116 protein-coding genes, 1 tRNA gene and 1 CRISPR repeat array (2 of these 118 only partly in view) are annotated in these 112,938 nt (G+C 58.1%); of the genes, 39 read left to right on the top strand and 78 right to left on the bottom strand.

Annotation, left to right across the window (positions count from 1 at the left end):
• Window positions 1-33: the final stretch of a hypothetical protein gene (locus I6L47_RS07115; protein WP_139740176.1), read on the top strand. 231 nt of this gene lie to the left of the window's left edge; 33 of the gene's 264 nt are visible here — the last part of the coding sequence; its start codon lies off the left edge, out of view; the stop codon is at window positions 31-33.
• Between the two features lie 123 nt (window positions 34-156).
• The gene (gene radC, locus I6L47_RS07120) at window positions 157-660 is read left to right on the top strand and encodes a DNA repair protein RadC (RefSeq protein ID WP_216948980.1); all 504 of its coding nucleotides are present in this window, start codon (window positions 157-159) and stop codon (window positions 658-660) included.
• 40 nt (window positions 661-700) lie between these two features.
• Window positions 701-4,809: direct repeats of the CRISPR family, unit length 28 nt; unit sequence TTTCTAAGCAGCCTGTGCGGCTGCGAGG.
• A gap of 128 nt (window positions 4,810-4,937) precedes the next feature.
• Here radC and cas6f read toward each other — a convergent pair.
• From cas6f to I6L47_RS07160, 8 genes are all read right to left on the bottom strand, one after another.
• Window positions 4,938-5,489, bottom strand: a complete 552-nt coding sequence (gene cas6f, locus I6L47_RS07125; protein WP_139740174.1) for a type I-F CRISPR-associated endoribonuclease Cas6/Csy4 — start codon at window positions 5,487-5,489, stop codon at window positions 4,938-4,940.
• A 9-nt stretch (window positions 5,490-5,498) separates the two neighbouring features.
• A complete protein-coding gene (gene csy3 / locus I6L47_RS07130) occupies window positions 5,499-6,530 on the bottom strand; it encodes a type I-F CRISPR-associated protein Csy3 (protein ID WP_201912995.1) in 1,032 nt (343 codons plus the stop codon).
• 14 nt (window positions 6,531-6,544) lie between these two features.
• Window positions 6,545-7,519, bottom strand: a complete 975-nt coding sequence (csy2, locus tag I6L47_RS07135) for a type I-F CRISPR-associated protein Csy2 (RefSeq protein ID WP_236289470.1) — start codon at window positions 7,517-7,519, stop codon at window positions 6,545-6,547.
• A complete protein-coding gene (csy1, locus tag I6L47_RS07140; RefSeq protein WP_216948982.1) occupies window positions 7,516-8,709 on the bottom strand; it encodes a type I-F CRISPR-associated protein Csy1 in 1,194 nt (397 codons plus the stop codon). The genes csy2 and csy1 overlap by 4 nt, the downstream gene beginning before the upstream one ends.
• A complete protein-coding gene (gene cas3f, locus I6L47_RS07145; protein WP_216948983.1) occupies window positions 8,702-12,013 on the bottom strand; it encodes a type I-F CRISPR-associated helicase Cas3f in 3,312 nt (1,103 codons plus the stop codon). The genes csy1 and cas3f overlap by 8 nt, the downstream gene beginning before the upstream one ends.
• Window positions 12,010-12,987 (bottom strand): type I-F CRISPR-associated endonuclease Cas1f, encoded by a 978-nt coding sequence (cas1f, locus tag I6L47_RS07150; protein ID WP_216948984.1) that lies wholly within the window; start codon window positions 12,985-12,987, stop codon window positions 12,010-12,012. Before cas1f ends, cas3f begins: the two co-directional genes overlap by 4 nt.
• Window positions 12,988-13,031: 44 nt before the next feature.
• Window positions 13,032-13,892, bottom strand: a complete 861-nt coding sequence (locus I6L47_RS07155) for a YafY family protein (protein ID WP_254204835.1) — start codon at window positions 13,890-13,892, stop codon at window positions 13,032-13,034.
• 226 nt (window positions 13,893-14,118) lie between these two features.
• Complete coding sequence (locus tag I6L47_RS07160) at window positions 14,119-14,310, bottom strand: DUF3283 family protein (protein ID WP_216948986.1); 192 nt, start codon at window positions 14,308-14,310, stop codon at window positions 14,119-14,121.
• A gap of 115 nt (window positions 14,311-14,425) precedes the next feature.
• Here I6L47_RS07160 and umuD point away from each other — a divergent pair, with 115 nt between their 5' ends.
• Complete coding sequence (gene umuD, locus I6L47_RS07165) at window positions 14,426-14,869, top strand: translesion error-prone DNA polymerase V autoproteolytic subunit (RefSeq protein WP_216948987.1); 444 nt, start codon at window positions 14,426-14,428, stop codon at window positions 14,867-14,869.
• Window positions 14,850-16,109, top strand: a complete 1,260-nt coding sequence (gene umuC / locus I6L47_RS07170) for a translesion error-prone DNA polymerase V subunit UmuC (protein WP_216948988.1) — start codon at window positions 14,850-14,852, stop codon at window positions 16,107-16,109. Before umuD ends, umuC begins: the two co-directional genes overlap by 20 nt.
• A 111-nt stretch (window positions 16,110-16,220) precedes the next feature.
• Here umuC and I6L47_RS07175 read toward each other — a convergent pair.
• Both I6L47_RS07175 and I6L47_RS07180 read right to left on the bottom strand, forming a co-directional pair.
• Window positions 16,221-16,296: transfer RNA gene (locus I6L47_RS07175), tRNA-Thr, on the bottom strand.
• Window positions 16,297-16,385: 89 nt separating this feature from the next.
• Window positions 16,386-17,126 carry a phosphatase gene (locus tag I6L47_RS07180; RefSeq protein ID WP_201998000.1) on the bottom strand — a complete coding sequence of 247 codons (741 nt, stop codon included), beginning with the start codon at window positions 17,124-17,126 and terminating at the stop codon, window positions 16,386-16,388.
• A 469-nt stretch (window positions 17,127-17,595) separates the two neighbouring features.
• On the opposite strand from I6L47_RS07180, the gene I6L47_RS07185 reads away from it, so the two are divergent.
• The 5 genes from I6L47_RS07185 to ruvC all read left to right on the top strand — a co-directional run bounded on the left by I6L47_RS07185 (window position 17,596) and on the right by ruvC (window position 25,569).
• Complete coding sequence (locus I6L47_RS07185; RefSeq protein WP_005334507.1) at window positions 17,596-18,249, top strand: TetR/AcrR family transcriptional regulator; 654 nt, start codon at window positions 17,596-17,598, stop codon at window positions 18,247-18,249.
• Between the two features lie 48 nt (window positions 18,250-18,297).
• The gene (locus tag I6L47_RS07190; RefSeq protein WP_005353557.1) at window positions 18,298-20,637 is read left to right on the top strand and encodes an acyl-CoA dehydrogenase; all 2,340 of its coding nucleotides are present in this window, start codon (window positions 18,298-18,300) and stop codon (window positions 20,635-20,637) included.
• A gap of 167 nt (window positions 20,638-20,804) precedes the next feature.
• The gene (locus tag I6L47_RS07195) at window positions 20,805-23,867 is read left to right on the top strand and encodes an efflux RND transporter permease subunit (RefSeq protein ID WP_216948989.1); all 3,063 of its coding nucleotides are present in this window, start codon (window positions 20,805-20,807) and stop codon (window positions 23,865-23,867) included.
• A gap of 15 nt (window positions 23,868-23,882) precedes the next feature.
• Window positions 23,883-24,932 (top strand): efflux RND transporter periplasmic adaptor subunit, encoded by a 1,050-nt coding sequence (locus tag I6L47_RS07200; protein ID WP_216948990.1) that lies wholly within the window; start codon window positions 23,883-23,885, stop codon window positions 24,930-24,932.
• A 115-nt stretch (window positions 24,933-25,047) separates the two neighbouring features.
• Window positions 25,048-25,569 (top strand): crossover junction endodeoxyribonuclease RuvC, encoded by a 522-nt coding sequence (gene ruvC, locus I6L47_RS07205; RefSeq protein ID WP_005334512.1) that lies wholly within the window; start codon window positions 25,048-25,050, stop codon window positions 25,567-25,569.
• Between the two features lie 148 nt (window positions 25,570-25,717).
• Here the strand turns inward: ruvC and ascL are convergent, their stop codons facing one another.
• The 28 genes from ascL to aopN form a co-directional block, all read right to left on the bottom strand.
• Window positions 25,718-26,383: a SctL family type III secretion system stator protein AscL gene (gene ascL / locus I6L47_RS07210; RefSeq protein ID WP_201907364.1), complete on the bottom strand. Its 666-nt coding sequence runs from the start codon at window positions 26,381-26,383 to the stop codon at window positions 25,718-25,720.
• Window positions 26,362-26,988 carry a SctK family type III secretion system sorting platform protein gene (locus I6L47_RS07215; protein ID WP_216948991.1) on the bottom strand — a complete coding sequence of 209 codons (627 nt, stop codon included), beginning with the start codon at window positions 26,986-26,988 and terminating at the stop codon, window positions 26,362-26,364. Before I6L47_RS07215 ends, ascL begins: the two co-directional genes overlap by 22 nt.
• Window positions 26,985-27,725, bottom strand: coding sequence for a SctJ family type III secretion inner membrane ring lipoprotein AscJ (gene ascJ / locus I6L47_RS07220; RefSeq protein ID WP_179831119.1), 741 nt, complete (start codon window positions 27,723-27,725; stop codon window positions 26,985-26,987). The genes I6L47_RS07215 and ascJ overlap by 4 nt, the downstream gene beginning before the upstream one ends.
• A gap of 6 nt (window positions 27,726-27,731) precedes the next feature.
• Entirely contained in the window at window positions 27,732-28,070 is a 339-nt protein-coding gene (ascI, locus tag I6L47_RS07225; protein ID WP_005320806.1) for a SctI family type III secretion system inner rod subunit AscI, read from the bottom strand.
• Window positions 28,070-28,624, bottom strand: coding sequence for a YopR family T3SS polymerization control protein (locus tag I6L47_RS07230; protein WP_216948992.1), 555 nt, complete (start codon window positions 28,622-28,624; stop codon window positions 28,070-28,072). The genes ascI and I6L47_RS07230 overlap by 1 nt, the downstream gene beginning before the upstream one ends.
• A complete protein-coding gene (locus I6L47_RS07235) occupies window positions 28,621-28,974 on the bottom strand; it encodes a YscG family type III secretion system chaperone (protein WP_216948993.1) in 354 nt (117 codons plus the stop codon). The genes I6L47_RS07230 and I6L47_RS07235 overlap by 4 nt, the downstream gene beginning before the upstream one ends.
• Complete coding sequence (sctF, locus tag I6L47_RS07240; RefSeq protein ID WP_216948994.1) at window positions 28,974-29,234, bottom strand: type III secretion system needle filament subunit SctF; 261 nt, start codon at window positions 29,232-29,234, stop codon at window positions 28,974-28,976. The genes I6L47_RS07235 and sctF overlap by 1 nt, the downstream gene beginning before the upstream one ends.
• The gene (locus I6L47_RS07245; RefSeq protein WP_216948995.1) at window positions 29,227-29,439 is read right to left on the bottom strand and encodes an EscE/YscE/SsaE family type III secretion system needle protein co-chaperone; all 213 of its coding nucleotides are present in this window, start codon (window positions 29,437-29,439) and stop codon (window positions 29,227-29,229) included. The genes sctF and I6L47_RS07245 overlap by 8 nt, the downstream gene beginning before the upstream one ends.
• On the bottom strand, window positions 29,402-30,706 hold the full coding sequence (ascD, locus tag I6L47_RS07250; protein ID WP_216948996.1) for a SctD family type III secretion system inner membrane ring subunit AscD: 1,305 nt from the start codon (window positions 30,704-30,706) through the stop codon (window positions 29,402-29,404). Before ascD ends, I6L47_RS07245 begins: the two co-directional genes overlap by 38 nt.
• Window positions 30,703-32,556 (bottom strand): SctC family type III secretion system outer membrane ring subunit AscC, encoded by a 1,854-nt coding sequence (gene ascC / locus I6L47_RS07255; RefSeq protein ID WP_216948997.1) that lies wholly within the window; start codon window positions 32,554-32,556, stop codon window positions 30,703-30,705. Before ascC ends, ascD begins: the two co-directional genes overlap by 4 nt.
• Window positions 32,529-32,954: a YscB family type III secretion system chaperone AscB gene (gene ascB, locus I6L47_RS07260; RefSeq protein ID WP_017411838.1), complete on the bottom strand. Its 426-nt coding sequence runs from the start codon at window positions 32,952-32,954 to the stop codon at window positions 32,529-32,531. The genes ascC and ascB overlap by 28 nt, the downstream gene beginning before the upstream one ends.
• A 15-nt stretch (window positions 32,955-32,969) precedes the next feature.
• The gene (gene exsD / locus I6L47_RS07265; RefSeq protein WP_005334544.1) at window positions 32,970-33,785 is read right to left on the bottom strand and encodes a type III secretion system negative regulator ExsD; all 816 of its coding nucleotides are present in this window, start codon (window positions 33,783-33,785) and stop codon (window positions 32,970-32,972) included.
• A gap of 119 nt (window positions 33,786-33,904) precedes the next feature.
• Entirely contained in the window at window positions 33,905-34,720 is an 816-nt protein-coding gene (locus tag I6L47_RS07270; RefSeq protein ID WP_019446814.1) for an AraC family transcriptional regulator, read from the bottom strand.
• A 344-nt stretch (window positions 34,721-35,064) separates the two neighbouring features.
• On the bottom strand, window positions 35,065-35,466 hold the full coding sequence (locus tag I6L47_RS07275; protein ID WP_069528265.1) for a YscW family type III secretion system pilotin: 402 nt from the start codon (window positions 35,464-35,466) through the stop codon (window positions 35,065-35,067).
• On the bottom strand, window positions 35,463-35,696 hold the full coding sequence (locus I6L47_RS07280; RefSeq protein ID WP_139477296.1) for a T3SS regulon translocated regulator ExsE family protein: 234 nt from the start codon (window positions 35,694-35,696) through the stop codon (window positions 35,463-35,465). The genes I6L47_RS07275 and I6L47_RS07280 overlap by 4 nt, the downstream gene beginning before the upstream one ends.
• Before the next feature lie 2 nt (window positions 35,697-35,698).
• Window positions 35,699-36,142 carry a type III secretion system chaperone gene (locus tag I6L47_RS07285; protein WP_216948998.1) on the bottom strand — a complete coding sequence of 148 codons (444 nt, stop codon included), beginning with the start codon at window positions 36,140-36,142 and terminating at the stop codon, window positions 35,699-35,701.
• 136 nt (window positions 36,143-36,278) lie between these two features.
• Window positions 36,279-37,175 carry a type III secretion system translocon subunit AopD gene (gene aopD / locus I6L47_RS07290; protein WP_216948999.1) on the bottom strand — a complete coding sequence of 299 codons (897 nt, stop codon included), beginning with the start codon at window positions 37,173-37,175 and terminating at the stop codon, window positions 36,279-36,281.
• A 12-nt stretch (window positions 37,176-37,187) separates the two neighbouring features.
• Entirely contained in the window at window positions 37,188-38,360 is a 1,173-nt protein-coding gene (gene aopB / locus I6L47_RS07295; RefSeq protein ID WP_216949000.1) for a type III secretion system translocon subunit AopB, read from the bottom strand.
• Window positions 38,341-38,844: a SycD/LcrH family type III secretion system chaperone AcrH gene (acrH, locus tag I6L47_RS07300; protein WP_017411833.1), complete on the bottom strand. Its 504-nt coding sequence runs from the start codon at window positions 38,842-38,844 to the stop codon at window positions 38,341-38,343. The genes aopB and acrH overlap by 20 nt, the downstream gene beginning before the upstream one ends.
• A 9-nt stretch (window positions 38,845-38,853) precedes the next feature.
• Window positions 38,854-39,939 carry a virulence-associated V antigen gene (locus tag I6L47_RS07305; protein WP_216949001.1) on the bottom strand — a complete coding sequence of 362 codons (1,086 nt, stop codon included), beginning with the start codon at window positions 39,937-39,939 and terminating at the stop codon, window positions 38,854-38,856.
• 9 nt (window positions 39,940-39,948) lie between these two features.
• Complete coding sequence (gene acrG, locus I6L47_RS07310) at window positions 39,949-40,233, bottom strand: LcrG family type III secretion system chaperone AcrG (protein ID WP_005334559.1); 285 nt, start codon at window positions 40,231-40,233, stop codon at window positions 39,949-39,951.
• Between the two features lie 39 nt (window positions 40,234-40,272).
• Window positions 40,273-40,728, bottom strand: a complete 456-nt coding sequence (locus I6L47_RS07315; protein ID WP_216949002.1) for an LcrR family type III secretion system chaperone — start codon at window positions 40,726-40,728, stop codon at window positions 40,273-40,275.
• Window positions 40,725-42,890 carry a SctV family type III secretion system export apparatus subunit AscV gene (ascV, locus tag I6L47_RS07320; protein WP_302056622.1) on the bottom strand — a complete coding sequence of 722 codons (2,166 nt, stop codon included), beginning with the start codon at window positions 42,888-42,890 and terminating at the stop codon, window positions 40,725-40,727. Before ascV ends, I6L47_RS07315 begins: the two co-directional genes overlap by 4 nt.
• Window positions 42,823-43,173, bottom strand: coding sequence for a type III secretion system chaperone AscY (ascY, locus tag I6L47_RS07325; RefSeq protein ID WP_152564614.1), 351 nt, complete (start codon window positions 43,171-43,173; stop codon window positions 42,823-42,825). The genes ascV and ascY overlap by 68 nt, the downstream gene beginning before the upstream one ends.
• A complete protein-coding gene (gene ascX, locus I6L47_RS07330; protein WP_040065257.1) occupies window positions 43,170-43,535 on the bottom strand; it encodes a type III secretion system protein AscX in 366 nt (121 codons plus the stop codon). Before ascX ends, ascY begins: the two co-directional genes overlap by 4 nt.
• The gene (gene acr2 / locus I6L47_RS07335) at window positions 43,532-43,903 is read right to left on the bottom strand and encodes a SycN family type III secretion system chaperone Acr2 (RefSeq protein ID WP_216949004.1); all 372 of its coding nucleotides are present in this window, start codon (window positions 43,901-43,903) and stop codon (window positions 43,532-43,534) included. Before acr2 ends, ascX begins: the two co-directional genes overlap by 4 nt.
• A complete protein-coding gene (gene acr1, locus I6L47_RS07340) occupies window positions 43,900-44,181 on the bottom strand; it encodes a type III secretion system gatekeeper subunit Acr1 (RefSeq protein ID WP_005334576.1) in 282 nt (93 codons plus the stop codon). Before acr1 ends, acr2 begins: the two co-directional genes overlap by 4 nt.
• Window positions 44,162-45,040 carry a SctW family type III secretion system gatekeeper subunit AopN gene (gene aopN, locus I6L47_RS07345; RefSeq protein WP_042054058.1) on the bottom strand — a complete coding sequence of 293 codons (879 nt, stop codon included), beginning with the start codon at window positions 45,038-45,040 and terminating at the stop codon, window positions 44,162-44,164. The genes acr1 and aopN overlap by 20 nt, the downstream gene beginning before the upstream one ends.
• Window positions 45,041-45,230: 190 nt before the next feature.
• Here aopN and ascN point away from each other — a divergent pair, with 190 nt between their 5' ends.
• The 10 genes from ascN (at window position 45,231) to I6L47_RS07395 (ending at window position 53,762) form a co-directional block, all read left to right on the top strand.
• Window positions 45,231-46,553: a SctN family type III secretion system ATPase AscN gene (gene ascN, locus I6L47_RS07350; RefSeq protein WP_005320755.1), complete on the top strand. Its 1,323-nt coding sequence runs from the start codon at window positions 45,231-45,233 to the stop codon at window positions 46,551-46,553.
• A complete protein-coding gene (ascO, locus tag I6L47_RS07355; RefSeq protein WP_216949005.1) occupies window positions 46,550-47,011 on the top strand; it encodes a type III secretion system central stalk protein AscO in 462 nt (153 codons plus the stop codon). Before ascN ends, ascO begins: the two co-directional genes overlap by 4 nt.
• A 405-nt stretch (window positions 47,012-47,416) precedes the next feature.
• Window positions 47,417-48,571, top strand: coding sequence for a type III secretion system needle length determinant (locus I6L47_RS07360; RefSeq protein WP_254204859.1), 1,155 nt, complete (start codon window positions 47,417-47,419; stop codon window positions 48,569-48,571).
• The gene (gene ascQ, locus I6L47_RS07365) at window positions 48,568-49,494 is read left to right on the top strand and encodes a SctQ family type III secretion system cytoplasmic ring protein AscQ (RefSeq protein WP_216949006.1); all 927 of its coding nucleotides are present in this window, start codon (window positions 48,568-48,570) and stop codon (window positions 49,492-49,494) included. Before I6L47_RS07360 ends, ascQ begins: the two co-directional genes overlap by 4 nt.
• Complete coding sequence (gene ascR, locus I6L47_RS07370) at window positions 49,491-50,144, top strand: SctR family type III secretion system export apparatus subunit AscR (RefSeq protein ID WP_005320745.1); 654 nt, start codon at window positions 49,491-49,493, stop codon at window positions 50,142-50,144. The genes ascQ and ascR overlap by 4 nt, the downstream gene beginning before the upstream one ends.
• 1 nt (window position 50,145) lies before the next feature.
• Entirely contained in the window at window positions 50,146-50,412 is a 267-nt protein-coding gene (gene ascS / locus I6L47_RS07375) for a SctS family type III secretion system export apparatus subunit AscS (protein ID WP_005334586.1), read from the top strand.
• Complete coding sequence (ascT, locus tag I6L47_RS07380) at window positions 50,409-51,197, top strand: SctT family type III secretion system export apparatus subunit AscT (RefSeq protein WP_216949007.1); 789 nt, start codon at window positions 50,409-50,411, stop codon at window positions 51,195-51,197. Before ascS ends, ascT begins: the two co-directional genes overlap by 4 nt.
• Window positions 51,194-52,252, top strand: coding sequence for a SctU family type III secretion system export apparatus subunit AscU (gene ascU, locus I6L47_RS07385; protein WP_216949008.1), 1,059 nt, complete (start codon window positions 51,194-51,196; stop codon window positions 52,250-52,252). Before ascT ends, ascU begins: the two co-directional genes overlap by 4 nt.
• Before the next feature lie 137 nt (window positions 52,253-52,389).
• Window positions 52,390-53,340: a hypothetical protein gene (locus I6L47_RS07390; protein ID WP_216949009.1), complete on the top strand. Its 951-nt coding sequence runs from the start codon at window positions 52,390-52,392 to the stop codon at window positions 53,338-53,340.
• Window positions 53,340-53,762, top strand: coding sequence for a hypothetical protein (locus tag I6L47_RS07395; protein ID WP_181497150.1), 423 nt, complete (start codon window positions 53,340-53,342; stop codon window positions 53,760-53,762). Before I6L47_RS07390 ends, I6L47_RS07395 begins: the two co-directional genes overlap by 1 nt.
• A 92-nt stretch (window positions 53,763-53,854) precedes the next feature.
• Here I6L47_RS07395 and I6L47_RS07400 read toward each other — a convergent pair whose 3' ends face one another.
• On the bottom strand, window positions 53,855-55,045 hold the full coding sequence (locus tag I6L47_RS07400) for a MalY/PatB family protein (protein WP_216949010.1): 1,191 nt from the start codon (window positions 55,043-55,045) through the stop codon (window positions 53,855-53,857).
• Between the two features lie 88 nt (window positions 55,046-55,133).
• Window positions 55,134-56,705, bottom strand: a complete 1,572-nt coding sequence (malX, locus tag I6L47_RS07405; RefSeq protein WP_139430288.1) for a maltose/glucose-specific PTS transporter subunit IIBC — start codon at window positions 56,703-56,705, stop codon at window positions 55,134-55,136.
• A gap of 291 nt (window positions 56,706-56,996) precedes the next feature.
• Here malX and I6L47_RS07410 point away from each other — a divergent pair, with 291 nt between their 5' ends.
• On the top strand, window positions 56,997-58,034 hold the full coding sequence (locus I6L47_RS07410; protein WP_064340956.1) for a Mal regulon transcriptional regulator MalI: 1,038 nt from the start codon (window positions 56,997-56,999) through the stop codon (window positions 58,032-58,034).
• 59 nt (window positions 58,035-58,093) lie between these two features.
• Here the strand turns inward: I6L47_RS07410 and I6L47_RS07415 are convergent, their stop codons facing one another.
• Window positions 58,094-59,338, bottom strand: coding sequence for an NADH:flavin oxidoreductase/NADH oxidase family protein (locus tag I6L47_RS07415; RefSeq protein ID WP_069528230.1), 1,245 nt, complete (start codon window positions 59,336-59,338; stop codon window positions 58,094-58,096).
• Between the two features lie 210 nt (window positions 59,339-59,548).
• Here I6L47_RS07415 and I6L47_RS07420 point away from each other — a divergent pair, with 210 nt between their 5' ends.
• The 6 genes from I6L47_RS07420 (at window position 59,549) to I6L47_RS07445 (ending at window position 63,111) form a co-directional block, all read left to right on the top strand.
• The gene (locus I6L47_RS07420) at window positions 59,549-60,013 is read left to right on the top strand and encodes a MerR family transcriptional regulator (RefSeq protein ID WP_216949011.1); all 465 of its coding nucleotides are present in this window, start codon (window positions 59,549-59,551) and stop codon (window positions 60,011-60,013) included.
• Window positions 60,014-60,108: 95 nt separating this feature from the next.
• The gene (locus tag I6L47_RS07425) at window positions 60,109-60,372 is read left to right on the top strand and encodes a hypothetical protein (protein ID WP_064340953.1); all 264 of its coding nucleotides are present in this window, start codon (window positions 60,109-60,111) and stop codon (window positions 60,370-60,372) included.
• A 319-nt stretch (window positions 60,373-60,691) separates the two neighbouring features.
• Complete coding sequence (locus I6L47_RS07430) at window positions 60,692-61,408, top strand: sugar isomerase domain-containing protein (RefSeq protein WP_042082440.1); 717 nt, start codon at window positions 60,692-60,694, stop codon at window positions 61,406-61,408.
• Between the two features lie 119 nt (window positions 61,409-61,527).
• The gene (locus I6L47_RS07435) at window positions 61,528-62,160 is read left to right on the top strand and encodes a hypothetical protein (protein WP_216949012.1); all 633 of its coding nucleotides are present in this window, start codon (window positions 61,528-61,530) and stop codon (window positions 62,158-62,160) included.
• Window positions 62,161-62,317: 157 nt separating this feature from the next.
• The gene (locus tag I6L47_RS07440) at window positions 62,318-62,833 is read left to right on the top strand and encodes an ATPase AAA (RefSeq protein WP_042082443.1); all 516 of its coding nucleotides are present in this window, start codon (window positions 62,318-62,320) and stop codon (window positions 62,831-62,833) included.
• An 11-nt stretch (window positions 62,834-62,844) separates the two neighbouring features.
• Window positions 62,845-63,111 carry a hypothetical protein gene (locus I6L47_RS07445; RefSeq protein ID WP_216949013.1) on the top strand — a complete coding sequence of 89 codons (267 nt, stop codon included), beginning with the start codon at window positions 62,845-62,847 and terminating at the stop codon, window positions 63,109-63,111.
• Between the two features lie 40 nt (window positions 63,112-63,151).
• Here the strand turns inward: I6L47_RS07445 and I6L47_RS07450 are convergent, their stop codons facing one another.
• The 5 genes from I6L47_RS07450 to I6L47_RS07470 are packed head-to-tail and all read right to left on the bottom strand — an operon-like array spanning window position 63,152 to window position 66,006.
• Window positions 63,152-63,643 carry a Dps family protein gene (locus I6L47_RS07450; RefSeq protein WP_216949014.1) on the bottom strand — a complete coding sequence of 164 codons (492 nt, stop codon included), beginning with the start codon at window positions 63,641-63,643 and terminating at the stop codon, window positions 63,152-63,154.
• Between the two features lie 4 nt (window positions 63,644-63,647).
• Window positions 63,648-64,085 (bottom strand): PaaI family thioesterase, encoded by a 438-nt coding sequence (locus I6L47_RS07455; RefSeq protein ID WP_254204836.1) that lies wholly within the window; start codon window positions 64,083-64,085, stop codon window positions 63,648-63,650.
• Window positions 64,086-64,134: 49 nt separating this feature from the next.
• Entirely contained in the window at window positions 64,135-64,476 is a 342-nt protein-coding gene (locus tag I6L47_RS07460) for a carboxymuconolactone decarboxylase family protein (protein WP_005353600.1), read from the bottom strand.
• 4 nt (window positions 64,477-64,480) lie between these two features.
• The gene (locus I6L47_RS07465; protein WP_216949015.1) at window positions 64,481-65,467 is read right to left on the bottom strand and encodes an SLAC1 anion channel family protein; all 987 of its coding nucleotides are present in this window, start codon (window positions 65,465-65,467) and stop codon (window positions 64,481-64,483) included.
• A gap of 35 nt (window positions 65,468-65,502) precedes the next feature.
• Complete coding sequence (locus I6L47_RS07470) at window positions 65,503-66,006, bottom strand: NifB/NifX family molybdenum-iron cluster-binding protein (protein ID WP_216949016.1); 504 nt, start codon at window positions 66,004-66,006, stop codon at window positions 65,503-65,505.
• Between the two features lie 758 nt (window positions 66,007-66,764).
• Here I6L47_RS07470 and I6L47_RS07475 point away from each other — a divergent pair.
• From I6L47_RS07475 to I6L47_RS07525, 11 genes are all read left to right on the top strand, one after another.
• Window positions 66,765-68,672, top strand: coding sequence for a fructose-specific PTS transporter subunit EIIC (locus tag I6L47_RS07475; RefSeq protein ID WP_216949017.1), 1,908 nt, complete (start codon window positions 66,765-66,767; stop codon window positions 68,670-68,672).
• Between the two features lie 566 nt (window positions 68,673-69,238).
• Entirely contained in the window at window positions 69,239-70,645 is a 1,407-nt protein-coding gene (uhpT, locus tag I6L47_RS07480) for a hexose-6-phosphate:phosphate antiporter (protein WP_005334609.1), read from the top strand.
• 219 nt (window positions 70,646-70,864) lie between these two features.
• Entirely contained in the window at window positions 70,865-71,170 is a 306-nt protein-coding gene (locus tag I6L47_RS07485) for a PTS fructose transporter subunit IIB (protein ID WP_005334611.1), read from the top strand.
• On the top strand, window positions 71,170-71,937 hold the full coding sequence (locus I6L47_RS07490; RefSeq protein ID WP_216949018.1) for a PTS sugar transporter subunit IIA: 768 nt from the start codon (window positions 71,170-71,172) through the stop codon (window positions 71,935-71,937). The genes I6L47_RS07485 and I6L47_RS07490 overlap by 1 nt, the downstream gene beginning before the upstream one ends.
• A gap of 104 nt (window positions 71,938-72,041) precedes the next feature.
• On the top strand, window positions 72,042-72,965 hold the full coding sequence (gene rluE / locus I6L47_RS07495) for a 23S rRNA pseudouridine(2457) synthase RluE (protein WP_216949019.1): 924 nt from the start codon (window positions 72,042-72,044) through the stop codon (window positions 72,963-72,965).
• Window positions 72,965-73,456: an NUDIX hydrolase gene (locus I6L47_RS07500; protein ID WP_198304013.1), complete on the top strand. Its 492-nt coding sequence runs from the start codon at window positions 72,965-72,967 to the stop codon at window positions 73,454-73,456. The genes rluE and I6L47_RS07500 overlap by 1 nt, the downstream gene beginning before the upstream one ends.
• A 157-nt stretch (window positions 73,457-73,613) precedes the next feature.
• Window positions 73,614-74,720, top strand: coding sequence for a tRNA 2-thiouridine(34) synthase MnmA (gene mnmA, locus I6L47_RS07505; protein ID WP_127006697.1), 1,107 nt, complete (start codon window positions 73,614-73,616; stop codon window positions 74,718-74,720).
• 23 nt (window positions 74,721-74,743) lie between these two features.
• Window positions 74,744-75,358 carry a high frequency lysogenization protein HflD gene (gene hflD / locus I6L47_RS07510; protein WP_005334622.1) on the top strand — a complete coding sequence of 205 codons (615 nt, stop codon included), beginning with the start codon at window positions 74,744-74,746 and terminating at the stop codon, window positions 75,356-75,358.
• A gap of 129 nt (window positions 75,359-75,487) precedes the next feature.
• The gene (gene purB, locus I6L47_RS07515) at window positions 75,488-76,858 is read left to right on the top strand and encodes an adenylosuccinate lyase (protein ID WP_005334624.1); all 1,371 of its coding nucleotides are present in this window, start codon (window positions 75,488-75,490) and stop codon (window positions 76,856-76,858) included.
• A 139-nt stretch (window positions 76,859-76,997) separates the two neighbouring features.
• The gene (locus tag I6L47_RS07520; protein WP_005353621.1) at window positions 76,998-78,128 is read left to right on the top strand and encodes a cupin domain-containing protein; all 1,131 of its coding nucleotides are present in this window, start codon (window positions 76,998-77,000) and stop codon (window positions 78,126-78,128) included.
• 183 nt (window positions 78,129-78,311) lie between these two features.
• On the top strand, window positions 78,312-78,725 hold the full coding sequence (locus tag I6L47_RS07525) for a hypothetical protein (protein WP_216949020.1): 414 nt from the start codon (window positions 78,312-78,314) through the stop codon (window positions 78,723-78,725).
• 96 nt (window positions 78,726-78,821) lie between these two features.
• Here the strand turns inward: I6L47_RS07525 and I6L47_RS07530 are convergent, their stop codons facing one another.
• From I6L47_RS07530 to I6L47_RS07575, 10 genes are all read right to left on the bottom strand, one after another.
• Window positions 78,822-79,361, bottom strand: coding sequence for a GNAT family N-acetyltransferase (locus I6L47_RS07530; protein WP_139477241.1), 540 nt, complete (start codon window positions 79,359-79,361; stop codon window positions 78,822-78,824).
• Between the two features lie 6 nt (window positions 79,362-79,367).
• Window positions 79,368-81,008 carry a GNAT family N-acetyltransferase gene (locus tag I6L47_RS07535; RefSeq protein ID WP_216949021.1) on the bottom strand — a complete coding sequence of 547 codons (1,641 nt, stop codon included), beginning with the start codon at window positions 81,006-81,008 and terminating at the stop codon, window positions 79,368-79,370.
• Complete coding sequence (locus I6L47_RS07540) at window positions 81,008-81,622, bottom strand: glutathione S-transferase family protein (protein ID WP_216949022.1); 615 nt, start codon at window positions 81,620-81,622, stop codon at window positions 81,008-81,010. Before I6L47_RS07540 ends, I6L47_RS07535 begins: the two co-directional genes overlap by 1 nt.
• 36 nt (window positions 81,623-81,658) lie before the next feature.
• Complete coding sequence (gene pdxH / locus I6L47_RS07545; RefSeq protein WP_216949023.1) at window positions 81,659-82,297, bottom strand: pyridoxamine 5'-phosphate oxidase; 639 nt, start codon at window positions 82,295-82,297, stop codon at window positions 81,659-81,661.
• A gap of 137 nt (window positions 82,298-82,434) precedes the next feature.
• Window positions 82,435-83,654, bottom strand: a protein-coding gene (locus I6L47_RS07550; protein ID WP_216947557.1) for an IS3 family transposase whose coding sequence is annotated in 2 segments (ribosomal slippage) — window positions 82,435-83,306 and window positions 83,306-83,654 — 1,221 coding nt in all. Because the reading frame shifts where the segments join, the coding sequence is not laid out codon by codon here.
• Between the two features lie 144 nt (window positions 83,655-83,798).
• A complete protein-coding gene (locus I6L47_RS07555) occupies window positions 83,799-85,988 on the bottom strand; it encodes a reprolysin-like metallopeptidase (protein ID WP_216949024.1) in 2,190 nt (729 codons plus the stop codon).
• A 305-nt stretch (window positions 85,989-86,293) separates the two neighbouring features.
• Window positions 86,294-86,632: a hypothetical protein gene (locus tag I6L47_RS07560; protein WP_108539451.1), complete on the bottom strand. Its 339-nt coding sequence runs from the start codon at window positions 86,630-86,632 to the stop codon at window positions 86,294-86,296.
• Entirely contained in the window at window positions 86,611-88,575 is a 1,965-nt protein-coding gene (locus tag I6L47_RS07565; RefSeq protein ID WP_216949025.1) for a reprolysin-like metallopeptidase, read from the bottom strand. Before I6L47_RS07565 ends, I6L47_RS07560 begins: the two co-directional genes overlap by 22 nt.
• Before the next feature lie 253 nt (window positions 88,576-88,828).
• Window positions 88,829-89,158 carry a hypothetical protein gene (locus I6L47_RS07570; protein WP_201957874.1) on the bottom strand — a complete coding sequence of 110 codons (330 nt, stop codon included), beginning with the start codon at window positions 89,156-89,158 and terminating at the stop codon, window positions 88,829-88,831.
• A complete protein-coding gene (locus tag I6L47_RS07575; RefSeq protein WP_216949026.1) occupies window positions 89,155-91,173 on the bottom strand; it encodes a reprolysin-like metallopeptidase in 2,019 nt (672 codons plus the stop codon). Before I6L47_RS07575 ends, I6L47_RS07570 begins: the two co-directional genes overlap by 4 nt.
• Before the next feature lie 215 nt (window positions 91,174-91,388).
• On the opposite strand from I6L47_RS07575, the gene I6L47_RS07580 reads away from it, so the two are divergent.
• Entirely contained in the window at window positions 91,389-92,600 is a 1,212-nt protein-coding gene (locus I6L47_RS07580; RefSeq protein WP_069529060.1) for an RsmB/NOP family class I SAM-dependent RNA methyltransferase, read from the top strand.
• An 81-nt stretch (window positions 92,601-92,681) separates the two neighbouring features.
• Here I6L47_RS07580 and I6L47_RS07585 read toward each other — a convergent pair whose 3' ends face one another.
• The 6 genes from I6L47_RS07585 to I6L47_RS07610 form a co-directional block, all read right to left on the bottom strand.
• The gene (locus I6L47_RS07585) at window positions 92,682-93,065 is read right to left on the bottom strand and encodes a RidA family protein (RefSeq protein WP_216949027.1); all 384 of its coding nucleotides are present in this window, start codon (window positions 93,063-93,065) and stop codon (window positions 92,682-92,684) included.
• Between the two features lie 69 nt (window positions 93,066-93,134).
• On the bottom strand, window positions 93,135-95,429 hold the full coding sequence (gene pflB / locus I6L47_RS07590) for a formate C-acetyltransferase (RefSeq protein ID WP_216949028.1): 2,295 nt from the start codon (window positions 95,427-95,429) through the stop codon (window positions 93,135-93,137).
• Window positions 95,430-95,473: 44 nt separating this feature from the next.
• The gene (tdcD, locus tag I6L47_RS07595; RefSeq protein ID WP_280639445.1) at window positions 95,474-96,832 is read right to left on the bottom strand and encodes a propionate kinase; all 1,359 of its coding nucleotides are present in this window, start codon (window positions 96,830-96,832) and stop codon (window positions 95,474-95,476) included.
• A 51-nt stretch (window positions 96,833-96,883) separates the two neighbouring features.
• The gene (gene tdcC / locus I6L47_RS07600; RefSeq protein WP_216949029.1) at window positions 96,884-98,215 is read right to left on the bottom strand and encodes a threonine/serine transporter TdcC; all 1,332 of its coding nucleotides are present in this window, start codon (window positions 98,213-98,215) and stop codon (window positions 96,884-96,886) included.
• Between the two features lie 11 nt (window positions 98,216-98,226).
• Window positions 98,227-99,231, bottom strand: coding sequence for a bifunctional threonine ammonia-lyase/L-serine ammonia-lyase TdcB (gene tdcB, locus I6L47_RS07605; RefSeq protein WP_043820948.1), 1,005 nt, complete (start codon window positions 99,229-99,231; stop codon window positions 98,227-98,229).
• A gap of 359 nt (window positions 99,232-99,590) precedes the next feature.
• Window positions 99,591-99,935: a Grx4 family monothiol glutaredoxin gene (locus tag I6L47_RS07610; RefSeq protein ID WP_005353650.1), complete on the bottom strand. Its 345-nt coding sequence runs from the start codon at window positions 99,933-99,935 to the stop codon at window positions 99,591-99,593.
• A gap of 288 nt (window positions 99,936-100,223) precedes the next feature.
• On the opposite strand from I6L47_RS07610, the gene sodB reads away from it, so the two are divergent.
• Window positions 100,224-100,808: a superoxide dismutase [Fe] gene (sodB, locus tag I6L47_RS07615; protein WP_019444736.1), complete on the top strand. Its 585-nt coding sequence runs from the start codon at window positions 100,224-100,226 to the stop codon at window positions 100,806-100,808.
• Window positions 100,809-100,920: 112 nt separating this feature from the next.
• On the opposite strand, the gene I6L47_RS07620 is transcribed toward sodB, so the two are convergent.
• The 16 genes from I6L47_RS07620 to I6L47_RS07695 form a co-directional block, all read right to left on the bottom strand.
• Window positions 100,921-101,733, bottom strand: coding sequence for a VacJ family lipoprotein (locus I6L47_RS07620; RefSeq protein WP_216949030.1), 813 nt, complete (start codon window positions 101,731-101,733; stop codon window positions 100,921-100,923).
• A gap of 85 nt (window positions 101,734-101,818) precedes the next feature.
• The gene (gene ccmI, locus I6L47_RS07625; RefSeq protein WP_150996472.1) at window positions 101,819-103,087 is read right to left on the bottom strand and encodes a c-type cytochrome biogenesis protein CcmI; all 1,269 of its coding nucleotides are present in this window, start codon (window positions 103,085-103,087) and stop codon (window positions 101,819-101,821) included.
• On the bottom strand, window positions 103,084-103,563 hold the full coding sequence (locus I6L47_RS07630; RefSeq protein WP_017788562.1) for a cytochrome c-type biogenesis protein: 480 nt from the start codon (window positions 103,561-103,563) through the stop codon (window positions 103,084-103,086). Before I6L47_RS07630 ends, ccmI begins: the two co-directional genes overlap by 4 nt.
• Before the next feature lie 11 nt (window positions 103,564-103,574).
• A complete protein-coding gene (locus I6L47_RS07635; RefSeq protein ID WP_216949031.1) occupies window positions 103,575-104,105 on the bottom strand; it encodes a DsbE family thiol:disulfide interchange protein in 531 nt (176 codons plus the stop codon).
• A complete protein-coding gene (locus I6L47_RS07640; protein WP_139708777.1) occupies window positions 104,102-106,057 on the bottom strand; it encodes a heme lyase CcmF/NrfE family subunit in 1,956 nt (651 codons plus the stop codon). Before I6L47_RS07640 ends, I6L47_RS07635 begins: the two co-directional genes overlap by 4 nt.
• 82 nt (window positions 106,058-106,139) lie before the next feature.
• Window positions 106,140-106,631: a cytochrome c maturation protein CcmE gene (ccmE, locus tag I6L47_RS07645; RefSeq protein WP_005334685.1), complete on the bottom strand. Its 492-nt coding sequence runs from the start codon at window positions 106,629-106,631 to the stop codon at window positions 106,140-106,142.
• Complete coding sequence (gene ccmD, locus I6L47_RS07650; protein ID WP_019444732.1) at window positions 106,628-106,834, bottom strand: heme exporter protein CcmD; 207 nt, start codon at window positions 106,832-106,834, stop codon at window positions 106,628-106,630. Before ccmD ends, ccmE begins: the two co-directional genes overlap by 4 nt.
• Window positions 106,835-106,836: 2 nt before the next feature.
• A complete protein-coding gene (locus tag I6L47_RS07655) occupies window positions 106,837-107,577 on the bottom strand; it encodes a heme ABC transporter permease (RefSeq protein ID WP_005334687.1) in 741 nt (246 codons plus the stop codon).
• 170 nt (window positions 107,578-107,747) lie between these two features.
• Window positions 107,748-108,416 carry a heme exporter protein CcmB gene (gene ccmB / locus I6L47_RS07660; RefSeq protein WP_216949032.1) on the bottom strand — a complete coding sequence of 223 codons (669 nt, stop codon included), beginning with the start codon at window positions 108,414-108,416 and terminating at the stop codon, window positions 107,748-107,750.
• Between the two features lie 4 nt (window positions 108,417-108,420).
• On the bottom strand, window positions 108,421-109,065 hold the full coding sequence (ccmA, locus tag I6L47_RS07665; RefSeq protein WP_005353659.1) for a cytochrome c biogenesis heme-transporting ATPase CcmA: 645 nt from the start codon (window positions 109,063-109,065) through the stop codon (window positions 108,421-108,423).
• Between the two features lie 198 nt (window positions 109,066-109,263).
• Window positions 109,264-109,641 carry a DUF2802 domain-containing protein gene (locus I6L47_RS07670; protein ID WP_005334692.1) on the bottom strand — a complete coding sequence of 126 codons (378 nt, stop codon included), beginning with the start codon at window positions 109,639-109,641 and terminating at the stop codon, window positions 109,264-109,266.
• Window positions 109,642-109,669: 28 nt separating this feature from the next.
• Window positions 109,670-110,158 (bottom strand): chemotaxis protein CheW, encoded by a 489-nt coding sequence (locus tag I6L47_RS07675; protein WP_005298836.1) that lies wholly within the window; start codon window positions 110,156-110,158, stop codon window positions 109,670-109,672.
• A 69-nt stretch (window positions 110,159-110,227) separates the two neighbouring features.
• On the bottom strand, window positions 110,228-111,100 hold the full coding sequence (locus tag I6L47_RS07680; protein ID WP_201949988.1) for a chemotaxis protein CheW: 873 nt from the start codon (window positions 111,098-111,100) through the stop codon (window positions 110,228-110,230).
• A complete protein-coding gene (locus I6L47_RS07685) occupies window positions 111,097-111,891 on the bottom strand; it encodes a ParA family protein (RefSeq protein WP_005334696.1) in 795 nt (264 codons plus the stop codon). Before I6L47_RS07685 ends, I6L47_RS07680 begins: the two co-directional genes overlap by 4 nt.
• Window positions 111,892-111,895: 4 nt before the next feature.
• Window positions 111,896-112,816 (bottom strand): flagellar motor protein MotB, encoded by a 921-nt coding sequence (locus tag I6L47_RS07690; RefSeq protein WP_103251226.1) that lies wholly within the window; start codon window positions 112,814-112,816, stop codon window positions 111,896-111,898.
• A 2-nt stretch (window positions 112,817-112,818) separates the two neighbouring features.
• Window positions 112,819-112,938: the 3' portion of a flagellar motor protein gene (locus tag I6L47_RS07695; protein ID WP_019444726.1), read on the bottom strand. It continues 618 nt past the right edge of the window; the window shows 120 of its 738 coding nt (coding positions 619-738); its start codon lies beyond the right edge, outside the window — the gene reads right to left on this strand; it ends in the stop codon at window positions 112,819-112,821.

Consider the following 112,938-nt stretch of genomic DNA (forward strand, 5'->3'; position numbering starts at 1 on the left):
GAACTACCAGTGCACCTGACCAAACTACTCTAGCGCCGCTGATCACCTATTACCACATGCCTCTAACTAACTACGCCCAGAACACCACCAACTAAGCCAGCGTGTTCCCCTTCACTAAATACCTCTCCAACCCTGCCGCGCCAACGCGGTGAGGCGATGGCGTATGGAGCACAATCATGTTGGGAGATCCCCGGCACATACCTCGTCACTGAGCTGATTAACGAAGAGGACCTGTTGACTATCGCCAACCAGATTGCCCGTCAGAAACTGGCCAAGGGCGTCGCGATTACAGACAAACACTTGGCTCAGCAGGCACTACAAACCCTGTTGCAGAGCAGAGAGCATGAAGTATTTGCCATGCTGTTCTTGGACAACCAGCATCGGATCCTGGCATATGAGGAGCTATTTCGCGGCACGCTCAGCAGTGCCTCCGTCTACCCACGGGAAGTTGTTAAACGTGCGTTGGCGCTCAATGCTGCAGCTCTGATGCTGGTGCATAACCACCCGTCAGGTCACCCTGAACCCAGCCGAGCAGACATAGAAATAACCCAGCGACTGCAGAGTGCTTTGTCTCTGGTTGATATCCGAACCCTAGATCATTTGGTGGTTGCTAGTAATGGCGTTGTATCACTCAAACAACGAGGCTACATGAACTCTTGAAACAGAATTGGTTATTGATAGCGGCCGAGGCCACGGCCAAGTTTCGGACGGCCTGTGTGGCTGTGAAGGCAGCAGGGTTACACCAACTGCACTACCACCTTTTCTTAGCAGCCTGTGCGGCTGCGAAGTCACCGGCAAGCCGCCCCAGCGGCCCCCTGCCTTTCTAAGCAGCCTGTGCGGCTGCGAGACCAGCTGGCCGCGACCCGCCCGACCTTCGGCGTTTCTAAGCAGCCTGTCCGGCTGCGAAGTGCTGGCCCGGGGGAACGGTCGAGCAACTGCATTTCTTAGCAGCCTGTGCGGCTGCGAGGTAATGGCCTTATTTCACTTGCTCAATCTCAATTTTCTAAGCAGCCTGTGCGGCTTCGAGGACAAGCACAGGGACACAAAACACACACATAGTTGCTAAGCAGCCTGTCCGGCTGCGAAGTGCGAATAACCGAACCAGTGACCGGACATCTTTTTCTTAGCAGCCTGTCCGGCTGCGAAGGGCAACGTCTGGTTGTTGAACCGGCGTTGAATCTTTCTAAGCAGCCTGTGCGGCTGCGAGGTAGCACTGGATAGCGAGGGTCTTTCAGCTCCCTTTCTAAGCAGCCTGTGCGGCTGCGAGGCTCGCCATGCAGCACCGCAACCCGGCGATAGTTTTCTAAGCAGCCTGTGCGGCTGCGAGGGTGTGATGGTGCTGATACCAACCGGAACGCCATTTCTAAGCAGCCTGTGCGGCTGCGAGGGAGCTGCCAATCCCTGAGCTGACCCGCCATCATTTCTAAGCAGCCTGTGCGGCTGCGAGGGAGCGCCTGCGCCGTCTCGATATGCTCTCGATTTTCTAAGCAGCCTGTGCGGCTGCGAGGGTCTTTTGCTGGCGCACCCACCTTGGCGATGCTTTCTAAGCAGCCTGTGCGGCTGCGAGGTGCAGCTCGACCTTTTCAGAGCCAGCATTGCTTTTCTAAGCAGCCTGTGCGGCTGCGAGGCGAGTATTTCGTGCCGCGCTCCGAACTGCTGTTTTCTAAGCAGCCTGTGCGGCTGCGAGGCCTTACTGGTTAGACCAGCACATTTTATCCGGTTTCTAAGCAGCCTGTGCGGCTGCGAGGGACGTGGTGCACCATACGCATCGGCAGGATCTTTTCTAAGCAGCCTGTGCGGCTGCGAGGGAATACCTGACTGATACCGGTTATTACCTGGTTTTCTAAGCAGCCTGTGCGGCTGCGAGGTGGCGCAGCGCAGCAGAAGAGAATGGCATGACTTTCTAAGCAGCCTGTGCGGCTGCGAGGGATCGCCAGCCCATTCAAATCATCGGCACCATTTTCTAAGCAGCCTGTGCGGCTGCGAGGGTCAACGGTCATTTGCTCGATGCATGGATCGATTTCTAAGCAGCCTGTGCGGCTGCGAGGGACTCCCCCGAGATTGCCGCCATTCGTTCGGCTTTCTAAGCAGCCTGTGCGGCTGCGAGGAATAACTGGCCGCGAACTCCCAGCTCGGGCTCTTTCTAAGCAGCCTGTGCGGCTGCGAGGATTGATGCCCTGTTCGGCCAAGGATCGCTGATTTTCTAAGCAGCCTGTGCGGCTGCGAGGGAAGAGGAAGTGGATATCAGCGATGCCGCGCTTTTCTAAGCAGCCTGTGCGGCTGCGAGGCTGATCCTATCCAAGCGCGGTGAGTCACGCTCTTTCTAAGCAGCCTGTGCGGCTGCGAGGCACTGGCTGTCAATGTCTGGCCGGAATCCTGTTTTCTAAGCAGCCTGTGCGGCTGCGAGGACCTGAGCCAGTGCATTTTGAAGGGGTTCAGATTTCTAAGCAGCCTGTGCGGCTGCGAGGTTAGATAAGATATAACACTTTTGCGATGGCTATTTCTAAGCAGCCTGTGCGGCTGCGAGGTTTGTGCCACGTTCCCGGGCCGCTATGGGATTTTTCTAAGCAGCCTGTGCGGCTGCGAGGATTGCCCGCGTTGCTTTCTGAGTAATCCGTCCTTTCTAAGCAGCCTGTGCGGCTGCGAGGGGAACGTGCGAGCCGCACGGCAGCTGGACAGATTTCTAAGCAGCCTGTGCGGCTGCGAGGAGGATGGGCAGGAAGGGCAGCCCAAGGGCGTTTTTCTAAGCAGCCTGTGCGGCTGCGAGGACCGAGTTTGCCTTGCCAGCGCGGGTAGTCTTTTTCTAAGCAGCCTGTGCGGCTGCGAGGCTGAAATATACCGCGCCAGCCCGCTGCCACCTTTTCTAAGCAGCCTGTGCGGCTGCGAGGCGGCGCCAGTGCGTAGACAGGTGCCGATTACCTTTCTAAGCAGCCTGTGCGGCTGCGAGGGTGGAAGGATTTGATCCCCCCTACCCCCTCAGTTTCTAAGCGGCCTGTGCGGCTGCGAGGATTACTGGTGTGCGGTGTGGGCGGCCTTTCATTTTCTAAGCAGCCTGTGCGGCTGCGAGGAGGACGGCCACCCGCTGCACTTCAATGTGTCTTTTCTAAGCAGCCTGTGCGGCTGCGAGGGACACGTCCAAACCGCAGTTCTTTTTGCAATATTTCTAAGCAGCCTGTGCGGCTGCGAGGATGGTCATGTTGAGGTCCTGATTAAGCCCGGTTTTCTAAGCAGCCTGTGCGGCTGCGAGGAACTTGCTGAGTACGGACGGCGACACCCAGCATTTCTAAGCAGCCTGTGCGGCTGCGAGGGAGCGTGAGCTTGAACAGAGCGGTGCCAAGGTTTTCTAAGCAGCCTGTGCGGCTGCGAGGCTCGCTCTTGGTCAGGTGTGGGCTTAGCCACATTTCTAAGCAGCCTGTGCGGCTGCGAGGATCTCGATTGCCGCCAGCCCTTGCGCCGTCTGTTTCTAAGCAGCCTGTGCGGCTGCGAGGGGGGGCGGCATGGAAAACCTCTTTGCCCTTCTTTTCTAAGCAGCCTGTGCGGCTGCGAGGTTGACCACTTTCCCAGCAATGGTGACGGTAACTTTCTAAGCAGCCTGTGCGGCTGCGAGGAAACTGCGTTTCGGGTGCGGCCAACGAACCTTTTTCTAAGCAGCCTGTGCGGCTGCGAGGGCTTGGAGACCCTTATTTTAAGGATGGCCAGTTTTCTAAGCAGCCTGTGCGGCTGCGAGGGTATGGGCTCTATCCGGGTAGGCGATCACGAATTTCTAAGCAGCCTGTGCGGCTGCGAGGGTAAGCGGCGGCCAGGTCGGGCAGCTCCAGCGTTTCTAAGCAGCCTGTGCGGCTGCGAGGATCAGCGCCCACTATTCCGGATCCCGTGTCCTTTTCTAAGCAGCCTGTGCGGCTGCGAGGCTTCCACTCCATCGCCCCCAGGACGGCCAGCATTTCTAAGCAGCCTGTGCGGCTGCGAGGATCGTCGGCCAGCGGCTCTGGGTGTTCGTCCTTTTCTAAGCAGCCTGTGCGGCTGCGAGGTCGATCTCCTGGTTGGCTGCCTTCAGGCTTGCTTTCTAAGCAGCCTGTGCGGCTGCGAGGGATCTTTTCAGATAGAGCTAGAACCGCCTGGCTTTCTAAGCAGCCTGTGCGGCTGCGAGGGTGCTGGTGCGCTTCTGTCGCATATGCCCGAGTTTCTAAGCAGCCTGTGCGGCTGCGAGGCGTGAGGATCACTGTTGTGGCGATGGTTATCATTTCTAAGCAGCCTGTGCGGCTGCGAGGCACCGCCGACGGCAGATCACGCAGCGCGGCGCTTTCTAAGCAGCCTGTGCGGCTGCGAGGCTGACCGAAGAGGCGATGGGCGATTGGGTGGATTTCTAAGCAGCCTGTGCGGCTGCGAGGGCGCAGGGATTGCACTGGCGTTACTCCTTACTTTTCTAAGCAGCCTGTGCGGCTGCGAGGTCTTGTTCCCTCGACCGCCGGGCGGGTTCGTTTTTCTAAGCAGCCTGTGCGGCTGCGAGGCGGAGGGCCTCATACTCTTCGTATTCCATGTATTTCTAAGCAGCCTGTGCGGCTGCGAGGGGTTGCTACTCGCGCTCATGACATTGCTTTGCTTTCTAAGCAGCCTGTGCGGCTGCGAGGTCGGCCCCCGTCTTGCTGTTGAAGTTGAGCATTTTCTAAGCAGCCTGTGCGGCTGCGAGGGACTAGGTGACTATGAAAGAAGAAACCCTGCACTTTCTAAGCAGCCTGTGCGGCTGCGAGGTCCCCGAACCACTCGAAGTGGAGGCGGTCTTTTTTCTAAGCAGCCTGTGCGGCTGCGAGGTGTTGCACGTTAGTGCTATCTGATTGATTGTTAAAGAACTCGGTTAGCTTTATACACAAAACCCTATTCGAGCAAGGGCGTAGAACACACCTGGAATCAATGTGTTAGCTACACCCTTGAAAATAGGGTCAGAACCAGGGAATGGTAACCGTGGCACTTAATCCATATGCGTTAAATTCACCAACCACCGGCATATCGAGCAAGGGACCGTGCTCGATATAGAGCCGCATCCTGCTACCAGTAGAAAGACTGTGCATCTCGGCATAAGGAAGTGTCATTACTTTCTGCTGAGTATCAGGGATGCGTATCAGCGCCTCCTCTTCGGTCAACCAACCCTTTGCCACAGAACGACGGCGCTTGTTACGAGCACTCTTGGCATTGACCCTTCTTACAACCCTAAAACAGGCTCCCTCCGGCACCGTGGCAAGCTCTCCGATATGGATGTAATCACGCATCCCTTGCAACCAGTTCACCTCAGTGAGGTTAAGCAAGTCGGCCAAGGAGCCGTGCAAGCGCAGACAGTCTCCTAGCGTGCGTTTATAGCCGGGGAAGCTGACCCCTACCCTACCCTGAGTCAGGGAGGGGAGCACCCGATGCAGTTTGGCATAGAGGGCATTAAGCAACTCCACCTGGCCAAATTCAGGGTCGGGCAGGACACGAATATCAAGGTAGTGATCCATAGGAGCTCCTTAGTCTGCCTCGCCGAAGACGCCGCCGCGTACCAAGGTCGCTATCACATAGTGCTGTTGTTCCACTGATGGAACATTGTCTTTCAGCATCCAGCCATCGAGCTGGTTATAAAAGTCGAGCTTCTCCTTGGGTTGGCGATAGGCTGTGCCACGGCTGGTAACCGAACCATACGGCTCAACTGCGATCGGTCCAAGTTCCTCTGAACCTGGGTACCAGGTATCGATGGTGCGTAGGGCGTTGCCAATTTTCTGGGAGTGCATCGCGGCAATGCCATCCACCTGGTAGAGGTACTTACTCTTTTTCCCCTCTTTGCCACCACTCTGGTCGAGCACCAATTCTTGAGAAGGGAACACTTCCTGACCGGCCCCGAGACGAACAAATGCCTCGACACTTAACAGCGCGAAGTCGTTGCCAAGCAGCCCTTGTCGGATTACTTCAGCCAGTTCAGCCAGCGCACCTTCTGGTTTGGTAAAGGTACGCAAGTTGAAGTTCAGGGCATCAAAGACCCAGCTCTGCTTAGCCGAGCCTTGCTCAAGCTGGCTGATGCGCACCTCCACGGCTTCAGCCCCAACCCGGTTGCGCCACAGGAAGCGGCCATTAGCCAAGTTCTCGGCATAACGGGCCGCCAGCTCATGGAACTGGTGTTCACGTACATAGCCATCGATCTTCTCTACCAGTACCGACTGATAAGCCTGATCGTTGCAGGCAGAAGGCTGGGCCAGGTTACCCAACACGCGCAGGGTAAAACTAACCCGCAGGGTATCGGCATCGAAGGGCAGCGTCGCCACATCGACCCGCTGCAGATTGGGTTTCTGGATCTCGTTATCGAGCTTGGCCGAGTCTTCGGCAGTCGCTTTCTTCAAGCGATTGGAGATGGTGCCACGCACGGCTTTTTCTTGCAGTGATACCGGAAGCCAGGCAGTCGGGTTATCCCGCTCTTGCCAATTACCGGCGAAAAGTCGGGCATCGGAGTTAGCGAGCTTGCGCTCGAAGGCCAGAACAGAGGCGGTTTTGATTGTTGCTTTTGCCATGATGAAGTTCCTTATCAGAAGAGGTCATTTGCCATAAACGATTCTGCGTCGTTCTCGTCCCACTCCGACTCCGGGGCTTGATAACGATTCTCACAGAGGTAATAGGGGTCCTGATGGCGATAGCGCCATAACAGGGTATCGAGACCTTGGATGCGATGTGGGCTGACCCACTGACCCAAGGTGTAGATGGACTCCACAAACCGAAAAGGGGTCTCCTTATCGCGGCTGCTGGGAACAGAACCCGGTTCATGGAGGGAGGAGATGCCTTGGTAACCCACGACCAGTGGTACCAGATAACCGGAAGCCGGTTTGGCCAGTTGTTGCCAGCTCACCACACCGGCTTCATCATGCTGCGCCTGGTGGCGCAGGGTGACAAAATCGAGCAGGCTGTCGAGCAACTCCCCGCCAGTCTCGGTGCTGGACCGCTGTTGATGGTGAAGGGTTAACAGGTCATGACGGCAGACCAGGGCAAAGCCCGGTAGCAAACCCATACACAAGCGGCGTAGCTCGCGCTCCTCATAACGCTCGCGCCACTGCACCAGCTCAAGGCTAGTGATAATTCCCCCGGCCAAGCGCAGGGTCGGCACAGTGCGTTCAAACCAAGTTTGAAGCTCTCGGACTCGTTGATCCAGCGCTCCCGTTTTAGGTAGCTGGTCGGCGTCAAAATCACACTCAATCAACAGGCTGATGTCGAGGTGCACACGCCCCTCTTCATTAAAGGGAGCCGTCTTCCCCTCTTTGGTCAAAGGGTTGCGCGTCAGAGCAAAGACCTGCTCACGGCGGTTGCCAAGCGGCTGACTCTGTAACCCGGTGTGATGAGCGATGACTGCGCAGCCCCCCAGTGTCAGTCCGAAGGCTTGTTCAAGGCGGCGTGACAAAGCGTGAGTGAAGCCCAGAAAATGACTGATGGCCGGAAAGCCATAGGTCAGCCCGCTGATAGCATTGGCATTTTCCACCTTGAGGTGGCGAAGTAGCAGGGTCGATTTCATGCCCATTCCTCCAGATCCTGTTGCAACATACGCAGTTGACGCGCCAGCTGACGACGCCAGACATGCAGCTCAGCATCTCCGAGATGAGACAGCCGCTTTTGCAGCCGCCGATTGAGTCGGCGACCAAACTCCAGAGCTATCTGATTGGCCTCGTTATCGGAGAGTGTCTGGTCGTCGATGGGATCGAGCCAGCGGCAAAACGCCTCGCTCATCGGCTCAGTCATCACCCTGCTCCAGCCCGCAGGCAAGGTACGCAGCTCGGCGCCGTAGTGGAGTAGCGCCCCTATCAAGTCATGCACCAGCCCAGCTCGGCGTTGTTTGATGGCGGCGTTGTTATCAACCAGCGCCACCGATTTGAGAAAACGGCTCAGCTCGCCGAGAGTGGCCGCAACCCGATACTCGTAGCGTATCCAGAAATGCTCTTGGCTCTCGGGCGCCGTAAGCCGGTCTTGCCACGCAGGTGGTTGGGAACTCAATAGATAGACGCGGCCATAGCGTTTACTGTTCAGCAGAGAGACATTTTGGGGTTTGGTGCCGCCAAAGTGCTGCTCCGCCAGATGGGGAAAGTCCACGATGGTCAGTTCGGAAAACTCGTTTTTACGGCGAGCCTCGCGCGCCGCCTTCGCCTCATCCCCGAAGCGAGACTGATCGATGCGTTGATACAAGGCATGACACAGCGAGCTGGCAAAAAGGGGGCTCAGCAGGTGGTATCCCCCATCCACGGGAAAATAGGTCTGCTTAGCCAGGGTGTGAGTGGTCACAGCACCACCTGCCAAGGCCTGAGAGAGGCCATCGCACCATGATTCCAGCTGTGCCTTATTGTTGCTGAAGGTTGCAAGTGCAGAGGCATCGCCATCCTGCATCAGATCCACCAGCCGTTTGCCGTCCGCTTCGAGCAGCAACAGATTGGCCACATCGAGGGCTGCCGCGTTGCCGATCACATCGATAACCGGCGCAGTCAGACTGGCAGTCGAGAGATACTCTTCCCCCGTCATCCCTTCGACTCTAGCCCCAATCCCCCGCGCATCCCCATGGGTAAACTTGGGGGCATGGGTAACCAATGTTATCTGCTTGGCCCGCTTGGCGGCATCGTCGAGCCAGTCCGCTTTGCTGGGCCACTTGTCCGGCTTGGCCTCCTGCCTTGCCGAGATATAGTCATCGATGGCTGATGACATACTTGTTTCACTCATAACGTCCCTCTTTACTTATCTTTAATTCCCGATAAACCCCGAATTGCGGGTCATATCGCCAAGGTCTGGCACTCTGCTCGTTGAGTGGCAGCCGGATCTCGGTAAAGGTGCGTGATAGCCTGGCGGCATCCCACTCCATCTCCTCCCCTAAGGCGGCCAGCAGAGGCTCTGGCTCGTTATCCAACCAGGGGGCGACCCGTTCGGCGGGCGTAAAGGTCTGGCGCTCGAAACAGCTAGCCTCCACCAGCTCAGGCTCACCACGCTCTTCGAGCCGGTGAAAGCGCAGGGGCTCATCCTCATCGGCCTGATAGAGTACAAAGCTCTCGTCGGGGCGCGACGCCCGAAAGCGAGTTTGCCGTTGCATCTCACCAGCCCAGTCCAGTGGATGTTGATGTTGCCACCAAGAGACTGCGGAGGGAGGCTGATGTCCCTTAGCAAACAAGGAGGTGGCAAGATGTGCGTGTTCCAGTTCCACCAGATTTGAGTAGGGCCCTCGACCTGGACTCGGCGGCATCTGGATCGCGGGTGCAGCCCCTATCACCTTGTACTGCTCTTCTCGCAAACTCTGCGCCATATCGTGATTAGCGAGCTGAAACTCCGTCGACTCAAACCCCGGCTGACAATAGGCCGGAGTCCTCCCACGCAACGCCTTGACATTGCGATTGAGGATCAAAAGGTTTGGAGCAGCTGGCCCCCGCTTGCGGTGACGCTGAATGCGACCGGCCAACTGGATAAGAGATCGCATCGAACTCGGCTCGGCAATGGCCCAGTCATAGTCGTGATCACGCCCCACTTCGGCGACCGGCGAGGCAAAAACGACAAACAGATGGTGCTTCTCGGGCTGCGCCAGCGCCTGCGAGACCTCAGGCCGTTGCCAAAATGCATCGCTGTCATAGCGGGTTAGCAGGGCATCGAGACGCTTCTCCATCTCGGAGCGCACCAACAGCGGGTGGTGACTGTGGTAGATGCAAAAGTGGATGTGGGTGTCGGGCGGCGGGGCCTGGCTTAGTACCTGCCGGGCGATAGCGACCAGCGGATCGATATTAGCCATACGTACCAGGCCAACCGAACAACACTTGCCTGAGACGTGGCGCTCATGATGCTCACTGTGTAGCTGGAGCATACCCTCACGAACTGCGCTCGCCATGGCTTGCACCACCTCATCGCTACTTTTTCCACTTGCACTCACAGACCATATTGCTCCCCGGCGCAGGGCGGATTGCTCGGCCAGCTTGGTCAGTCGAGCGGCCACAAACTCTTGGTGATTAACCTTGAAAGCACTCTGTTCAGCCAGATCCTGCTGGGCGACCCCGAATTCATCGAACCAGGCACAGCAGATAGGGGGCATAGGCCCTGGCTGGCCACAGGCTTTGTGGTAATGGGCTCTCCCCGCCTGATAGGCAGCAAATAAGGCATTCAACAAGGCGGGCTGCAAGGTAGCCGATGAGAGCAGCACCCGACTACCCAGCATCCCCGCCCAATTGACCAGACGACAGAGGGCAGGCAGATCGGACAGCCCGAAGTCATCAGGTTCATCAAGTACCAGATCCGAGGTGAGCAGACGCAGCATGGGGGCAATCTGCTTGCCGCCACGAGTTCCTTCGGTCGCCGGGATCAGGTGATCGATGGTGCTCACCAGTACAGGAGCGCTGACCAATTGATGCAAGGCAGGAGATTGTTTGAGCCAGCGACGTAGTGGGCCGTCATCGAGAGCTCCGTCGTAACGCACATGCATATTGGTATCAAGCAGAGACTCTGCCGATTCGGAGCCACTCTTAGGCTCGGAAAGTGCCTTTCGGGTTCGAAGCTCATGGAGCTGCTGCACTGCCGCAGAACCTATCAGCACGGCCAGATCATCAGAATCGAGCGACAATCGAGCTCTCAAGGCATCGCCGGTTTGCAACGTCAGGGTGCGAAGGCCCAATGCGACGCTAAAGCGGCAACCTAGCTTTTCATCGGCAAGCCCGTACATGATGCGGGCATTGGCAAAGGTTTTTCCGCAGCCGGTTGAAGCCATATTGACCCCAAAGAACCCCTGTTGCCGGGAGCGGTGAACCAACATTCTGGCCAAATCAAATGCCTTGTCCTGCCAGCGAAATGCACTCTGTTGGCTGCGCTGTTTAAAGCCTTTGTGACGAGTGATTGCGGGTAGATAAGGCCGCAGTTTCGGCAGACTCTTGGCGAGCAGATATGCGTTATGGCCCACGCCGATATTGTGCTCATCAAGCGACTGCTTGAGCCTGCCCGTGACGCGATCGGTATTGGCATAGGCCCGATAATCCCTGTCTTGCCACTTCTCGGTTACATCACCTGAGGAGTAGGCATGGTCTGCCAACATCAGGCACAGACGAGCCAAATGAGCAGTGAAACGATCGGATAGCCAATCCCGCTCTTGCCAGAGTGAATGACACTGTAGCGCTCGCTGCGCCAGACTGTTGGCTTTGCTGCACCAAGTTTGACTGGCAAGAGGAGTACCATGAGGGAAGACCCAAACACGTTGCCATGCATCCTTATCCCATTCTGGATCGCGGCATTGGGGGGAGTTCCAGCTGGCATCAAAGCGCCCTGAATCTACCGTTAACCGTTCCAGAGGAGGCGCGCCGACGGCTTGCTCATGTTTGGCGTCAAACTGCGGCAAACGATGGTGCGAGACGATAAGCCAGCCGATGATGCGAGCGATCGGCGGCAAGGCTTCGAACGGGTTTACTCTGGTTGGATGTGCCTTGCTTTCGGTCAGCTTACCAAGACCTGCCAATGCCTGCTTTTCATCATTTGTGTTCAAGTTAGAGAGCGCGGTTAGCCACTGCAGGTCGCCCCGACTATCGACGAAAGCTTCAAAGATGCGCAGCGAGACCCACTCATGGCGCAGTGGCTCGCTCAGCTCACGGCGCTTGCCCGTGAGCTTGTCCTGAAAGAGCCGGTTGGCTTTGCCCAGATCGTGAAAAAGGCCAGCGATCGCCGCCAATAACGCCATGGCTTCACCAGAGTGCCAGAGATTCTCATCCTGGCTGCGCAGGATATTGCGCCCGGTACTGTTGGTCGGTACTGAACCCTGCTCATTGAAGCGGTGGACATTGCCAACGATCCAGCAAAGCTCCGGCCCCGCGCTTTTGAGCCAGTGGCAGGATACGGCGGTGTTACGACGGGCAGTTTTACGTAGCAGTTTGCGTAAAGTGTCGAGGCCATTTTGGGTGATCGTCGTCGCCCAGGTTCTCTCACCTTTACGTTCGGCAAACTGATCCAGAATGCGCCTTGTTTCATCCAAGGCTCGTTTACTGCACTGGGAGACCAACAGCACGTTCATCGCCCCACCTCACTCAGGTCGGCGGCTACCGACTGCAAAGTCTCAATCATCAGATCCAATGCACCGTGCTGATTAAAGCGGCCGATGATCCGCTGGCGAAATTCTTGCTCTTCTTCCCCGGCCATGGCAGCGATAAAAGCCTGGGGCAAGATGAGCGCATCCTTGATCAGATCAGCCACATCAAACACCAACCCACCGCGACGGGTTTTACCATGAAGTACAGAGAGACCATGGGGCAGGCCGATAACCCAACAAGCGGTTGCGGCAAGGCCATAGGCGAGATAGTTACCGTGATCGAGAAAACGGTTGGCCATGTCGATGCCACTGCCATGCTTGGCACGGGTAAACTCGCCATAACACACAGCATTGCCCGCCAACTTGTAGAGCATCTTGGTCAAGCTGGCCTCTTGAGCCAGCACATCGGTAGTACTCTGACAGTGAGCAAGCTGGGCCTCGAAACGTAGCAAGGCACTGTCGAGAGCAGCCTCATCGAGCACGAATGCCCGCTCACGTTTCATGGCCGCCCCCAGCCATACATTGCGAATCTGGGCGATACGCACTTTTTGAAAGGCGATGGCCACTTTTAGCCTTGCATCATCACAAAACCAGAAGCTAACCCACTGCTGCAGATATTCGGTTGGCCTGTACTCGCTCTGGGAGGTGAGCCAACTCACGCTCACCTCAACTTCATTGGCAGCAAAAAGAGGTGTGCCACCACCGCCACAAAAACCAACCAAGACGCCCGCCTTCGCCAGTTCCCGCATGGCAGCCTGAGTAATAGATGTGCCTGTTCCCAGCAGGATGCAGGTAGTATTGGCAATCGGAATATTCCAATAGAGTGACTCTTTTCCTTCATCGGTCACATACTCAACACGACCACCATTGACCAAGACCCGGCAATACTCCAGGTAGTAAAGGTTGGCCCGTTTGGAATGCAAAATGGTCTTCAGATCAGATGGGTGTAGCTCTGCCATATCCGAAAGCTTCCTCTTGATAAGCTCTGGCTATTCTTAATCGCTCACTGGCTCACCGGCTGAGCCAGTGGTGCCACTGGCTCATGTTTTTTTAATCCGGCCTCCATGGCCGCTATCACACTCTGACGCAGTTCAAGTGGTGCAAGCACCTCAACCTCGCCACTAAAGCGCATCAGGTCGCGTACCAGTTCGCGTTGATCGGCATAGGGGAAAGTGAGACGAATATGGCCGCTTGGCTCTATGGTCTGGAGCTGCTCCCAGTGCCACTGCACATCTCTGACCCAAGGGGTAGCTGATGGGTCAAAGCGCAGCTCGGCCTGCTGCAAATCAGCCCCGGCGAAGATGCCATAGCCATTTGCAAAGAGTGCATCCAGCTCTGGTGTCCCACATTCACAGGCGGCTTCATCCAGCGCTTTGGGTTCGACAATTCGACTCAAGGCAAAGAGGCGCAAGGCCTCTCGTCCATGACACCAGGCAAGCAGATACCAGTTGTCCCGATACCAGCAGAGACGCTGTGGCGATACTTGACGCTCTTCGGACTGATGTTGTGTGGGATGATAGAGAAAGTGGAGTTGACGCCTGGAAAACAGCGCTTGTACCAGAGGTAGGAATAGCTCTGGGGGCACGTATTGGCGCCCGATGCTTTCCACACGCAGGCGGTCAGCTTCATTCTGCCACTGGGGACCCAGCAAATCTCCGATACGTGCCTGCAACTGAGCCACCCCCTGCTGCTGCAGACCCGGTTGCACATCTTGCAGCAGGCGATTGGCCATCAAGAGCGCAAAGGCTTCCGATTCGGTAAGCCAGACGCCTGGCAAGGTAAATCGACCATCATCGGTATCGTAGCGATAACCACGAGCGGTCGGATCCCAGATTATTGGCGCCTGATAACGGTCTCGCAGCAATTCCAGCAGCCGTTTGAAAGTGCTGGCTGAGCACTCAAGTCGTTCGAGTATGACGGAGCGTGGAACAGGGTAACGGAAGTCCAATAGTAACTGGTGTAAGGCAAGGGCTCGGTTAAGTTGTTCCATTCTTCTGTTAAGTTATTGGTTAATAACGACTAGACTACCACTTAAGGAATGGAAAAACCCTATCGAGTCTCACATATACGCGACCTTTAAAGACCGAGCGTTATCTTAGTTTCCTGTATTTCGCTACTTGTTCGAGGAAGTAGCTGCTCAGTTCACCTTGATGTTGGTTCGCTTCGCTTTCTGCGCTGGCCAAGTGACCGTTGCGCTCCTTCCATACCGCATATGCGGCGGCCTTCTCGACCTCGACCCGTTCTTGCTGCTCTTTCGGTAGGGCACACAGATTGTGACTCATACTGACCTCTTTGTTATTTGTTGGCGCCATGGTACGCCATCACTGGCATGCGGGACTTGCGCTGGTTCAAAGGTGGTGCGCTATAATAGCTGTATATAAATACAGGCATTTTACCATGAAGCTGTTAACCCCAGACCCATCACCCGCCGAGGTGACCATCCCGCTGTTCTTGCACCGCGCCTCTTGCGGCTTTCCCAGCCCAGCCAGCGACTATCTGGAAGGGAAGTTGGACCTCAACACCCACTGCGTGGCGCACCCTGCAGCAACCTTCTATCTGCGTGCCGAGGGGGAGAGCATGACCGGGGTCGGCATCTTTCCCGGTGACTTGCTGGTGGTCGATAAGAGCCTCACCCCGCGCCATGGTGATGTGGTGATTGCACTACTCGATGGCGGCTTCACGGTAAAGACCTTGCAGCTCAAGCCGAGGTTGCGGCTGTTGCCAGCCAATCCGGCGTTCGTGCCTATCGACCCTTGTATGAGCCTCTCCCTGGAGTTGTTCGGAGTGGTCACCCATGTGATTGGCAATCTGAGGCAGCGTGATGGCTATAGCGCTCGTTGATGTAAACAACTTCTACGCCAGCTGTGAGCGGCTGTTTCGCCCTGAGCTGCGTGGCCGCCCGATCGTGGTGCTCTCCAACAACGATGGATGCGTGGTGTCGCGCAGCCCCGAGGCCAAGGCGATGGGTATCAAGATGGCCGGGCCCTACTTCAAGATCCGCGAGCAGTTCGAGGCGCATGGCGGTGTGGCGTTCAGCTCCAACTACGCACTCTATGGAGATATGTCTGGCAGGGTGATGAGCACGTTGGAGACCATGGCCCCTGAGCTTGAGGTCTACTCCATCGATGAAGCATTCCTGTCACTGTCGGAGTCGTTTGCCGGGGACCTGACAGCCTATGGACAACAGATCCGGCAGCGAGTGTGGCAGTGGACCGGCCTCACGGTAGGGGTCGGGATTGGCCCCACCAAGACCCTCGCCAAGCTGGCCAACTATGCAGCCAAGAAGTGGCCTGCCACGGGCGGCGTCGTGGACTTGCGTGACGAGCTGCGCCGTGCCCGGCTGATGGCTATCACCCCGGTGGACGAGGTGTGGGGCATAGGACGGCGCTTGGGAGCCAAGTTGGTGGCACAAGGCATCAACACCGTGGCTGACCTGGTGGCTAGCGACGCCAAAGGGTTACGCGCCCAATACGGCGTGGTGGTCGAGCGGATCGTACAGGAACTGCGTGGCCTGCCTTGCGCAGAGCTGACCGTTGAACCGGCGGCGAAGCTGCAGATCCTCTCGAGCCGTTCCTTTGGTGAGCGCGTGACTGACTGTGGGGAAATGGCCCAAGCGTTGTCAGGCTTTATGGCTCGCGCAGCCGAGAAGTTGCGGGCCGAGGGGATGTGTTGCCAGCGGGTGCACCTGTTCGTGCGGACCAGCCCCTTTGACGAACGTGCGCCTTACTACAGTGAGCAGGCTGGCGTTCGGCTGGTCTGCCCTAGCGATGATACCCGGTTGCTGCTGCAGCAAGTGAACGTGCTGCTACCGCAGATTTGGCGCGACGGTTACCGTTATCAGAAGGGGGGCGTCATGCTGAGTGAGTTCACCCCCAAGGGGCAACAACAGGCAGATCTCTTTGCCCCGTCCTTCGCTCAATCAGATGCGCTGATGGCAGTGATGGACCAGATCAAAGCCAAGGGATTGGGGCGCGTAGGCTTTGCCAGCCAAGGCACGGGGTCGCCTGAGTGGATGATGCGACAAGAGCACCTGAGCCCCTGCTACACCACCCGCTGGGAGGACCTGCCGGTGGCCAGGTAAGTGGATACAGTAATATGCCTACCGTTTGCTAGATGTGGTACCCCACGTGGTACCCCAAGCCAAAAAGCACAAATGGCTAGCTTCACCGAGAAGCTAACCATTTGTTTTATATGGTGCCGATAAGGGGAATCGAACTCCTGACCTTCGCATTACGAATGCGCTGCTCTACCAACTGAGCTATACCGGCTTGTTACTCTCCACATTCATAAAAAATGATCGGCAAGTCAATTGAGCCAGCTCGATTTTATGAGTTGGCTCATGGTGTTAGAGCACGATTTATAGATCGACAAACTCGGGGATATGGGCCCGGCCGCGGCTTTCGAGGAAATCGAGCAGAGCACGGGGGGAGCGCACCAGGATCCGCTCTTGCGGGAAGCCCGCTTCGGTCACCAGACGGTGGCAGTGGTCAAAATCGCCAAGAGTAAATGCCACGTGGGAATCGGAGCCGAAGGTGAGATAGGCCCCCAGATCTCGCGCAGCTTCGACTATGGCACGGCAGTTGCCTTCGCTCCCCGGGCGGGAATGAATGAAGGAGGAGTTGTTGACCTCCAGCGCCACCCGATAGTCGGCCGCCGCCTTGACCACCGCCTGAATGTCGATGGGAAATGCGGGGTTGCCCGGGTGGCTGATCATGTCGACCCGACCACTCTTGATGGCGTTGATCATCGCCTGGGTGTGGGTTGCCTGATCGCAGGGAGGGAATACCTGCTCATGAAAACCCGCCATGATCATGTCGAGGCGCGACTCATAGCGCTCGGGAAAATCGATCTCCCCCTCCAGGTTTTTGATGTTTGCCTCGATACCCCGCAGGATCCCTACCCCATCCACCACTCTTGGCAATATCGGCAAGTTGGCAAAGTGCCAGACATGAGGGGCATCGGCCATCTCGGGCCCGTGATCCGTGGTAGCGAACAGCTTGATCCCCTTGGCCCTGGCTATCGGCAGATAGTCGTGGATGGTGCTGTAGGCATGGGTGCTGGCAATGGTGTGAGTGTGGGTATCGACCGGGTACTTCATCTTCTCTCCCCTCATATTTTGAAAGGGCAGCATAGCAAAGAGCGGTAGCTTGGGCCACGCCAGTGCTTGCCACACTTTGTCACAAAATACCGCGAAGCTGACATAGTCTGAGGGGCTCTGGCTGGCATACTGCCCCCGTCGATACATGCCTGAACTCGCATCGACAGTTTGCCGTCAGGATGACGCGAACTCACTTTCCCCACCGTCGCGCCCTGCGGCGGTTTTTTTTGCCTGCAAACCGCAAACCGGTAACAAACGCGCAAAAAAAAGGCCCAACTAGCATGGAGCAGGTTGGGCGAGACTTAATGTTTAATTGCAGTGGCATAGATATAGAGTCCTGCTTTTTGACTAAGTTCCGCCCACTTTGCTTTTTTCAGCGAAAAACATTCCGCTAACACTCATTCACATTCTCTTGACACTTCACGTTATGAAACGTACTTTTTAAACATTCGTTTAAGTGAGGTGTCCAGTGAGTAAAATCGATACCAAAAACCGTATTCTCGACGCCGCTGAAGTGCTGTTTGCCGAGCGGGGATTCGCCGATACCTCTTTGCGTCTGATCACCAGCGAGGCCGACGTTAATCTGGCGTCGGTGAACTATCACTTCGGCTCCAAGAAGGAGCTGATCCAGGCGGTGCTCGACCGCTATCTGAGCCTGTTTATGCCCGATCTTGATGCTCGCCTGCGGGTACTGATGGAGCAGGAGCAGCTGACCCTGCTGCAACTGTTTGAAAGTTTTGTCGAGCCACTGATGAAACTCTCGGCGGTGCGAGCCAACGGCCCGGCCATCTTTATGCAGCTGCTGGGGCGCGGCTATATCGACAGCCAGGGCCACCTGCGCCGCTTTATCACCGCCCACTATGGCCCCATTTTGCAGCGGATCACCCAGGCCATCTCCAAGGCCAATCCGGCCCTGTCGCCCGCGGATCTCTTCTGGCGCCTGCACTTCACCCTGGGCACCGTCGTATTCACCATGGCCTCCGCCGATGCCCTGCGCGACATCGCCCTGGCCGACTTTGGCCAGCAGCTCGATGTGGAAGGGCTGGTGCGCAACGTTATTCCTTATCTGGCGTCCGGAGTCGGGGCGCCCGTGGAGTCGACCAGGCTCTCCCTGGCCGTGTAACAACCAACAATAAATCAACGGAAACAGTGAAATAGAAGGAACTTCGGTATGATCACATTGCTTGTCCTGCTGGTGCTGGCGATAGCCGTTGTGCTCGGCGTACCCTCCATCCGTAAAAAGGTGGTAACCCGTCCGGTGTTCGGCATCTTCAAAAAGATACTGCCGCCATTGTCAGCTACCGAGCGGGAGGCCATGGAAGCCGGCTCCGTCTGGTGGGATGGCGAGTTGTTTCGCGGCAACCCCGACTGGAAAAAACTGCACGGCTACGGCAAGGCCGAGCTGACCGCAGAGGAGCAGGCCTTTATCGACAATCAGGTCGAAACCCTGCTCGCCATGGTTGATGACTTCAAGATCGTCAACGAAACCAAAGACCTGCCGGAGCCGGTGTGGGACTATCTGAAGAAGGAAGGCTTCTTCTCCCTGATCATCCCGAAATCCTATGGCGGCCGCGAGTTCTCGGCGATTGCCAACTCCACCATCGTCACCCGCATTGCCACCAAGAGTCTGAGCGTGGCGGTCACCGTCATGGTGCCGAACTCTCTCGGCCCTGGTGAGCTGCTGATGCACTACGGCACCCAGGCCCAGAAAGATTTCTGGCTGCCGGGGCTGGCCAATGGCAAAGAGGTGCCCTGCTTCGCCCTGACCGGGCCGGAGGCGGGCTCCGATGCGGGCGCCATTCCTGACAAGGGGATCGTCTGCAAAGGGATGCACAAGGGTGAAGAGGTGCTGGGTATTCGCCTCAACTGGAACAAGCGCTACATCACCCTGGCGCCGCGCGCCACCGTGCTGGGACTGGCGTTCAAACTCTATGACCCGGAAAAACTGCTGGGTGACAAGGAAGAGCTCGGCATCACCTGCGCCCTCATCCCCACCAGCCACCCGGGCGTGCGTGTCGGCGATCGCCACTACCCCATGGGTCTGGCGTTCCTGAACGGCCCGACCTTCGGCAAGGATGTGTTCATCCCGCTCGACTGGATCATCGGCGGCCCGGATTACGCTGGCCGCGGCTGGCGCATGCTGGTGGAGTGCCTCTCCGCCGGTCGCGGCATCTCGCTGCCTGCCCTGGGCACCGCTTGCGGTCATATGGCGAGCCGTACCGTGGGCGCCTACTCCTATGTACGCAAGCAGTTCGGCATGTCCATCGGCAAGTTTGAAGGGGTGCAAGAGGCGCTGGCTCGCATCGGCGGCCTCACCTATCAGCTGGAAGGGGCCCGTCGTATGACCGCAGGTTCCCTGGACTTGGGTCAGGCACCGGCCATCGTCACCGCGATTTCCAAGTACCACATGACCGAAATGGCGCGTCAGATCATGGATGACTCCATGGACATCCACGCCGGTCGCGCCATCCAGCTGGGCCCGAAAAACTACACCGGCTACGCCTACATGGGTATTCCGGTCGCCATCACGGTGGAAGGGGCCAACATCCTGACCCGCAACCTGATGATCTTCGGGCAAGGGGCTACCCGCTGCCACCCGTACGTCTTTGCCGAGCTGGAAGCGGCAGCCGATACCGACGTGGAACGCGGCCTCGAGAAGTTTGACGCCCTGCTGATGAAGCACATCGCCTTCGGCGCCGGCAACTTCTTCGGTTCCCTGTTCCAGGGGCTGACTCTGGGTCAGTTCAACAGTGCCCCAGTGGCCGGTGAAACCGCTCGCTACTACAAGCAGCTGTCACGCATGAGTAAAGGGCTGGCGCTGTGCGCCGACGTCTCCATGCTGATGCTGGGTGGCGATCTCAAGCGCAAGGAGATGATCTCCGCCCGTCTGGGTGACGTACTGAGCCACCTCTATCTGGCCTCCGCTACCCTCAAGCATTACGAGGATCAGGGCCGCATGGTCTCCGATCTGCCGTTCGTGCAGTACGCGGTGGAGCGCAACCTCTACCTGATTGGCAAGGCGTTCGAGGGCTTCTTCCAGAACTTCCCGAACAAGGTGGTGGGTGCCGTACTCAAGCGCGTGGTGTTCCCGTTCGGCGTCGGTTACAAGATGCCGGCCGACGATCGCTGCCACGCCATCTGTCTGGCCATGATGAAGCCGGGCGAGTTCCGCGACCGTCTGACCGCCCTCTGCTATGTAGGCAAGGACGAGGCGGATCCGGTCGGCCTGATGGAGCGCGCCTTCCAGGCCATGGTCGCCGTGCAGCCCTACGAGAAGAAGCTGGTGCAGGCCCAGAAAGAGGGCAAACTGCCCCGCAAACTGGCGCTGCCGGAGCTGGTTGCCGCCGCACTGGCCGGTTCCATCCTGAGCAAGGACGAAGCGGACAAACTGCTGGCCGCCGATGCCCTGCGCTACGAAGCGATTCAGGTAGACAACTTCGCCCCGGGCGAGCTGGAAGGCTTCTCCCAGCAAGCAAACAAGCAGCCCAACAAGGTCGAGCACGCCGCCTGATCCCCTGGCAAACCTGTACCAAACCGGCCCTCGTGGCCGGTTTTTTTGTTTGTTAACCATGCATTTACAATCTGGGCGAATTCCAGTTAAATGCTTGAGTCCCTGTTGCAGGGACTTTGGAAGCAAGGCCAGCGGAATGGCCGATAACAACAACTCAGGAAGAGTGAATGAACCTCGCCAAAACGGCGATCGAACGCCCCATCTGGGTGGCGGTCTCGATCGTGCTGATTTTCCTGCTGGGCCTGCTCAGCATCCGGGGACTGCCGATCCAGCTGTTCCCCGACATCGACCGTCCACACCTCAACATTTCGGTGAGCTGGCGTTCAGCCTCGCCCCAAGAGATGGAGTCGGAGATCACCGACCCCATCGAGCAGGAGATGCAGGGGGTTCAGGGGCTCAAGAGCCTTGTCAGCAACAGCTATCCCGGCTTTACCGAAATCGACATGGAGTTTGCCCTCGGCACCGACATGCAACGGGCCCAGCTCGATGTGATTTCGCGGCTGAACCGGGTCTCGGGATTGCCGGACAAGATTGGCGGCCCCTACGTCAACAACTACAGCAGCAACGACACCCTCACCTTCTTCTTCATCCAGCAGCTGCCCGGCGCCAAGGGGGTGATCGATGATCATCAGGCGTTGATCGAGGCGCGGGTCAAACCCGAGCTGGAGCGCATTGAAGGGGTCTCGACAGTCGCAGTCGAGGGGATCAACGAGCGCCAGATCCAGATCCGCTTCGACCCCTATCGCGCCGCCGAGCTGGGAGTGGAGATCCCGGTGCTGGCCAGCCGCGCCACCACCGGCTGGGACGTGTCGGCCGGTACCCTCGACATCGGTCGCTGGGAGTACAAGCTGCGCTTCGCCGGTCGTTACGACGTCGAGACGCTGGGGAACAAGGTGGTGGACTGGCGCAATGGCCTGCCAATCTATCTGCGGGATGTGGCGGAGGTAAGGGTGGCCAGGGAAGAGAACCCGGTGCTGCGGATCCAGAACGGCAATACCGCCATCGCCGCCCAGATCTTCAAGGAGAGCGGTGCCAATGCCCTGGCCTCCCTTGAGGCGATCAAGGCCCGGGTGAACGAGCTCAACCGCGAGGTGCTGGAGCCGGTCGGGCTGCACATGGAGCAGTCATTCGATGCCTCCCTCTACATCAATCGCGCCGTCAGCATGGTCACTGCCAACCTGGGGCTCGGGGTGCTGCTCTCTTGTGCCATCCTCTGGCTCTTCCTGCGCCAGCTCAAGGCGACCCTGATGATTGCCCTCGCCATCCCCATCAGCATCATGCTCACCTTCTGCTTGCTCAAAGTGATGGATCGCACCCTCAACATCATCTCGCTGGCGGGCATCGCCTTTGCCGTCGGCATGGTGCTCGACGCCGCCATCGTGGTGCTGGAGAGCATCTACCGGCGCCACGAGCGGGGGGATTTGAGCAAGGCGGAGGCGGCGCTCGAAGGAACCCGTCAGGTGTGGACGGCGCTGGTCGCCTCCACCCTCACCACGGTCGCCATCTTCCTGCCGGTGCTGCTGCTCAACGATGTGGAGGGTCAGCTGTTTGCCGATCTGGCGCTCACCATCGCCTGCGCCGTAACGGTCTCCATGCTGGTCGCCGTCATCGTGCTGCCCGCTGTGGCGGCGCGCTGGATGGGGCGTGAAACGCTGACCGATCCCTATGAGTCGCTGTGGCAGCGCACTACCCGTCACGTGATCCGCTGGACCTCGACCTCACGCCAGCGCTGGGCGGTCATTACCCTGATGATGAGTCTGCCAGCACTGGCCACCTGGGCGCTGCTGCCCAAGATGGACTATCTGCCGGACGTGAAACGGGATGCGGTGGATGTCTGGATGAACTTCACCCCAGGGGTCAACCTCAAGGCCCAGCGCGAAGAGGTGATCGATACCCTGATCGCCCGCCTCGCCCCCTACATGAAGGGGGAGAAAGAGCCTGCCCTCAAGAACTACTACATCTTGCGCTACCCGGGGGGCGCCCAGATTGGCGTGCGCCCCAAAGACGAAAACCGCATCAAGGAGCTGGAGAGCCTGTTGATGAAGCAGCTGCTGGTGGGTATTCCCGACACCCGGGTGTTCGGCGGTCAGGGGTCGCTGTTTGGCGGCTTTGACAGCGAGAACGGCGTCTCCCTGCTGCTGCAGGGAGGCAACCTGCCCGAGCTCTATCAGGCGGCCCGAGCCAGCATGGGGATCCTCAGCAAGGACCTGCCGGGAGCACAGATCCGGCCCGAGCCGAGTCTCGACTTCACCGCCCCCGAGCTCAAACTGGTGCCGCAAGATCGGCGCCTCGCCGAAGTGGGTTGGGATCGCACGCCCCTGCCCACCATCATCCAGACCTTTGGCGACGGCTTGCGGGTTGGCGAGTATTTTGACGGCGAAGATCGGCTCGACATCATGCTGATGGGGCAGAGCTCCGCCAATCCGGACGAACTGAAGGCTGTGCCGCTGGCCACCCCTTCCGGACGCATCGTTCCCCTTGGCGAGCTGCTCCGGGTAGAGCACGACATGGGCCCGGCCAGTATCTTCCGGGCCGATGGGCGGCGCAGCATCAGCCTGCAGATAGCGCCCCCGGCAGGCATGACCATGGAGCAGGTGATCGACACCCTGAAAAACCGCAGTTTTGCCGCCATCCGCCCCCTGCTGCCCGCTGGTGGCGAGCTGCGCATTGCCGGCAATGCCGACAGCCTGCAACAGGCGCTCGACAATCTGGGGACCATCTTCCTGTTTGCCGTGGTGATCCTGCTGGTGCTGCTGTGGGGAGTGTTTGCCTCCATCAAGGATGCCCTGCTGGTGTTGCTCACCCTGCCCCTAGCCTCGGTTGGCGGCGTGCTGGCGCTGCAACTGAGCGGGCTGCTGGTGCCGCTGCCGATGGATCTGCTCACCATCATCGGCTTTGTCATCCTGCTGGGACTGGTGGTCAACAACGCCATCCTGCTGGTGCATCAGACCCGCACCGCCGAGCGGGACGGCATGAGCCGCCAGCTGGCGGTGGCCGATGCCCTGCAAAGCCGGATGCGTCCCATCGCCATGACCAGTCTCACCAGCATCTTCGGCATGCTGCCGCTGATGCTGAGCCCAAGCGAGGGGAGCGAAATTTACCGCGGGCTCGCCACCGTCATTGTCGGCGGCATGAGCTGCAGCACCCTGTTCACCCTGATCCTGTTGCCTGCCTTCCTGCGTCTCGGGGAGCAGGTGGCGATCCCACACCCCCTGCGCCAGCGGGCCTGAGCAAGGAGCTCATCGATGACACATATGATTACCCGAATGTTGGCTGGCGCTGTGCTGATTGCAGGCAGCGCGCTACCGGTATTGGCCGATCAGGGCAAGATGGTGACCCTGGCGGATGTGACCCAAGGGGATGCGGCCGCCAATATCTGGGTCAGCGGCACGGTGGCGAGCCGTCAGCAGGCGGCGCTCAGTGCCGAAGTGAGCGGCCGGGTGGAATGGATCGCCGAATTTGGCAGCCGGGTCAAAAAAGGGGACGATCTGCTGCGCCTCGACAGTGCGGCGCTGCGCCTCTCGCTGGAGCAAGCTCGCGCCGAGCAGGCGAAATGGCAGAGCAACCTGCGCTTCGCTCGCGCCGAATCCCAGCGGATCACCCGGCTACACCAGCAAAAGAGCGCCTCCCAAAGCCAGTACGACAAGGCCAGTTATGATGTGGAGCAGGCCGCGCTGGCCGAGCGGCTGGCCGCCATACAGGTGAACCAGATTGAAGAACAGCTGCGCCGCAGCCACATCTATGCCCCGTTCGACGGGGTGGTGAACAACCACTTCATCCAGCCCGGCGAGCATGTGGACGCGGGCGAGCAGGCGCTGGAGCTGGTCAACCCGGATCAGCCGGATATTCGCCTGCAAGCCCCCATTCTCTGGGCCCAGCAGCTTGCGCCGCAAACCCGGCTGCGGGTGGAGGGGGAGCAGCTGAGTGGTCACGGCGTCTATTACCAGCGAGCCGCCAGCGCCGATCCAAAGTCGCGCCTCATCGAGCTGCGCCTCAAACCGGAAGCGGGCACCTTTATCATCGGCTCGCCGGTACGGGTTGCCCTGCCACTGGGGGAGCAACAGAGCATGCTGCTACCCCGTGACGCTCTGGTGCTCGGCACCGATGGCAGCGTGGTCTATCAGGTGGCGCGAAGCGGCAAGTCGCTCAAGGTTAATCGGGTGCCGGTCACCGTGCTGTTTGGCGACAGCCAACAGGTGGCGGTGAGCGGCGCCCTCAAGCAGGGGGACCGGGTGGTGGTGCGTGGCGCGGGCAGCCTGCAGGATGGCGACACCATAGCGCTGTTCAAGGGCTAACCACGCCCGACGCAGGCTGGCCAATCTTTGCCCGCTTGACCCGGGACATACAGCCAAACGGGCCACAGTTTGCTATCTTGGCGGCCATCACTCGCGTTTAGAGCAATCAACACCCATGAGCATTATTTTGGGCATCGATCCGGGTTCGCGGATCACCGGATACGGGGTTATCCGGGTCGTGGGCGGCAAGGCCGAATACTTGGGCTCTGGCTGCATCCGCACCGATTGCGGCGAACTGCCGGAGCGCCTCAAGCAGGTCTATGACGGGGTATGCGAGATCATCACCCAGTTCAAACCCACCGAGTTTGCCATCGAGCGGGTCTTTATGGCCCGCAACGCCGACTCGGCCCTGAAACTGGGGCAGGCCCGGGGCAGCGCCATCGTCGCCGCGGTCAACGCCTATCTGCCGGTGAGCGAATACTCCGCCACCCAGATCAAGCAGGCGGTAGTCGGCACTGGCGGTGCCGCCAAGGAGCAGGTGCAGCATATGGTGACCCATCTGCTGAAACTCTCCGCCACCCCGCAGGCGGACGCAGCAGATGCCCTTGGCGTGGCGCTCTGCCACCTGCACACCCGCCAGAGCCTGATCAAGATGGCCGGCCGCGCCAGCAGTTCGGTACGTGGCCGCTATCGCTGAGCCCTTATGTCGTCCACGACTCATCTCGGTATCGCTAAATAAAAAACCGCCCCGGATCTCCGGGGCGGTTTTGTTTTACGCAGGTAACAACCGGCGGGACTTGTCAGATGAATGTTCTCTCACGTAGCCGGCCATATATTTAGCCGCCTTATTCAACCGCGGCATTCGCCCCGGCGAGTCGGGCCTGCTGTTCACCACGCTTTTCCAGCGCCGAGCTCATGGCGAAGGAGAGCGCCTCCAGCTGGCCATCGAGGCTGGCGTCGATGATCCCCACCTCGGTCTCGAGAATGCAGCCCCCCTGATCGAGGCGTGCATCGGCGGAGATCTCGAGATAGCCAATTTCGGGGAAATCCTTGTGCACCCGGGCGATCTGGTCACGCACCGCCGGCACCTGCTCGGGATGAACCCGTATCGTCACCTGCTTCTGGTTACTCACCAGCGAGAGAGCCTCTCGTACCACCTTGAGGGTGAGCGCCACCTGATCGTAATCGTGCAGGATCTTGCGCACCGCCTGCAGCACCACCTCGCTCATCTGCTGCTCCACAGTGCGATAGTACCCCTGGCACTGCAACTGGGTCTGGTGGATCAGCACCGCCTGTTCGCGCCGGGCTTCGTCAATCCCGGCTTGCCAGCCAAGGCTCTTCTGCTCTTCATAGACGGCGCGGGCCTCGGCCACAATATCGGCCGCCTGGGCCCGGGCGGCCTCTACCAGCTCCTGTGCACTCAGGTAGGAGAGGTAATCCTGGCTACGCAAAATACGCTGGCTTGGCGCCAGTTGCAGATGGTTACTCTTTATTTCAACAAATGGCAGCATTGGGGGGTTACCTGTTTGGCAATCTTGAGACAAAGCGCCCGGGCCAGTGGCAGCTGGTCAGCCGCCAAAGGCCATGATGGCCCGGGTGGCGCTGGGGGAAGTCGCAGGGTGAGACGGCGAGCCCAGTCGGGGTAGCCTTCCCCGGCCGCCGCCAGCCAGAACTGCAAGCCCGCCTCTTCCAGCTCCCCCTCATCGAGCTGAGCGGGCAGAGGCTGCTGCCAGCCAGCGGGCCAGGGTCCAATCAACAAGTCGAGCTGGGAGAGTACGGCTCTGTGCCCCTCGTCCCCCAGCAAGGCGATGATCTGGCGCAGCGTTGGTGCCAGCAAGCAGTGGCGGATCGCCTCTCCGTGCAGCACGGCCCCCAAACGGCGCAACAACAGCACCAACTCACTTTGGGGAAAGAGCGCCAATCCCCCCAGTGGCGCGGGCATCTCGTAGCCAATCCCCAGCGCCAGCGCCTCGAGCAGAGCGCCGTTACTGGCTGGCAGCGTTCGCCACTCGGGCAGGAGTTTGGGCACCCGCGCCCAGGATGAGGGCAGGTGCGCCTCATGGAGGTAGCTGGCCGGGCAAAAGCGCAGCTGATAGGGGGTCAAACCGACCGTCATCCGCGACTCCGGCTCCGGTGCCACATGTATTGCGCCAGGTTGCTGGTCACCACCAGCGCCAGCAACAGGGCAATCAGGCCACCCAGCCGCCATTTTGAGCCTTCGCTCACTTCAATGGAGAAGAGCGAGGTATTGCGCGGCATCAACGGGCTCTGGCGCACATCCGCCGAGGGCACCAACACCACGCTGATCCGGTCGTAGGCGAGCCCCTCGATACTGTTGTTGACCAACTGCTTGATCTGCGGGATGTAAGTATCGAGCTGGATATCCGCCGCATGCTTGATAAAGACCGAGGCCGAGGCGGGAGAGGGTTTCTTGCTGATCCCTTCATTGCCTTCCGGCAGCACCACATGGACGCGAGCCACCAGCACGCCGTCTATTTCCGACAGGGTATTGGAGATCTCCTGCGCCTTGGCATAGGTGAGGCGAGCCCGTTCCTCGGTGGGCGAGGAGATGAGGCCATCCTTGGGAAACACATCCTGCAGAGTGGAGAAGCTCTCTTTTGGATAGCCCTTGCGTTTGAGGGTCTCGATGGCCTGCGCCACGTCGGACTCTTCCACCAGCAGCTTGATGCGACCATCCTTGTCCGGCTGCTTGTCCGAGGCGATCCCCTCGGTCTGCAGCAACGCCAGCATCTCGTTGCCCTCTTTCTGAGTGACCCCGGTATAGAGCTCCACTTTGCAGCCACTGAGCAGCAGCGAGGCGCCAAGCACCCCCATCAGCATCGATCTCTTCACACTACCTCACTGGGTCTTCAACAGGGTTTCTACGTTCTGGCTCATCTTGCCCACTGTCTTGGCAATCAGCTCCTCCTGCATGGTGATCCGCATCAGCGACCACTGCATCTGCATCAGGCTGTTGGGATCATCCCCCGGGGTGGCCAGCTCGGCTTGCAGGCTCTGTTTGGCCTCGACAAACTGCTGTTTCAACTCCCCCAGCTCACCCAGCAGGGAGCTCCCCATCCCCTGGGATGTGCTCCCCATCGCCTGTTCAAAACTGGCGACATGGGGCGAGGAGAGATCCACCGCTTTCAACTCATCCAGGCTGGTTACCACCGCCTGGGCAGACTGTGCAATTTCCATCACGCCTCCAGATCAAGTTTGTGCGAATTGCGCATCAGATTGTCCACCATGCCGTTGAGCGGGATCAGGGTCATCAGCTCGCGCCGGGCCAGTGCATCAAGAAACACATGTTCCGCGGGCACAGCGCCCTGCCCGTCCCTGAGCTCGCTCAACAAGTTCAGCAACACCTTCTCCCGCCGCGATGCCAAGGGATCAAACTCCCGCATGGTGGCTCGCAACTCCGGCAGATCGATGGCATCCACCACAGGCGACTGACGCTCGCCAAAACGCGCGATCAGCTTGTCGATGACCGGGGCAAACAATTGCTTGCCAATCTCCGGCGCCGGTTTGTCGCCCTGTTGGTAGATCTGCCAGAGCAGTTCACGCTTGGCGGCAGGCTCTACACTGGCCAGCAACCCCTCAAGGGGAGCCCCCTGTTGCCAGCGTTCGAACAGATCCGGCTCGGGAGTCTTGGCCAGCAGTCGCTCGAACTGGCGTTGAGCCATGGATTCGGGCGGGGGGGGCTGACGCAGCGGCTGCTCTCCCCCCGGCTGATCGCTGCCTTCAATCTTCATGAAGTCATCTGCTCGCGCAGGCCGGCGGCAAACTGTTGCAAGGCTGGTTGGCCGCTCTGCTCCAGTCGCAGCAACCGTGCAGCCAGTGCATCCTGCTGACCGAGCCGCCACTCGCACAGAGCCAGCCAGGGCTCGATATCCGGAGTGCAGTGCTCGCCACAAAGCTGCAAAGCAGCCTGGTAATCCCCCCGGTTCATCAGGGAGGAGAGGCGAATGAGCGTTACACACTCGGTCATCTCCGGCGCACCAGCCAGCCAGTCGGCGATAGTGGCCGCCTCCTGATGGCAATGGTGGCCTGTACCAGCCAGCGCAAGCTCGGCCAGCTGTCGTTTGAGTTGAGGGTTCATCATCAAATCTTCTGCAAAATACCCTGCATCAGGTCTTTCATGGCCCGAGTCACGGTGGAGTTGATGTTGTAGATCACCGACCATTTGTTGATCTTGTGCTGCAGCTCGGCCAACAGCGCCGGGTTGTCAGGGTTTTTTTCCATCGCCGCAATGGCTGCATTGACATCGGTGTTGGCGGCATTGGCCTGCCCGGCAAGGTTAGTTGCCACCTGATCGAGGGTGTTGGTAGCGGTACTATCTCCATACTTAAAGATCTCAGCCATGGTTGTGCTCCTTTATCTTGCCAATGATCGTGAGCCCCGCCTCGATGGCGTCGGCCTGTTGTTGCCACTCCCGATACTGTTGCGGGGTTCCCCCGCGCAGCAGTTGCCGTTTCACTTCACCCTGCGCCTGAATAAGCTGCTCATGCAGCTCACGAGCAAAGGCGGGATCAGCGCCGGACAGTCGCGCTTCCAAACTGGTCATCATGCCGCTCGGCTCCTTTTAATTTGACGATGTATTGCTGCTTGCCCTTGCTCACCACCACCGCATCGGGGCGAATGGCCAGCACCCGCACCCCGCTGGAGGTTGCGCCCCCAACCGGATAGCGCTGGTTGTCTGCCAGTACCACATAAGGCACTCGGCCAAACGAGACGCTGCGCACGTCGAACTCCAGCTCATCCTGACGCGGCGTTCTGGTCTGATTGATCAGCTCCAGCGTCGGGTGTGTACCGAACTCCCGGCGAAACTGCTGGTTGACCTGCTGAAACTGGCTGAGCTGACGCTCATCCAGCTGGCCGGAGAGTTCGAGTCGCCCACCCGCCTCGCGCACCCGCAATGTCCCAGCCAGCCCCTGCTCCTGTAGCAAGGCATCGAGACGCTTGCGATAGGCCCCGGCAATCTGTACCTGATTCTCAACCCCCAGCAGGCCGGGTACCTCCTGCTTGAGCAGAGATTCAATAGTGCTCCACTTGCCATCCTGCCCCTGAATTTCACCGCTGAGCTTGAGCCAGCCGGGCTCCTTGCCATTGCGGATCTGCAGCTGTTCATAACCCAGCTTCTGCAAGATAAAGCCGGCCCCCTGCCGCAGATCTTCCATGGTGCGCAGCTCCAGCCGGTAGTTGAAACCCTTGCTGTCGAGGTACTGCTGCAAGGCAAGACGCTCGCTGTTCTCATCGACATAACCCGAGAGTTGCCACAGCTCGGGATCACTACTGTTCAGCACCACCTGACGGTAGTTTGGTGCAGCCAGAAAGCGCTTCAATGCCTGCTCACTGCGGGCGGATTCGTTCTCGTCGGCGCCATGCCACCAGCCCGTGCCGAGCAGCAAGACCACGGCGACCACCAGACTCAGGCAGAGGGCCCCCATCCAGACATCGGCGCCCGCTGCCCGCCGCCGCGGCGCACGAGAAGGAGCAACCACCGCCGCCAGTGCCTCCAGCTGTTCGGGTAGCGAACGACTGTTGTCACAGAAGCTCCAGAGCAGCGGGCCTGCCTCCAGGCGCGTTCCCGCCCTGAGCGTCTCTCCCGCTGTCAGGGCGACACCGTCCTGAGTCGGGGTAATACCGTCCGCACAGGCTTGCAGAGTGATCCCTTCCCCATTCACCAGCAGTACCAGATGCTCGGGGGCCATTCCCTCATCCACCAGCACCAGATCAGCCCTGAGGGGATCTGAACCGATGACCAGACGCCCCTCCGGCAGAGGAACTTCTACCCCGCGGTTGAGCCCGCGATATACGCGGCACTTCCAGCTCATCGGGTCGCGCCCTCATTGCCCGCCTGCACGCACCAGCTGGCGGCCGGTGTACATTTTTGATCCTTATTCATTTCGACCAGACGCCACCCCAGCTCATTGCCCATCCGGCACTGAGTGAGGGACGAGCTCTTGCCCCCCTGACGCAGCAGTTGCTGCACGTCACGGGCTGCAGCCAGCGGCTGGCATTGCGCGCCCCCCAGCACCTTGCCAAGAGAGAGACTCTGATTGGAGATCTCATCAGCCCCGAGCACCCCGGCTCGCAGATCCTGACCATTGCCGATGGCCAGATAGTGGGCAATACCGTCATCAATCAGACGAGGCTCGATGATAAAGAGCCGCACCGAGCGACGGGTCTGGGTGTCCTTGCTACGGAACAGCGCCCCCAGATAAGGGATGTCACCAAGGAAGGGCACCTTGCTCAGGTTCTCGCTCATCTCGTCGCGGTAGATACCGCCTATCAGCAGACTCTGGCCGTGGCCGACCCGGGCGATGGTATCGACCACGGTGCGACTGATGGTGGGAATGCCATCGGCCCCCGCACTGTTGGGTTTCTGGTTGCCATCCTCGATGTGGAGGCTCAGGCTGATCTCGGGTCTGTCACCCATCTGGATCACCCGGGGCGTCATTCGCAGCATGGTGCCATAGGTGATCCCCTGCAGCTCGGCCACCCGCTCGCCGCTGATCTTCACGTAATAGGTTTCGCTGTGGTCGATCACCGCCTGGGTGTTCTCCTGGGTCAGCAAGGTCGGGCGGGAGACCACCTGGGCATTGCCTTCGTTTTCCAGCAAATTGACCCGGGCCAGCAGATAGTCGAGCCCTTTGGAGTCCACCAGACTGCCGAGCGCGGCCCCCCCTTCGATCCCTTTGCGATCGCCGGTGGTCTTGATAATCACCTGCTGGTTGGAACCGGTGCGGATCCCCACTCGCCAATCCACCCCCAACTGGGAGAGATCCTCGGCATTGATATCGATGATGGAGAGCGCCACCTCGATACGGGCCGCCGGTTTGTCGAGCGCGGCGATCAACTTGCCGTACATCGCCATCCGCTCCGGAGCATCGCGCACGATCACCGCATTGAGGGAAGGATCGGCCTGCACGATGGCCTGACCGGAGGTGGCTGCGGCGCCTTTATTGCCCTCGCCGTTGACCATCTGCACGCCAGCATCGCTCAGCAGTTTGGCCAGAATGGTCGCCACACCGGGCGCCGCCACATCGGTATCGCGGTACTGGATGGAGCGATCGGTCGCCGAGGCATACTTGAGGGGGAAGATCTCGATGGCCAGCGGCCCGGTCTTCTCGCTGCGCAGCTGGGACTGTTGCTCCAATGCCAGCGCGGTCTGCTCGATCAGTTCAAGGTAACGGGGCGGGCCGGAGACATAGACCAACCGGTTATCCGCATCGGGGCGCCAGCCAAAGCGGGGCTCCCAGATCCCGGCTCGTTGCAGCGCCTGTTTGAGTTCTGCTGCGCCAGTCTGCTCAAGATTGATGAGACGGGACTGCACTTCGCTGTTCTTGAAGACGTAGAGCACATTACCGTCGTAGTACCAGACCAGGTTGTAGAGGGAGGAGAGCTGCTGCAAAAAGGCGAGCGGCTCGTCATGCTCAAACTGACCGTTGACCTGATCGTTGACCTTGTCGCTGACCACCACGGAGACCTCGTAGTTGGCACCGAAGTTGACCAGCACGTCGCGCAGACTCTCCCCTTCCGCCACATAGCTGTAAGGCATGGGCACCCAGTCCAGCTCCTGTGCCATGGCGGGACGCTGCCACGCCATCACGGAGAGGCAGATCCACAACAGGGGACGCAGCAGGGGTTGCACACTCAAGGGTGCCATATCATCTGTCTCCACTGGGGGGCCAAGGCGGCCTCGGTCAATTGGGGTTCCAAGCGCTCCAGCAGGGCGATGTGCTGGCTCAGGCGCTCCGCCAGCAGCGCCTCATCGAGCCACTCCAGCGCGAGCCGCGCCTCCAGCTGCAAATTGCCAAGATCGTCCAGCACCAGGGCATGGGGGGCATGACGGCCCCAGGCCACCACCTGTTGCAACAGACGCTTTAGCAGCGCCGGATCATGGGCCTCAGCGTCATTCCTCTGGCTGCTTGCAAGCGGGGTACTCAGCAGCAATTCACCGTTTCTGGGGGTCAGAAAGAGGGGATAACCATCGATCCGCAGATGGTACTTTCCCTGTGCGTCGGCAATAAAAGGCCCTTGGCCAAGGTTTGCGGCCAATCGATTCAGTAGCGTTTGCATAGTTCCTCGGGCTATCTAGGGCGCAGGAGGCTGCCAGTAGAAGTGATCCTGACCCAGGGCAATGCCCCGGCCGGCCAGCCACTCATGCAGGGTTAGGGCTGCCTCATCCTGATGGGGCAGAGCCTGCAGGGCATGCCAGAATGTGCCGAGCTCGAGCGGTACCGGCATCAGGTGAACCGGGTCCCCCTCCTTGCTCGTTTGCGCATACCAAGCAGGCCAGGCCAGCTGGAGACGTGTCTCACAATCAGTCTGCAGCCGGGTTAGCTCCTGCTCGCGCTGGTTCAACTGCTCAAGCTGATCGGCGATCCGGCTCTCCAGATCCGCCGGTACATCGACCACGGTCTGCCAGAACACAGCCTGGGCATTGAGCTGGCGGCGCATCACCTGCAACTGCTCCAGTTCGTTAAGCCAGGCGCCGTAAAGTGGTTCAAGACGCTGAACCCACCAGCGGTGCAAGGGATAGAGCACCCAGTGCCACAGCAAGGGACGATCCGCCAGATTGATGCGGTCCCCCAGCTGCTGCATCCAGTCACAACGCTCACTGCCTGCCAGCCGCAAGATCTGTTGCAGCTCCTCACGCGAGACGGCCAGCGCGGCATCGAGACGGCGCTGAAACCAGATGGAGCCCAATAGGCTCTCCAGTCGGGTTCTTGGCAACAGTCGTTGCAACAGGGCCATCTGCTGCGAAGTGATCACGCCGGCATCCTGATAACGGAGCACAGACAGCTGGCCGACCAGACGATCCCGACTCAGGGTATCTGGCTGGACAACGGTAACCCGACGACCTGCAAACAGGCCCTGGTTAGGTGAATGGTGATCTTGCTGACTCATGCTATGCCTTGCTCATCTTGCTGCGGGCAATAATGGAATGATGTTTCGATATGCTGGCTATTCTATCCATTGCCTCGCTCCGCGGCTTATAAAAAACGTCAGATTATTTTAGTCCGGCGTTAATCTGTGCCGTGTCGGGCACGGCTTGGCGTACAGCCAAAACGACGACGATAACTCTGGGTAAAATAGGATTGGCTGGAGAAACCGGCCTCCATCGCAATATCGACGATGCTCATTTCACTATTGAGTAATAACTGATGAGCGAAAAGGATCCGCCTTTCACTGATCCAGGCGCGTGGAGAAACACCATATATCGAGCCAAACAGCTCCTTGAAAGTGGTCAATCCCATGCCGAACTCTTTGGCGAATTCGCTGAGCTTCCACTCCATCAGATAATGCTTTTCCATAAACTGTTGCAACCGCTCGACCTGGCGATTGCTCAGCTGGCGCAAAATTGACATCAGTTGAGGCCCCTGTTCGCCAAACGCGAGCAGAAACAGCAACTCTTCGGTGCGTAATTGGGCCAGTGCGGGGGGATGTTCATGTTCGGTCAACCCGCGCAGCCCCTGAATACATTGGGTCAGCAAGGGGGATGAGTGAAACGGCAACAGCGTGGGGGCCATCCCCTCCAGCCGGGGGACTTCACTCAGCAGTGAACCAAAACGTTGCAAGAAGCCTTGCAAAAAGGAGTTTGACAGAGGTAGCCAAAGCAGGCGGCAGGGGCCGTCACCGGTACAGACCGCGTAGTTGCCACGGCGCACGAACAGAAGTTCGTTGGGGGATAATTCATAGGTATCGGTACAGTCCTGCCACTTCATCGATCCTTCCAGGAGAATATAAATTCCCTCTTGCGGATGTTCGATAACGTTAAAAGCAGACATGCACCACTGGAGCAGGGCCATATCGCCCTTCTCTGTGGTAGTAATGCCCTTCATGTTTTATTTTCCTGAATCTGCGTGTAGTACCAGTAACACCTCCGGAAGCGGGTCGCTCTCGGGTGCTTTATTATTGCTGTTATTTTTATTTATTATTTTGTAATCAAGTCATTCGCTGGTGAATTCAAAAATTAATCACCATTGAAATGAGGGGGGATCCTACAACAGTCACAAGCAGAAAAACCAGCCTAAAATTAGAGCTAACACACTATTTATCCAGTGCAACGACTCATACTTAATGGTGTGCTTACAGCAAAAGATACTTCGTTACAAAAAGAAACCTTCAATCTTAACTGACAAATTAATAAATGATTGATTTAAGGCTTTTTATTTAAACACAATCATTACTGACATTGTGGATAACAAGCTTTTGGCTGCAATTGAATAACCATTTTTTTGTCATTAAAAATCTTAAAAACTTTCTGCTGACTCATTGCCTGTACCGCGGAGCCATCTATAAATCGCAAGCGGGCCCGCAGATAGATCTCCCCTTCCGCCAGTTGCAGAGGGGTCAAACGCAGATCAAACAGCAATGGCAGCATGGTCACCTCATAACGGGTGGCTGCCACTTGCAACGGACGCCCCCCGATCACACTGAGCACAGCCACCTCCACTGTCGCCGGACGTGGCAAGGCTTGCGGGAAATGCACCTCGCCCTTGAGTTGTTGTTGCGATGGCTTCAGCTCCGGGGTGGTGACACAACCGGCCAGCATGGCCGACAACATCAGTGCCAGCAGACCTCTCATAACACCCGGATCCGCCGTTCACTCAGCGGTGTGTGCTCACCCTGTTGCAGTCGCTGCAGCGTCAGCTCCTGGACCTGATTGAGGGTAATGGAGCGTCGCAGCAGTGCCGACAGGGGAACCTGGCTCGCATTGGCTGACCGGGCACTCACGGTTCTGCCTGCAAATGCCCCCACCTTGCCCGCCTCTGCCCCATGCAGGGCCAGCGCGCCTTGTGATTCCTGAATCTTCATGGTTATACCCGCACTCCCATCACCTGATCACTGCTGCCTACTTCCCGAGTACCGGGTTGCAGCAACTCCTGCCAGAACTCGGCATGCTCCAGCATGCTGGCGAGACTCTCTTCAAAGTGCGCCAGGGTCAACCGGCTTGCCGCCATCTGGCGATAGAGTTGCACCGTCAGACTCTCTTCATCGAAGCCGAAGTGAAGATTGAACTGATACCAGTGACGATTGAAGCTGGCCAATTGACGGAAAATCCCCTCGCCCACCTGATGCAGCTCGGCCACGTCAGCCTGCAACACCAGCTGATCCCGCTCCGGCACCAGGATCAGGCTGAGTTGCAACTGCTCGTCAAAGCAGAGCGCCGCAACCCCCTCCTGATTCAGAGCCAGAGATGGCAAACCATATTTGGTGGCAAATTCAGCGAGCAGTCGATTGATGATGACAGTTACATCCATGATTTCCTCCAGCAGAGAGGAAGAGATGTTAGCCTGCCACCGCCATGCGGGCTGTCACTCAAGGGCGGCACTTTTAAGAAAAATGGCCGGAAAAAACAAAAAGGCGCCCCAGTGGGCGCCTTGGTTACCATGGCGTTTATGCAACGCCGAATGCCGCTTTCCAGGCCTGATTCTGGCTCTGGGAATACTGCTGCATCAGTTGCAGCAGATCTTTCATAAAGTTGGCATTGAAGGACATATTGTCCTCGGCCTTCTGCTTCTCGGTCTGACTGATAGTCGCCTCGACCTCGTCTTCTTTCGCATTGGCCTGGCTATCACCCTGCGCCACCTGCACCGCAGAGTTGCTCATTTGCCCCACAGACTGGGTTACAGTGTTGAACACCTGACCCCGTTCGGAAGTGCGAGCAAATTTCTTGTCCAACAATCGGCTCGCATTACTGTCTGCAACTTGATCCTGTTTCCAGACTTTGCCCACATCAGCGCGGTCAACCTGTTGGCCCTGCTTGCTCAAGCTATCAACCTTGGCGTCAATCAAGGCCTCGCGACCGGCAATCTTGCCATCAAGGGATTGTTGCTGCTTGATAGTCTTGGCGCCCTTGCCCAGGCTGATCCCGCCCATAATGGCAGAGAACCCCGCCATCACGCCGGAGACCACCGCCATGGCGATCATCAGCTTGGCGCCGTGGCGCATCTCGTCAACCTGTGCCTGCTGGTTGCTGATGACCAGCTTGTTCTCGATATCCCGAACCTGTAACCCCTCCTCACGGGCCTGACGGGCCAGTTTGAACAGCAAGGACATCATATCCATCGCACTGTCCAGCTGCGCAACCATCTGGGTCACCCCTTTGGTATCGAAGGGGATGGAGGGACGTGGCAGAGTAGGAACGCTCTTGTTCTCTGCCCCTTGCGAACGGGTCGAAGCGGCGGCCTCATGGGCAGTGGTCGCACTGCGAACCTGCTGCGGCTCACCGGCCAGCACCTCGGTCAGCGGGGCGGTACGGGTCACACTATTTGCATAATCACTGTTAATCATGGTCGGTACTCCTTAGATAGCGGCAGGTCTGCGGGCCAGGTTGTTCATCATGTCGCCCTTGGCATTGATCATCTGGAAGATCATCTCCATGGTCTGCTGGAACGCCTCGATCATCTGGGCTATCGCCTCCTTGAGCTTGTCGATGACCCCTTGCAACTCGGTCATCTCGATCTTGCTCAAGGCAAGATCAGCCTGAGCATCGAGCGACTCGGACTCTTTCGCCGACTGGACCGTTTTGGCCACGCCACTGCTCACATCAATGAGGATATCGGCACCCTGGGTGGCCATCTTGGCCACTTTCGCCACCTGACTGGTCACTTTCACCGCTTCAGCGGTTGCTTTGGCACCAAATTTGGCGGCCACTTCACCCGCCTTGGCAACGATTTTGGCGGTAACATCCGCAACCTTGCCACCAATCTTGGCGCCCAGTTTGGCAATCGCACCGCCAATGGTCGCGCCGAAACTGACCGCGGCCGAAATCACTGCCAACGCAATCTCTATCCCCATCAGGGCTGGCCCCAGCTTCTCCATCACCTCCTTGGAGATAAGGCCATCAGCGGCAGCCTGCTGCACAGCCATGTTGACCACGCCAACGACGCCAGCTGCGATCATCAGGGCACCGGCGGCAGCACCAATCCCGGTTGCCACCATGATGGCACCGATCACCAGCGAGGCGATGGCACTGATCCAGCCAAAAATTTTGCCAAAGATACCGGCCTTCTTGGCCTCCTGAGCACTCTCTTCTGCCTCTTTGATCTTCGCCTGGTTCTCGCCGATCTTCTTCTCGTTCAGCGTGCGAGCTTGTCGGATATCATCAAGCTTCAGCTTGGTCTGGGTCTTCTCCAGATCGCTGGTGAGCTTGCCCAGCTCAATCTCGAACGCTTCGGGCGAGGTAAAGGCTGCTGTCACCAACCCGGTGGTGTGCGGCAGAATCAAGCGGGTGTTCTCTTTCACCGAAGCCACCAACTTGCCGATTTCACCAAGTTGCTGCGCACTGACCTGGCTATTGCTTACCGCCAGTGGTGCGTTTAGCGAGACCCCTGACTTGCGGGCCTGACCGGCGACTTGCACCGTGGCGGCATCGAGCCGTGTTTCACTGCGAGGTTGGGTTACGGGCACCAGGCCCGCAACATCACCTGTGTTTCCCAGCGGGGAAACCTGTCTTTCATTGCTGATCGGGTTCATCTTGCAGATCCCTTCTGATTGCGATGGCTTCCAACATAACCTTGGCGCTTGCCGCCAGGTCTGCCTGCTGGGGATCTGTGTCCGCCAGCAGTCGGGCCGAGTGGAAGCCACTCTCGGCCCCGTTCAAATCACCTTGTTGCAGCCGGCACTCGGCAGCATGAAACGGGAAACGGGGATCTTTCAGGTCGAGCATGGCGCCAAAGCTGTAGCTTTGAACCGCCGTTTCAAACTCCCCCATCGCCTGACGGCAGGCACCCAGCCCGAGGAAATAACGCGGCTCGTAGTGATCCAGCATGCAGAGGGCCTGGAAGATCTTGTGAGCATCCTCCCACTTGCCGGCCTGATACTGGCCAAAGGCCAGGGCATAGAGCTGCTCCAGGGTGTCGCCCGAGATATCCTGCAGCATGGCCAGGGTGCCACCGTCAGCCATAAAGGCTTCCAGCTCTGCTTCATATTCCGGGGTCAGGGTGGTGTCGGTCTGCATGATCTCTCCTCAAATTGCGCCAAGAATGTCGCGCATGATGCTGTCGTATTTCTGGATAAAGCGGTTGAGTGCCTCGATGGCAGCGTTGTAGCGCGAGCTGACGTCGTTGAGGCGGGTGGTCTTTTCACTGACCTGATCGTTGAGCGGGCGAGAACGGTCGCTCACACTGGTGGAGAAGTTACCAAGCTTGTTGTTGTCCTTGTCATAGCTGTAGCTGGCTTCGATATTTTTCATCGCACCGCTCTTCTTCTGCTCACTTTCGAGGAACGCTTTAACTGTGATGACCTGCGTGGCTACGATCTTCTCAAAATTGGCTTTTTTACGCTCATAATCGGCCTTGGCCTCCCCCAGCGTTTTGGGGTCGAGGCTGGCAGACGTTACTTTTTCCAGCTCATTTTTAGCGTTGGTGAAATCTTGCTGTGCTTTTTGCACCGACCCATCGGTAAACATTTTTGACAACAGTTTGAACTCTGACCCATCCATAAATTCGGCCAGAGACTGATAGCCATAGAGCTTGTAATCCAGCAGATTGAAATTGGTGTTGAAGGTCTGGCTGGATGCCGCAGAGAGCACCTTGTTGATCTCGGACTGGATCACCCCGTAGATCTTCAGCTCACCGGTCATCTCTGCAAGCTCGTCCCGCAGCCCTTTACGCTGGTTGTCCTGAAACGCCATCACCCCGGTAAAGGTCGTGATGAGATCGTCATCGATGCGATTCATGGTCAGCGCACTGAGGGAGAGCAGCATAAATTCAGGGACGGTCCAGTGGGTGACTGGCGGGGTTTGTTTTGCTCCCCGCTCGATCATTCCCTTGATGGCGGCAATGGCCGCATCTTGCCCCCCCCGGAACTGGCCCTGCGCCCAGACTCCGTTGATCGAGGCGGGATCCGTCAGATAGGCAGCCAGCAACTTCTCCAGCTGCTCCTTGCTCAGCGCAGTCGATGAGTCAGCACTGATGGTGATTTTGCCCTTGAGCAGATCGACCAGTTCGGTCAACTTGGGGTTTTTATGGCCCGGCAATGCGTCCAGCGCTTGCCCATCAAGCCAGCCGACGAACGCACCAGGGTTGGTGTTGTAGTCAGGGATAGTGCTCATCACGACTCCTTAAATCATCAGTCCGCGCATCATGGTGGGACGGCGACTCTTGCGGCCCTCTCCCGGCTGTGCCGGCAGTAACGCCTGTCTGCGCTGGATCTCTGCCAGCAACTCCTGCTCGGCCACGGCCACTTGCTCGGTCGGTGCATCGAACAGCAGCTGACAGGTCTGATCCGAGAGGGCTAGGCCAGCCAGCATCTCTTGCAACAGGGCATTGCGGTGATCGCTGTCGGCAATGGCCTGCTCTGCTTGCGAAATGGTCTCGCTATGGTCGGCAAAACGCGGTTGTTTCATCTTGGCTCCTATTCTATGAGGCCCTTTTGGACATGCCTGTCACGCAAGGCCGTGCTTTTGTCGTTTTCGCATATCCCGCAGGGAACAGACTTGCTCGGCTGCCAGCATGAACCAGCCGGACTCGGGTTCGCAGGCTCCCGTCCAGCGCAAGTAGAAGCGGCCAAGCCGCTCACCGCTCAGGCTACTGCCGCGAAAGACATCGACGTTGCCGTAGAGGAAATGACCCGGCCCGAGTACAGCCAGAGTGGCTTCGGCCAGCAGATAAAGGGCGGCAAAGGGGTTGGCCAGTCCGGCCCGCTCCTCCTCACGGCGCACCAGCAGGATCCAGACCCGTCGGGTCGCAGGATCAAAGCGCCAGGCGAGATAAATTTGGCGATAGCAGAAAGCGTGGCCGAGCTGGATGGGGGTTGCCCCCAGATAGTGAGGTACCACCGCCACTCCCCTGGCTTGCAGCCAGGGGATCAGGGGGTCAGAGGTTAACGGGTCCCCCCTCACAGGCAGACCCTCCCGAGGGGCTGGATATTGATCTGCTGGGTCAGCTCCTGATAGGAGAGCACCGGCAGGGCGTGGTAATCCCCCTCGATGAGCTTGCGCACATAGCGGCGGATATCCATGGAGACGATGAGCACCGGCTTGTTCTGCATCTGGGCCAGATCACCGACGGTATGGCGCACCTGATCGAGGAAGCTCTGGGTAATGGTGGGATCGAGCGCCAGATAGCTGCCGGCGCTGGTCTGGCGAATGCCGCCGCGGATCTGCTCCTCCACCTGCTGATCGAGCAAATAAGCAGGCAAGATGTTGTTGCCGTTGGCGTACTTGTAGCAGATGTAGCGCTTGAGGCTGCTACGGATGTACTCGGTAAGCTGCACCACATCCTTCTCCTTCTGGCCCCACTCCACCATCGCCTCGAGGATGGCGCGCATGTTGCGGATGGAAATATCCTCCCCCACCAGCCGCTGCAAAATTTCGGTCATACGCTGCAGCGGGATGATGCGTTGCGCCTCCTTCACCAACTCGCCATAGCTCCCCTCCATCTGCTCCAGCAGGTAGCGGGTCTCCTGAATGCCGATAAAGTCCTCGGCATATTCCCGCAGCACATGGGATAGATGCCAGGTCACCACCTGATCGGTGGTGAGGGTGGCCAGCCGTGACTTCTCCAGCCGCTCCTGATGTTCATTAGCGACCCACAAGGTCGGTTTTCCCGGCAGCAACGGCGCCCCCTCTTCGTAGGGGATCCCCAGCAGATCGAGCTGGGAGGCGCTCTCCTGCACCAGCTGATGGCCCGGGCGCAGCAGACCGCGGGCGACCGGCACCTCCTGCAGTTGGATCAGGTATTCGCCAGGCCCCATCCCCTCGTTGAAACGCAGGTGAATCCCCGGGAAAGGCACCCCGAGATCGAGATAGAGGGCGCGACGCACCCGCACCAGTTCGTCGTTGAGGGCAATCGCCTCCAGCTCGGCCTGCAAAGCGGCATCCACATCGATCAGGAGCGGCACCGTCATGGCGAACTCCTCCTTCTCCCCCAGCTTGCCCCGCGGCTTGCTGCCCGGTTTTGGCTTGCTGCGGGCGGCGGGGGCTCCCGCCCCCTGCGCCAGCACGGCAGGAAGATCCTGACTGTTGCTGCTCTGCGCCTTGCGCTGACGCAAGCCGATAAAATAACCGCCTGCCGTGACGATGGCCGCCAGCGCAAAGAAGGTGATCATCGGGAAGCCCGGGATCAGACCAAACAGTACCAGCAGCAGACCACCTATCAGCAGCGCCTTGGGCTGGGCCACCACCTGGACGCCGATATCGGTACCCAGATCGGAAGACTCTTCGGAGGAGACCCGGGTGACGATAATCCCCGCGGTGATGGCGATCAGCAGCGCCGGCACCTGGGAGACCATGCCATCACCCACCGTCAGGATGGAGTAGAGCTGCAGCGCATCGGCGGCGGATAACCCCTTCTGGGTCACCCCGATGGTGACGCCGCCGAGGATGTTGACGAAGATGATGATGAGGCCCGCGATGGCATCCCCCTTCACGAACTTCATGGCGCCATCCATGGAGCCGAACATCTGGCTCTCCTTCTCGATGACCCCGCGGCGATCCCGCGCCTCGTGCACGTCGATCACCCCGGCGCGCATGTCACCGTCGATACTCATCTGCTTGCCCGGCATGGCATCGAGGGAGAAGCGGGCACTCACCTCGGCGACCCGTTCCGAGCCCTTGGTGATCACCAGAAACTGGACGATGGTGATGATGAGGAAGATGACGATCCCCACCACCAGATTGCCCCCCACCACGAAGTTGCCGAAGGTGTAGACGATCTGCCCCGCATCAGCCTGCAGCAGGATCATCCGGGTGGTACTTACCGACAAGGCAAGCCGGAACAGGGTGGTGATCAGCAGCACCGCCGGAAAGGCGGAGAACTGCAGCGGCGAATTGATATAAACCGCCATCATCAGCAGTACCACCGAGATGGTCATGTTGATGGCAATCAGGATATCGAGGGCCACCGGCGGTAGCGGCAAGACCATCATAAAGACGATGGCCAGCAGCAGGATCGCCAGCATGATGTCCTTGCGCTCGCCTATCCGGCGCAGCAGCTCAAGGGAGCGTTGATTCATTCTGCTCTTCCAGTTCGAGGTATTGTTGATAGGCAAAACGGGCTTCATCCAGCCGCCCTGCCAACTGGCAGGCCCGGCTGCGGCAGAGCCAGAGCGGGCCGTCGGCCTCCCCTTGCTGCATCAGCTGATCGACATGGGCCAGCGCAGCCTCCCCCTCCCCCTGTTTGAGCAGGGCCACCAGCAGGGTCCGTCGCCCTCCCTGATGGTCGGGGTGGATCTGCAGCAGGGCGGCCAGCAGGACGCACGCCTTGTCGGGGTGGCCATATTGCAGTTGCAACCAGCCGGTGAGCAGCAGCGCATCCTGCTGCTGTGACGTAAGCACCATGGTCATACCTTGTGCAGCAGATGAAGGGTCATCTGCATCAGTTGTTCATCGGCGTGCATCTCTTCAAGCAGCGCAGCGGCCGCTCGCAATTCTGGGCTCTGCCCCTCTGCCAGCACACTGCGCAGCCCCTGCATCGCCTGATTGAAGTCGACCGGTCGCAGCAAGTCGTGGAAGCCGCGATCCGGGGTGGCGAAATCGAGCAGCACCCGATCCGCCAGCCGCTCGGGGTAGAGGCGGCTGATATGGGGTTCGATGGACTGGCCATCGGGCAACAGGGCATAACGCCCCGGCAGGCTGCGCTCCTGATCGTCGAGGGAGATGGCGCTAAGCTGCTCGATCCCGATATGCGCGGCAGTGATCCGGCTCATGACGCCAGCACCTCTCGCTGCAGCCGGGTCAGGGTGGTCACTGCCTGATGGAGCTGGGGCAGAGTCACGGCCCGCTCATCGAGAGTGACGAAGAGGATCAGCTGATCCTCCCCCAACCAGCCGCTGCGCACCGGCAATGTCGGACCTTGCGCCGCGGCGGTCAGGGTCATGGCGCGGCGGATCGCCTCGCCACTCTGATGCCAGGGCACGGCGCGGGCCAACCAGAGGATCAGTTGCCCCTGATGGCGCTCCAGCTGCAGAGTGCCGCTCTGCTCCAGTTCAAGCTGGATCAGCGAATGGGGGTTATCCCCTATGGTGATGCCCAGATCCTGGCAAAACTGCACCAGCAGGGGTTCAATCCAGTTCATGACGACTCTCCAGACAACTCATCCTCTTCCCGCTCGATGGCGTTATCGAGCGCCCCCTGACAGCACTGCAACAGGTTCTGGCGCTGCTCCTCCTCACTGAACAGCTCCACCGGCAGCAGGCGGATCAGCCGCTTGAGCTCTTGATAGAGCAGCACCTGCTGGCGACAATCTGACAGCTCAAGAGCCACACCGACCTGCTCCACATCCCGCACGCTGGCCCAGCGTTTCTCCACCAGGGCGATCAGATCGCCCATCAGATCAGAAGGCCCGTATGCCATGGGCCGAGCCCTCCTTCACCCGTTGCCACAGCTCGTCCACTTGCGCCGAGAGAGTGTTGAGCAGCCGCAGCTTGTGCATGTCGCTCATCACCCGCTCCAACTTGACCGGGTCGAGCCAGCGCTGCTGGCTGTCGAGATCGGCGCTCAGGGCCTTCATCATGAAGCCGGTCACCTTCTCCAGCGCACCGTTGCCAAAGCGGCTGTGAATATCGCGCCAGGCGGCAGAGAGGGCACGGTAGTCCTGCACCGCATCGCGATAGAGATCCCGTAGATCCTGCTCGGCTCCCACGCCCGCTTTGGCCGCTTCGGCCGCGGGGCCGGTAATGCGCGCCCCCAGCACGATGGCACTGCCCTGCTCGTCCGCCAGCTTGGCCAGCGCCTGCTCCACCAGCGCCAGGGTGCCCTGCATCTCCGGTCGTCCGGCGAGGGCCTTGCGCGCCTGACAGAGCGCCTCGAACTGCTCGCTCACCTCCCCCGAATAGCTCTCGAGGTAGGCCAGCAGCTGGGAGAGATTGGCCAGCCGACCGCTGCCGAGGTGGCTCACCATCTCCTTGATCTTCTGCTGGCGTTCGAGCTCCGGCACTTTGTCGAGGTAGTCCCCGACCAGCGCCTCGATCTCGCTGATGCGGGCATGGCTGTCACTCAGCTTGCGCTTGGCGAGCGAAAGCTCAGCGCGCTCGGAAAAGACAAAGGTGAGCTCTTCGGCGGCATCGGCCAGCGACTGGGCGGCACTGGCCAGCACGACCCGCTCCCCCTGAAACTGTCCTCCCTGCAGGGGAGCCTGACGGGATGCGACCTCTGCTCCGCGCAGCTCGGGCTGGGCGGCAGGGGCATAGGGGTTGCTCTGGATAATGGCCATGGAAACTCCCGTGACGAATGGATTGACGAGGATGGCATTATAAAAATCGCCCTCGCCTCCCTATGCCAAAATCGGCCGTGAATTTTTAGCCCGCCCCCAACGGTTTTCTAAAAAGTCCCGACTCGCGCTGAAATCCCCGTAGCCCCCCCATCCCCTATAGTGGCCGCCAGTTTCAATGGCACAGATTGTTATGACCCTCTCCCTCGACCACATCCCCGACCAGCTTCGTCACGCCATCGACGAGTGCCGCCTGATCCAGATCCGTGGCCGGGTCACCCAGGTGACCGGCACCCTGCTCAAGGCAGTCGTCCCCGGGGTGCGGATCGGTGAGCTCTGTCATCTGCGCAACCCGGACAACACTCTCTCCCTGCAGGCAGAGGTGATCGGCTTTGCCCAGCATCAGGCTCTGCTCACCCCCCTTGGCGAGATGTTCGGCATCTCCTCCAACACCGAGGTGAGCCCGACCGGTGCCATGCATCAGGTCGGGGTCGGTGAGCATCTGCTCGGCCAGGTGCTCGATGGCCTCGGCAACCCCTTTGGCGGTGGCCATCTGCCGGAGCCCGAGGCCTGGTACCCGGTCTATCGGGATGCGCCCGCTCCCATGAGCCGCAAGCGCATCGCCGAGCCCATTTCGCTCGGTATTCGCGCCATCGACGGCCTGCTCACCTGCGGTGAGGGGCAACGGATGGGGATCTTTGCGGCCGCCGGTGGTGGCAAGAGCACCCTGCTGGCGTCGCTTATTCGCAGCGCCGAGGTGGATGTCACCGTGCTGGCGCTGATCGGTGAACGGGGCCGTGAGGTGCGCGAATTTATCGAAGCGGATCTGGGAGAGGAGGGTTTAAAAAAGGCCGTGCTGGTAGTGGCCACCTCGGATCGCCCCGCCATGGAGCGGGCCAAGGCGGGCTTTGTCGCCACCTCTATCGCCGAGTATTTCCGCGATCAGGGCAAGCGGGTGCTGCTGCTGATGGACTCCGTCACCCGTTTTGCTCGTGCCCAGCGAGAGATTGGTCTGGCCGCTGGCGAGCCGCCGACCCGACGGGGCTATCCGCCGTCGGTGTTTGCCGCCCTGCCCCGCCTGATGGAGCGCGCCGGTCAGTCAGACAAGGGCTCCATCACTGCCCTCTATACCGTGCTGGTAGAGGGGGATGACATGACAGAGCCGGTCGCTGACGAGACCCGCTCCATCCTCGATGGTCACATCATCCTGTCGCGCAAACTGGCGGCGGCCAACCACTATCCGGCCATCGACGTGCTGCGCTCCGCCAGCCGGGTGATGAACCAGATCATCGAGCCCGAGCATCAGGCTCAGGCAGGTCGACTGCGCAGCTGGCTGGCGAAATATGAAGAGGTGGAGCTGTTGCTACAGATCGGCGAATACCAGAAAGGGCAGGACAAGGTAGCCGACGAGGCGATCGCCCGCATCGAGACTATTCGCCAGTGGCTCAGGCAAGGCACCCATGAACCCAGCTCACTGCCGGAAGCCCTCTCGACTCTGGAGGCGCTGACCCGATGATTGGCCGCCTGCAACGAATAAAAGACCTGCGGCTGGATCGGGCCGAGCAGCAGCTCGCCGCCCAGCAGGCTCGGGTGCAACTCGCCCGCGTTCGCCAACGCGAAGCGGAGCAGGAGAGTCTCGACTATCGCCAGTGGCGCCTTGCCGAAGAGGATCGGCTATTTGCCATCTGTCAGGCGGAGCAACTCGATCGCAAGGGGCTCAAGGCGTGGCAACAGCAAGTGGCGCTGCTGCGGGAGAAAGAGGCCCAGCTTGAACAAACTGCCGCCGAGCAGGCCGAGCGGGTCGCCGAAGAGCGCATCCGCTTGCAGGAGCGCCAGCAGGCGGTACACCGAGCCCGCCAGCAGCAACAGAAATTTGCCGAACTACACCGTCAGGAGCAGGCCTCACAGCAAGCCCTGCGTGACTACAACGAAGAGCAGGAACAGGAAGAGTTCCGCCAGCAGAGCAGGATGTAACGAGTCATGAACCGAATTCTCCCGATACAGGACACAGTGACAGCCCGGGGCGATACCCAGATGGCTGAAGCCAATCGGTCGCAACAGCAGCGTTTCGAGCAGGCGATGCGGCTGGATCAGAACCTCAAAGAACGCGGCCACAACCCGCAGCCTGATGGTAAAGGGCAGATCCGTCATTCACAGAGAGTGACGGACGGCCACCCCTTGCCGCAACAGAATATCTACCGCGCGCCCTCAGAAGCTGGCAAGCAAGTTCCCCTACGCCACACGACCAAAGACACGCAGCCTGACAACAAAGAAATCACATCAAAACAACAGCGGCAGGGGAGCGAGCAAACCAACCCGCAACAGCTAACATTCACGCTCTCTAACGGAGATCAGAGCCAGCGCCTTACTGATGAGCGAGTGGCAGCAACAGATATCTCAGCTAAAGAAAGGCACGACAAACCCACTTTTGCTGCACATTCTGGCGCTGAAGTGCTCGACACAAACCCGATAGCGGTAACGGACAACACACCACTCGTGCCACCAACCATTGCACCAATGAATGCAATAACACTGACGCTTGATAAGGCTCGCGCATCTCGTCAACAAACCAAGCACACACAACTCACTGCACAGGACAACGAACAGCGCCCCCCCATACTGACGATAACAGCTAATCCGGCCGCACTGAGGCCAACAAATACCAGCAGCGATGTAATTTCGACGCACCTCAACGAGTCTCTGCCGCTCACCGAGGGGGTTGGGAGCAAGCTCACCGCGCAACCGGAGAGCATGCAAAGAGATCCAGAGACAAGCTTGCTTGAAAGCTCTGCCGATTTGGGGCTAACCGCCATTATTACCCAGCCCTATGGTCATGTTGCCCAAGCCACGCTGACTGAAAACGAGTGGCTTGAAGAACAGCATCCAGTCATTGAGGCTTATGAGGCAAGCAGCGCCAACCCGATACATACCCTCGCCAATACCACGCCACATCTACTGCCATTGGCAACGGACAGCGAGGCGATAACTCCCAAACTAACCCCCCCCCAGCCAACTGAGGTCGGTGAACAGGTAGCTCAACTTGACGCAGAAATACCACCGCTGGTGGCACTCAAGCCAGTCACTACAGGTGAAACAGCCCCAAAAAATGAGCTCTTTGCCAACCCGACTATCTGGGGCGCTCCCCTTGCCGTTACCCCCGGGGATCTGCAGCTCGCCCGGCTGGCACCTGCCGAAAGTAATCGGGAAATGGGTCAGCTGCTGGAGCGACTGGCGGTTGATATCTATCAGGAGCTGGGCCGCCCGGAGCGTCCGCCGCTGCTGCGCCTGACGTTGCCACAGCTGGGCGATCTCTCCATTCGTATCGCCCATCAGGGTGGCGAGCTGCAGATCGAGATTCTGGCAACCAGCGAAGGGCAACTGCTGCTCAATCAGGGGCGCAGCGATCTGGTCGACCGCCTGCAACGGCTCTATCCCGGCGAGCGGGTCGCCCTCGATCTCTTCGGCCAGCCTGACAGTGAGCAGGGCTCACGCCATAAACGATCCATCTACGAAGAGTGGGATGCCGACGCATGACACCGATTGCCCTCACCTCTGCCTCGCTGACGGAGTTGACTTTACAGCAGACCCTGAGCCAATACCGCCAGCACTTTGGCTGGAGTGGCGGCGAGCTTCTCCTCGCCATCGGTTTGCCACCTGCGACACTCGATACCCGGCTGCAACTGCAGTGGCAGGGGCTCTCTCTGCCGCTGTTGTGCCACGGCGCTGAGCTGGCGCACTGGCTGGCGCCGGATCTACAACAGGCGGCGCTGTTCAGCCTGCCCGAGCCGCTGCAACTGGCACTGATCGAACGGCTGGGACAACCCCTCGGTGGCCTCAGCTGCTCGGCGCTGACCCGACCGGAGAGGAACGTTCAGACCGGCGAGCCCGCGCTGCAACTGCTGTTGCAACGGGAGGGGGCCAGTCTCACTCTCTGGCTGCCGCAGCCCGAGCCATTGCTGAACAAGCTGCCACCACGGCCACGGCAGCAGCGGTTGCCGTTGCCCCTCATCCTCTCCCTGCAGTGGGGCGAGATGGGGCTGACCATGGATGAGCTCGCCACCCTCGCTATCGGCGATGTGCTGCTGCCGCCACCCGATCCGCAACTCGGCCAGCAACTGCTGATCTGCGTGGAGGGCCGCCCCTTTGCCTACTGCCAACCCCATCAACAACATCTGGAACTGACTGCCATGCATAATGCTGCCTCCGCTGAACCCTTCGGCCCGACCGAACTGGATCAACTGCCGATCCAGGTGAGCTTCGAAGTGGGCCGCCAGACGCTGGACTGGCATACCCTCACCAGCCTGCAACCGGGCGCCCTGATCGATCTTGGCACGCCCCTCGATGGCGAAGTGCGCATCATCAGCAACGGCCATTCGCTGGGAGTGGGCCGACTGGTGGAGATCCAGGGGCGCCTGGGGGTAAGGGTCGAACGCCTCGACAACGAGTCACAGTCATGATCCAGTTGCCAGACGAGCTAAACCTTATCGTCGGGCTGGCGCTGCTGGCCCTGCTCCCCTTTATCGCCGTGATGGCCACCTCCTTCGTCAAGCTGGCGGTGGTCTTCTCGCTGCTGCGCAACGCCCTCGGGGTGCAGCAGATCCCCCCCAACATGGCGATGTACGGGCTGGCGATCATTCTCAGCATTTATGTGATGGCGCCGGTCGGCTTTGCCACCCAGGATTACCTGCGCCAGAACGAGGTGTCGCTGGCCAAATCCGAATCTGTGGAAAAGTTCCTCGATGAGGGGATTGCCCCCTACCGCGACTTTTTGAAAAAGCAGATCAAACCGCGGGAGCACGCCTTCTTTATCGATAGCACCAAGCAGCTCTGGCCCAGCAAATATGCCGACCGGCTGGAGCCCGACAGCCTGCTGATCCTGCTGCCCGCCTTTACCGTGAGCGAGCTGAGCCGCGCCTTCGAAATCGGCTTTCTGATCTACCTGCCCTTTATCGCCATCGACCTCATCATCTCCAACATCTTGCTGGCGATGGGGATGATGATGGTCTCCCCCATGACCATCTCGCTGCCCTTCAAGCTGCTGCTGTTTGTGCTGCTCGATGGCTGGGCCCGCCTGACCCACGGGCTGGTCATCAGTTACGGAGGTTAGGATGAGTCACGCCGATATCCTTCACTTCACCAGCCAGGCGCTCTGGCTGGTACTGATCCTCTCCATGCCACCGGTACTGGTAGCGGCGCTGGTGGGCACCCTTGTCTCTTTGCTGCAGGCGTTGACCCAGATCCAGGAGCAGACCCTGGGCTTTGTCGCCAAGCTGATCGCCGTGGTGATCACCCTGTTTGCCACCACCGCCTGGCTGGGGAACGAGCTCTACAGCTTTGCCGACATGGTGCTGTTCAAGGTGCCGCAAATCCAATGACACTGGAGAGCCTGCAGGCCCAGATGCTGGCCTATACCCTGCTGCTGCCGCGCTTTATCAGCTGCTTCGTGATGCTGCCGGTGCTGAGCAAACAGATGCTGGGGGGGGCGATGATCCGCAACGGGGTGGTCTGCTCGCTAGCGCTCTACGCCTACCCCACAGTCGCCGACACCTTGCCGGATCAGATCGACGGCATGGCGCTGGCCATGCTGATCGCCAAGGAGGTGCTGCTCGGCCTGCTGATCGGCTTTGTCGCCGCCATCCCCTTCTGGGCCATCGAGGCGAGCGGGTTTCTGATCGACAACCAGCGCGGTGCCGCCATGGGCTCCCTGTTCAACCCGAGTCTCGGCAGCCAGACCAGTCCCACCGGCCTGTTGCTGACCCAGACCCTGATCACCCTCTTCTTTGCCAGCGGTGCCTTTCTCGCCCTGCTGGCCGCCCTGTTCCAGAGCTACATCAGCTGGCCGGTGGCGCACTTTTTCCCCTCCATCGACGAGCAGTGGGTCAACTTTTTCTACAGCCAGTTCAGCCATATGTTGCTGCTCTGCGCTTTGCTGGCGGCGCCGCTCTTGATCGCCATGTTTCTGGCCGAATTCGGGCTGGCGCTGATCAGCCGCTTCGCCCCTTCACTTAACGTCTTCGTGCTGGCGATGCCGATAAAAAGCGCCGTCGCCAGCCTGTTGCTGGTCATCTACATCAAGCTGATGATGGATCACGCCTATCAACAGGTGCTGGCGGTGATGGAGCCGCTGCAACTGCTGATCCCCATTCTGGAGGCGCGATGAGCGGCGAGAAGACCGAACAACCCACCCCCAAAAAGTTGCGGGATGCCCGCCAGAAGGGGCAAGTGGTCAAGAGCAAGGAGGTGGTCTCCACCGCCATCATCCTCAGTCTGGTGGGCATGCTGATGGCGATGTCCGACTACTACCTCGAACATCTGGGCAAGTTGATGATGATCCCGGAATCCCACATCAACCTCCCCTTTACCCAGGCGCTCAACCATGTGGTGGAGAACCTGATGCAGGAGATGGCCTATCTCTGCATTCCAATCCTCGCGGTCGCGGTGCTGGTGGTGCTCGCCTCCCACTTCGCCCAGTACGGTTTTCTGCTAAGCGGTGAATCCATCAAGCCCGATATCAAGAAGATCAATCCGGTGGAGGGGGCCAAAAAAATCTTCTCCATCAAGAGCCTGATGGAGTTCGTCAAATCCCTGCTCAAGGTGAGCCTCCTGAGCCTCTTGGTGTGGGTCACCATAAAGGGCAATCTGCAGGCGATGCTCCAGTTACCCGGTTGTGGCATGAGCTGCATAACTCCGGTGCTGGGGGGCATGCTGGGCCAGCTGATGGCGGTTTGCGCCATGGGCTTTGTAGTGATCGCCATCGCTGACTACGCCTTCGAACACTACCAGCACATCAAGCAGCTCAAGATGAGCAAGGACGAGGTGAAGCGGGAGTACAAGGAGATGGAAGGGAGCCCGGAGATCAAGAGCAAGCGCCGCCAGTTCCATCAGGAATTGCAGTCGAGCAACATGCGCGCCGACGTCAAGCGCTCCTCGGTCATCGTCGCCAACCCGACCCATATCGCCATCGGTATCCGCTACGAGCGGGGAGAAACCCCGCTGCCAGTGGTGACCCTCAAGTTCACCGATGCCCAGGCGCTGCAGGTACGCAAGATTGCCGAAGAGGAGGGGATCCCGGTGCTGCAACGCATTCCACTGGCCCGTGCCCTCTATCGGGATGCCCAGCTCAACAACTACATTCCCGCCGACCAGATCGAGGCGACCGCCGAGGTTCTGCGCTGGCTGGAGCAGTGGCGCCATAGCGAAGGGCCACAGTGGTAGGGCAGTACGCTGCCCGCCTGGCCAAACAAACTGCGCAACACACGAAAAACTGACAAATCCCCGACCGCTCCCTGATATAGCGCGCCATCACGGCTCGGTATCATCTCCTTATCGTCAACCCTGTCGGGAATCACATCATGGCCTTACCAGCAATCGGTGGACACATTCACCTCAACCGCCCAGCATCGCCCCAGCAGACAGAGGCCAGCCCGCTGCTGGCCAAGGGTAACAAGCTGTTCGAGCAATCCGTCAAGCGCGGCATCGGCCACTTCCAGAGCAGCGATCTCAAGCAGGTCATCAGCGCCCTGCGCCAGTTGCAAAGCGCTCCTGATAGCGGCAAAGCACAGCGGGTGCAGGATGCGATCCAGCACTGGGAGCAGCACCACCCCAAAGAGGTGGCAGCACGCAGCGCTCGTCTGACCGAACTGAAACAGGCGCTGGCAGAACAGGGGGCCATCACCAGAGCCGCCCCGCGACATGAACCGAAAGTGATGGCGGGTGGCACCCAGGCCCTGCTGCAAAAGAGCATGGCCGGACTGGAAAAACTGGGCAGCTACGCCTGCACCGACGCCCAGACCTTTGTCCAGCCCAACAACCCGAGCTATCAGAAGATCATCGGCAAACTCAACGCCTTCGGGCAGGATCCCCAGCGCCTGGCGGCCAACCAGCGCGCCAACAACAGCGCCAATATGGCCGCCATCCAGATAACCAGAAACAAGCAGCCACTCTCGTTACGTACCATGGAAAACATCGCCAAGGCGGTGGATGACGCCAAGGCCGGTTGCTGCTCGACCCTGGCCTATTCGGCGGCGGCCGAACTGCTGCGCCACAACAGTGACCAGCGGATCGAAGTGCTGGCCCATCGTGGCGCACAGGGGCACGCCCAGACCCACTGCTTTGTGGTGATTGGCCGTGCCGAGGGGAGCGAACTTACCAAGCCGGAAAGCTGGGGGCCACACGCCAAGGTAGTCGACCCCTGGGCCGCCACCATAGGGGCGCCACTGGTCGGTACCCCTGCCCGCCCCCCTATCGCCAACCTGTGGCCGCCCACAGAGTCGGTCTTTGATAACACCCATCGGGAGGATTAATGATGTTCCATGCCATGCTATCAACCCTCGTTCGCCAGCTATCCCTGCCGCAGGAGTGCCTGCACGAAGAGGGGCTGGATCTGCAGGCAGGCCCCTTCAGCCTCCATATTCGCGAGCGGGATCAACTGGTGACCCTGTTTATTCCGCTGGGGGATATCCAGACCCCCTCCCTCGCCGCCATGGCCGACTGGCCTGTGCTGCAACTCAGTAGAGACAGCGAGCAGAGCACCCTGCTCTGGTGTCGCGAGTGGCTGGACAAGCTGGATGTGGATCTCCTGACCGATATGGTCAGCCGCATGTTGCATCAGGCTGAAGCCCTGACCCAAGGCACTGCACTAGCAGCTACCGAGCTCAGCGAGCCCGCAATCGAACCAGCCATGTCACGCCCGAACAGCGCTATCCCGACGACCATTCGCGCCTGATTTCGGCGTCTGCTCATAAGGGAAAACAGCGCAACCATAACGGGGCCATCACTGATGGCCCCGTTATGTTTTTCACGTTGAATGGATTTGCTCTACCCCACCTCCCCCAGTGCGCCGATCAGGGCGTCGAGCCCTTGGTCAACCTTCGAGCGCGGGCAGCCGACGTTGAGGCGGATATAACCGTTGCCTTCGGGGCCGTAGGTGTCGCCGCGCATGATGGCGACCCGGTATTTCTCCACCAGCAAGGTTTGCAGCGCATCCATCCGTTTGGTGGAGTCGATGCCAAGACCGCGCAGGTCAATCCAGGCGAGATAGGTTCCCTCGGGCACCCGATAGTCGATGGCGGGGAAGGCGGCGTTGAGCCGCGCCGCCACATGGGCGAGATTGCCGTGCAGGTAGGATTTGAGCGCATCGAGCCAGCCAGCGCCGTCCCGATAGGCACTGATATGAGCCAGCACCCCGAGAATGGGGGGCGATGAGAGACCGTGGGCCGCCTTGAGCCGTTGCAGATAGGCGGCCCGCGCCGCTGCGTTGGCGATAAAGGCATAGGCGCCGCCAAGGGCGGGAATATTGAAGGATTTCGAGCCCGAGCTCACCAGCGCCCAGTGGTCATCCGGCGCCACCTCGCTCCACGGCAGATAGCGGGCAAAGCTCACATCCATATGGATGTCGTCCGAGATGACCTTGACCCCGTGGCGCTGGCAGATGGCGGCCATCCGGCCGAGTTCATCCCGCGTCCAGACCCGGCCGGTGGGATTGTGGGGGCTGCAGAGCAGCAAAATCCGGCAATCGGGGCGAGCCGCTTGCTGCTCGAAACATTGCCAGTCGATCTGGTAACTCCCCTGCTCTTTTTTAAGCGGGCATGGCAGCAGCACCCTGTCGTTGGCTGCCAGCATATTGCCGAAGGCATCGTAGGCGGGGGTATGCACCAGCACCCCCTCCCCCGGCGCCGACCAGAGGCTCACCAGCTGGGCAATCACATAGATGACCGAGGGGCCGTAGACCAGCGTCTCGGGTTCGAGGCTCGCCCCGTAGCGGTGGGCAAACCAGTTGCTCACCGCCCCCTTGAAGTCGTCGTGATTCCAGCGGCTGTAGCCAAATACCCCGTGCTCAAGGCGGGTTGCCAGGGTCTGGCGAATGCAGGGGGCAGTCTCGAAATCCATGTCGGAGATGGTAAAGGGGAGCAGATCGGCATGGCCAAAACGGTCGGCTACATAGTCCCACTGGGTGCAGTAGGTGCCGTGGCGGTCGACCACATGGTCGAAGTTATAAATATCGTGCATGAAGTTTCTCCCTCCATAAACAGGAGACATATTGGGAGAGGCAAACAAGGGGGGGCTTGCGCCCCCCGTTCGGATCTTATTGGCCGGTTCAGGCCCCCATCAGGCTCTGCAGCTGGTTTTTCACCAGATGCACCTGCGGGCCGATCACCACCTGCAGGTTGTGCTCATCGAGCTTGATCACCCCGATGGCGCCGTTTGCTTTCAATACCTTGTCATCGACCCGGCTCATGTCCTGCACCGACATCCGCAGGCGGGTGATGCAGTTATCGAGCGCGAGAATGTTATCGGCCCCGCCCAGGGCGTTAAGGATGATTTCACCGTTGTAACCGCTGTTGCCGGCCTTCTTGCCTGCGGGCTGGGCAGTCTCGCTGGTTTCAATCTCACGGCCCGGGGTTTTCAGGTTAAAGCGCACGATGGCGAAGCGGAACACGCTGTAGTAGATGGCAAACCAGATGGCCGCCGCGACCGGCACCAGATACCACTTGGTGGCGGTGCCCTGCAGCACGCCGAACACCAGAAAATCGATCAGGTTACCGTCGGTGTTGCCGATGGTGACGCCGAGCAGCCCCATGGTCATAAAGCCGAGCCCGGTCAGGATGGCGTGAATGACGTAGAGCACCGGCGCCACGAACAGGAACAGGAACTCCAGCGGCTCGGTGATGCCGCCGATGACGCAGGCCACCACGCCGGAGACCAGCAGCGCCTTGATCTTGCCGCGATTTTCCGGGCGAGCGCAGTGATACATGGCGAGCGCCGCGCCCGGCAGACCGCCGAGGAAGGCTGGCATCTTGCCCTGCGAGAGGAAGGAGGTGGCAGAAACAGAGAAGCCGGAAGTGTCGGCGCAGGAGAGCTCGGCGTAGAAGATATTGAGGGCGCCGCTCACCTCGTGACCGCATACCAGCTGGGTGCCGCCCGCTTCGGTAAAGCGAATGAGCGCCACCAGAATGTGGTGCAGACCGAGCGGCAGCAGCAGGCGCTCACCGGTACCGAACAGGAAGGGGCCGAAGGGACCGGCGTGGGAGATGAGTGCCCCGATACCGTTGATGCCGGCGGCAAACCAGGGCCAGGCGAACGGCACGACCAGACCGACGACACCCAGCACCAATACAGTGATGATGGGCACGAAGCGAGCTCCGCCGAAGAAGGCAAGCGCATCGGGCATCTTGTAGGTGTAGAAACGGGCGTGGAGCTTCGCGACGATCACCCCGACGATGATGGCCCCCAGAATACCGGTGTCGATGGAGCTGATGCCGAGGATCGATTTCACCCCGTAGGCCTTTTCCGCCGCCGCGTCACCGATGACGTTGGCCACGGTGAGGTAAAAGTTGATGGAGAGGTTGAGCGCCGCATAGCCGACGAAACCGGCAAAGGCCGCGACCCCCTTCTCTTCTCGCGCCAGTCCGAGCGGAATGGCCACCGCAAACATCACCGGCAGATAGATAAAGGCCACCAGCCCCACCTTGGTCATCCAGAGGAACAGCAGTTGCAGCACGGTATTGTCGAGGAAGGGCATGCTCTGCTTGACCGCATCGCTGGTGAGCGAGCTGCCGACACCGAGCAGGATGCCCGAGAAGGCCAGCAGGGCGACCGGCAACATAAAGGTCTTGCCGAGGCTCTGCAGGAACTCCCAGATAGTGGATTTGGCTTGAGGCTTGGCCATGAAACGGCTCCTTGTGAATAGACAGCAATATCTGCGGCTGCCCTCCCCCGCTCGAGGCAATCTAGAAGCAATCTCGAAGCAAAAGGCGCGGGTCAGCATCAGGTTTCGCTGGATGATAAAACGTTTTATCAATTTACAAGTGCCGACAGGATCACAGAATAAGGGGGCTGGCTGGCAGCAGGATCCAAATTTGTGAGCCGGATCGGTCAGATGGTGATGTAACGTTTCACTTGGGCATATGAGCAGGTATGCTGGGGCCTCGCTTTCAACTGTCCGTCGTCCATTCGCCCTATGTCGCCCAAATCCCTCTCTGCCAAAGCCACCAAGATCACCGATGTCGCCCAGCGGGCGGGAGTGTCGGTCACCACCGTCTCCATGGTGCTCAACGGCAAGGGGCGCATCTCCCCGGCCACCGCCGAGCGGGTGCAGCAGGCGATAAAAGAGCTCGACTACGTACCCAACAGCGCCGCCGCCAACCTGCGCAGCCAGCAGTCCAATCTGGTGGGGCTGATCCTGCGCGACATCACCGACCCCTTCTATACCGAAGTGACCGCCGGGGTGAGCGAGGTGCTGGAGCAGCAGGGCTATCTGCTGTTTCTGACCCAGTGCGGCCACAGTCCGGAGCGGCTGCAGCAGAGCATCCACTCCCTGTCACGGCAGGGGGTGGCGGGCATCATCTTCAATCCGGTACGCGGCGCGGCGACCAAAACCCTGGAGACCCTGCTCGACTCCGAACTGCCGGTGGTGTGCGCCGCCCGCTCCTACTATCGCGATGACGTCGACTTTATCGGCCCCGACAACACCCACGCCGCCAAACAGGCCACCACCTACCTGATCGAGCAAGGGCACCGCCATATCGCCTATGTCGGCGGGCGGGCCGACTCCCTCACCCGCGCCGAGCGCATCGGCGGCTACTGCGCCAGCCTGCTGCAATATGGCCTGCCCTTCAAACCGGAGTGGGTACTGGAGTGCGAGCGCACCCAGCGCAGCGCCGCCGACACCATCGCCCAGCTGCTGCACCAGCACCCCAAGGTGACCGCCGTGCTCTGCCACTACCCCGAGGTGGCGCTCGGCGCCATCTATGGCGTCGAGGCGAGCGGCCGCACCGTGGGCAAGGACAACTACATCGGCCAGCAGGTGGCTCTGCTCGGTTTTGACGATGTGGCAGAGGCCGAACTCACCTCCCCCGCCCTCACCTTCGTCAGCTCACCGGCCCGAGAAATCGGCCGTCAGGCAGCAAAACGACTGCTGACCCGGATGCAGCAACCCGAGCTCGCCCCCAACCGCCATATCATCACCCCCAATCTACAGAAGCGGGAGTCGGCCTGAGTTGGCCTGGCTGGCCTGGCTGGCCAGGCAGGCTCGCCCGCCTGCGAACCACCCTCTCTTCACTTTTCCTGCGCCTTGATCCAGCGCCGATAACGGGCGTTGCCAAGCAGGGTTTGCCACTGCTGGCAAGCCAGCGCCAGCGATGGTGCAACCTTGGGGTGGCTCGGCTGACCACGGCCCAGCCGCCTCAGCTGGTATTTCACCATCGCCATATAACCTACTGAAGCCAACACCTTGTTGCGCCAGGGGATGGGTCTGAGCTCGGCGCTTGCCGCCTGCTCACGGCGCCATCTGGCGGGCAGGTCCGGGGCGATGGCAAGCGCGGTGGCCATGCCGACGACCGCAACTCCGCTACCGAGCACTTGTTCCACCACCGGATAACGGCGGATCCCCCCGGTCACCATCACGGGCATATGAGCGGCACTCACTATCTCTTCGGCAAACGTCAGAAAATAGGCTTCCCGCGCCAGAGTGCGGCCATCGCGGGCCTGACCGTGCATGGCGGGCGCCTCGTAACTGCCACCGGAGAGCTCCACCAGATCCACCCCGAGCGGGTTGAGCATGTCGACCACAGCCTTGGCATCTTCGGTACTGAAGCCGCCACGCTGAAAGTCGGCGGAGTTGAGTTTGACCGACAGCGAGAAGCGCTCCCCCACCTGCTCACGGATCCCCTGCACTATCTCCAGCAGCAAGCGGGCACGATTCTCAAGGCTGCCGCCCCAACGATCGTGGCGCTGGTTGGTGAGCGGCGAGAGGAACTGGCTTAGCAGATAACCGTGCGCAGCGTGGATCTGCACTCCGTCAAAGCCGAGACGCTGTGCCAACAGCGCCGTATTGATAAAGCGTGCTTTCACCTCGGCAATGTCGGCTTCGCTCATGGCCCTGGGCGGAGAGAACTGTTTGGAGAAACTGCCGAGCGCCATGGGCACGGCGGAAGGTGCCAGGGTAGGTTGCCCCAGCGCCGCCGGCATCTGGCGACCGGGGTGGTTGATCTGCATCCAGATCTGGGCGCCCCCGCTTTTGGCCGCTTCGGCCCAGGCCCTGAAACGCCCGGCCAGCTGTGGGGATAGCGCCGGGGTGTCGAGCACCACGCCCCCCGCTCCCGTCATGGCATGCCCATCCACCATCACATTGCCAGTGATGATAAGGCCCGCTCCGCCCTCTGCCCAGGTGCGATAGAGGCGGATCAGCGCCTCGGAGGGGGCATGGTCACGGTCAGCCATGTTCTCTTCCATGGCGGCCTTGGCGAGGCGGTTGATAAGCTGACTGCCATTGGGCAGGGTCAGGGGAGTAAATGGGTTCATGGCGATCTCCTCAGTAGTGAGGGCCCCACCATAAGTTTGAAGCTGACTTGAAGGTCAAGCCCTTTGTCGAGATGCCGCTACGACCAAGGAAAGGCTCCTCCCCTTGCTCGGAGCCGTTGACATTCAAGCGGGCTTTAACCCTAGAATCTCCCGGCACCCGCCCCTCAGCCTTAGCGTCAGGGGCCATCAACCCGCAGCCCAGGAGGCAAGATGAAGATCGGTGAACTGGCCAGACAGACCGGCATGGCGGCCTCGGCTATCCGCTTTTACGAAGCCAGGGGCCTGCTCAACAAGGTGCAACGGGGGGCCAACGGCTATCGCGACTACCCGCCCGAGACAGTGCCGTTGCTGACCATCATCAGCCAGGCACAGCAGGCAGGCTTCTCCCTCGACGAGATCAAGCAGCTGGTACCGGCGGATATCAGCACCTGGCAACACGCCCCGCTACTGGCGGCACTCAAGGCCAAGGTGAGCGACATAGAGACGCTGGAGGCCAGGCTTGCCCACAGCAAGCAGCAGTTGCAGACCCTGATCCGGCTGGTGGAGTCCAAACCCGACGAGATGCCCTGTGAAGAGAACGCCGCTCGGGTATTGGCCAGCATGGACATACCCTCCCACGAGCACGTCGCAAAGGCTGCCACCACGGCCAAGTCTGCGTCACGCCACAAAAGGTGATCCTGTTCACAACCGGCACACACCCTCGACCAGAGAGGTTGAGAGCCAAGTGGAGAGGTATATGATGGGAGCCCCCTCTCTGCACGAGCCTTTTTATGAGCCACCCGCACGACCAGAATCCGCCGACTGAAATCCACCGCTGTGACAAATGCGGCGAGCGTACCCGCCATATCGTGGTGCTGGTCGCCCGCGATCACACTCAGGACATCATGCCCAAGGATCCGCGCAAAGCCTTCTGGCAAGCCTTTACTTCCAGCAGCCTGACCAATGCGGTATTCGGCCAGACCCTCGCCTATCAGGCCACCCATGTAAAACATCTGATCTGCGAACGCTGCGGGGAGAAGTTTCTGGAGTATTGATGGCTCCAGTCAGTCATCCATCACACAATCAACCGAATAAACTCCCGTCATCAAGCAAGTAGTTTGTTGATCCTCGGCAGGTTTTTACCTGCTGCCGGTTTTGCATTGCCCCCACCTTGATTACCATGGCTCACTTGGCAACCGGGGTTGGGAGGGACGTTGCCGAGATCGCTCTGGCCACCATAGCACCATCACCTCCCGCCACATCACCGGTTAACAGCAGCAGAGTGGAGGCTGTCGTCCTGGGGCGGTAGCGTGCCGCTTGGCCACACTTAGGCCACAACCCCCTCTCCAACAATCCACAAGGATCCCCGCCGTTATGTTTGAGTACGTCGAAAAACTGCAAGCGCGCATTGCTACCATGGTCAGTCAGAACGAAGCCGGGATCCGGCAGGCGGCCCACTGGTTTAGCGAGGCTATCGTCCACAACAAGATGATCCATATGTTGGGCACCGGGCACTCTCATATGGTCGGACTGGAGGGGTTTATCCGTGCCGGTGGCCTTGGCAACATCAACGCCGTGCTCGACTCCACCGTCACCACCGCCGATGGTGCCCTGCGCAGCTCGGCGCTGGAGAAACTGCCGGGGCTTGCCGCCATCCTGTGGGAGGAGCAGCCGATTGCGCCGGGAGATCTGATGGTGGTCATCTCCAATTCGGGTCGCAACGCCCTGCCCATCGAGTGGGCCCAGCTTGCCAAAGCACGCGGCCACAAGGTGATCGCTATTACCTCGGTGGCGCAATCGGCACAAAATCCGAGTCGTCATCCTTCAGGCCAGAAACTGATGGAGCTGGCCGATCTGGTACTGGACAACTGCGTGCCGCCGGGCGATGGCCTGTGCGAAATCAATGATCGGGTCACTGGCGCCTTCTCCTCCATCTCCGGCATGGTGCTGATCAATACGCTGGTAGTCGAAGCGCAGAAACTGGCGCTGGTACAAGGCGTCACCCCGCTTATTTTCTCCAGCCAGAATGTGGATGGCTTTAATAACGATGATGTTTACCGCCATTTCCAAGGGCGATTGAAGTCGATGTAAAAATCTATATATAGATTTTTTGAAATTAAACCATCAACAAAAATTGAGATCACATAGTGGCAGATTATATAAACAAGAACATCCTTAGTCAGGCTTATATTCATGTTGAGCCGAGAGGAATGGAAACCTATGAACAGTTAGAGTCATTTAAGGAAAATTTAAGAATGTTTTCCTTGACTCGTACGGAGTTCTTTTTATCTGAAGGTCTTGAGATCAATGTTGAGTTTGAAGATGGTTCAATAAAAGCTCGTGTAACTGTAATTGGCACACTAATGCTTCTACTTCAAGGTATTAGTTCTTATAAAGACTTCAGAGAGGGCCTTCAACTTCTGTACTCTGATGCAAAATGGCTATCGGATGCCATCATATCGGAATCTTTATATCAAACTAAGGCAAAACATCATGATGTAATCAGAGTGGAGGCTAGAACTGGAATCATTGGCTCCATTCATAAAGTTTTTAATAAATTGGATAACATTAAACGTGGAGCAAAAGGAGCTATGCTCGCCACTGATATTGGCGATAAAATTGACGATGCACAAAATGAAATATTAAAGTTAATGGATAATATCTGTGATTTAGCTGATAAGGATTTAGTCGCAAAAGAATGCATTGCTTTGGTTAAGGAGCTACCAGAAACACCTGTACCACCCAAAGATAAAGAAAATAAATTTTATGCTATCGACGAGTACAGACGCAAAAAATCAAATCTAATCGGCGAAATAGAAATCCATCTAATGTCTGATGAGTAAAATAAAATTATCTATAACGCAGATGTGCGATGATACCTAATTTGACCATAAATTCTGATAGCCCGTAGGTTCGAATAGCGAAGCGTATTCGGACATTCGCGTCATCACCTCTACTTTCCAGCCTCCAGATATCTGTTCCAGAAAAGAGTGCTCATAGATGAAACGTATTCTGATTATTGGCAACTCGGGATCTGGCAAGAGCTGGTTGGCGGCGCAGCTGGCTGAGGTATTAACTATCCGCGAGGTCAATCTGGACACCATCGTCTGGCAACCGGGCAGCTTTAACCAAAAACGGCCCCAGCATGAGATTGATCATGCCATTCAAACACTTGCTCAAGAGCCATCATGGGTGGTCGAAGGGGTATTTGGTGCCCTGGCCGAGCAACTGCTTGATGCCGCCGATACCCTGCTTTTTCTGGATCTCGACTGGTCGGTATGCCGTGATTCACTGCTATCGCGCGGATCACAAAGTGCCAGGCAACGGGATACAGTGGCAGCCGAAGAGAGCTTTCAACAACTGCTGGTGTGGGCATCTGAATATGGGCAGCGAGCCAGTAAAAGCTCCCGCCACTTCCATCGCGAGCTGTTTGATCGATTCCCAAACGACAAGCACCGTTTCACGACTCGGGCAGAGGTAAATAGCTATCTCACTCAACTGACCGTTAACAGCTAACAGGAAACTGGATGGACCAATACAAACAGACTCCAAAACCTGACCATATATTTTTCAGAAAATTTATATCCTATCTGGCTATTACCTTGCCTATCGGCCTGATCCCGGAATTTATTCGGCAGGACTTTCATCTGGATTTGCTCTCATGGCAGGAGGGCGGCCGCCTCACTCTGATCATGATTGGCGTCGCGGCGGCAATGGCGGGAATTGACTGGCTCGTGTATCGCTATCGAACCAAACGACAGCAACCAAAAGGCTCGGTTGGGCCAAACAGGTAGGTAAGGTCGGGCTGCCACAGAATATGGCAGCCCCGTGTCATCAAGAGAGCATGCTTCTTAGCATCCAGGCGGTTTTTTCATGAATATCGATGCGCTGGGTCAGCACATCGGCAGTGGGCTGGTCATTGACGGCATCGACCAGATCGAACAGTTTTCTTGCGGTTCTCGCCGTGGCTTCTTGCGCCAACACCAGATGTTTGAGCATTTCACTGGCACAGGGCACCCCTTCGACCTCCTCAATGGAGGAGAGACGGACCAACTCCTTGTATGTGCCGGGGGCCGGGAAGCCCAATGCGCGGATCCGCTCGGCGATAACATCCAGCGCATTCCACTGCTCGGTGTATTGATCCATAAACATATTGTGCAGGCTGTTGAACTGCGGGCCGGTTACGTTCCAGTGAAAATTGTGAGTCATCAAATAAAGGGTGTAACTATCGGCAAGCAGTGCCGACAATCCATCTGCAATTTTCTTGCGATCGGCGGCTGAAATACCGATATCCATTTCTGGTAAAACCACACTCTCTTTTTTCATCACACTAACTCCTGTTATTGGCTTTAGGCTTTATAAATTTGGCCGATGCTTTTGCAACAATCATCCCGCCGACCGACGCTACGGCATTCAGACGATAGATACCGTGACGCTGGTCGACTATTCTGGCCGAGAGAGCTACTTTGCTGCCAATATCGATGGGAGCAATAAAACGAACGGTCAGCTCCGCTGTTAATCCTCTTATTCCCCGTTGCAGCAACGCATGTGTCATCACCGCATCGAGCAGGGTGCTGGTCATGCCGCCATGCAAAATATCGCTGTAACCCTGATGGCGCTGGTTGGCAATAAACAGCCCTTCCGTCGTCCCTTCCTCCCCCTGATAAAAGCGAATTCCCAGTGAATCCGGGTTATGAGTGCCACACACCATGCAACGGGCGTGGGACATCATGGTCTGTTGATAGTTCTCTGGTTGATATTCATCCACTTGATCTGTTCACTCGCTATTTGGCCACTCGCATGTTGAGAACAGAGTGCTAGGAGAGCAGCTCTTCGATGGCGGCATGTGCCTGGGTGCCATAGATGATGGAGGGGCCGCCTCCCATCAATACCGCGACATCCACGGTGGCAATCAGCTCCGCTCGCGAAGCACCGGCCTTCACGGCCCCGGCAACATGGGCGGCAATGCAGCCATCGCAGCGGGAAGCGATACCAATACCGAGGGCGATCATTTCCCGATATTTCAACGCCAACGCCTCGTCCTCTTTCATAACGGCTTTGTGCAGCGCAATAAACGCATTCATGGTATCCGGGCTGCTCTTGCGATAAGCAGAGCCAAGCTGGTGTTGCTCTTTATTGATCTCTCGATAATTTTTCATCACGTTATTTCTCCGGTGTGAAAATCTCACCTTTATAGAATGACTGCACTGTCATGCTGATTAACCAGATGATCAATACAATCAGGGCACACACCACTATTTTGGCCAGATAAAATGGAATGATATTCCCGGTTGCGTCGGCAAACATGGCCGAGGCTGCGGAAAATGCCGCCAGTGGAAATGAGTACGCCCACGAAGAGAGAAAAAATTTCAGTTTCAAAAAAGTGAGGGTGTTGTACATCAGCAAGATAAATACAAACAGCGCAAAATAATAAATGACATGGGCAAACAGGTCGCTGTAGCTGGCTATTTCGCTATACGAGATAAATCCGATGGAAGGCGGTGCCAGCAGAATAAACATGGTGGGCATCAGCTTCTCGGGCAGACTCTCATGAAAGAACAGCCGATAGAGCACTATGGTCAGCAGAGAGAACCAGAAAATAAGGCCAATGCTGAAGAAGAACAGGCTGATCTCGTGAAAGCCAAGCGGCATGCCACCCAGGGGCACCACGATATTGCCGACAATCGGTATAAACCATGCCGGGTTGGTATGGGTGATTGTGAAATGGTCGCGATGGATCCAGTTGCTCATGATGTAGAGGGTGAAGAGCAGCTGCAAGCTGGCTCCCACCGACCAGAGGGCCAGCGCTGCATCATGCCAGCTGGCCCAGTAGGCAGATTGCAGCAGCAGGCTGATTGAGATGGTCGGGAAGAAGTTGATCCTGACCGGGTGTTTCAGCTCATGCAGGAACTCGTCATTGTGTCTGAGGATTTTCCAGCCATACATCACCAGAAACGTCGCCAGTAGCAGGGATGACAAGACCCCGAACAGGAACCCTGCCGACTGCAACAGCAGCAGATCCGGAAATGCCTTGCGACAGGCAATCGCCGCCCCCGTCAGCCCCATGATGATTGAAAACAGTGTGACAGGCATATGTGCAATCTTGGTTATGGAGGGGATTTGCTTACCCTCTTGATTCAGGTTTTCCATCAACGTTCCCCTCCAGTTCGGCCTAGCGGTTGTGCTTACTCTTCACAACATTTCTTGTGGTTGCGCTGACGGTTACCCTGACAGCCCTGCTGTTGTCCGGAGGCTGACTTGCAGCAACCCCCTTTGCCAAGGCGGCCACGGGGAGCGCATTGACGGCTTCCCTTGCCGTGATGGCCAGCCCCCTCGGCGCAGCGCGATGCACTGCCCTGTTCAGCGGATGTCAGCTCGGTCAGATTGCCCGGCTCATTGCTCAGCATGTCGGCCATAGCGAGACGCCCCTGACTGGCCTGATAGACGGCAAGCCCACTGCCCAGCAGCTTGCCAAGCATCTTGCTACCGATATTTTTCAGCACGATACGACGGGCTCCCTGCGCCTGGAGCAGCTCCGCCAACGCACTTTTGCACTCGTTGCCAGCCACCGGATTGGCGATCTCTGCCAGGGTGCCCCCCTGTTCATCTACGAATACAAAGCGCTCTGCCTTGGCAAAATGTCCTGCGATATGGTCGTCATTCATCGGAATGGCTGTAATGATGGTCATTTGACCTCCTGCTATCACTGTTGATATTCCGGCCCTGCCCCTTGCCACTCTGCATTCGTCCCCTTGTTCAGGATCTTCCCGCAGGCTTGCCGGTTGGCATGGCCATGTTCCCAGCCTCTTGCAGCAACCAGATGAAGAGCCGTACGCATCAACTTTTACTGGTTTAGTCACGCATCATTCGGCTCGATAAGCGTCTGATCATGATGCCGCCGTAATTGGCATATGCCATGTATACGCTCAGTTTATGGCATATGCAACAAACTATTTTTTCCAACGAAGAGGTTTGGGGACTCATTAAAGCTCGCCCTGGCATCATTCCAATGCGCGCCAATCCGCTATCCGTGAGGGCAAAAGGCAGGGGGAGAAGTGGCGCATAAAAATCCTAATCCGCCCGGCGAAATGGCGACTTTTTGTGAGAAGGGTCACATCTGATGGCACCGTTTAACCACATATAAATCCAGACTCCTCTGATGATTAATTTATTGATATGGTGCATTACAAACCTGACGGTGAGCCTGATATCAATTCATTTATCTGTTTTTAAAGAAAAAATGGATGGGCGGCTGAAAATGGCGAGTCCTGCCTGAAAACGGGATCTTCATCACATCGCGTTTTACTGCGCACAAAAATCCAGTGATTAGCACATTTGTCCGATAGGGAGGGTGCGGGCGAGCCGCGATAATGATCAGGTCATTTTTATCCAGTACGTCGATACGTACTCACGCATAGCTTCCGTCACCGGAAGCGGGGAGAGCGCCATGATCACCACCTTGATCAACGAACATCTGATCAACCTCGATTTGAAAGCGACGCGTAAGGAAGAGGTCTTCACCGAGATGGCCCGCCTGCTGGCGTCGCAAGGCAAGGTCAGCGACGAGCAGGCCTTTATCAAGGATCTGTGGGCCCGCGAAGAGCTGGGCAACACCGGCTTTGAAGAGGGCGTGGCCCTGCCCCACGCCAAGAGTGCGGCGGTATGCAATCCGGCGGTCGCCATCGGCATCAGCCGCAACGGCATCGAGTACGGCGCCGAAGATGGCAAGCCGTCCCATATTTTCTTCATGATCGCCTCCCCCGATGGCGGCGCCAACCACCATATCGAGGTGCTGGCCGAGCTCTCCGGCAAGCTGATCGAAGAGGGCTTTATCGCCAAGCTGCTGGCGGCGAAAACTCCGGCCGATGCGCTGGCGCTGCTGCTGGCCAAGAAAGAGGAGCAGAGCGCGGCCCCGACCACCAGCAAAGGCTTTATCATCGGTGTCACCGGCTGCCCGGCCGGTATCGCCCATACCTATCTGGCGGCCGAATCGCTGGAGCGTGCCGCCAAGGAGCTCGGTTATGAGGTGAAGGTGGAGACCAACGGCTCCATCGGCGTCAAGAACAGCCCGACTGTGGACGAGATCGCCCGCGCCACCGCCATCGTGGTCGCCTGTGACAAGCAGGTGGATATGGCCCGTTTCGCTGGCAAGCCGCTCATCAAGACCGGCGTGAAGGCCCCCATCAAGGATGGCAAGGGTCTGATCGAGCAGGCCCTGAAAGCCCCCGCCTACGTGGCTGGCAAAGAGGATAAAAAAGGTGAAGAGAAGAGCGCAGGCGGCAGTTCCGATCTCTATCGCTACCTGATGAACGGTGTGTCGCACATGATCCCGTTCGTGGTGACCGGCGGTCTGTTGATTGCGCTGGCACTGGCCATCGGCGGCAACCCGACCCCGAGCGGCATGCAGATCCCGGAAGGGAGCATGTGGAACCAGATCCTCAACGTGGGCGTGGCCGCCTTCACCCTGATGATCCCCATTCTGGCGGGCTATATCGCCTACGCCATCGGTGATCGTCCGGCGCTGGCACCGGGCTTTATCGGCGGCTGGATCGCCAACAACGGCAGCTTCTACGGCGCTGATGCCGGTACCGGCTTTATCGGTGCCATCATTGCGGGCCTCCTGGTCGGCTATCTGGTGCGCTGGATTGCCACCCGTCACTACCACAAGATGGTGCAGCCGCTGGTGCCGATCCTGATCGCCCCCATCGTCGGGTCGCTCTTTATCGCTGCGGTATTCATCTTCATCATCGGCGCCCCGATTGCCGACATGATGACCGGCCTCAATGCCATGCTGCTCTCCATGAGCGGCGGCAGTCTGGTGCTGCTGGGTATCGTGCTGGGTGGTATGGCCGGCTTTGATATGGGTGGCCCGGTTAACAAGGTGGCATTCCTGTTCTCCGTCGGCATGATCGCCTCCGGTCAGACCCAGTTTATGGGTGCCATGGCCTGCGCCATCCCGGCCGCGCCCCTTGGCATGTCGCTGGCTACCGTGCTCGGTCGCAAGCTCGGCATCTTTGACGAGTCTGAAATCGAAGCGGGCAAAGCCGCCGGTGCCATGGGTCTGGTGGGGATCTCCGAAGGGGCGATTCCGTTCGCCGCCCGTGACCCGCTGGCCGTTATCCCGGCCAACATTCTGGGCAGCATGACCGCCGCTGTGATGGCTTTCCTGTTTGGCATCACCAACAGCGTCGCCCACGGTGGCCCCATCGTGGCCCTGCTGGGTGCGGTCAACAAGCCGCTGCTGGCCCTGCTCTGCATGATCTGCGGTGCCATCGTCACCGGTGTGGTGGCGGTTGCCCTGAAAAAACTGCGGGTCAAAAAAAGTGATGAGGTAACCCTGGCCAAGGCGGCCTGAGTTCCCCTCGCCATCGCGGCTCCTAAACCATAAAAGAGGCCACCCCACGGGGTGGCCTCTTGTTTTTTGGGGATGGCTGGCGGGCCGTATTTCCCAATATCGCCCCCGAGAAATAGTGGTCGATAAGCACTCTTCCTCGTCTCTCCCTTCACCTCTCTCCTTGCCTTTCCCTGGCCTATCCATCCCACCAGCCCAGCACTCACACAGAACGCCAAACTGGCTGAAATGGCAGCAATCCGGCGTCAGCGGTGTGATGTTTCTCACGCTTTGTCCGCGAAAGCGCAAAAACTAGGAAAATTTCTTAGCCCCACTAGGGATGGCTCTCAAGCCATTTTTTGCCCCTCTTATTAGAGTCACCACACCTGATGTCGTGACCCGCACCGCGACGGGCAATGTGCCCCGTCATCCCGTGCCGGGCCCGGGTTTATATGGATGGAGCGTCGAGCGCAGCAACGGCTGACAGCCCCGACGTTCCGTTCCCCCTTCCGTGGCGTGACCTCGAACAACCTATCTACAAATGAGGGGCGCGGCGGAAATACCGTCTATCTCGCAGAGGATGAACGAAGATGTTGAAATTGCTCCAACAGGTCCGGGTCCCCACCCTGGACCTGCCGGTCGAAGCCCGGCGCAAGCTCTGGTTCAAGCCGTTTATGCAATCTTATCTGGTTGTATTTATTGGCTATTTGACCATGTATCTGATCCGCAAGAACTTCAACATTGCGCAAAATGACATGATCCAGGAGTACGGTCTCTCCATGACCGAGCTTGGCATGATCGGCCTTGGCTTCTCCATCACCTACGGGGTGGGCAAGACCATCGTCTCCTACTACGCCGATGGCAAGAACACCAAGCAGTTCCTGCCGCTGATGCTGATCCTCTCCGCGCTGTGCATGCTGGGCTTCAGTGCCAGCATGGGCGGCACAGGTTTCAGCCTCTACTTCATGATCTTCTTCTATGCCCTGAGCGGTTTCTTCCAGAGCTGTGGCGGTTCGTGCAGCTACTCCACCATCACCAAGTGGACCCCTCGCAACAAGCGCGGCACCTATCTGGGAATGTGGAACCTCTCTCACAACGTGGGCGGTGCCGGTGCGGCCGGTGTGGCGCTGTTCGGTGCCAACTACCTGTTCGATGGCAACGTGCTCGGCATGTTTATCTTCCCCTCCATCATCGCGCTGATCGTCGGTTTTATCGGCCTGCGCTTTGGTAGCGATTCGCCGGAAGCCTATGGCCTTGGCAAGGTGGAAGAGCTGTTTGACGAAGTGGCGAGCGAAGAGGATATCGCCACCGAAGAGCAGAAGCTGACCAAGTGGCAGATCTTCGTGAAGTATGTGCTGCTCAACAAGGTGATCTGGCTGCTCTGCTTTGCCAACATCTTCCTCTACGTGGTGCGTATCGGTATCGACCAGTGGTCTACCGTCTATGCCCACCAGGAGCTGGGCTTCTCCAAAGACGTGGCTATTCAGGGCTTTACCTTCTTCGAAGTAGGCGCACTGGTCGGCACCCTGATGTGGGGTTACCTCTCCGATCTGGCCAATGGCCGTCGTGGTCTGGTGGCTTGCGTGGCACTGGCGCTGATCATCGCGACTCTGGGTCTCTACCAGCATGCGACTACCCAGTTTATGTTCCTGGGCTCCCTGTTCACTTTGGGCTTCCTGGTGTTTGGTCCGCAACTGCTGATCGGCGTCGCCGCCGTGGGCTTCGTCCCCAAGCAGGGCATCAGCGTAGCCGATGGCGTCAAGGGGACCTTTGCTTACCTGATTGGTGACAGCTTCGCCAAACTGGGTCTGGGCATGATCGCCGATGGCACCCCCATCTTCGGTCTGACCGGCTGGACCGGCACCTTCGCGGCGCTGGACATCGCAGCCGCCGCCTGTCTGGTACTGATGGGTTGTGTCGCGGTCGCCGAGGAGCGCAAGATCCGCCGCATCAAGCGCGAACTGAAAGCCGCCGAGCTGGCCGCCCAGACCGCCTGATAGCCATAACAACAGACGCAGATTGTTCAGAGCCACCCACAGGGGTGGCCCTTGTTGTTTAGAGCAACCAGACACCCGACTGGCCCGGCATGAGCCTGCACAGCCGTTCAAGGGACGGGCATATCCCCATCAAGATCCCACTTTTCATATGCGCTTTTGGTAAAAGCCCCCCGCTGGCGCTATCTTGTTGCTCCCCCTTGTCAGCATCACAGAGAGCAGATGAAGATCGTCGCCGTCACCGCTTGCCCGACCGGTATTGCCCATACCTATATGGCTGCCGATGCCCTGCAAAAAGCCGCCACTGGGCTGGGACTCAAGATCAAGGTCGAGACTCAGGGCGCCATGGGCATGGAAAACATGCTGACCGCCCGCGATATTGCCAGCGCCGACCTGGTGCTGATTGCCTCCGATATCGAGATTGAGCAGAAAGAGCGCTTCCTCGGCTGCACCATCCATCAGGTGAGACTGGAAACCGTGCTGCTGGATGCCAACGCCGTACTCAAGGCCCTGCCGATCCCGGCCTGATGCTGACCCGCGAAATCACCTTCTACTGCCAGCAGGGGTTGAGCATCACCCAGGCCAAGCAGTTGAACCGGCTGGCGGGGATGTTCAAATCCACCATCCGCTGCGCCAACCTCACCCGGCGCCAGACCGTTGCCGCCAGCAACCAGCTCTCCCTGTTGACCCTCGCCACCCAACCCGGCGATCTCTGCCAGTTGCAGATTGAAGGGTGCGATGCCGAGCTCGCCCACATGGCCTTCACCTGCTGGTGCGGGGAGCTGGGTCAACCGCTGGTGCGCCCGCGCACCGCCGCGCTGGCGGAGTTGCGACTGGCCAACGCTCTGCCCGACTACCATTTTGCCCTGCGCCAGCTGGCCCACAGCCCCGAACCGCTGACCAAAGCCGAGGCCCTCGAGCATCTGATCGATCTGTTGCCCGACGAGCTGGTCACCGACCGCGCCACACTGACCGCTGCGGTAGAGCGGCGCGAGCAGGTCTCGGCCACCATCATCCGCCCCGGCCTTGCCATGCCTCATGTATTGAGCGAAGGGATCAGCCAGCCAACGCTGGCCCTGCTTAGCTGCAAGGAGCCCATCGAGTGGGGCTCTCAAATCGGGCCGGTGCAGACCATCATTCTGCTGGCGGTACCGGTTGGTAGCGGACGGGAGACCCTGCGCCCCCTCACCCGACTGGCGCAGGCGATGATCGATGATGTGGTCAGCCACGCCCTGCTGTTGGCGGGCTCGGCCCCCGCCCGTCAGGCTATCGTCATCGAGAGCCTGCTGAGCTAGGCGAATTGGCTCTGGGCGCTGCTCGCTGTAACGCCAGCCATTCATCCTGCCCTCAGCACCCTGTGGTACACTCGCTGCCATCGTCTGTCTGAAGTGTGTATCCGATGAAATCTCCCCGCTCCCGTCTCTCTGTCAGCCGCGCGCCGCGCGATAACGCCCCGCGCACGGCGGCCAAACCAGCCACACCCCGCTATGCATCCCCCCGCAAACCGGAGCTGGCCCCAGAGGATCGCAAATTGCTCCTGCTGAACAAGCCCTATATGGTGCTCTGCCAGTTCACCGACGAGGCGGGCCGCGAGACCCTCAAGGATTACATCAAAGAGCCCGGCATCTATGCCGCAGGACGGCTTGACCGCGACAGCGAGGGGCTGTTGCTGCTCACCAACGATGGCAAGCTGCAGGCGCGCCTCACCCAGCCGGGGGAGAAGACCCCCAAAACCTACTGGGTGCAGGTGGAAGGCGTGCCGAGCGAAGAGAAACTGGCCGCCCTGCGCACCGGTGTCGAGCTCAACGATGGCATGACCCTGCCTGCCGGGGCGCGCATCATGGATGAACCTGCGATGTGGCCGCGCAATCCGCCCATTCGCGAGCGCAAAGAGATCCCCACCAGCTGGCTGGAGATCAAGATCATCGAGGGACGCAACCGCCAGGTGCGGCGGATGACCGCCCATATCGGCCACCCCACCCTGCGCCTTATTCGCTACGCCATCGGCGACTGGACCCTGGATGGTCTGGCCCCCGGCGAGAGCCGCAGCCTGCCCGCCCCCGAGCTGGTGCCGAGCTCCAGCAGCCGCCCGCGTCCCTCCTCATCCCGTTCTGGCGCTCATACCGCCAAACCGGCCAAACCGGCAGGGGAGGCACCACGGCGGCCCAGCCAGCCGAGACGGGACGAACGCCCCCGCAGCACTCACCCAACCGAGCGCGCAGCCACGAACCCGACCGGCGGCAAACCCCGCAGCAGCGGGCGAGGAACGGCACGCAGACCCGCCCGTGCGGGCAATCCCGATAGCAACGACAAGGAGTCATGATGAGCAATCAGGCAGAGCAATCGGCCACCAGCCACGCCCGCATGGAGGCGCGCCTGACTGTCGCCGCCCTGGTGCAGTGGCAGGGGCGCTTTCTGGTGGTGGAAGAGGAGATAAAAGGCCAGCGCCGTTTCAACCAACCCGCCGGCCATGTGGAGCCGGGGGAAAACCTGCTTGAAGCGGCCTGTCGTGAGCTGAAAGAGGAGACGGGGCTGACCGCCATGCCGACCGCCTGGCTTGGTACCTATCTGTTCAAACCGGCCGACAGCGAGGCCACCTATGTGCGCACCGCCATCATCTTCGACCTTGAAAAAGCGCCCGGTCAGCACCATCCAGAGGATCCTGACGGCGATGTGCTGGCTTGCCACTGGCTCACTCTGGAAGAAATAGCGGAATGCAAACCGGCCCTGAGAAGCCCGCTGGTGTGGCAGTGCATTCAGGATTATCTGGCGGGGACACGGCTGCCACTGTCGGCACTCAAGGCCTTTATATGAGGCCATTTGACACTCTTTTTCGGTGACAAAGGCCAACAGCAGAAAAACGATTTCCCGCTATCAGGCTCCTGATGGGAACTGCGGCATGGATATGTGACCGGGGGCGCAAAACTCTGGTAGAATACGCCCCGTTTAAACGAACTGGTAACTTCGACTAATGACAGACAACAGCCAAATCAAGGTGATCGTCGGCATGTCCGGCGGCGTGGATTCTTCCGTCTCGGCCTACCTGCTCCAGCAGCAGGGCTATCAGGTCGAAGGCTTGTTCATGAAGAACTGGGAAGAAGACGACACGGACGAGTACTGCTCTGCCGCCCAGGATTTGGCTGATGCCAAGGCCGTCTGCGACAAGCTGGGGATGAAACTCCACACCATCAACTTCGCCGCCGAGTACTGGGACAACGTGTTCGAGCACTTCCTCGAAGAGTACAAGGCTGGCCGCACGCCAAACCCCGATATCCTTTGCAACAAGGAGATCAAGTTCAAGGCGTTCCTCGAATTTGCCGCCGAAGAGCTGGGTGCCACCTACATCGCCACCGGCCACTATGTGCGCCGTGACGACAGCACCGGCCGCCCGCGCCTGCTGCGCGGTCTCGATACCAACAAGGATCAGAGCTACTTCCTCTATACCCTGAGCGAGAAGCAAGTGGGTCAGAGCCTGTTCCCGGTTGGCGATCTGGAAAAGCCGGAGGTGCGCCGCATCGCCGAGCAGCTGGATCTCATCACCGCCAAGAAGAAAGACTCCACCGGTATCTGCTTTATCGGCGAGCGCAAGTTCAAGGACTTCCTGGCAAAGTTCCTGCCCGCCCAGCCCGGTAAAATCGAGACCGTGGATGGCAAGGTGATCGGCGAGCATCAGGGTCTGATGTATCACACCCTGGGCCAACGCAAGGGGCTCGGTATCGGTGGTCGCAAAGATGCCACCGAAGAGGCTTGGTACGTGGTCGACAAAGAGGTCGAACGCAACGTGCTGGTGGTGGCGCAGGGCGAGCATCCCCGCCTCTACTCCGACGGTCTCATTGCCAGCCAGTTGCACTGGGTGGATCGCACCCCCATTCGCGAGCCGCGTCGCTGCACTGTCAAGACCCGCTACCGCCAGCAGGATATCCCCTGCCTGATCCAGCCCATCGACGATCTGACCATCCGGGTCATCTTCGACGAGAAACAGGCTGCGGTGACCCCGGGCCAATCTGCCGTCTTCTACGACGGGGAAGTGTGTCTGGGCGGCGGTATCATCGAACAACGTTTCAGCCATCCGGTTTGAATCCTTAACAGAAGGCAGCAGACGTGAGCGATAAATTCCAAGACAGAACCATGGCCTTTGCCGGCATCTGCCAGGCCGCGTATCTGGTGCAGAAGGTGGCCCGAGACGGCAGCTGTGACGAGGCCGCCCTGCGCGAGAGCCTCTCCAGCATTCTGGTGACCAACCCGAGCCAGCCGCTCGAGGTGTTCAACAACACCCATCTGGCCATTCGCGACGGCTACCGTGCGCTGGTCGAGCAGCTGGGAGCAGATGGCAGCCAGAAAAATGCCGAGCTGACCCGCTACGTGGTGAGCCTGATTGCGCTGGAGCGCAAGCTGGCCAAGCGCAAGGACATTCTCAATATGCTGGGTGAGCGGATCAGCCAGATTGGCCGCCAGCAACAGCACTTCGATCTGCTCGACGAGCAGATTTTGGCCAACATGGCGAGCATCTACAGCGATCTTATCAGCCCCATCGGGCCGCGCATCCAGGTGGCGGGTACCCCGCTGTTCCTGCAGCAACCGCTGGTGCAGCACAAGGTGCGCGCCCTGCTGCTGGCGGGCATTCGTGCCTGCGTGCTGTGGCGCCAGCTCGGTGGCAGCCGCACCCAGATCATCTTCGCTCGCAAGAAGATGGTGGAGCTGGCCAAACGTTACTAATCATCGGCTCGCGCGCGGGCAAGCGAGGTCAACATCAGGGTGAACAGCCGCACATCCGCCCTGACGACGACTCAGCCCCACGCGCGAGTGGATACGGATCCCCCACACAAATCATCAGGAGTTCACCCCATGGAGCTGTCCGCGCTGACTGCTGTTTCCCCGATTGACGGTCGTTATGGCGACAAGGCCGATGCCCTGCGCCCTATCTTCTCCGAATTCGGCCTGCTGCGTTTTCGCGTCGAAGTCGAGGTGCGCTGGTTGCAAAAACTGGCCAGCCACGCCGGGATCCCGGAAGTCCCTGCCCTGAGCGCGGCCGCCAACGCCCTGCTCGACGGCATCGTCAGCAACTTCAACGAGAGTGACGCCGCCCGCATCAAACAGATCGAGCGCACCACCAACCATGATGTGAAAGCGGTGGAGTACTTCCTCAAAGAGAAAGTCGAAGTGAACCCGGAGCTGGCGGCTGTCAGCGAGTTCATCCACTTCGCCTGCACCTCGGAAGACATCAACAACAACTCCCACGGTCTGATGCTGAAAACCGCCCGCGAAGAGGTCATCAAGCCTTATTGCGAAAAGCTGATCAGCGAGCTCAAGCGTCTGGCCCACGAGTACCGTGACATGCCGCTGCTCTCCCGTACCCACGGCCAGCCGGCAACTCCGAGCACCATGGGCAAGGAGATGGCCAACGTCGCCTACCGTCTGGAGCGCCAGTTCAAGCAGATCATGGCGGTGGAGATCCTCGGCAAGATCAACGGCGCAGTCGGCAACTACAACGCCCACCTCAGCGCCTACCCGGATGTGGACTGGCACCAGTTCTCCGAGGAGTTTGTTACTTCCCTGGGCCTGACCTGGAACCCCTACACCACCCAGATCGAGCCGCACGACTATATCGCCGAGCTGTTCGATGCCATGGCCCGCTTCAACACCATCCTGATCGACTTCGACCGCGATGTGTGGGGTTACATCTCCCTGGGTCACTTCAAGCAGCGCACCATCGCCGGTGAAATCGGCTCCTCCACCATGCCGCACAAGGTCAACCCCATCGACTTCGAGAACTCCGAAGGCAATCTGGGTCTGGCCAACGCCGTGTTCCAGCATCTGGCGAGCAAGCTGCCCATCTCCCGCTGGCAGCGTGACCTCACCGACTCTACCGTGCTGCGCAACCTGGGTGTGGCGGTGGGTTACTCCCTGATTGCCTATCAGGCGACCCTCAAGGGCATCTCCAAGCTGGAAGCCAACGACGCCGCCATGGCCGCCGATCTGGATGCCAACTGGGAAGTGCTGGCCGAGCCGATCCAGACCGTGATGCGCCGCTACGGTATCGAGAAGCCCTACGAGAAGCTCAAGGAGCTGACCCGTGGTCGCCGCGTCGATGCCGAAGGGATGCGTACCTTTATCGACACACTGGAGTTGCCGGAAGCGGTCAAGGTTGAGCTGAAGAAGCTGACCCCGGCCAACTACATCGGTGACGCCCAGCGTTTGGTCGATCTGCTGAAGTAAGCCAACCGGCAGTGACGAAGGGGCCCTGTGCACGATACGCCACAGGGCCCCTGTTATTTTCCCTGCCACGGCAGGCTCCCGAGTGGCTTTTCCCAAGCCTGCCTTGGGCAAAACCTCTTTGCGAGACACGAGAAACAGCATGTACGAACTCAATCTGGATATCGCTCACTTCCTCGAGCACTACTGGCAGAAGCGCCCGCTCCTTATCAAGGGCGGCTTCAAGGACTTTCAGGATCCCATCAGCCCGGACGAGCTGGCCGGTCTGGCCATGGAAGAGGTGGTCGAGTCCCGCCTCGTCACCCGTTTCGACGGCAAGTGGGATGCCGCCCACGGCCCCTTCGAATCCTATGACCATCTGGGCGAAGAGAACTGGACCATTCTGGTACAGGCTTGCAACCACTGGGCACCCGAGGTGAACGAGCTGGCCGTGCCGTTCCAGTTCATTCCGGGCTGGCGCTTTGACGATGTGATGGTGAGCTTCTCCACCCCTCACGCGGGTGTCGGCCCCCACATCGACAATTACGATGTGTTCATCACCCAGGGTCTGGGCAAGCGCCACTGGCGGGTTGGCGATGCCAAGCCGCTCAACGAGTTTGCCGCCCATGCCGCACTGCTCCACTGCGAGCCGTTCGAGGCGATCATCGACGTCATCATGGAGCCGGGTGACATCCTCTACATTCCGCCCGGATTCCCCCACGAAGGCTACGCCATCGAGCCCTCCATGAACTTCTCGGTGGGCTTCCGCGCGCCGGACGCCAAGGCGCTTATCTCCTCCTTTGCCGATCACCTGATCGACAACGAGGTGCGTACCGAGCGTTACGGCGATGCCGACCTCAAACCCCGTGCCCGTCACGGCGAGATCCAGCCCCACGAGCTGCACCGTCTACGCGAGCTGATGCAGCAGGCCCTCGATGACGAGACCCTGTTCAAAGAGTGGTTCGGCACCATGATCTCCGAGGCCAAGCACGATCTCGACGTCAATCCGGTCGAGCCGGACTACAGCGCCGAGGAGGTAGCCGACCTGCTGACCCAGGGCGAACCTGCCATCAAGGTGCCGGGTCTGCGCACCGTCTGGTTTAGCGGCGAAAGCCAGCAGTGCTTCATCGACGGCGAAGCCTGGACTCTGCAGAGCGAAGACGCGGCAGCCATTTCGCTCTTGTGTGACAAAGACATCATCACCCAGGCCGACATGGTGGAGCTGGCCGATCAGGCTGGCTTCCTGCAACTGCTGACCCGTCTGGTCAACCGCGGTTACTGGTTCTTCAACTGATCCAGCAGTTAGCGAAGGATAAAAAGGCGCCTTATGGCGCCTTTTTTGTCACTCAGATGCGGTTCAATTAACAATCGATGCGTGAAGCTGAACCCACTCTTGATGAACCGACAGGTGGTGATTTATTGAGCTAACATGGATGGATATCATGCGTCCGTCCCTGTTCACAAGAGAAGCGCCACCATGCAAATCACCTCCCGGCCCATGCCGCTGCCCGATTACGGCAAATACCCCTCCTCTCCCGCTGTCACACCCGAGCAGGTCAGTCAGGCCCGTAACGAAGCACTGACCAAGAAGGATGAATTGCAGGCACAGAGCGAAGAGAAAGCAACGGCTCGCAGAACCCTGGCGGTCTCTTATACGGCTAACCAGCAAGAGAAAGCCGTGGTGGAGCGCTACCTGGAGGCCAGCGGTCAGGAGAGCGACAGCAAGTCGGGCCTGAGCACAGCTGAACTCTATCAGGCGGCCAATCGCTACCTGCGCCAGCAGAATTTGAGTGACTACATGCAATTCCAGCAGAGCCCGCTCGCCCAGCAGATGGGGGACATGGTGGGTGAAGATAATCGCAAGGGTACCCAGCTCGATATCATTGCCTGAGCCAATTTGCTCGAATAAGCCCGGCAGGGACCAATACAAGATGAAAAAGCCCTCGATGAGGGCTTTTTCGTTATAGCTTGTCGCTGCGACGTCTCGCTATAAATGGGACACTTCTGCCTGCGCGTCCGGCAGCTCGTCGGGGAGTTCATCAAACAGCGGGTGATAAAGCACCTCACCCCGCACACCCGCAAAACCGCGCTCCTGCAGCTCCATCGCCATAAAGCAGTCGGCAGGCACCTCATAGATGCAGTGCAGGCCAAACTCGCTAGCCGGGCGGAAACCGAAACGGCTGTAATAGGCCGGATCCCCGAGTACTACCACCCCTTTCCAGTCCATCTCAAGCGCCGTATCAAGCCCTTCACGGATGAGATCAGAGCCAATACCCTGACCTTGCCAGTCGGGATGAACCGCGACCGGCGCCAGACCGAGCCAGGGCCCTTCCATGCCGTTAATGGTGATCGGGCTTAGCATCAGGTGCCCCATGAACTCGTACTCTTCCTCTTCGACCATGGTCACTACGGCAGCACCACATTCGCGCAGGCGGTTGACCAGTTCGGCCTCATCAGAACGACCGAAGGCGGCACTCAGCAGCTCATAAACCGGCAGCATGTCACCGGGGCGCTCGGTTCTCAACATCAGGTATTACTCCTCGTACAGCAGAGCGGGCATTATTCCACACAACGGCTGGTCATTCTGAGTACCTTTGTCCAAAAATGGGAGGGTGCACTCAGGAAAACGAGCTGCAAACTGTTGCTGCAAAGCGGTTAGCGTAGCCGGGGTAGCCCTGTTCATCGCCTCGCAGTAGGCAAGCCAGAGGGCGGGAGCCTCCCGCGCCAACCGCTCAAAGGTCAGTTCGGGCGTTTGATGCCAACAGCCATCCAGCTCGTCGACCAGCTCCGGCAGCTCCACCAGCAGCCGTAACTGCTGATAGCGTATCTGCGAAGAGTCACCGTTGCCGCCCAGCGCCTGCGCCATCAATTGGTTGAACCAGTGGCGCCGTGATACGCGCTCCTCGCGGCTAAGCAGCTTGGGCCCCTGACGCAGCAGCGCGACCAGTTGCAGCAGCCACGCCAGCCCCCGTTCATCCCTGTCTTTCAGCAAGACGCCGCCAAGATGGGACAACTGCTCCGGTTCGGCCTGCTCCAGCAGATCGACGGGGTAACAGTGCAGCGCCAGCAACCTCTCAAGATGCGGCGGGCAGCGAATAGAGCAGGACTTCTCTCCCGCGCCCCTCTCATCCACAAAGAGCGAGATAGCCAGCTTGCCGTTGGCGCTCTGCCGATTGGTCGTGGCAGGATCCCACAGGATCACCACGGCAATCCGCTCATCAGCCAGCCAGCGGGAAATTTCCTCGGCCAAGGGATTGGGTAAGGAGGGAGCGCGATCCAGTCGCCAGTAACTCACGTCACACGGCTGGCGACCACTGATATGGCGCCGCCCGCGATAGTGCATCCCCACTTTTGCCATCACCCGGCCGGAGGCTAAATTGTCTGGCATATGGCGAGCCGTCAGCGCAGGCAGTTTAAGTTGGTCAAAGGCGAACCCCCTGACCAAACCAGCGGCCCGGGTCGCCAGACCGCGATTTTGCCAGGGCACGCCCACCCACCAGGCCAGCTCGCCATTCCAGTGCAGGGAGATCACCCCAAGCAACGCCGCACCTTGCTCCTCTGGCAAGGTGATGGCCCAGCTCCAGCCAAGGCCAAGCGCCGCCTTGCGCCAGCTGAGCGCCAGCCAGTCGCGGGCCCCCTCCGGCGGATAGGGGTGAGGAATATTGAGGGTGTAGCGCGCCAGCGCCTCGTCGCTGCAGTAGCGCACTATCTCGCGTTCATCGTCGGCCTGCAGTGGTCGCAATACGACACCTGATAGCGAATGCCCCTCAGCCAGGGTCGGCACCGTCACGCGGCGCGCCAGCAGGCGATTGAGCACGGCGCCCAAATCGGCCTCGGGGGTGAGCGGCAGATCGGCCCCCACAGGGCCAAGGGTGAGCAGTCCCTGCTCCCTGGCGAGGGTCAGCAGCGAGGTGGAGGCACTGATCAGGATCTGGCGGCTGGGATCAACATGAAAATCCGCCAGCAGATCCCCATCGAGCCAAGCAGCCAGCAGGGCCCCCGGGCAGAGCACCCCGTCAGGAGGACTGCTCGCCCAGGGAGCATCGGTTTGATCGAGGACGGCGGCCGCCTCTTTGCCCAGTAGCAGCTGCCAGCGATGACCTTGCTGCTGCCAGTGCGGCAACAGCGCAGCCCACTGCGGTTGCCACAGACTGGCCTCGATCAGCAGTTCCATCAGCTGGCCTGACAGGCCGCTGGCAGCGTCAGATGGCGGGGATGGGTTTCGATACGGGCGATCCAGCTACGGATAGCGGGCCACCCCTGAAGGGAGAAGATCCCCTCCTCTGCCACATGGGTGTAGGCATAAAGGGCGATATCGGCGATGGTCGGCGCATCACCGCACAGGTAGGGGCTCTGTTTCAGCTGCTGCTCCATTACCGCCAGCGCCTTCTCGCCACCAGCCTTCAGCCCGTCGAGACGCGCCTCCTGGGACTCGGGTCGGCCGAGATAGTGAACGATAAAACGGGCCACCGCGATATATGGCTCATGGCTGTACTGCTCGAAGAACATCCATTTGAGAACCTTGGCCTGCTGGCGCGGATCGGTTGGCCACAAGGCACTGCCTTGCCCCAGATAGAAGAGGATGGCGTTGGATTCCGCCAGCGCATCGCCCTGGCCAATCTCCAGCACCGGGATCTTGCCGTTGGGGTTCTTGGCCAGAAATGCGGGGGTACGGGTATCCCCCGCCTGAATATCCACCTCAACCCACTCAAGGGGCAGCTCCAGCCAGCGGGCCAGCAGCCAAACCTTGTAACAGTTGCCGGAACGCAGATCACCATACAGACGCATGCACACTCCTTGTGAAAACAGATTTGAACAGCGCGCTCAGGGAGCCAGGCGCTCGATATGCCAGCCATCCCCTTCGCGGGTGTAGTAGAAGCGGTCGTGCAGCCGGTGCTCGCCCCCCTGCCAGAACTCCACCGTCTCGATCACCACCCGGAATCCGCCCCAGAAGCTCGGCAGCGGCACTTCGCCATTAGCAAACTTCTGCTTGAGCTCGAGGAACTTGGCCTCCAGCACGCCGCGGGCCGAGATGCGGGTCGACTGTTTGGAGACCCAGGCAGCGATCTGGCTATCCTTGGGACGGCTGTGGAAATACTTCATCACCTCGAAGGTGCTCATCTTCTCCACCCGACCGGTCACATGCACCTGTCTGTCCAGCGTGTGCCAGGGGAAGAGCAGGCTGATACGAGGATTGCCTTCAAGCTGCTGCGCCTTGCGGCTGCCCATGTTGGTGTAAAAGACCATCCCCAGGGCATCGTAGTGCTTGAGCAGCACAGTGCGCTGCCAGGGCTGACCATCGGCATCCACCGTCGCTACCACCATGGCGGTGGGATCGGTCAGTTTGGCCTCACAAGCCTGCGCCAACCACTTCTCGAACAGCGCCAGCGGCTCGGCCGGCAGATCGGCCCGGTGCAGCCCGCCACGGGAGTATTCACGGCGCAGATCAGCAACATCCATCATCTTGATTTTCCTTCAAATAAATAATGGTTCCACGACCATCAAGAGAGTGACGCAGGCATTGTGCGCTCGATAAAGCGACCTTGTAAACTGTCTAGTCCTGAAATAGGTTTACACATTTTCAACTAGCATTTCTCTACTCAGAACCCCCGATGTACCGCATCGGGGGTTCTGTATTTTAACGCATGATGCGGCCGCTCCGCGTTGTAAATATCCACTGCCTCACGCACCATCTCCCGCGCTTGCGTTAAATCCTGCGGGCTTTGCAACAATAACTCTCCTTTCAAAATCCCGTTCACCCGCTCCGCCAACGCATTCTGGTAACAGTCATACCCATCCGTCATCGAGCATTTCACCCCGTACCGTTCATGTAATGACTGATACAGCCCCGAGCAATACTGCACGCCGCGGTCCGAGTGATGGATGAGTTCACCGCCGCCACGTCGTTGCTTCAGCGCTTTCTTGAACGCCATCGCAACCGACTTGGCATGCATCCCTTCGTGCACGTGATGGCCCACTATCTTGCGTGAGTAGACATCCGTCACCAGGCTCAGGTACAGCGGTCCGCTCCTGGCGGGCAGATAGGTGATATCTGCGACCCAGACCTGCTCCGGGGCCACCGGCGTGACCTGCTCTGGCCCCGCCTTGAGCAAGTTGGGATGACGGTAGAAACGGTGAAAACTGTGGGTGGTCTTGTGATACGCCCGCTTAGGCTGCACCAGCAAGCGGTGCTCGGCCAATATCCGAAACAGCCTGTCACGCCCTACCTTGAGCCCGCCATCATCCTGACCCTGCAGCAGATAATGCAGCTTGCGGGTGCCGACCCGAGGTTGTCGCAGTCGAACCTGACGCACGAAGCGCACCACCTGCAATCCTTGTGCATGGCGCTCGTCGGCGACCCGATTGCGCTTGTAGTAAGCCTGCCGGCTTATCCCCAGAAACAGGCAAGCCCTGACAATGGTCAGCCTCTCGACTTGCCGCTGCGAGAGGACTTGCTGGGTCGCTTTTTTACGATGGAGACGCCGTAGTCATTCTTCAGTACATCGACGACGGCCTCAAAGAACTGGGCCTTCTGGCTCATCAGCGCCAGCTGCTGCTCGAGCTCCTTGATGCGCTGTTCGGGCGTCTGGTTGTCGGGGTCAGGCATGGTGATACTCCTGCCGGCACGCACAGAAGCCCCCTGACTCCAATCTTGCCGACCATGTTTACGCAACCATACCAGAACGGTGGAGCGGCCCTGAATGCCATAACGCACCTGAGCCTGTTTGTAGGTGAGCTCGCCTTTTTCAATCTGCTCGACCAGCGCCAGTTTAAAAGTCAGCGAGTAATCGCGCTGTGTCCGTTTCACACCTTGTCCCATCGGGCTCTCCATTTATTGGGGGGAAAGGTGTAAACCATATTCAGGACGGGACAAACCATACAAAAAAAGCGAAGAGGCTAACGCCTCTTCGCTTGGTTTATCAATTTACCAAAGATGGGTAATCTCACCCTTGGGTTATCTGGTTTAGTAGCTCATGATCTCACGACGACGCAGCAGCGCAGCGATACCCAGGCCCAACAGCGTGAACAGACCGGTCGAACCGCCGCCACCACCGCCGCCATTGCTTTCAGGCTGGGGAGCCGGTGTATCACTGCTCTTGGTCGCCAGTTTTGGCGTAATGGCATAGAAGATATTGTCGCTACAGGCCAGCTTGAGGCGAAGAGCGCTGCCAGCATTGGCCGGAATGGTCACCTCATGGGCGCCATTGTTGCTCACGCCATTGACCAGCGGCTGCCAACTCTTGCCTTCATCGTTGCTATAACGGATATCGACCCGCTGACAGTTGATGCGGCCACCGTCAGTTCCAGCTACTTGCCAGTTCACTGTGGTCGGGCTGCCAACCAGAATACGCTGGTCAGGGGCTGGCAATATCTTGAAGGTTTGTGAACCTGTATCGACCACTTCGACCGAGGTCTCATCATAGGCACCACCGCCTTTTCCATCACGGGCCACCAAACGGAAATTCAGAGTACGCGGTACATTGACCCATGGATCGCCCTTCTCTTCATCTTTTATTAGCTCAGGCTGTTGCAACATAAATCGTTCATATCCCCTTAGCTGAGTAGCCAAAGAAGGAAAGTGACGTTCAGGAGACGTTGCAGGCGCTACAAAACGATATAAGGGTCCATCGTTCAATTTCCCATAGTAAATATCAGATGCACTCTCTGTCGCTCGACCAAGATCAACCTGTTCCCAGGTAAAGGTCATTCCATCTTCACCGGAACCAATCCCTGTGAGTGAAAATGCAGTTCTAACAGGAATAACTTTTGATTGCGATGCTGGTGAGATATTCACATCAATATCTTGCTTGATCATAGGCTCAACAACGCCACAATTATCTGGCCGGCTGACTAGCACAGCAAGCATCTGCTCAATGGACTTGCTATGAAAATAACCCGTCGTTTTAGATTGCAGATTTTGTGACCCCATGCCAACTCTGCCCGGATAACCCATGATGGTCGCACCGCTACCAACCTCCCAAGCGGAATTAGCTACACGTCCGCCTTGGTCGACATTAAAGATATGCTCTGCACCGAGCTGATGACCCACTTCATGGGCAAAGGTATCGACAAACATCGCATCGATCTCTGCGATTCCCGCTCCCGAGCTGCCATTACCGGCTCCACTCATTGCATTAGATCGCAAGTTTCGACCAGGGGACTTATTCCCGAAATAATCCAGATTTGGAGCTGCGCACAGCGTCCCCCATGCCAAGCCAGAATAATTGGTCGTCATCAGCACGTGGCCAATATCAAACTCACCTAACTTTTTCGCAGGATCGACTTCTCTTTGAGCCAACAGTTGAACAAGCTCATTGCGATGTGCATCATCACGGTCTATTGTAGGCGTGGTAAATGTGCGGTCTTTATTAGTTCCATTAAAAAAAAGATCTGTGTCCGGATCGTCAAAAATAATATTATCATTACCATCAGCCAAGATAAATTTTATACCGAGATCACGCTCATATATCTCATTGACTCGAGCCAGCAATGTTACAATAGATGACAACGCACCTATTTTATCATGAAATGAGGTGGTGTACTCTCCAGTGGTAGATATCGCAATCCGATATGTTTTTATTCCAGGAAAGTTATATTTTTGTGCTGCTTGCTTAGTTGCACTATCTAACAATGAGCGCTTTTTTTCACTTTCATGCTCATTTGTATTATTCTGCATCAGCTCTTCATGATGCCCATTTTTTCGCGGTTTTACATTTTTCTTGTAATAAACAGAATAAAGACCACTACGTTGAACATCAATAAACACCTGCTCCCCTTGGTGCATAAACATGCCATTAAAACCACGTGGGGAAATATCAAAACTGCCGGTATTATTTTCATTGCCCACTTCATGGCCTTTAAAGGTCATGATATCCGGATACTTGGCGGCCAATGCAGGTGGCAACACCGACGAGGGCTGCACTTCAAATTGCACCATCCCACCATTTGGTAATGGCAAAGTAATCAGCGTATCGCCAGCACGCAGATTTTGAATAAACTCTTCATCGACCTTAAAGCTGGTATAGGCACTAGTTGTGACTGTATCAGCCGCCTGCCTATTGTGTGCTTCGACCATATGCCATGGGGATGCCAGCGCGATATTGGCTGACATTGCGATGACAACTGAGATTGCATTTATTGTGAACTTCATCATTATTAATCACCTGACTGAACAGCCGGCGAGAATAACGTGACACAAATCACAATTCAACTTTTTCAATAAAAATTAAATGAATTTTATTTCATTTAAAATCATAAAGTTAGTGAGTTATAGTTTATAAACAGCTCATTTTGTTAGCATTTTCAGCAGTTCTTTTTCATAGAGTTAAAACTCCAAAAAAAGTATATGGGGGCTCATATGTGAGTCATCGAATCATTCCCCTGAGGCTATCACTATGTTTGGAATATTAGAGTTATAACTCCAATCATGCCGATTTACACGCCGTTGTTGAACAGCCACTACGGCCTTGAAATCGCCTCCGGCATGCACCTTTCCAGCATCTGTCGGTTATATCGGGTGGCATAGTCAATCCGCAGCTCAAACTCCGACTCCTTGCCCATCTCAATTACATCACCGAACCCTTTCAGATAACGGACTCCGCACCGGGTTATCGCTTCTGCTTGCAATGACTCCACAACCCCCGGGGCCATACCACCGCGCCCGCCGCGCACTATAAGCCGATAATCCTGAGCAGCAAGACTCTCATCTATTGCCTCGGTCAGTGATGCGGCCACAACAGGCGCCACGCAGATATGCAGAAACAGCAAACTGACGACTAACCGTAATACCTGCGCCATCCAGCTATCCCTCCCATCAGGAGGATCACGATAAGATTCACTGCACCACCACCACCGCCGCCACCCGCATTGTTGTCGGTAATGACAGTTGCACTTTCCGTAGTGGCAGACGCATTACCTCTTATCCCATTGATAGAGAAAAAAATATTATTGCTGCATGCCAGCTTCAGCCTGGCCGTGCTGGTCAACGGTGCAGGCAACACCACACTGGCCGACCCGTTATTGGCAAGCCCGCTTGCCAGCGTAGTCCAAGTAGAACCACCATTCTGTGTCAGTGCCAAATCCACGCTGGGACAATTGATAGGAGGCTGATCGGTCCCGGCAACATTCCATGTCACTAGCTGAGTGCTACCCGCCACCATGGCGCCGATCTGCGGAGCTGTGATGGCAAATGCCGCGCCGGTATTGATCACCTGAACCACCATTTCATCACTGCTCACCGCCCCCTGACCATCACGTACGGTAATGCGGAACTGGAGATTGCGATTGGTCGCAGGCCACGCCTCTCCTTTAGCCAAGACACCCGATATCAGAGAGCTCATGGCGGGCAATGTTCTACGAGGATCCGATGTTGGTGAAACAAAACGAAACAGCGGGCGGGTTCCATCATCCACCATGGTTGCCACGCTGTAGGATGCATTGCCAAGATCAACCTGCTCCCAGGTGTAACTGAGGGGATGACCATCCAGATCCAGCGCACTACCGACAAGAGTGAAAGGCGTATTGGCGGGGATCACCCTATCGCCCCCCGCATCCACAACCGGCGCGTTATTGGCAAGCGCCAGGTCGGTGCCGCAGGAGGGCAGAGAGGCCACCAGAGCCCGCATCTGCTCGATCGACTTGCTGTGAAAGAAAGGTGTGCTGTTAACCTGCAGATTTTCCTCACCACAGATCCCGGCATAGGCCATGATGGTCGAGCCACTGCCCGGTTCCCAGGCTGAGCTAGCCTTGCGACCCGTGGCACAACTGTCGGCCATGCCATTGAAGGAGTGCTCTGCCCCCAGCTGGTGCCCCAATTCGTGAGCCACATAATCAATAAAGAATGCATCACCGATAGGCTGTGAGCCTCCGGTCATGCCCCGTGAACGGCTGAAAGGGTTGCATAAAGATCTCAGGGTCGCCACCCCGCCGCCTGATGTCGCCAGCAGATGGCCCAGATCAAAAGAAGGATTGAGCAACACCCCCTGTTGGGTCTGGTTGATTGCGATATCCTGGGTCGAGTTGGTGAAAGGATCCGTCGCAGGATCGGTGAAAATCACATTATCCGTATCAGCTGCAAGCTGAAACTCGGCCCCCACATCACGGCGATAGACTTCATTGACCCGATTAAGCAGTGTTGCAATGGCCGAGAGTGCTGCAACCTTGGTACCACCGTGATACTGGGTATATTCCCCGGTTGCCGAGATGGCGATGGTGTAGCGCTTGCGCAAATTGCCATCGACCAGCACAGCTCGCTCACGCTCGATACCATGAGGATCAATCACCTGATCCACATCCTGTCGCCGCCAGGCATCTTGCTGTTCATAAACGGCATAAGAGAAACCGTCCTGAAGCGGATCGACATAAAAGGTACGCCCCTGATGGGTAAACATACCGTGAAAACCATGTATGGTGACATCAAATCGGCCTGTATCCGCCGCCCGATCGATAGCCTTCCCACTGTAAGTATTGATAGAAGGGTAGCGCTGGGCCAAAGGCTCCGGGAGCAAGGCATTGGGATGAACATCAAACTGCACCGTAGTGCCATCCGGCAATGGCAAGGTCAATACACTGGCGAGATGCCCGGGTTCAAAAGGCTTGTCAGGAACCACCACTCTGACCTTTTCAGCGCGCACATCATAGCTCCCCCCCCTTTCCAAGTTTTCATCCATGAAGGTCCACTGTGGTTCTGCTGCAACCTGAACAGACAAACTGGTGATAATCACCGCCATGCCATGCTTCATAGAGCCTCCTTGCCCTACCTTGGTGACAACAAGTATGGTGCAGCGTCAATTGACGATCTGCGTGACAGACAGAAAAGAAAATTCGCACAAAACTTCTGTCACGCTGAAAAATCGTGCTCCACCCGCGCTCCCCATCTCAGGCAATACAGACTGGCCCCATTCAACAACGGAAAAAAGTGAAGGCGCCATTGGCGCCTTCACGGATAGATAGGGGGATGAATATCCCCTCCATTTGGATTGGTTCGTTGGTGTATTACTGCTTGCCAGCGCCCGATGCTATTGAGCAATGAATCAGCATACGCTGGTTATACTCGCTGGCGTAAGCACTCAACTTGGCATGTATCTCTTGCTGACCGGGCCTTATCACATCGCCCAATCCATCCAGATAACGCTTTCCACAGCGCGCCTTGGCCTCTGCCTGCTGCTCGGCTGCAATACCGGGGGCGAACTCTCCCCGCCCGGCTATCACTATCAGGCGGTAATCCTGCCTGGCGAGGTTTGCACTCAGCTCCTGTTCCAGCGTGCTGGCATCGGCCTGACAACCGCCGAGCATTACAAGCAGCAACAGAGGGACTCCCTTCATGTGCGCCTCCGTTGCCAGCCGAGCAGCGCCAGAGCCAGCGTCCACAATCCGAGCGCCCCGCCACCACCGCCGCCACCTGAAGTCGAGCCACCTTGTACCAGAGGCAATTTGAGGGGACTGATGGCAAAGAAGATATTGTCGCTGCATGCCACTTTCAGCCTGACGCTGCTGGTGAGATCGGCAGGCAACGTTACCGTTGCTGCGCCGTTATTGGGTTGTCCGGCGGCAAGCATTGTCCAGCTTACGCCCTCATCCTGAGTCACCGAGATGTCCACCTTACTGCAACTGATCGGCGCCACAGTTGTGCCCGCCACATCCCATGCTACGGCCTGACTGGCCCCCGGAGTGAGAGTCACCCCGTAAAACGGGTTGGTGATGCGAAATGCCGCGCCGGTATTGATCACTTGCACTTTCATGTCATCACTGGCAACGCCACCCTGACCATCACGCACCGTCAGTCTGAAATTGAGATCCCGGTTGGTAGTCGGCCAAGCCTCTCCTTTGGCAAGTGTGCCGGAGAGCAGGGATGGCAAACTCGGCAGGATCCGCTCCGGCGATGCCGTGGGAGAGACAAAACGAAACAGCGGCCGGGAGCCATCGTCAATCATGGTGGCGGCACTACTCGATTCAGTACCCAGATCGATCTGCTCCCAGTTGTAGAGCAGAGAATCATTATCCAGATCTCCACCCGCCCCTTTTAACATAAAGGCCGTATTGGCAGGGATCACATAGTCCCCCCCTGCAGCTGCCTGCGGGGCATTATTGCTCAACGCGAGTGTGGTTCCACAAGTCGATACGGTCGCCATGTGCGCACGCATCTGCTCGATGGACTTGCTATGAAAATAGGGGTCGCTGTGAGTCTGGATATTCTCATCACCACAAATACCGGCATAGGCCATGATGGAGCTGCCACTACCTGGCTCATAGGCTTGATTGGCAACCCGGGTACCTGCACCGCAACTCCCGGTAGTGCCGTTGAAGGTATGATCGGCACCAAACTGGTGGCCAATTTCATGAGCCACATAGTCAACGAAGAAGGCATCTCCTACCGGTGTGGGTGAACCCGACATCCCGCCCGATTTATCGTTGGTACAAAGCACTGCCAAACCGGCCAGACCACCGCTACCGGTATTGAGTACATGGCCGATATCAAAGTTGCCAAGCTGCATATTGGTGAAATAGTTGGCCTGCACCAGCACGTTCTTGTTGGCATCATTGGCTTCATAGATGCTGCTGACATTGTTCACATAGTTAGGGTTATATCCGTTGTAGAAGGGATCTGTGACTGGATCGGTAAAGATCAGGTTGTCATTGCCACTGGCCAGCACGAATTCGGCGCCCACATCCCGTTGATAGACCTGATTGACGCGGTTGAGCAAGGTCGCAATCGCCGCCATGGTAAGCGCTTTGGAGCCACCGTGGTATTGGGTAAACTCTCCTGTCGCCGAAATAGCAATGACGTAGCGCTTGCGAACATTGCCATCCACTTGCACCTTGCGCACCAGTTTGCTGAGCTTGGGCCCTATCACCTCATCTGCAGCCTCTTCCAATCGACTATGGGCATCCTGCTGGTAATAGACGGCGTAGCCTTCGGCATTGCGCAGCGGATCGACAAACACCATCCTGCCCTGATGGCTGAACATGGCGTGGAAACCTTGCGGCCCCAGATCGAAGCGCCCCGTCTCTATCGGATGCGCCGGGTTGTGACCCTTGAAGGTGCGGATCTGCGGATACTTGGCGGCAAGATCTGCAGGCAGCAAGTCGTAGGCTTCCATAGCAAAGGTGACCTCCCCCCCATCGGGCAGCGGCAGGGTCAGCTCACTCGCCCCGGCTTGCAGCCCGGCAAAATAGTCGAGCGGCACCTTGGCCACCCGAAACTGATTGGCCCGCACCTCATAACCTTGCTCCGCAGTCGCTCTGGCGGCTACCGTACTCCACTCGCTGGCCATCAGGCTGGTTGACCCCAAGAAACTGGCCACCAACAAGGCCAACGAACACTTACTGGTCACATGCATCTTTGTCATCCTTGTAGTCATGCACTTTTTTGAACCATTACCGGCATCATTATCCCGCCGAATCAAAAAGCCCGGCGCCACTGTTTCAGCCACTCACCCATGGGGAGTGTTGCGCCAACCCCGTCTAACCCCTATCATTGCGCGGATTTGTCAATTTTAGAACTGCTCCTCTTCACAAAGGTGCGGTTCATCTTTATCTGGCCAAGGTTAATCTCATGCTCAAATCCCCACTGTTGCCCCGTTTCGGGGATCTGGTCGTTGCCATTGTTGACGATGTGCTCGGTCAGGGTCTTACCCTCGACCGCGCCTATGCCCGTCACTTCTCCGGCATCGAACTCAAACCGCAAGAACAGGCAAGGATTGCCCTGGTCACCGGCGACCTGCTACGCCGTCTCAGCCTCTATTGTTTCCTCACCGGTATTCAGGTGCGTCAGGCCGAAAAGAATGTCTGGCCGCTGCTGCACAGCTGGCACGCCTTCCACAAAATTGCCCAGCCCAACAACCCGACCCTGGATCGCTTCAATGAGGAAGCATTCCGCCGCCGTCTGACCGAGGCGAAGAAGAATCCTGTGCTGATGGATGGTTGCCCGAGCTGGCTGGAGAAACTGGGTAGCGAGCAGCTGGGTGAAGCCTGGCCTGCCGAGCGTGCCGCCCTGGCCTGGATGCCCAAGCGCTACCTGCGGGTCAACACCCTCAAGTGCACCCGTGATGAGCTGCAAGCCATTCTGGCCAAAGAGCAGGTCACCACTATTCCGGTTGAAGGTGTGGAGACTGCCCTGCAGGTCACCTCTGACGCCGCCCTGTTCCGCACCAAGGCCTTTGCCGATGGTTGCTTCGAACAGCAGGACGCAGGCTCCCAGCTGGTTGCTGCCGCTTTGGAAGTTGCCCCAGGCATGCGCGTTATCGACGCCTGCGCCGGTGCCGGTGGCAAGACCCTGCATATCGCCGCCATGATGCAGGGCAAAGGCCGTCTGCTGGCAATGGATGTGGAAGAGTGGAAGCTGGAGAACCTCAAGCAACGCGCCCGTCGCGCCGGTGCCCACAACGTGGAGACCCGGGTCATCACCAGCAGCAAGACCGTCAAGCGCCTCAAAGAGAGCGCCGACCGCGTACTGCTGGACGTGCCCTGCTCCGGTCTTGGCGTACTCAAGCGCAATCCGGATGCCAAGTGGCGTGATACCGCCGAGCGTCTGCCGGTGCTGGTCGCGCTGCAAGAAGAGATCCTGCAGCGTTACAGCCAGATGGTGAAAGTCGGCGGCCTGCTGGTCTATGCAACCTGCTCCATCCTGCCCGAGGAGAACCGCCAGCAGGTGGACAAGTTCCTCGCCGCCAACGAAAACTTCCGTCTGCGTGACGATCACACCGTGAGCCCGTCCGAGACCGGCTTCGACGGCTTCTACATGGCTCGTATCGAACGGATCGCCTGATCTGCCCGATGACCATATAGACAAAAGCGGCTGCCATTGGCAGCCGCTCTGTTTTGGCTTGCTGACACACTCCCGATGGGGTTACAGCGCAGCAATCGCCTCTATCTCGATCTTCACATCCTTCGGTAACCGAGCCACTTCTACGCAGGAGCGAGCCGGATACATGGCATCGTGCTCGGTGAAGAAGTCGTTGTAGACCTGATTCACCGTAGCAAAGTCGTTCAGATCCGAGACAAACACCGTGGTCTTGAAGATGTTGCGCACCTCGCCGCCTGCCGCCTCGACAATCGCCTGTACGTTTTGCAGGGAGCGCAGGGTCTGCGCTTCGATCCCCTCCGCAACGTCGCCGCTCACCGGGTCCAGCGGGATCTGACCGGAGGTGTATAGGATGTTACCAATCCGGGTGGCCTGCACATAGGGGCCGATGGCGCTCGGCGCCGCCTTGGTAGTGATAACCTGTCGCATCTGTTACTTCCTCGTGCTGACAAACAAAAAGTAGGCCCGGAGCAAGCCTGCTCACCCCGGGCATGAGAGTTACATCATGTTGGTGAAGGTTCTGGAGATGACGTCCTGCTGCTGCTCGCGGGTCAGGGCGTTGAAGCGCACCGCATAGCCGGAGACCCGGATAGTCAGGCTGGGGTACTTGTCCGGATTCTCGATGGCATCCAGCAGCATCTCGCGATTCATCACGTTGACGTTGAGGTGCTGGCCCCCTTCCACATCCCGCTCATGATGGAAGTAGCCATCCATCAGCCCCACCAGATTGTTCTCGCGATTGGCCGGCTCCTTGCCGAGCGCCCCCGGCACGATGGAGAAGGTGTAGGAGATCCCGTCCTTGGCATATTTGAACGGCAGCTTGGCCACCGAGGCGAGCGAAGCGACCGCCCCTTTCCTATCCCGACCGTGCATCGGGTTGGCCCCCGGCGCAAACGGCGCACCAGCGCGACGGCCATCCGGGGTGTTGCCGGTCTTCTGGCCATAGACCACGTTGGAGGTGATGGTCAGGATCGACTGGGTCGGCACCGCATTGCGATAGGTCGGCAGCGCCTGGATCTTCTTCATGAAGCGCTCGACCAGATCGCAGGCGATGGAGTCGGCCCGCTCGTCGTTGTTGCCGTACTGGGGATACTCCCCCTCAATCACAAAATCGACCGCCAGCCCGTCAGCATCGCGCACCGGCTTGACCCGGGCGTACTTGATGGCCGCCAGCGAATCGACCGCTACCGACAGACCGGCAATGCCGCAGGCCATGGTGCGATAGACGTCGCGATCGTGCAGCGCCATCAGGGAAGCCTCGTAGCTGTACTTGTCGTGCATGTAGTGAATAAGGTTGAGCGCGCTGATGTACTGCACCGCCAGCCAGTCCATAAAGCTGTCGAGGCTCGCCATGACAGTTGCGTAATCCAGCACCTCATCCATGATGGGCGCCACTTTCGGGCCGACCTGGATCTTCAGCTTCTCGTCCACGCCACCGTTGATGCAATAGAGCAGGGTCTTGGCCAGGTTGGCGCGGGCACCGAAGAACTGCATCTGCTTGCCGATCACCATGGGGCTCACGCAGCAGGCGATGGCGTAGTCATCGCTCTCGAAGTCGGTGCGCATCAGGTCATCGTTCTCATACTGCAGGGATGAGGTATCGATGGAGACGCGGGCCGCATAGGTCTTGAAGGCCCGCGGCAGCCCTTCCGCCCAGAGGATGGTGAGGTTGGGCTCGGGCGCCGGCCCCATGGTCTTGAGGGTGTGGAGGTAGCGGAAGGAGCTCTTGGTCACCAGGGTGCGACCATCCAGCCCCATGCCGCCGATCACCTCGGTCGCCCAGATGGGATCGCCGGAGAAGAGGGAGTCAAACTCGGGGGTACGCAGGAAGCGCACCATGCGGATCTTCATGATGAAGTGATCGACCAGCTCCTGGGCATCCTGCTCGCTGATGAGCCCTGCCTTCAGATCCCGCTCGATATAGATGTCGAGGAAGGTGGCGGTACGACCGAGGGACATGGCGCCACCGTTTTGCGACTTCACCGCCGCCAGATAGGCAAAGTAGAGCCACTGCACCGCCTGCTGGGCAGTGCGTGCCGGCCCGGAGATGTCAAAACCGTAGCTGGCCGCCATCTGCTTGATCTGCACCAGTGCCCGCTTGTGTTCGGCCAGCTCCTCGCGCTGGCGGATCACCTGCTCCAGCTGCTCTCCCCGCTCGAGAGCCGGTTGCAGATCGGCAAACTGCAGCTCCCGCTCACGGATTAGATAATCTATGCCATAAAGCGCGACCCGACGATAATCTCCGATAATGCGACCACGACCGTAACCATCCGGCAAACCGGTCAATACCCCTGACTTTCGGCAGCGCAACATCTCGGGAGAGTAGACGTCGAACACTCCCTGATTATGGGTTTTGCGCAATTCGCTGAAGGTATATTCAAAATCGGGATCCATCTCCCGGCCATATGCTTCAAAAGAACTGCGGATCATATTTACGCCGCCAAATGGGTGCAGTGCTCTTTTAAGGGGCTTGTCGGTTTGCAGGCCAACGATTTTTTCCAGCCCCTGCTCGATATAACCCGGCCCATGGGCAGTAATAGTCGTGGCAATATTGGTATCAAAATCGACCGGTGCGTGGGTGGCGTTCTCGATACGGATCCCCTCCATCACCTTATTCCACAAAGTGGTGGTCGCTTCGGTCGCATCTGCTAAAAACTGTTCGTCACCTTCATAGGGGGTGTAGTTCTGCTGGATAAAATCACGGACGTTGATCTCGTGCTTCCAGTTTTCACCGGCAAACCCTTGCCATGCCTGACGGAATTTATCCTGTTCCAATTGCATATCAACTTTCATCAAATAAACCTCATTCACTACTCATGACACTACAGTGGAAGATGTCAGACGCACTCGGCCTGACGAACCTGCTGCCCCAGACGAATGGCATCCAGCGCGATCATTTTCTCTTCATTGGTGGGAATAACCGCCGCAAGTACCATGGATTCTGCCGCCGAAATTACCCGGCAGCCCTCGCTATTGGGACGCTGGTTAAACGGCTCGCTGATCGCTACGCCAAATACCTGGAGTCGTTCGCATACCAGCTTTCTGATAAAGGCCGAGTTCTCGCCGATCCCGCCGGTGAAAATAACGGCATCCAGCCGGCGCAATGAGGTGGCATGGCCACCGATATGGCGGGCAATACGATGGACAAAAGCGTGAATGGCCAGTTTCGCGCCGGGATGTCCTTCGTGGTAGGCAGCTTCCAATACCCGCATATCGGAGGAGAGCCCCGAAATACCCAACAGGCCGGACTGCTTGTTCAATACCCGCTCTATATCCTCGATAGATTGACCCGTCTTGCTGGCGATATAGGCCAGCGCGCCAAAATCGATATCGCCGCTGCGGCTGCCCATGATCAGCCCCTCCAGCGGCGTCATCCCCATCGAGGTATCGACGCTCTTGCCATCCTGCACCGCGCAAATAGAGGCGCCATTGCCCAGATGGGCGATGACCAGACCGGCATACAGCTCATCCAGCCCCATAAATACGCAGGCCTGCTCGGCGACATAGCGATGGGAGGTGCCATGGAAGCCATAGCGGCGCACGCCGTAATCCTGCAAATATTGGTAAGGCAGCCCATAGATATAAGCTTCCGGCTTGAGGGTCTGGTGAAAGCCGGTATCAAATACCGCAATTTGGGGCTGGTTGGGAAATAGCTGGCGGGCGGCCATCACGCCACTTAAATTGGCGTGATTGTGCAGGGGGGCCAAGGGTGACACCTGCTTTATTTTGGCCAATACATGTTCATCAATGATCACGGCTTCGCTAAATTCACTACCACCATGAGCAATTCGATGACCCACCAGTGCAATGGCATCCAGCAGATCCCTTTTTTTCAATTCCTCCGCGATGGCAGCCAATGCACAGGTGTGGTTATTTTCAGCTAATGACATTGCAGGCTCTTTACCCACTTGCAATTGGGGATGGGCTGTCTCAATACCATCCGCTATACCGTAGATCACCACCTCGCAGGTTTTATTATCCAGTACCGAGAATTTGACCGACGAAGAGCCGCAATTGATAACCAGAACCAACGAATCAAACTTCATTACATCGCCTCGATATTTATGATGTCGAGTCACTGCAGTCAGAGCATCTTTGCCACTGTGTTTGGTGGCCAAATCACGGATAGCCTTGCCCTGGGCCCAAATAATTGGGCCAATCAAGAACAGGTTATTGCGCACTTCTGACTGCGCCATGCAGACCCCACCAGGGGGGCCTGAATGGCTGATGACTTGCAGAAAAGGTTTTCAGAACAGCTTGGAAACTATATTCAGGATGGTCAGCACACCTATGATGGTGACAAACAGGTTGCTGGCCTGCCCTTTATATTTTGCAAGTGCCGGTGTCTTGCTCACCGCATACATCGGTAGCAGACAGAGCAGGGAAGCGATGATTGGCGCCCCCATTGCCTCAATCAGGTCAAGTATGTTGGGGTTGACATAGGCGACCAGCCAGGTGGAGCCCATGATGAACAACATACTGATCATGTTCAGCTTTTTCAAAGAGACCCTGTTCTTGTCCCCTTGATAGCCAAAGCGGAGGATCAGGCCGTTCAACCCTTCCAGCGTCCCCAGATAGTGACCGAAGAAGGATTTGAAGATAGCAACCAGCGCGATAATGGACGCCGCATACTCCAGGGTGGTGGCAAACGCAGACTTGCTGCCCGTCATTGAGGAGAAGTGGTTGGCCAGATAGGAGAGCACCGGAATATTCTGGGCTTTGGCTTCCGCCATATTTTGCGGTGACAGGGTAAAGAGGCAGCTGAAGGCAAAGAACATCACCACGGCCACCATCAGCATGCTGGCACCGGAGATAATCTTCGAGCAGCGCTTTTCGGTAAAATCACGACCGAACTCCTGCTCATACTCTTCCCGTTTGGAGACAATGAAAGAAGAGACAATCGGCGAGAAGTTGAAGGAGAAGACCATGATGGAGATCCCCAGCCAGACGGTGACCAGAATACCATCGTGACCAAACATCGATATCTCGCTCAGATTGACCTGATCAAAGACGGCACTGTTCCAGTACGGAACGAGGGAGAGAGAGATAACGATCAGACTGGCAATAAAGGGAAAGACCAGATAGCTCATCACCTTGACCATCAGATCTTTACCGAAGTAGATCACGAATGCCATCAACATCAACAATGCCAGTGCAACCACACCTCGATTAAGCGGAACCAACTGTAGTTGATGCTCCCAAAATGCCATAAAGGTATTGGTGATCGTCACACCATATATCCACAGCAGTGGGCAGATGGCAAAGAAATAGAGGAAGGTAATTACCACTCCACCCATCTTGCCAAAATGTTCTTCAACGGTCTCGGTAATATTTGCCGATGGATTACTGCCAGAAAGACATAATCTGGCCAACGCCCTGTGGCAATAAAATGCAATGGGGTAAGCCAGCACCAGCATGATTAATATTGGGATCAGGCCACCATATCCGGCCCGGATTGGAAAGAACAAGACCCCCGCCCCGATAGCAGTACCGAACAGACCTAATCCCCATGTGGTATCCGATTTACGCCATGCACGCGTATTCTCTTTACTGCCGGTGACAACACTGTCTAATATCATGACTGCATTCCTTACAGGCTAAATTGACGAATATTGTTCTGTTCGATAATTTCGGCGATCCGGGTCAGATCAATATTGCCACCCGAAATAATGCTGACGGTCTTTTTACCTTCGACATAATGTTTCAGCTTGCCACTGAGCAGCGCTGCCGAAGCCAGAGCTCCCGCCCCTTCGGTAATCACCTTGTTGCGCTGAATAAGGTCAACCATGCTATGACGAATATCATCCTCGGTGACCAGTACAATATCATCCACCAATTGTTTGACGATTTCGAAGGTCAGTGAACCGGGTCTTGCCACATCACAGCCATCGGCCAGCGTGCTGCTGGTTCTGTGATTGGTCATGGTACCGGCATAGAAAGAGGCCGCCATACCGTGCACATTCTCGGATTGCACACCAATCACCTTGATGGTCGGATTAATAGATTTGATAGCCATGGCAACACCGGCAATCAAACCACCGCCACCGATCGGCACTATGATGTTATCGACATCATACAAATCTTCGATAATTTCCAGGCCAATGGTGCCCTGGCCGGCAATCACTTTTGCATCGTCGAAGGGGGGGATAAATACGCGGTCTTCCATCTCCACGATTTCGCTGACTTTGGCAATGGTGTCATTGAAGCTATTTCCATGGAGGATCACTTTGGCTGAATAGTCACTGGTTGCAGCAATTTTTGATTTGGGGGCACAGCAAGGCATGACCACCTTGGCATCAATTCCCAGCATAGCACTGGAGAGTGATACACCTTGGGCATGATTGCCCGCCGAGCAGGCGACAACACCTTTTTGTCGGTCTTCCAAACTTAATGAACTGAGTTTGTTAAAGGCACCACGAATTTTAAAAGAGCCTGTACGTTGCATGTTTTCAAGCTTGAGGTAAACCTCGCCATGGCAACGTTCGCTGATGTAGTTAGAGGGTAGTTGCGCGGTCTTGTATATATGATTGGTCAGTCTTTTTTTGGCTTCAGTAATATCATGAAGACCAATGGGCAGATTGCTATACATCTTCATCGCAAATCTCTTTTTATTTATTAATTTGTAGGGTTTTATTTCACAGGGCGAAGCGATACTAGGTTCTATCACTTGCAATTAATGTGAGCATAAACACAAAAAAATCTACAAAGAGACTGCGTTACGGTGAAATTATCAAAAAATGTGATGGCAGCAACACTTGAATCCAAATGGATTAAAAAAAGTAATCATATATTGGCAAAGAATATAATTAACAACTCCAAAACAAAGCCATAAAGATTAGATTTTTCAGGGCAATTGCGTTGCTTTTTGCAACCGGCAATCAGTTGCTTGCCTGCCAGAACCGGGACAATAAAAAAGGGAGCCTATAAGGCTCCCTCTCGACAACACAGAACCGATTACTCGGCTGCAGCATCATCTTTCTTGTACTTGGCAGCAGTCTCTTTGATCAGAGCCTGCAACTCGCCAGCCTGGAACATCTCGATCATGATGTCACAGCCACCGATCAGCTCACCTTCAACCCACAGTTGGGGGAAGGTCGGCCAGTTGGCGAATTTTGGCAATTCGGCGCGGATATCCGGATTTTGCAGGATATCAACGTAGGCAAACGGCTCGCCGCAGGACATCAGAGCCTGGGAAGCCTGGGCAGAGAAGCCACAGCTGGGTAGCTTGGGGGAGCCCTTCATGTAGATGATGATGGGGTTGTCAGCCAGCTGCTGCTTAATCTTTTCAATAGTTTCCATAGGTGCCTCACTAGAGCGATTTCGGCGGCCATTCTACTGCAATCTTGCCCGAGCACAAACTGACAAAGGGGTGAACCGGCTCGAATTGCGCAAAGAACCCACACAGGATTGATCGCGATCATGGCGCCAATCAAGAGTTGTTAGGCCATCTTTGATACTGCTACAATCCCTTGGCTTTGGGCTACCCAGCCCCATCATTTTAAAAACAACTCTTTTCAAATATAGAAAAGAGTACGCAATGTCTTGCAACCGTCGCCTTCGCACGGTCCAGCCAATGGAGAGTAGAAAATGGCATTCGAACTTCCCGCTCTGCCCTATGCAATCAACGCTCTGGAACCGCACATCTCCCAGGAAACTCTGGAATATCACCACGGCAAGCACCACAACACCTACGTGGTCAACCTGAACAATCTGGTGCCGGGTACCGAGTTTGAAGGCAAGTCTCTGGAAGAGATCATCAAGACCTCCAACGGCGGCATCTTCAACAACGCCGCCCAGATCTGGAACCACACCTTCTACTGGCACTGCCTCTCCCCGAATGGCGGTGGCGAGCCGACTGGCGCCCTGGCTGAGGCCATCAACAAGGCATTCGGCTCCTTCGCCGAGTTCAAAGATGCCTTCACCAAATCAGCCATCGGCAACTTCGGTTCCAGCTGGACTTGGCTGGTGAAGAAAGCTGACGGCTCTCTGGCTATCGTCAACACCTCCAACGCCGGTTGCCCGCTGACTGAAGCCGGTACCACCCCGCTGCTGACCGTTGACCTGTGGGAGCACGCCTACTACATCGACTTCCGCAACCTGCGTCCGAAGTACATGGAAACCTTCTGGGCTCTGGTTAACTGGGAATTCGTGGCCAAGAATCTGGCTGCCTAATCAGCCTCGCTTGCCAAAACGCCCCGCACTGCGGGGCGTTTTTTTATCTCGAGATGGCTGCGTAAATGAATAAGGCGCCCGCAGGCGCCTTTTACATATCGAGATGACCCGCTTACTGGTCCAGCTCGTCCATGTATTCATCCAGATTGGCGTCGTCAGCCTGCTCTTGCTGAGACGCTTTCAGCTCGGTCTGCTTGCCCGTCACCTTGCCCTGGTTATATTGCAGGTAGAAGTCCTTGGTCAGCGCATAAGGATCGAGGGAGTTGTCGATGATCCGCTCCTGATCGATCAGCTTGGCACGTGTGCCCAAGCCATCCAGTGCCCAGTGTGCAACCTTCATCGGGAAGGTTAACAGGGCATAGGGGAAGTAGAAGCTGTCAATCGCATCACCAACCAGCTCCCGGGTGGTAGTCGGGCCGTAGACAGGCACCATGATGTAGGCACCATTACCGATATCGGCCCTGCCCAGCACGGTATCCATCTCCAGCTTGTTGCGCTCGAGGCCGGCATGTTTGGCCACATCGAAGATACCCAGCAGACCGACCGTGGTGTTGAGGGTAAAGCGCCCCAGGTTGGTGCCTGCCCCTTTCAAATCACCGGTGATCAGATGGTTCACCATGCTGCTTGGCTCATCAAAGTTGGCAACAAAGTTGGCAATGCCATCCTTCACCCCTACCGGAATGTAGCGGGCATAGGCATGTACCACAGGACGTGCCACATAGGGCTCCAGCACATCATAGTTGACCGCCCACATGGCCCGGTTGGCCCCCTGGAAGGGATCGCGCGGATCGGCCGCCGTACTGGTGGCACCCGGATTATTCATGCCGGGATTGAGATCCAGACTCTCTGGGCCAGGCTTGGGTGGGCCACCGGCACAGCCAGCCAGCAAGAGGGCTGCCAGTGTGGCCCCTGAACGAAGATACATATGATTGTCCTGACGTTTTATTTTGATTTATCAGAAGTATAGATAACCCGGCCCCTATCCAGGGGCCGGGTTATCCAAAGGCATATTAGAGGGCGTGATCGATGCGGATGTCAATCGGAGCAGCAGGGATCTCGGCCGTCTTGACCGACACGGATACTCCTTCGAAGGCTCCTTCCTTGTTCATCACATTGCCACCGCGCGAGAGACGTGCCTTGAACTGCAGCTCCGGATAGGCCGCCAGTTTGCTGCCTTCCATCATGGCATCGCCATCCCCGAGCGACAGGGTAACAGGCAAGGTTGGCCCTGCGATACGCTTCACGGCGATGGGCATGGGCGGCCCGTTGGGCACCACGGCAAAGACGAAGAGATGGGCATCTTCCGGCATCTGAATGCCCGCCGCCAACGTGACGTGGATGGGGAATTCCCCCTCCTTCATCGCCAGCGGCTGTCCCTCAACTGCGCCCGCTTTGGCTACGCCTGAATTCGTCACCTCGATGCCGCGCTGCTTGAGCTGCGCGCGGGCATACTCCATGGAGCGCTCGACCATCACGTAACGGGGGGTACCTTTCTCCATAAGTGGCAACATCGCCTGCCAGCGAGCCAGCGCGGTCTGGAAGTCCTCTTTTTGCAGCGCCATAAAGGCATAGACGGAACGCGCTTCGATATTGTCCGGATCCTGCGCGATAGCAGCCTGCAACAGGACATCCGCTTGCGCCTCATCCCCCGTCATCATCAGCGCCTGCGCATAAGGCACCGCCACCAGCGACTTCTGGGGAGCCAGCGTGTAGGCCCGCTCCAGCGCCTCGCTGGCCATCTCGGGATCATTGCCATCCAGCGCCAAGCGTCCCAGCAGCAGCCAGCCGCGGTAGTCGTTCGGTTCATCCTTGAGGCGGGTACGCAGTGCCAGCGTGAAATCCAGCAGATCCTGCTCGGTCACCTGGGCATCGCGTTCCACCAGAATGCGGTTGCTCAGCTCGCCAAGACGGCTGCTGGCATCTTGCCAGCGACTCACCTCTTGCCAGGAGCCCAACTTGTAGTAGAGCCCCAGACTCACCACCAACAGCACCAGCACACCCGGAATCCAGATCAGACTCTTGCCACTGCGGGCAGTCTGCTCCACATCAGGGATATCATCCAAGAGACTTCGTTGCAGCTCGACCAGCGAGTCGGACTCCTCAGCCAGGACACCCTGCTCGCGCTCTTCGCCAATCTCCAGCAGCCGCTGGCGATAGAGCTGTTTGTTGAGCGCCGAGCGACTGATGCTCTGTTTGCCTTCACCACGCCACAGCGGCACGACGAGCGCCAGACTCACCAGCACCAGCAAGCCCGCAATAACTATCCAAAAAGCGGTCATTGTTTCTCTTCCTCTTTGAGCAGCTCGGCCAGTCGGCGCTGCTCCTCCTCGCTCAAGGCGTTATCCAGTTGTTTTTTCACCGCAGGGGGCCGGCGGCTGCGCATCACGACCACGGCGCCACCGATCAGGATCACCAGCAGCGGGCCGAGCCAGAGGATCAGGGTGGAGGCCATCAGGGGTGGGTTATAGAGGATAAAGTTGCCGTAGCGGGCCACCATGTAATCCACTATCTCCTCTTTATCCTTACCCTCGCGCACCATCTGGTAGGTCTTGTCGCGCAAGTCCTTGGCCAGCCCCGCATTGGAGTCGGCGATATCCTGGTTCTGGCACTTGGGGCAACGCAGCTCCTTGGTCAGTTCGCGAAAGACCTGCTCCTGATTGTCGTTGTCGAAGGTGTAGACATCGATAGCGGCCATGGCCGGCGCTTGCACCACCCATCCCAGCAACAGCAGCAGGGAAGCAATAAATACTCTCATCAGGACTCCCCTCACTTCATGGCATCAAAGATGGGTTTGAGGGTCGACGCCCAGTTCTCGGGGTTAATATCCCCCACGTGGCGATACCGGATGATCCCCTTGCTGTCGATAAAGAAGGTCTCCGGCGCGCCGTATACCCCGAGATCCAGCCCCAGCATGCCGTCCGGATCATAGAGGTTGACCTGATAGGGGTTACCCAGCTCCGCCAGCCACTTGATCGCCTTGTCGCGCTCATCCTTGTAGTTCATGCCGATGATGGGAATACCCTGCCCCGCCAGCTGTTTGAGGTAGGTATGCTCGCCATAGCAGGTCGGGCACCAGGTGGCCCAGACGTTGAGCAGCATGGGGCGACCGGTCAGGATACTGCGATCGTGCTGTTTGTTCAGATCGTAAATGTCCTGCAGATTGAACACCGGCACCTCTTTGCCCACCATCACGGACTCAAGCTTGGTGGGATCGGAGTAGAGCCCTTTGAACAGGAACACAGCCCCCAGCAAAAAGACGATAAAGGGGATTAAAAACAACCAGGTCTTTTTGTTCATGCCTTGGCCTCCTCCTCACGACGGCCGAAACGGTAACGCTTGTCGAGCATCGCCAGCACGCCACCAATAGCCATAAAGACGCCGCCGAACCAGATCCAGCGCACGAACGGCTTGTAGTAGATCCGCACCGCCCAGGCACCGTTGTCGAGCTGTTCCCCCAGCGCCGCATAGAGATCGCGGGTGATACCGGCATCGATGGCCGCTTCGGTCATCGGCATCCGGGTCACCTTGTACATCCGCTTCTCGGGCTTGAGCAGGGCGACCTGCTTGCCATTCTTGTGCACTTCCAGCACGCCCTTAAAGCCATCGTAGTTGGGGCCGTTCTTCTCCTTGATCCCGGCAAAGACGAACTCGTAATCGGCAAAGTGCACCCGATCACCCGCCTGCATCCGCAGATCCTTCTCGATGCTGTAATTCTGGGTGCAGGCGATACCTATGATGCTGACTGCCAGCCCCACATGGCCGAGGATCATGGCCCAGTGGCTGTTGCCAAGCTTGCGCACACCGACTGCAAAGCTGTGCTTGTGGGTAGCCCGCGCCCAGGTCTCCTGCACGCTGGTGACGATGATCCAGGCCCCCAGACCAATCCCTACCGCCGCCCACGGCTTGAAGGTTTCGGCAAAGAGCAGCGGCAACAGCAAGGCTGCGGCCAGACTCAGCACCAGTGCCACGACCACCTTGCTTTTGAGTTCCCCCAGCTCCTGACGACGCCAGCGAAACAGCGGGCCAACCCCCAGCAGCAGAGCAAACGGGATGATCAGCCAGCTGTAGATGTGGTTGAAGAAGGGGGTACCGATAGAGATGCTCCCCAGCCCCAGCTCCTTGTGCACCAGCGGCAGCAAGGTACCGAGCAGCACGGTCAGCAGACCCGCCACCAGCATGATGTTGTTGCAAAGCAGCAGGGTCTCGCGGCTCCACAGCTCGTGTTTGCCGTGGCTCTTCACCTGCGAGCCTTTAAAGGCAAACAGCAGCAAGGATGAACCGATCACCGCCAGCAGGAAGCCGAGAATAAACAGACCGCGGGTCGGATCGGAGGCAAACGCATGGACCGACACCAGCACGCCGGAGCGCACAAGGAAGGTACCCAGCAGGCTCAACGAGAAGGCTGACAGGGCCAGCAGCACGGTCCACGCCTTGAAGGTGGCGCGCTTCTCGCTCACCGCCAGCGAGTGCAGCAGAGCGGTACCCGCCAGCCAGGGCATGAAGGAGGCGTTTTCTACCGGATCCCAGAACCACCAGCCGCCCCAACCGAGCTCGTAGTAGGCCCACCAGGAGCCGAGCACTATGCCGAGGGTCAGGAATACCCAGGCAGCCATGGTCCAGGGGCGCGACCAGCGAGCCCAGGTCGCATCGAGACGGCCGGTCATCAGCGAGGCAATGGCGAAGGCAAACGCCACCGAGAAGCCCACATAACCCATGTAGAGCATCGGCGGATGGAAGATAAGACCCGGATCCTGCAGCAGCGGATTGAGGTCACGACCATCTACCGGGAAATAGGGCAAGGTGCGGGTGAAGGGATCGGAGGTGAACAGCACGAAGGCGGTGAAGCCAACCGAGATCAGACCCAGCACGCCGAGTACCCGCGCGACAGCATCGAGCGGCAGACGGCGGCTGAACATGGCTACCGCCGCAGTCCAGCCCCCTAAGGTCAGTACCCACAGCAGCAGGGAGCCTTCGTGGGCGCCCCACACCGCCGAGATGCGATAGGCGAGCGGCAGCAGGCTGTTGGAGTTAGTGGCCACATACTGCACGGTGAAGTCGTTATCGATAAAGGCCCAGGTCAGGCAGAGAAACGACAGCAGCAGCAACAAAAACTGAGCATAGGCGAGCGGACGGGCCGCCGACATCATGCCAAGACGCCCCCAACTGGCGCCTAGCAGCGGGTAGCTGCCCAGCAGCAGGGCGGTGGCAAAGGCCAGGATCAGCGCAAACTGACCTAATTCCGGGATCATGAAGGCATTCCTTTCAATTGAACGGTGACAACAGCCGCACCACGCACGGCAGGCAAAGCGGAAAAGGCAAACACCACAGGGATCACTGCTTGGCTCCCTTCAACTGCGCCTCGGTATACTCCGGCTTGAAGTGCATGCCGTTAGTGGCATCGGCCACTTCCGGCGGCATGTAGTTCTCATCGTGCTTGGCCAGCACCTCGAACGCCTCTACGGTCGTGGCATCCTTGAGGGTGCCCTGGGCAACAATCCCCTGCCCTTCACGGAAGAGATCCGGCAGGATGCCGTCAAACTCTACCTTCACCAGATGACCGCCGTTATCCACCAGCTTGAAGGCAACCTTGAGGCTCTGGGGATCCCGCTGTACCGACCCCGGCACGACCAACCCACCGATGCGCAGGCGCTGCCCCTCTTCCGGTTTGATCTTGTCCGGCCCCTTCCCCTCCACCAGCTCGCTCGGGGTGTAGAAGAGGTCGATATTCTGACTGAGGGCGTAGAGAACCAGCCCGCTGACGGTCGCCAGACCCAGGGTAATGGCCAGAATGATGGTGAGGCGTTTTTTGCGTCTCGGATTCATAGGGTGTTCTCCATCTGCTGGGCCGCCTTGCGACGGGCCTCACGCGCCTGTTTGCTGCGCAACTCACCGAGCAGGCTGCGGGTTTTCATGCGGGTAGAAATGATGATGCCGACCAGACACACCAGCGTCAGGCCAAATGAGAGCCAGACATAGAAGGCGTAACCGCCCATCGCCATAAAATCACTGAAAGAGGCAAAGTGCATGCTTACTTCTCCTGCTCTGCAATCTCTTTGACCCAGGGGCGATGCCACTCCCGCATCAGGAGTTCATTGCGAAAACGCATCAGGGTCAGGGCACCGAGAAACGCGGCAAACGCCAGGATCATGATCAGCAGCGGCCAAAGCATCTCGGGTGAAATGGAGGGTTTGTCAAATTTGGTGATGGTGGCCCCCTGATGCAGGGTATTCCACCACTCCACCGAGTAGTGAATGATGGGCAGGTTGATCACCCCAACCAGTGCCAGAATGCCGGCCGCACGGCCAGCGACCACCTTGTCGCTGAAGGCGTTGTAGAGGGCAATCACGCCGAGGTAGAGAAACAGCAGGATCAGCTCAGAGGTGAGCCGCGCATCCCACACCCACCAGGTTCCCCACATGGGTTTGCCCCAGGCGGCACCGGTAAAGAGGGCAATAAAGGTAAATACGGCACCGACCGGCGCAATGGCAGCAACCGTCATGTCAGCCATCCGCAATTGCCACACCAGGCCGATAAAGGCGGCCACCGCCATGGTGGAGTAGGCCCCCATGGAGAGAATGGCGGAAGGCACGTGGATATAGATGATCCGGAACGAATCTCCCTGCTGGTAATCCGCTGGCGCAAACGCGAGGCCCCAGACAGTACCGATCACAAACGAGAGCAGACTAATCACCGCAAACCAGGGCAACAGCGTGCCTGCCAGCTGATAGGCACGCTCCGGTTTGGCATAAGGGTGCAACCATTTCCACATAGCTCACAAAACCTTTTTGTTATTAATCGTTTGGCGAGGCCTACCATACCGACCGCAGGGCAGCATCAAATACCCCGAAAGCAATAAGCGGCACTCTCCTTGATCCATCGCAACATTATTTTTTGCAAAAAGACTCCGTTCGGAGCCAAATCCGGTTCAGCTCACGGCCATCAGTTGAGGCTGACCCGCAACGCCGCCGACACAGCCAGCGGCGTCAGTGTCAAAGCCCCCACCAGCATGGCGGCCAGAATGGCAAGCTGCCCGCCATAGGGCAAGCTCATCCCCGCGGCATCGATGGCTGAGGTGGCAAAAATCAGTACCGGAATATAGAGCGGCAGGATCAGCAGACTAAGCAGCACCCCGCCTTTGCGCAATCCCACCGTCAACGCGACCCCGACCGCGCCGAGCAGACTCAATACCGGAGTGCCAAGTGCCAGCGTCGAGACGACAGCCAGATAGGTGTTCATATCCAGCGACAGCAAAATCGCCAGCAAGGGAGAGATCAGCAGCAGCGGCAAGCCGGTCAGCAGCCAGTGAGCGACCACTTTCGCCAGCGCCAGCAAGCCCAGCGGGTGCGGCATCAGCATCATCTGCTCCAGCGCGCCATCGGCAAAGTCGTCGCGAAACAGTCGCTCCAGCGACAGCATGGCCGCCAATAGCGCCGCCACCCAGATGATCCCCGGTGCAATACGGGCCAGCAGCTTGGGCTCCGGGCCAATCCCTAACGGAAACAGGGTGATGACGATGAGGAAAAACCAGAGCGGATTGAAAATATCGGAACGCTGGCGCAGAGCCATCAGCAGTTCACGGTGAATAAGGTGCATAACAGCGCGCAACATGGCGTTACTCCTGCAATGTCGAGGCGAAGGGGGTCAACGAGATAGTCTTCAGCCGTCCCTGCATCAGGGTCAGATCCTGATGAGTGGTTAGGATCACCATGCCGCCCCGCTCGGCGTGGGCCAGAAAGAGCTGTTCGAGCACCTTGACCCCTTGCTTGTCGATGGCGGTAAAGGGCTCATCGAGGATCCAGAGTGCCGGTTTCTGTGACAGCCAGAGTCTGGCCAGAGCCACCCGGCGTTGCTGGCCAGCAGAGAGTTGCCCGGTCGGGTTCTCTTCAAATCCGGCCAGCCCTACCCTGGCCAATATCTGCCACAAGTCAGTCTCTGTTTGCTGCGGGTGATGTAACTGCTGGTAGAACTTCAGGTTTTCAAAAGGGGTCAGCGCCGCTTTGACACCGGGCTGGTGACCGAGATAGAGCAGATTGGCATGATACTCATCGCGACAGTGACGAATATTCTCCCCATTCCAGCACACTTCACCGGCAAATGGCTGCGACAGCCCGGTCAACAATCGCAACAGGCTGGTCTTGCCAACCCCGTTGGGCCCTTCAATTTGCACCAGATCGCCGGGCGCAACAGAGAAAGAGAGGTGTTCAAACAGAGTGCGATCTTCGCGCACGCAGCTCAGATTGTTAACTTGAAGCAGCATGGGGATTTTTTCAGAGAAAATGAAGCGGTCTGCATCTTAACACAGTATTGGAATACGTCTTTTCAAAGATGCAACAATTGAACTGACTGGCGACCGGGATCACAAAGAAAATACGGTAGAAACCGCCTGCTCAACGCAGCTGGGGGACAAGCGGCTGCACGCCATAAAATTCAGGAAGGCAATTGCCTTCCTGAATCATCAAGAGCGACCTTTTCGCAACGATATCAAGAGCTCTGCCTCTGCCTTTGGCAACTCGCACTCACTCATGACTTCATCAAGATCGGCGCCCAGTTCGACCATCTTTGCCGCTCGGCTGTAAAGCCTGCGTTCGGGATCCTGCATGGTCAGTTCTTGCTGGCGCTCATTGACCTGCTGCATCGCCCCTTCCACCGACTGCAGACGCTGCCCCATGCCAATGGCACCGGTATGGAGCTCCATCATCTGCTTGCGCAAGCTTTCCAACTGACCTTGCAGCGTTGCCACACTGGCCTCGGACTCCTGCTTGCTGCGCTTGCTCTTGAACCAGATATAAGAGGCAAACGCCAAGGCAATCAGGGACATCCCCAAGGCAACCATCTCGATTATCAAAACATCACCTTATTTATCAGAGGGAACCGATATCTTCCCACTCTTCATCGGAGAGCAGCTTGTTCAAGTCAACCAGGATCAGCAGTTGCCCATCGCGGTTGCTCACCCCCTGAATAAACTTGGCGCTCTCTTCAGTACCGACCGCAGGTGCCGCATCGATTTCGGAAGAACGCAGATAAACCACCTCAGCCACGCTGTCGACCATGATGCCGATCACCTGCTTCTCGGCCTCGATGATCACAATCCGGGAGTTTTCACTCACATCACCGGAAGGCAGACCGAAGCGGGAACGGGTATCGATGACAGTCACCACATTGCCACGCAGGTTGATGATCCCCAGTACGTACTCAGGCGCACCCGGCACCGGTGCAATTTCGGTGTAGCGCAACACCTCCTGAACCTGCATCACATTGATGCCATAGGTTTCGTTCTCCAGTTGGAAGGTTACCCATTGCAGCACTTCATCTTCGGCCAGATTCTGTGCAATATTGCGCTTTTCTGTCATGTTTTTATTCCTTTTATGAAAACGTCTACTGCTAAAACTAGCAATAAAACAGCTCGATTGCAGAAGTTATCAGCGACCTTCTATGTTAACCCCACGCTCCAGCAACAGGAGCAGTTCGCGGACGTGTAACAGGGCACACATTTTTTCTTTGACCATGCCAGCCAACCAGGGGCGCTTGCCCTCCTGATGGCGCCATTTCACTTGGTCACGGTGTAACAATTCAGTCCCTTTGAGATGATGGCAGGCTAATCCCCACGGTGATTCACCAAGCATAATCAGATACTTGTAATCATCCATCTCGAGATGCTGACCCGGCATGACCCACTGGGCAGTATCGACCACATTCATCTTCTGCTCGCGAGAGGTCATGATCCCCTTGTACCAGCCAGGCTGGCCAAACAGGGAGGTGATCTCGCCCAGCTGATGAATACCACCCAGCTCGGTCAACGGCACCGCAAACGTCACGCCCGCGACTTCAAAGAAAAGGGCCTGAAACTCTTTACCGGTATCGATATTTTCCCAGGCGACCGGTTCACTGGCCTCTACCGGAGCAACCTCCAGCGCCGTCTCGGTCAGGATAGTAGTATGGGGCTCTGCAACCTCGGGGAGCAGCACCTCCGCAGGCCACTCTGGCTCCACCGGCAGCAGTGATTCCTCTGCCACAATCTCCAGCGGTGCGGTGAGAGTCGCTTCCTGGGTGAAGGCGTCATTCTCAAACTGGACTTGTCCCACCTGAGCCAATAGCTCACCGAGCTGGGCAAGCCGTGGATCGCTTTCAAGGTAAGGTGCGGCGACTACCTCAGGGACGCTTTGAGGCTGACGTTGCAACTGTAAAACAGGGGCAGATTGAACCTCTTCCACCTCATCCAGCACCAGTGGCTCATCGAGCAGCAGGGAGTGGAAATAGTCATCCATCGCCCGAACTTGAATGGTATCTCTCATGCCGTCACCTCATGAACCCGTTGCCGCTCAAGGGCATCAAGATGATTGAGCAGCGTTTCATATGCATAGGTTCCACGACTCCCGGGAGAATAGATAGACGGGGGGATATGCAGCAAGCTTGCATCCCGAAACTTGGTATCAATAGGGATCACCGCGTTCCACACCGAATCCCCATATTGATCCTTGATCGATTTCAAGGTCATCAAAGAAGCACGGGTGCGCTTGTCGAACATGGTCGGGATCACTGTATAACGGAACTTGTCACGCTTGGAACGCTGCATGATCTCGAATGTTTTCATCATCCGCTCCAACCCCTTGAGGGCCAGAAATTCGGTCTGGACAGGCACCAGAATGCGATCGCAGGCAGCCAGCGCGTTGACCATCATCACCCCCAGCACTGGCGGGCAATCGATCAGCACGTAATCATATTGATCCTGAATGCGCAGCAGTGCCCGCTTCAGTACCAGTCCCATCCCCTCACGATTGCCCATCACCCGATCAAGGGTCGCCAAGGTAATAGATGCTGGCAGTAAGTTGATATTTTCGAACTTGGTCTTGAGCGTCAGTTTATTGACAAGCTCGGCTGTCGGTTTGACAGCTTGAAACAACTCATAGAGGGTTCCATCCAGGCGATCTGAATCAAAATCAAGATATGCAGTCAGCGAAGCATGGGGGTCGGTATCAATCAACAGCACCCGCTGGCCACGCTGGGCCAGGATCCCCGCAAGCGAGACCACTGTGGTGGTTTTACCCACACCACCTTTCTGGTTGGCAACCGTCCAAACAATCACTGTATCAATCCTGCCTTGTTGTTATGCGTATGCCACCACCGGGCAAGGCGATCACCTTTATCTCTCCTGCATCCACCGCCTGTTGTACAGCAGGAACCGGTTCAGCAACTACCGTAGGCGTTGCAACCACAGGTGCTGGCGGCACCCAGGCAAACTTGGAGATAGCGACCACAACCTTGCGATTCTGCAGTCTGCCCTGCTCGCTGCCGTTGTCAGCAAAGGGGGAAAACTCGCCATATGCCTCGAACGCCAGACGCTGGGGGGCGATCCCATCGGCAATCAAACCATTGAGTACCGCTTCGGCCCGAGCAGCAGAAAGCGCCCAGTTAGAACGATAAATTTCATTATTTATCTGTTGGTTATCGGTATAACCCCGAACCCTTACATAGTTATCGACCGGTTTGAGAATACTTGAAAGAGTATTAATGACCGGTGCAGCGTTTGGTCCCAAAAAGGCACTGCCGCTACCAAACAACAAGCCGGAACTGAGTTCAACCGTCAGCCAGTTCTCATCTTGCGTCAGTTTGACGATACCGGCATCTACCAGCGAGCCCATGCTCTGTTGCAACTGCATATCGAGTTTTGCAAGTGTCGCGCCATCTTGCAGCACTGGCACACCAGAAATAGGAGCAAGTGAAGGAGAGGGGGATGCTGGGCTTTCCAGCAATGATGGAGAGGCAGATACCGGGTTATCCAGCAGGGAATTACCCTGCCCTTCAAGCAAGCCATTGCCGCCAGACTGCATGACACTGAACGCCTGGCTCATACCATCAATCACCGCGCGATACTTGTCCTTATTCACCAGTGCAACAGAGTAGAGCACCACGAACAAGGCAAAGATCAGCGTCATATAATCGGCATAGGAGACCAGCCAGCGGTCAAGATGCTCGCGACCCTGCAAGTGCAACCGATAGCGCTTGCGCATGGCTACTCTCCTTTCAAATAGGCCCTGAGCCGGCGTTCAACCTGCAAGCCGTTTTCACCATGGGCGATAGCCAGCAGCCCTTCCAGGGTCATCTCCTGAAAGAGTGCATAGTGATAGTGAAA

The sequence above is a fragment of the Aeromonas sp. FDAARGOS 1417 genome (assembly GCF_019046985.1).
Lineage (GTDB): Bacteria > Pseudomonadota > Gammaproteobacteria > Enterobacterales > Aeromonadaceae > Aeromonas > Aeromonas veronii.

Coding starts and splice junctions, on each gene's coding strand:
- acrG (WP_005334559.1), bottom strand. CDS start 40,233: ATGAAACAACCGCGTTTTGCCGACCATAGCGAGACCATTTCGCAAGCA.
- I6L47_RS07395 (WP_181497150.1), top strand. CDS start 53,340: ATGATGTTCCATGCCATGCTATCAACCCTCGTTCGCCAGCTATCCCTG.
- acr1 (WP_005334576.1), bottom strand. CDS start 44,181: ATGGCATACGGGCCTTCTGATCTGATGGGCGATCTGATCGCCCTGGTG.
- I6L47_RS07195 (WP_216948989.1), top strand. CDS start 20,805: ATGAACCTCGCCAAAACGGCGATCGAACGCCCCATCTGGGTGGCGGTC.
- ccmB (WP_216949032.1), bottom strand. CDS start 108,416: ATGTTGCGCGCTGTTATGCACCTTATTCACCGTGAACTGCTGATGGCT.
- pdxH (WP_216949023.1), bottom strand. CDS start 82,297: ATGATGGATGTTGCTGATCTGCGCCGTGAATACTCCCGTGGCGGGCTG.
- I6L47_RS07525 (WP_216949020.1), top strand. CDS start 78,312: ATGCAAATCACCTCCCGGCCCATGCCGCTGCCCGATTACGGCAAATAC.
- I6L47_RS07280 (WP_139477296.1), bottom strand. CDS start 35,696: ATGAAGATTCAGGAATCACAAGGCGCGCTGGCCCTGCATGGGGCAGAG.
- ascY (WP_152564614.1), bottom strand. CDS start 43,173: ATGACCATGGTGCTTACGTCACAGCAGCAGGATGCGCTGCTGCTCACC.
- I6L47_RS07680 (WP_201949988.1), bottom strand. CDS start 111,100: ATGAGAGATACCATTCAAGTTCGGGCGATGGATGACTATTTCCACTCC.
- I6L47_RS07630 (WP_017788562.1), bottom strand. CDS start 103,563: ATGAGAGTATTTATTGCTTCCCTGCTGCTGTTGCTGGGATGGGTGGTG.
- ascQ (WP_216949006.1), top strand. CDS start 48,568: ATGACACCGATTGCCCTCACCTCTGCCTCGCTGACGGAGTTGACTTTA.
- cas1f (WP_216948984.1), bottom strand. CDS start 12,987: ATGGCAGAGCTACACCCATCTGATCTGAAGACCATTTTGCATTCCAAA.
- ccmI (WP_150996472.1), bottom strand. CDS start 103,087: ATGACCGCTTTTTGGATAGTTATTGCGGGCTTGCTGGTGCTGGTGAGT.
- cas3f (WP_216948983.1), bottom strand. CDS start 12,013: ATGAACGTGCTGTTGGTCTCCCAGTGCAGTAAACGAGCCTTGGATGAA.
- I6L47_RS07610 (WP_005353650.1), bottom strand. CDS start 99,935: ATGGAAACTATTGAAAAGATTAAGCAGCAGCTGGCTGACAACCCCATC.
- I6L47_RS07465 (WP_216949015.1), bottom strand. CDS start 65,467: ATGGAAAACCTGAATCAAGAGGGTAAGCAAATCCCCTCCATAACCAAG.
- I6L47_RS07635 (WP_216949031.1), bottom strand. CDS start 104,105: ATGAACAAAAAGACCTGGTTGTTTTTAATCCCCTTTATCGTCTTTTTG.
- ascD (WP_216948996.1), bottom strand. CDS start 30,706: ATGAGCTGGAAGTGCCGCGTATATCGCGGGCTCAACCGCGGGGTAGAA.
- tdcB (WP_043820948.1), bottom strand. CDS start 99,231: ATGAAGATGTATAGCAATCTGCCCATTGGTCTTCATGATATTACTGAA.
- radC (WP_216948980.1), top strand. CDS start 157: ATGGCGTATGGAGCACAATCATGTTGGGAGATCCCCGGCACATACCTC.
- I6L47_RS07565 (WP_216949025.1), bottom strand. CDS start 88,575: ATGAAGCATGGCATGGCGGTGATTATCACCAGTTTGTCTGTTCAGGTT.
- I6L47_RS07275 (WP_069528265.1), bottom strand. CDS start 35,466: ATGAGAGGTCTGCTGGCACTGATGTTGTCGGCCATGCTGGCCGGTTGT.
- I6L47_RS07655 (WP_005334687.1), bottom strand. CDS start 107,577: ATGTGGAAATGGTTGCACCCTTATGCCAAACCGGAGCGTGCCTATCAG.
- umuC (WP_216948988.1), top strand. CDS start 14,850: ATGGCTATAGCGCTCGTTGATGTAAACAACTTCTACGCCAGCTGTGAG.
- I6L47_RS07555 (WP_216949024.1), bottom strand. CDS start 85,988: ATGATGAAGTTCACAATAAATGCAATCTCAGTTGTCATCGCAATGTCA.
- aopN (WP_042054058.1), bottom strand. CDS start 45,040: ATGGCCATTATCCAGAGCAACCCCTATGCCCCTGCCGCCCAGCCCGAG.
- ascX (WP_040065257.1), bottom strand. CDS start 43,535: ATGAGCCGGATCACTGCCGCGCATATCGGGATCGAGCAGCTTAGCGCC.
- I6L47_RS07415 (WP_069528230.1), bottom strand. CDS start 59,338: ATGAACCCATTTACTCCCCTGACCCTGCCCAATGGCAGTCAGCTTATC.
- I6L47_RS07285 (WP_216948998.1), bottom strand. CDS start 36,142: ATGGATGTAACTGTCATCATCAATCGACTGCTCGCTGAATTTGCCACC.
- pflB (WP_216949028.1), bottom strand. CDS start 95,429: ATGAAAGTTGATATGCAATTGGAACAGGATAAATTCCGTCAGGCATGG.
- I6L47_RS07470 (WP_216949016.1), bottom strand. CDS start 66,006: ATGACCATCATTACAGCCATTCCGATGAATGACGACCATATCGCAGGA.
- ascB (WP_017411838.1), bottom strand. CDS start 32,954: ATGCAAACGCTACTGAATCGATTGGCCGCAAACCTTGGCCAAGGGCCT.
- tdcC (WP_216949029.1), bottom strand. CDS start 98,215: ATGATATTAGACAGTGTTGTCACCGGCAGTAAAGAGAATACGCGTGCA.
- malX (WP_139430288.1), bottom strand. CDS start 56,705: ATGGCCAAGCCTCAAGCCAAATCCACTATCTGGGAGTTCCTGCAGAGC.
- ascS (WP_005334586.1), top strand. CDS start 50,146: ATGAGTCACGCCGATATCCTTCACTTCACCAGCCAGGCGCTCTGGCTG.
- I6L47_RS07215 (WP_216948991.1), bottom strand. CDS start 26,988: ATGACGGTCGGTTTGACCCCCTATCAGCTGCGCTTTTGCCCGGCCAGC.
- acrH (WP_017411833.1), bottom strand. CDS start 38,844: ATGCAGACCGACACCACCCTGACCCCGGAATATGAAGCAGAGCTGGAA.
- I6L47_RS07540 (WP_216949022.1), bottom strand. CDS start 81,622: ATGCGTCTGTATGGTGATCTGCGTTCCGGCAACTGTTACAAGGTTTGG.
- I6L47_RS07235 (WP_216948993.1), bottom strand. CDS start 28,974: ATGATGAACCCTCAACTCAAACGACAGCTGGCCGAGCTTGCGCTGGCT.
- I6L47_RS07640 (WP_139708777.1), bottom strand. CDS start 106,057: ATGATCCCGGAATTAGGTCAGTTTGCGCTGATCCTGGCCTTTGCCACC.
- I6L47_RS07575 (WP_216949026.1), bottom strand. CDS start 91,173: ATGCATGTGACCAGTAAGTGTTCGTTGGCCTTGTTGGTGGCCAGTTTC.
- I6L47_RS07200 (WP_216948990.1), top strand. CDS start 23,883: ATGACACATATGATTACCCGAATGTTGGCTGGCGCTGTGCTGATTGCA.
- exsD (WP_005334544.1), bottom strand. CDS start 33,785: ATGAGTCAGCAAGATCACCATTCACCTAACCAGGGCCTGTTTGCAGGT.
- ccmE (WP_005334685.1), bottom strand. CDS start 106,631: ATGAATCCGAGACGCAAAAAACGCCTCACCATCATTCTGGCCATTACC.
- I6L47_RS07535 (WP_216949021.1), bottom strand. CDS start 81,008: ATGGAACTGCTGATCGAGGCCAGTCTGTGGCAACCGCAGTGGGCTGCG.
- umuD (WP_216948987.1), top strand. CDS start 14,426: ATGAAGCTGTTAACCCCAGACCCATCACCCGCCGAGGTGACCATCCCG.
- I6L47_RS07390 (WP_216949009.1), top strand. CDS start 52,390: ATGGCCTTACCAGCAATCGGTGGACACATTCACCTCAACCGCCCAGCA.
- I6L47_RS07585 (WP_216949027.1), bottom strand. CDS start 93,065: ATGCGACAGGTTATCACTACCAAGGCGGCGCCGAGCGCCATCGGCCCC.
- ascI (WP_005320806.1), bottom strand. CDS start 28,070: ATGGAAATTGCACAGTCTGCCCAGGCGGTGGTAACCAGCCTGGATGAG.
- tdcD (WP_280639445.1), bottom strand. CDS start 96,832: ATGGCGCAGTCAGAAGTGCGCAATAACCTGTTCTTGATTGGCCCAATT.
- I6L47_RS07445 (WP_216949013.1), top strand. CDS start 62,845: ATGGACCAATACAAACAGACTCCAAAACCTGACCATATATTTTTCAGA.
- csy2 (WP_236289470.1), bottom strand. CDS start 7,519: ATGAAATCGACCCTGCTACTTCGCCACCTCAAGGTGGAAAATGCCAAT.
- sodB (WP_019444736.1), top strand. CDS start 100,224: ATGGCATTCGAACTTCCCGCTCTGCCCTATGCAATCAACGCTCTGGAA.
- I6L47_RS07580 (WP_069529060.1), top strand. CDS start 91,389: ATGCTCAAATCCCCACTGTTGCCCCGTTTCGGGGATCTGGTCGTTGCC.
- ccmA (WP_005353659.1), bottom strand. CDS start 109,065: ATGCTGCTTCAAGTTAACAATCTGAGCTGCGTGCGCGAAGATCGCACT.
- uhpT (WP_005334609.1), top strand. CDS start 69,239: ATGTTGAAATTGCTCCAACAGGTCCGGGTCCCCACCCTGGACCTGCCG.
- I6L47_RS07460 (WP_005353600.1), bottom strand. CDS start 64,476: ATGAAAAATTATCGAGAGATCAATAAAGAGCAACACCAGCTTGGCTCT.
- I6L47_RS07450 (WP_216949014.1), bottom strand. CDS start 63,643: ATGAAAAAAGAGAGTGTGGTTTTACCAGAAATGGATATCGGTATTTCA.
- rluE (WP_216949019.1), top strand. CDS start 72,042: ATGAAATCTCCCCGCTCCCGTCTCTCTGTCAGCCGCGCGCCGCGCGAT.
- I6L47_RS07435 (WP_216949012.1), top strand. CDS start 61,528: ATGGAAACCTATGAACAGTTAGAGTCATTTAAGGAAAATTTAAGAATG.
- ruvC (WP_005334512.1), top strand. CDS start 25,048: ATGAGCATTATTTTGGGCATCGATCCGGGTTCGCGGATCACCGGATAC.
- csy3 (WP_201912995.1), bottom strand. CDS start 6,530: ATGGCAAAAGCAACAATCAAAACCGCCTCTGTTCTGGCCTTCGAGCGC.
- ascU (WP_216949008.1), top strand. CDS start 51,194: ATGAGCGGCGAGAAGACCGAACAACCCACCCCCAAAAAGTTGCGGGAT.
- I6L47_RS07520 (WP_005353621.1), top strand. CDS start 76,998: ATGTACGAACTCAATCTGGATATCGCTCACTTCCTCGAGCACTACTGG.
- I6L47_RS07160 (WP_216948986.1), bottom strand. CDS start 14,310: ATGAGTCACAATCTGTGTGCCCTACCGAAAGAGCAGCAAGAACGGGTC.
- I6L47_RS07230 (WP_216948992.1), bottom strand. CDS start 28,624: ATGAAGATTGAAGGCAGCGATCAGCCGGGGGGAGAGCAGCCGCTGCGT.
- I6L47_RS07485 (WP_005334611.1), top strand. CDS start 70,865: ATGAAGATCGTCGCCGTCACCGCTTGCCCGACCGGTATTGCCCATACC.
- ascO (WP_216949005.1), top strand. CDS start 46,550: ATGATTGGCCGCCTGCAACGAATAAAAGACCTGCGGCTGGATCGGGCC.
- I6L47_RS07670 (WP_005334692.1), bottom strand. CDS start 109,641: ATGGTTGCCTTGGGGATGTCCCTGATTGCCTTGGCGTTTGCCTCTTAT.
- I6L47_RS07425 (WP_064340953.1), top strand. CDS start 60,109: ATGAGCCACCCGCACGACCAGAATCCGCCGACTGAAATCCACCGCTGT.
- aopD (WP_216948999.1), bottom strand. CDS start 37,175: ATGATTAACAGTGATTATGCAAATAGTGTGACCCGTACCGCCCCGCTG.
- I6L47_RS07270 (WP_019446814.1), bottom strand. CDS start 34,720: ATGAAGGGCATTACTACCACAGAGAAGGGCGATATGGCCCTGCTCCAG.
- purB (WP_005334624.1), top strand. CDS start 75,488: ATGGAGCTGTCCGCGCTGACTGCTGTTTCCCCGATTGACGGTCGTTAT.
- I6L47_RS07420 (WP_216949011.1), top strand. CDS start 59,549: ATGAAGATCGGTGAACTGGCCAGACAGACCGGCATGGCGGCCTCGGCT.
- I6L47_RS07400 (WP_216949010.1), bottom strand. CDS start 55,045: ATGCACGATATTTATAACTTCGACCATGTGGTCGACCGCCACGGCACC.
- acr2 (WP_216949004.1), bottom strand. CDS start 43,903: ATGAACTGGATTGAACCCCTGCTGGTGCAGTTTTGCCAGGATCTGGGC.
- ascL (WP_201907364.1), bottom strand. CDS start 26,383: ATGCTGCCATTTGTTGAAATAAAGAGTAACCATCTGCAACTGGCGCCA.
- ascN (WP_005320755.1), top strand. CDS start 45,231: ATGACCCTCTCCCTCGACCACATCCCCGACCAGCTTCGTCACGCCATC.
- I6L47_RS07430 (WP_042082440.1), top strand. CDS start 60,692: ATGTTTGAGTACGTCGAAAAACTGCAAGCGCGCATTGCTACCATGGTC.
- I6L47_RS07620 (WP_216949030.1), bottom strand. CDS start 101,733: ATGTATCTTCGTTCAGGGGCCACACTGGCAGCCCTCTTGCTGGCTGGC.
- cas6f (WP_139740174.1), bottom strand. CDS start 5,489: ATGGATCACTACCTTGATATTCGTGTCCTGCCCGACCCTGAATTTGGC.
- ascV (WP_302056622.1), bottom strand. CDS start 42,890: ATGAAGCCCGTTTTGCCTATCAACAATACCTCGAACTGGAAGAGCAGA.
- I6L47_RS07490 (WP_216949018.1), top strand. CDS start 71,170: ATGCTGACCCGCGAAATCACCTTCTACTGCCAGCAGGGGTTGAGCATC.
- I6L47_RS07560 (WP_108539451.1), bottom strand. CDS start 86,632: ATGGCGCAGGTATTACGGTTAGTCGTCAGTTTGCTGTTTCTGCATATC.
- I6L47_RS07570 (WP_201957874.1), bottom strand. CDS start 89,158: ATGAAGGGAGTCCCTCTGTTGCTGCTTGTAATGCTCGGCGGTTGTCAG.
- I6L47_RS07690 (WP_103251226.1), bottom strand. CDS start 112,816: ATGCGCAAGCGCTATCGGTTGCACTTGCAGGGTCGCGAGCATCTTGAC.
- I6L47_RS07530 (WP_139477241.1), bottom strand. CDS start 79,361: ATGTTGAGAACCGAGCGCCCCGGTGACATGCTGCCGGTTTATGAGCTG.
- ccmD (WP_019444732.1), bottom strand. CDS start 106,834: ATGCACTTTGCCTCTTTCAGTGATTTTATGGCGATGGGCGGTTACGCC.
- I6L47_RS07180 (WP_201998000.1), bottom strand. CDS start 17,126: ATGAAGTACCCGGTCGATACCCACACTCACACCATTGCCAGCACCCAT.
- csy1 (WP_216948982.1), bottom strand. CDS start 8,709: ATGAGTGAAACAAGTATGTCATCAGCCATCGATGACTATATCTCGGCA.
- sctF (WP_216948994.1), bottom strand. CDS start 29,234: ATGGCTGAGATCTTTAAGTATGGAGATAGTACCGCTACCAACACCCTC.
- I6L47_RS07440 (WP_042082443.1), top strand. CDS start 62,318: ATGAAACGTATTCTGATTATTGGCAACTCGGGATCTGGCAAGAGCTGG.
- ascT (WP_216949007.1), top strand. CDS start 50,409: ATGACACTGGAGAGCCTGCAGGCCCAGATGCTGGCCTATACCCTGCTG.
- mnmA (WP_127006697.1), top strand. CDS start 73,614: ATGACAGACAACAGCCAAATCAAGGTGATCGTCGGCATGTCCGGCGGC.
- I6L47_RS07245 (WP_216948995.1), bottom strand. CDS start 29,439: ATGATGACCAGTTTGGAAGCGCGACTGTCCGGCGCTGATCCCGCCTTT.
- I6L47_RS07305 (WP_216949001.1), bottom strand. CDS start 39,939: ATGAGCACTATCCCTGACTACAACACCAACCCTGGTGCGTTCGTCGGC.
- I6L47_RS07410 (WP_064340956.1), top strand. CDS start 56,997: ATGTCGCCCAAATCCCTCTCTGCCAAAGCCACCAAGATCACCGATGTC.
- I6L47_RS07675 (WP_005298836.1), bottom strand. CDS start 110,158: ATGACAGAAAAGCGCAATATTGCACAGAATCTGGCCGAAGATGAAGTG.
- aopB (WP_216949000.1), bottom strand. CDS start 38,360: ATGAACCCGATCAGCAATGAAAGACAGGTTTCCCCGCTGGGAAACACA.
- I6L47_RS07500 (WP_198304013.1), top strand. CDS start 72,965: ATGAGCAATCAGGCAGAGCAATCGGCCACCAGCCACGCCCGCATGGAG.
- I6L47_RS07475 (WP_216949017.1), top strand. CDS start 66,765: ATGATCACCACCTTGATCAACGAACATCTGATCAACCTCGATTTGAAA.
- ascR (WP_005320745.1), top strand. CDS start 49,491: ATGATCCAGTTGCCAGACGAGCTAAACCTTATCGTCGGGCTGGCGCTG.
- I6L47_RS07190 (WP_005353557.1), top strand. CDS start 18,298: ATGATCACATTGCTTGTCCTGCTGGTGCTGGCGATAGCCGTTGTGCTC.